At 69.8% G+C, this 115,343-nt stretch carries 96 protein-coding genes and 1 pseudogene (1 of these 97 only partly in view); 47 read left to right on the top strand and 50 right to left on the bottom strand.

Features of this window, described 5'->3' with window-relative positions:
- Window positions 1–320: 320 nt before the first annotated feature.
- The gene (locus ABD236_RS35085; protein WP_425543966.1) at window positions 321–584 is read right to left on the bottom strand and encodes a DUF6233 domain-containing protein; all 264 of its coding nucleotides are present in this window, start codon (window positions 582–584) and stop codon (window positions 321–323) included.
- A gap of 38 nt (window positions 585–622) precedes the next feature.
- Here ABD236_RS35085 and ABD236_RS27150 point away from each other — a divergent pair, with 38 nt between their 5' ends.
- The 3 genes from ABD236_RS27150 (at window position 623) to mihF (ending at window position 2,066) form a co-directional block, all read left to right on the top strand.
- Window positions 623–1,252, top strand: coding sequence for a hypothetical protein (locus tag ABD236_RS27150; RefSeq protein ID WP_344077919.1), 630 nt, complete (start codon window positions 623–625; stop codon window positions 1,250–1,252).
- Window positions 1,252–1,479, top strand: a complete 228-nt coding sequence (locus ABD236_RS27145; RefSeq protein ID WP_344077917.1) for a hypothetical protein — start codon at window positions 1,252–1,254, stop codon at window positions 1,477–1,479. The genes ABD236_RS27150 and ABD236_RS27145 overlap by 1 nt, the downstream gene beginning before the upstream one ends.
- Window positions 1,480–1,751: 272 nt before the next feature.
- The gene (mihF, locus tag ABD236_RS27140; protein WP_344077915.1) at window positions 1,752–2,066 is read left to right on the top strand and encodes an integration host factor, actinobacterial type; all 315 of its coding nucleotides are present in this window, start codon (window positions 1,752–1,754) and stop codon (window positions 2,064–2,066) included.
- Window positions 2,067–2,102: 36 nt separating this feature from the next.
- Here mihF and ABD236_RS27135 read toward each other — a convergent pair whose 3' ends face one another.
- Both ABD236_RS27135 and ABD236_RS27130 read right to left on the bottom strand, forming a co-directional pair.
- Entirely contained in the window at window positions 2,103–2,780 is a 678-nt protein-coding gene (locus tag ABD236_RS27135; RefSeq protein ID WP_344077913.1) for a hypothetical protein, read from the bottom strand.
- 223 nt (window positions 2,781–3,003) lie between these two features.
- Entirely contained in the window at window positions 3,004–3,420 is a 417-nt protein-coding gene (locus ABD236_RS27130) for a DUF4259 domain-containing protein (protein ID WP_344077911.1), read from the bottom strand.
- A gap of 148 nt (window positions 3,421–3,568) precedes the next feature.
- On the opposite strand from ABD236_RS27130, the gene ABD236_RS27125 reads away from it, so the two are divergent.
- From ABD236_RS27125 to ABD236_RS27105, 5 genes and pseudogenes are all read left to right on the top strand, one after another.
- On the top strand, window positions 3,569–4,465 hold the full coding sequence (locus tag ABD236_RS27125) for a hypothetical protein (protein ID WP_344078002.1): 897 nt from the start codon (window positions 3,569–3,571) through the stop codon (window positions 4,463–4,465).
- A 135-nt stretch (window positions 4,466–4,600) separates the two neighbouring features.
- Window positions 4,601–5,011: a hypothetical protein gene (locus ABD236_RS27120; RefSeq protein ID WP_344077909.1), complete on the top strand. Its 411-nt coding sequence runs from the start codon at window positions 4,601–4,603 to the stop codon at window positions 5,009–5,011.
- Between the two features lie 96 nt (window positions 5,012–5,107).
- The gene (locus ABD236_RS27115) at window positions 5,108–5,320 is read left to right on the top strand and encodes a hypothetical protein (protein ID WP_344077906.1); all 213 of its coding nucleotides are present in this window, start codon (window positions 5,108–5,110) and stop codon (window positions 5,318–5,320) included.
- A 316-nt stretch (window positions 5,321–5,636) separates the two neighbouring features.
- Window positions 5,637–6,944 (top strand): DUF6348 family protein, encoded by a 1,308-nt coding sequence (locus tag ABD236_RS27110; protein WP_344077904.1) that lies wholly within the window; start codon window positions 5,637–5,639, stop codon window positions 6,942–6,944.
- 284 nt (window positions 6,945–7,228) lie between these two features.
- Window positions 7,229–7,402: pseudogene (locus ABD236_RS27105) on the top strand (ATP-binding protein); the annotation flags it as partial.
- A gap of 78 nt (window positions 7,403–7,480) precedes the next feature.
- Here the strand turns inward: ABD236_RS27105 and ABD236_RS27100 are convergent.
- Window positions 7,481–7,894, bottom strand: coding sequence for a hypothetical protein (locus ABD236_RS27100; RefSeq protein ID WP_344077902.1), 414 nt, complete (start codon window positions 7,892–7,894; stop codon window positions 7,481–7,483).
- A gap of 810 nt (window positions 7,895–8,704) precedes the next feature.
- Between ABD236_RS27100 and ABD236_RS27095 the strand changes: the two genes are divergently transcribed.
- Window positions 8,705–9,352: a TetR/AcrR family transcriptional regulator gene (locus tag ABD236_RS27095; RefSeq protein WP_344077899.1), complete on the top strand. Its 648-nt coding sequence runs from the start codon at window positions 8,705–8,707 to the stop codon at window positions 9,350–9,352.
- Window positions 9,353–9,612: 260 nt separating this feature from the next.
- Window positions 9,613–10,749, top strand: a complete 1,137-nt coding sequence (locus ABD236_RS27090; protein WP_344077897.1) for an FAD-dependent oxidoreductase — start codon at window positions 9,613–9,615, stop codon at window positions 10,747–10,749.
- 175 nt (window positions 10,750–10,924) lie between these two features.
- On the opposite strand, the gene ABD236_RS27085 is transcribed toward ABD236_RS27090, so the two are convergent.
- The 4 genes from ABD236_RS27085 to ABD236_RS27070 form a co-directional block, all read right to left on the bottom strand.
- On the bottom strand, window positions 10,925–11,257 hold the full coding sequence (locus tag ABD236_RS27085) for a hypothetical protein (protein ID WP_344077895.1): 333 nt from the start codon (window positions 11,255–11,257) through the stop codon (window positions 10,925–10,927).
- 167 nt (window positions 11,258–11,424) lie between these two features.
- Window positions 11,425–11,853 (bottom strand): VOC family protein, encoded by a 429-nt coding sequence (locus ABD236_RS27080; protein ID WP_344077893.1) that lies wholly within the window; start codon window positions 11,851–11,853, stop codon window positions 11,425–11,427.
- Window positions 11,854–12,801: 948 nt separating this feature from the next.
- On the bottom strand, window positions 12,802–13,434 hold the full coding sequence (locus tag ABD236_RS27075; protein WP_344077890.1) for an RHS repeat-associated core domain-containing protein: 633 nt from the start codon (window positions 13,432–13,434) through the stop codon (window positions 12,802–12,804).
- A gap of 778 nt (window positions 13,435–14,212) precedes the next feature.
- Window positions 14,213–15,136 carry a hypothetical protein gene (locus ABD236_RS27070; protein WP_344077887.1) on the bottom strand — a complete coding sequence of 308 codons (924 nt, stop codon included), beginning with the start codon at window positions 15,134–15,136 and terminating at the stop codon, window positions 14,213–14,215.
- A gap of 930 nt (window positions 15,137–16,066) precedes the next feature.
- On the opposite strand from ABD236_RS27070, the gene ABD236_RS27065 reads away from it, so the two are divergent.
- Together ABD236_RS27065 and ABD236_RS27060 are read left to right on the top strand one after the other, a co-directional pair.
- On the top strand, window positions 16,067–17,134 hold the full coding sequence (locus ABD236_RS27065; RefSeq protein WP_344077885.1) for a glycosyltransferase family 39 protein: 1,068 nt from the start codon (window positions 16,067–16,069) through the stop codon (window positions 17,132–17,134).
- 269 nt (window positions 17,135–17,403) lie between these two features.
- Window positions 17,404–18,348: a hypothetical protein gene (locus ABD236_RS27060; RefSeq protein ID WP_344077882.1), complete on the top strand. Its 945-nt coding sequence runs from the start codon at window positions 17,404–17,406 to the stop codon at window positions 18,346–18,348.
- Window positions 18,349–18,352: 4 nt separating this feature from the next.
- On the opposite strand, the gene ABD236_RS27055 is transcribed toward ABD236_RS27060, so the two are convergent.
- Together ABD236_RS27055 and ABD236_RS27050 are read right to left on the bottom strand one after the other, a co-directional pair.
- Window positions 18,353–19,021, bottom strand: a complete 669-nt coding sequence (locus ABD236_RS27055; protein WP_344077880.1) for a hypothetical protein — start codon at window positions 19,019–19,021, stop codon at window positions 18,353–18,355.
- Window positions 19,022–19,056: 35 nt separating this feature from the next.
- On the bottom strand, window positions 19,057–23,115 hold the full coding sequence (locus ABD236_RS27050) for a polymorphic toxin-type HINT domain-containing protein (RefSeq protein WP_344077879.1): 4,059 nt from the start codon (window positions 23,113–23,115) through the stop codon (window positions 19,057–19,059).
- A gap of 414 nt (window positions 23,116–23,529) precedes the next feature.
- On the opposite strand from ABD236_RS27050, the gene ABD236_RS27045 reads away from it, so the two are divergent.
- From ABD236_RS27045 to ABD236_RS27030, 4 genes are all read left to right on the top strand, one after another.
- Window positions 23,530–24,039 (top strand): hypothetical protein, encoded by a 510-nt coding sequence (locus ABD236_RS27045; RefSeq protein WP_344077877.1) that lies wholly within the window; start codon window positions 23,530–23,532, stop codon window positions 24,037–24,039.
- A gap of 206 nt (window positions 24,040–24,245) precedes the next feature.
- Window positions 24,246–25,691: an FG-GAP-like repeat-containing protein gene (locus ABD236_RS27040; RefSeq protein ID WP_344077875.1), complete on the top strand. Its 1,446-nt coding sequence runs from the start codon at window positions 24,246–24,248 to the stop codon at window positions 25,689–25,691.
- A gap of 694 nt (window positions 25,692–26,385) precedes the next feature.
- The gene (locus ABD236_RS27035) at window positions 26,386–28,191 is read left to right on the top strand and encodes an FG-GAP-like repeat-containing protein (protein ID WP_344077873.1); all 1,806 of its coding nucleotides are present in this window, start codon (window positions 26,386–26,388) and stop codon (window positions 28,189–28,191) included.
- Window positions 28,192–28,490: 299 nt separating this feature from the next.
- Window positions 28,491–30,521: an FG-GAP-like repeat-containing protein gene (locus ABD236_RS27030; protein WP_344077871.1), complete on the top strand. Its 2,031-nt coding sequence runs from the start codon at window positions 28,491–28,493 to the stop codon at window positions 30,519–30,521.
- Between the two features lie 335 nt (window positions 30,522–30,856).
- Here ABD236_RS27030 and ABD236_RS27025 read toward each other — a convergent pair whose 3' ends face one another.
- The 3 genes from ABD236_RS27025 to ABD236_RS27015 all read right to left on the bottom strand — a co-directional run bounded on the left by ABD236_RS27025 (window position 30,857) and on the right by ABD236_RS27015 (window position 37,175).
- Window positions 30,857–31,333, bottom strand: a complete 477-nt coding sequence (locus tag ABD236_RS27025) for a hypothetical protein (RefSeq protein ID WP_344077870.1) — start codon at window positions 31,331–31,333, stop codon at window positions 30,857–30,859.
- A 231-nt stretch (window positions 31,334–31,564) separates the two neighbouring features.
- Complete coding sequence (locus ABD236_RS27020) at window positions 31,565–31,918, bottom strand: hypothetical protein (protein ID WP_344077868.1); 354 nt, start codon at window positions 31,916–31,918, stop codon at window positions 31,565–31,567.
- Window positions 31,908–37,175, bottom strand: a complete 5,268-nt coding sequence (locus ABD236_RS27015; RefSeq protein WP_344077866.1) for an RHS repeat-associated core domain-containing protein — start codon at window positions 37,173–37,175, stop codon at window positions 31,908–31,910. The genes ABD236_RS27020 and ABD236_RS27015 overlap by 11 nt, the downstream gene beginning before the upstream one ends.
- A gap of 60 nt (window positions 37,176–37,235) precedes the next feature.
- Here ABD236_RS27015 and ABD236_RS27010 point away from each other — a divergent pair, with 60 nt between their 5' ends.
- Window positions 37,236–37,475 (top strand): hypothetical protein, encoded by a 240-nt coding sequence (locus ABD236_RS27010; RefSeq protein WP_344077864.1) that lies wholly within the window; start codon window positions 37,236–37,238, stop codon window positions 37,473–37,475.
- Between the two features lie 675 nt (window positions 37,476–38,150).
- Here ABD236_RS27010 and ABD236_RS27005 read toward each other — a convergent pair.
- Complete coding sequence (locus tag ABD236_RS27005) at window positions 38,151–38,390, bottom strand: hypothetical protein (protein ID WP_344077861.1); 240 nt, start codon at window positions 38,388–38,390, stop codon at window positions 38,151–38,153.
- A gap of 1,393 nt (window positions 38,391–39,783) precedes the next feature.
- Complete coding sequence (locus tag ABD236_RS27000) at window positions 39,784–39,954, bottom strand: hydrophobic protein (RefSeq protein WP_344077859.1); 171 nt, start codon at window positions 39,952–39,954, stop codon at window positions 39,784–39,786.
- A gap of 658 nt (window positions 39,955–40,612) precedes the next feature.
- On the opposite strand from ABD236_RS27000, the gene ABD236_RS26995 reads away from it, so the two are divergent.
- The 4 genes from ABD236_RS26995 to ABD236_RS26980 all read left to right on the top strand — a co-directional run bounded on the left by ABD236_RS26995 (window position 40,613) and on the right by ABD236_RS26980 (window position 45,894).
- On the top strand, window positions 40,613–40,783 hold the full coding sequence (locus ABD236_RS26995; RefSeq protein WP_344077857.1) for a hypothetical protein: 171 nt from the start codon (window positions 40,613–40,615) through the stop codon (window positions 40,781–40,783).
- 8 nt (window positions 40,784–40,791) lie between these two features.
- Complete coding sequence (locus ABD236_RS26990; RefSeq protein ID WP_344077855.1) at window positions 40,792–42,612, top strand: alpha/beta hydrolase; 1,821 nt, start codon at window positions 40,792–40,794, stop codon at window positions 42,610–42,612.
- A gap of 161 nt (window positions 42,613–42,773) precedes the next feature.
- Complete coding sequence (locus ABD236_RS26985) at window positions 42,774–43,238, top strand: hypothetical protein (protein WP_344077853.1); 465 nt, start codon at window positions 42,774–42,776, stop codon at window positions 43,236–43,238.
- A gap of 847 nt (window positions 43,239–44,085) precedes the next feature.
- Window positions 44,086–45,894 (top strand): helix-turn-helix domain-containing protein, encoded by a 1,809-nt coding sequence (locus ABD236_RS26980; protein WP_344077851.1) that lies wholly within the window; start codon window positions 44,086–44,088, stop codon window positions 45,892–45,894.
- A gap of 81 nt (window positions 45,895–45,975) precedes the next feature.
- Here the strand turns inward: ABD236_RS26980 and ABD236_RS26975 are convergent, their stop codons facing one another.
- From ABD236_RS26975 to ABD236_RS26965, 3 genes are read right to left on the bottom strand one after another with little or no spacing between them, the layout of a single operon-like run.
- Window positions 45,976–47,427, bottom strand: a complete 1,452-nt coding sequence (locus ABD236_RS26975) for a helix-turn-helix domain-containing protein (protein WP_344077849.1) — start codon at window positions 47,425–47,427, stop codon at window positions 45,976–45,978.
- Entirely contained in the window at window positions 47,424–48,224 is an 801-nt protein-coding gene (locus ABD236_RS26970) for an SAM-dependent methyltransferase (protein ID WP_344077847.1), read from the bottom strand. Before ABD236_RS26970 ends, ABD236_RS26975 begins: the two co-directional genes overlap by 4 nt.
- Window positions 48,221–49,066 carry a helix-turn-helix domain-containing protein gene (locus tag ABD236_RS26965; RefSeq protein ID WP_344077845.1) on the bottom strand — a complete coding sequence of 282 codons (846 nt, stop codon included), beginning with the start codon at window positions 49,064–49,066 and terminating at the stop codon, window positions 48,221–48,223. Before ABD236_RS26965 ends, ABD236_RS26970 begins: the two co-directional genes overlap by 4 nt.
- Window positions 49,067–49,535: 469 nt before the next feature.
- Between ABD236_RS26965 and ABD236_RS26960 the strand changes: the two genes are divergently transcribed.
- Window positions 49,536–51,467, top strand: coding sequence for a helix-turn-helix domain-containing protein (locus ABD236_RS26960; protein WP_344077843.1), 1,932 nt, complete (start codon window positions 49,536–49,538; stop codon window positions 51,465–51,467).
- A 92-nt stretch (window positions 51,468–51,559) separates the two neighbouring features.
- Here ABD236_RS26960 and ABD236_RS26955 read toward each other — a convergent pair whose 3' ends face one another.
- The 3 genes from ABD236_RS26955 to ABD236_RS26945 all read right to left on the bottom strand — a co-directional run bounded on the left by ABD236_RS26955 (window position 51,560) and on the right by ABD236_RS26945 (window position 56,915).
- Window positions 51,560–52,627, bottom strand: a complete 1,068-nt coding sequence (locus ABD236_RS26955) for a hypothetical protein (RefSeq protein ID WP_344077840.1) — start codon at window positions 52,625–52,627, stop codon at window positions 51,560–51,562.
- Window positions 52,628–52,676: 49 nt separating this feature from the next.
- Window positions 52,677–54,122: a hypothetical protein gene (locus tag ABD236_RS26950; RefSeq protein WP_344077838.1), complete on the bottom strand. Its 1,446-nt coding sequence runs from the start codon at window positions 54,120–54,122 to the stop codon at window positions 52,677–52,679.
- A 525-nt stretch (window positions 54,123–54,647) separates the two neighbouring features.
- On the bottom strand, window positions 54,648–56,915 hold the full coding sequence (locus ABD236_RS26945) for an FG-GAP-like repeat-containing protein (protein ID WP_344077836.1): 2,268 nt from the start codon (window positions 56,913–56,915) through the stop codon (window positions 54,648–54,650).
- Between the two features lie 296 nt (window positions 56,916–57,211).
- On the opposite strand from ABD236_RS26945, the gene ABD236_RS26940 reads away from it, so the two are divergent.
- Entirely contained in the window at window positions 57,212–58,204 is a 993-nt protein-coding gene (locus tag ABD236_RS26940; RefSeq protein ID WP_344077834.1) for a phytoene/squalene synthase family protein, read from the top strand.
- 174 nt (window positions 58,205–58,378) lie between these two features.
- On the opposite strand, the gene ABD236_RS26935 is transcribed toward ABD236_RS26940, so the two are convergent.
- From ABD236_RS26935 to ABD236_RS26920, 4 genes are all read right to left on the bottom strand, one after another.
- Window positions 58,379–58,879 carry a hypothetical protein gene (locus tag ABD236_RS26935; protein ID WP_344077832.1) on the bottom strand — a complete coding sequence of 167 codons (501 nt, stop codon included), beginning with the start codon at window positions 58,877–58,879 and terminating at the stop codon, window positions 58,379–58,381.
- A 147-nt stretch (window positions 58,880–59,026) separates the two neighbouring features.
- Window positions 59,027–60,388 carry a hypothetical protein gene (locus tag ABD236_RS26930; protein WP_344077830.1) on the bottom strand — a complete coding sequence of 454 codons (1,362 nt, stop codon included), beginning with the start codon at window positions 60,386–60,388 and terminating at the stop codon, window positions 59,027–59,029.
- Window positions 60,389–60,598: 210 nt separating this feature from the next.
- A complete protein-coding gene (locus ABD236_RS26925) occupies window positions 60,599–61,246 on the bottom strand; it encodes a hypothetical protein (protein ID WP_344077828.1) in 648 nt (215 codons plus the stop codon).
- A 142-nt stretch (window positions 61,247–61,388) separates the two neighbouring features.
- On the bottom strand, window positions 61,389–61,745 hold the full coding sequence (locus ABD236_RS26920) for a lysine transporter LysE (protein ID WP_344077826.1): 357 nt from the start codon (window positions 61,743–61,745) through the stop codon (window positions 61,389–61,391).
- Between the two features lie 232 nt (window positions 61,746–61,977).
- Between ABD236_RS26920 and ABD236_RS26915 the strand changes: the two genes are divergently transcribed.
- Window positions 61,978–62,643 carry a DUF4328 domain-containing protein gene (locus ABD236_RS26915; RefSeq protein ID WP_344077823.1) on the top strand — a complete coding sequence of 222 codons (666 nt, stop codon included), beginning with the start codon at window positions 61,978–61,980 and terminating at the stop codon, window positions 62,641–62,643.
- 190 nt (window positions 62,644–62,833) lie between these two features.
- A complete protein-coding gene (locus ABD236_RS26910; RefSeq protein WP_344077821.1) occupies window positions 62,834–63,655 on the top strand; it encodes a DUF4328 domain-containing protein in 822 nt (273 codons plus the stop codon).
- 78 nt (window positions 63,656–63,733) lie between these two features.
- On the opposite strand, the gene ABD236_RS26905 is transcribed toward ABD236_RS26910, so the two are convergent.
- From ABD236_RS26905 to ABD236_RS26895, 3 genes are all read right to left on the bottom strand, one after another.
- On the bottom strand, window positions 63,734–64,495 hold the full coding sequence (locus ABD236_RS26905; protein ID WP_344077819.1) for a DUF6461 domain-containing protein: 762 nt from the start codon (window positions 64,493–64,495) through the stop codon (window positions 63,734–63,736).
- Window positions 64,496–64,577: 82 nt separating this feature from the next.
- A complete protein-coding gene (locus tag ABD236_RS26900) occupies window positions 64,578–65,381 on the bottom strand; it encodes a hypothetical protein (RefSeq protein ID WP_344077817.1) in 804 nt (267 codons plus the stop codon).
- 210 nt (window positions 65,382–65,591) lie between these two features.
- Window positions 65,592–65,768, bottom strand: a complete 177-nt coding sequence (locus ABD236_RS26895; RefSeq protein WP_344077815.1) for a hypothetical protein — start codon at window positions 65,766–65,768, stop codon at window positions 65,592–65,594.
- 470 nt (window positions 65,769–66,238) lie between these two features.
- Between ABD236_RS26895 and ABD236_RS26890 the strand changes: the two genes are divergently transcribed.
- Window positions 66,239–66,709 (top strand): hypothetical protein, encoded by a 471-nt coding sequence (locus tag ABD236_RS26890; RefSeq protein WP_344077813.1) that lies wholly within the window; start codon window positions 66,239–66,241, stop codon window positions 66,707–66,709.
- Window positions 66,706–67,041: a winged helix-turn-helix domain-containing protein gene (locus ABD236_RS26885; RefSeq protein WP_344077810.1), complete on the top strand. Its 336-nt coding sequence runs from the start codon at window positions 66,706–66,708 to the stop codon at window positions 67,039–67,041. Before ABD236_RS26890 ends, ABD236_RS26885 begins: the two co-directional genes overlap by 4 nt.
- 82 nt (window positions 67,042–67,123) lie before the next feature.
- Here ABD236_RS26885 and ABD236_RS26880 read toward each other — a convergent pair whose 3' ends face one another.
- From ABD236_RS26880 to ABD236_RS26830, 11 genes are all read right to left on the bottom strand, one after another.
- A complete protein-coding gene (locus tag ABD236_RS26880; RefSeq protein WP_344077808.1) occupies window positions 67,124–69,778 on the bottom strand; it encodes a M16 family metallopeptidase in 2,655 nt (884 codons plus the stop codon).
- On the bottom strand, window positions 69,759–71,336 hold the full coding sequence (locus ABD236_RS26875) for a flavoprotein (RefSeq protein WP_344077806.1): 1,578 nt from the start codon (window positions 71,334–71,336) through the stop codon (window positions 69,759–69,761). The genes ABD236_RS26880 and ABD236_RS26875 overlap by 20 nt, the downstream gene beginning before the upstream one ends.
- Complete coding sequence (locus ABD236_RS26870; RefSeq protein ID WP_344077804.1) at window positions 71,333–72,295, bottom strand: LLM class flavin-dependent oxidoreductase; 963 nt, start codon at window positions 72,293–72,295, stop codon at window positions 71,333–71,335. Before ABD236_RS26870 ends, ABD236_RS26875 begins: the two co-directional genes overlap by 4 nt.
- A complete protein-coding gene (locus tag ABD236_RS26865; protein ID WP_344077802.1) occupies window positions 72,292–74,091 on the bottom strand; it encodes an ABC transporter ATP-binding protein in 1,800 nt (599 codons plus the stop codon). The genes ABD236_RS26870 and ABD236_RS26865 overlap by 4 nt, the downstream gene beginning before the upstream one ends.
- A gap of 12 nt (window positions 74,092–74,103) precedes the next feature.
- Entirely contained in the window at window positions 74,104–75,111 is a 1,008-nt protein-coding gene (locus tag ABD236_RS26860) for a methyltransferase (protein ID WP_344077800.1), read from the bottom strand.
- A gap of 174 nt (window positions 75,112–75,285) precedes the next feature.
- Complete coding sequence (locus tag ABD236_RS26855; RefSeq protein WP_344077798.1) at window positions 75,286–75,471, bottom strand: LxmA leader domain family RiPP; 186 nt, start codon at window positions 75,469–75,471, stop codon at window positions 75,286–75,288.
- An 85-nt stretch (window positions 75,472–75,556) separates the two neighbouring features.
- Window positions 75,557–75,772, bottom strand: a complete 216-nt coding sequence (locus tag ABD236_RS26850; protein WP_344077796.1) for an LxmA leader domain family RiPP — start codon at window positions 75,770–75,772, stop codon at window positions 75,557–75,559.
- 84 nt (window positions 75,773–75,856) lie between these two features.
- A complete protein-coding gene (locus ABD236_RS26845) occupies window positions 75,857–76,825 on the bottom strand; it encodes a T3SS effector HopA1 family protein (protein WP_344077793.1) in 969 nt (322 codons plus the stop codon).
- A complete protein-coding gene (gene lxmK, locus ABD236_RS26840) occupies window positions 76,822–77,877 on the bottom strand; it encodes a class V lanthionine synthetase subunit LxmK (RefSeq protein WP_344077791.1) in 1,056 nt (351 codons plus the stop codon). The genes ABD236_RS26845 and lxmK overlap by 4 nt, the downstream gene beginning before the upstream one ends.
- A gap of 659 nt (window positions 77,878–78,536) precedes the next feature.
- Window positions 78,537–79,214: a response regulator gene (locus ABD236_RS26835; protein ID WP_344077789.1), complete on the bottom strand. Its 678-nt coding sequence runs from the start codon at window positions 79,212–79,214 to the stop codon at window positions 78,537–78,539.
- The gene (locus ABD236_RS26830; RefSeq protein ID WP_344077787.1) at window positions 79,211–79,825 is read right to left on the bottom strand and encodes a DedA family protein; all 615 of its coding nucleotides are present in this window, start codon (window positions 79,823–79,825) and stop codon (window positions 79,211–79,213) included. The genes ABD236_RS26835 and ABD236_RS26830 overlap by 4 nt, the downstream gene beginning before the upstream one ends.
- Before the next feature lie 1,070 nt (window positions 79,826–80,895).
- On the opposite strand from ABD236_RS26830, the gene ABD236_RS26825 reads away from it, so the two are divergent.
- The 3 genes from ABD236_RS26825 to ABD236_RS26815 all read left to right on the top strand — a co-directional run bounded on the left by ABD236_RS26825 (window position 80,896) and on the right by ABD236_RS26815 (window position 83,878).
- Window positions 80,896–81,351 (top strand): hypothetical protein, encoded by a 456-nt coding sequence (locus ABD236_RS26825; RefSeq protein WP_344077785.1) that lies wholly within the window; start codon window positions 80,896–80,898, stop codon window positions 81,349–81,351.
- A 5-nt stretch (window positions 81,352–81,356) separates the two neighbouring features.
- Window positions 81,357–83,243: an alpha/beta hydrolase gene (locus ABD236_RS26820; protein ID WP_344078000.1), complete on the top strand. Its 1,887-nt coding sequence runs from the start codon at window positions 81,357–81,359 to the stop codon at window positions 83,241–83,243.
- A gap of 104 nt (window positions 83,244–83,347) precedes the next feature.
- Window positions 83,348–83,878 carry a hypothetical protein gene (locus tag ABD236_RS26815; RefSeq protein ID WP_344077783.1) on the top strand — a complete coding sequence of 177 codons (531 nt, stop codon included), beginning with the start codon at window positions 83,348–83,350 and terminating at the stop codon, window positions 83,876–83,878.
- Between the two features lie 519 nt (window positions 83,879–84,397).
- On the opposite strand, the gene ABD236_RS26810 is transcribed toward ABD236_RS26815, so the two are convergent.
- Together ABD236_RS26810 and ABD236_RS26805 are read right to left on the bottom strand one after the other, a co-directional pair.
- The gene (locus tag ABD236_RS26810; protein WP_344077781.1) at window positions 84,398–84,961 is read right to left on the bottom strand and encodes a GNAT family N-acetyltransferase; all 564 of its coding nucleotides are present in this window, start codon (window positions 84,959–84,961) and stop codon (window positions 84,398–84,400) included.
- 30 nt (window positions 84,962–84,991) lie between these two features.
- A complete protein-coding gene (locus ABD236_RS26805) occupies window positions 84,992–86,335 on the bottom strand; it encodes an NsdA family TPR-like regulatory protein (RefSeq protein WP_344077778.1) in 1,344 nt (447 codons plus the stop codon).
- A 723-nt stretch (window positions 86,336–87,058) separates the two neighbouring features.
- Here ABD236_RS26805 and ABD236_RS26800 point away from each other — a divergent pair.
- From ABD236_RS26800 to ABD236_RS26775, 6 genes are all read left to right on the top strand, one after another.
- Entirely contained in the window at window positions 87,059–88,072 is a 1,014-nt protein-coding gene (locus tag ABD236_RS26800; RefSeq protein WP_344077776.1) for a hypothetical protein, read from the top strand.
- A 64-nt stretch (window positions 88,073–88,136) separates the two neighbouring features.
- Entirely contained in the window at window positions 88,137–89,645 is a 1,509-nt protein-coding gene (locus ABD236_RS26795; protein ID WP_344077998.1) for an amino acid permease, read from the top strand.
- Window positions 89,645–91,096, top strand: a complete 1,452-nt coding sequence (locus tag ABD236_RS26790) for a glutamine synthetase family protein (protein ID WP_344077774.1) — start codon at window positions 89,645–89,647, stop codon at window positions 91,094–91,096. The genes ABD236_RS26795 and ABD236_RS26790 overlap by 1 nt, the downstream gene beginning before the upstream one ends.
- A 131-nt stretch (window positions 91,097–91,227) precedes the next feature.
- Complete coding sequence (locus tag ABD236_RS26785; protein WP_344077772.1) at window positions 91,228–92,109, top strand: Scr1 family TA system antitoxin-like transcriptional regulator; 882 nt, start codon at window positions 91,228–91,230, stop codon at window positions 92,107–92,109.
- A complete protein-coding gene (locus ABD236_RS26780; RefSeq protein WP_344077770.1) occupies window positions 92,079–92,651 on the top strand; it encodes a GntR family transcriptional regulator in 573 nt (190 codons plus the stop codon). Before ABD236_RS26785 ends, ABD236_RS26780 begins: the two co-directional genes overlap by 31 nt.
- Window positions 92,652–92,710: 59 nt before the next feature.
- Window positions 92,711–93,385 (top strand): hypothetical protein, encoded by a 675-nt coding sequence (locus ABD236_RS26775; RefSeq protein WP_344077768.1) that lies wholly within the window; start codon window positions 92,711–92,713, stop codon window positions 93,383–93,385.
- A 118-nt stretch (window positions 93,386–93,503) separates the two neighbouring features.
- Here ABD236_RS26775 and ABD236_RS26770 read toward each other — a convergent pair whose 3' ends face one another.
- Window positions 93,504–93,806 carry a hypothetical protein gene (locus ABD236_RS26770; protein ID WP_344077766.1) on the bottom strand — a complete coding sequence of 101 codons (303 nt, stop codon included), beginning with the start codon at window positions 93,804–93,806 and terminating at the stop codon, window positions 93,504–93,506.
- 441 nt (window positions 93,807–94,247) lie between these two features.
- Between ABD236_RS26770 and ABD236_RS26765 the strand changes: the two genes are divergently transcribed.
- Window positions 94,248–94,751: an aminotransferase class IV gene (locus ABD236_RS26765; RefSeq protein ID WP_425543962.1), complete on the top strand. Its 504-nt coding sequence runs from the start codon at window positions 94,248–94,250 to the stop codon at window positions 94,749–94,751.
- 22 nt (window positions 94,752–94,773) lie between these two features.
- Entirely contained in the window at window positions 94,774–95,718 is a 945-nt protein-coding gene (locus ABD236_RS26760; protein WP_344077764.1) for an SUMF1/EgtB/PvdO family nonheme iron enzyme, read from the top strand.
- 51 nt (window positions 95,719–95,769) lie between these two features.
- On the opposite strand, the gene ABD236_RS26755 is transcribed toward ABD236_RS26760, so the two are convergent.
- The 6 genes from ABD236_RS26755 to ABD236_RS26730 form a co-directional block, all read right to left on the bottom strand.
- Window positions 95,770–96,753, bottom strand: coding sequence for a C40 family peptidase (locus ABD236_RS26755; protein WP_344077762.1), 984 nt, complete (start codon window positions 96,751–96,753; stop codon window positions 95,770–95,772).
- 64 nt (window positions 96,754–96,817) lie between these two features.
- The gene (locus tag ABD236_RS26750) at window positions 96,818–97,105 is read right to left on the bottom strand and encodes a hypothetical protein (protein WP_344077760.1); all 288 of its coding nucleotides are present in this window, start codon (window positions 97,103–97,105) and stop codon (window positions 96,818–96,820) included.
- 236 nt (window positions 97,106–97,341) lie between these two features.
- Window positions 97,342–99,867, bottom strand: coding sequence for a hypothetical protein (locus ABD236_RS26745; protein ID WP_344077758.1), 2,526 nt, complete (start codon window positions 99,865–99,867; stop codon window positions 97,342–97,344).
- On the bottom strand, window positions 99,864–102,530 hold the full coding sequence (locus ABD236_RS26740; protein WP_344077756.1) for an ATP-binding protein: 2,667 nt from the start codon (window positions 102,528–102,530) through the stop codon (window positions 99,864–99,866). The genes ABD236_RS26745 and ABD236_RS26740 overlap by 4 nt, the downstream gene beginning before the upstream one ends.
- A 53-nt stretch (window positions 102,531–102,583) precedes the next feature.
- Window positions 102,584–102,943, bottom strand: coding sequence for a hypothetical protein (locus tag ABD236_RS26735; RefSeq protein ID WP_344077754.1), 360 nt, complete (start codon window positions 102,941–102,943; stop codon window positions 102,584–102,586).
- 5 nt (window positions 102,944–102,948) lie between these two features.
- Window positions 102,949–103,266 (bottom strand): hypothetical protein, encoded by a 318-nt coding sequence (locus tag ABD236_RS26730; protein WP_344077752.1) that lies wholly within the window; start codon window positions 103,264–103,266, stop codon window positions 102,949–102,951.
- Window positions 103,267–103,567: 301 nt separating this feature from the next.
- On the opposite strand from ABD236_RS26730, the gene ABD236_RS26725 reads away from it, so the two are divergent.
- On the top strand, window positions 103,568–104,347 hold the full coding sequence (locus ABD236_RS26725) for a ParA family protein (RefSeq protein ID WP_344077750.1): 780 nt from the start codon (window positions 103,568–103,570) through the stop codon (window positions 104,345–104,347).
- Entirely contained in the window at window positions 104,344–104,943 is a 600-nt protein-coding gene (locus ABD236_RS26720; protein WP_344077748.1) for a ParB family protein, read from the top strand. The genes ABD236_RS26725 and ABD236_RS26720 overlap by 4 nt, the downstream gene beginning before the upstream one ends.
- Window positions 104,944–105,415: 472 nt before the next feature.
- On the opposite strand, the gene ABD236_RS26715 is transcribed toward ABD236_RS26720, so the two are convergent.
- A complete protein-coding gene (locus ABD236_RS26715) occupies window positions 105,416–107,137 on the bottom strand; it encodes an FG-GAP-like repeat-containing protein (protein ID WP_344077746.1) in 1,722 nt (573 codons plus the stop codon).
- Between the two features lie 450 nt (window positions 107,138–107,587).
- On the opposite strand from ABD236_RS26715, the gene ABD236_RS26710 reads away from it, so the two are divergent.
- The 7 genes from ABD236_RS26710 to ABD236_RS26680 all read left to right on the top strand — a co-directional run bounded on the left by ABD236_RS26710 (window position 107,588) and on the right by ABD236_RS26680 (window position 115,262).
- A complete protein-coding gene (locus ABD236_RS26710) occupies window positions 107,588–108,130 on the top strand; it encodes a hypothetical protein (RefSeq protein WP_344077744.1) in 543 nt (180 codons plus the stop codon).
- A 415-nt stretch (window positions 108,131–108,545) separates the two neighbouring features.
- The gene (locus tag ABD236_RS26705) at window positions 108,546–108,818 is read left to right on the top strand and encodes a hypothetical protein (protein ID WP_344077742.1); all 273 of its coding nucleotides are present in this window, start codon (window positions 108,546–108,548) and stop codon (window positions 108,816–108,818) included.
- Between the two features lie 393 nt (window positions 108,819–109,211).
- Window positions 109,212–110,246, top strand: a complete 1,035-nt coding sequence (locus ABD236_RS26700) for a hypothetical protein (RefSeq protein WP_344077740.1) — start codon at window positions 109,212–109,214, stop codon at window positions 110,244–110,246.
- A gap of 2 nt (window positions 110,247–110,248) precedes the next feature.
- Window positions 110,249–111,529 (top strand): ATP-grasp domain-containing protein, encoded by a 1,281-nt coding sequence (locus ABD236_RS26695; RefSeq protein WP_344077738.1) that lies wholly within the window; start codon window positions 110,249–110,251, stop codon window positions 111,527–111,529.
- Between the two features lie 66 nt (window positions 111,530–111,595).
- The gene (gntD, locus tag ABD236_RS26690; RefSeq protein ID WP_344077736.1) at window positions 111,596–112,645 is read left to right on the top strand and encodes a guanitoxin biosynthesis L-enduracididine beta-hydroxylase GntD; all 1,050 of its coding nucleotides are present in this window, start codon (window positions 111,596–111,598) and stop codon (window positions 112,643–112,645) included.
- Window positions 112,646–112,758: 113 nt separating this feature from the next.
- Window positions 112,759–114,015: an ATP-grasp domain-containing protein gene (locus ABD236_RS26685; RefSeq protein ID WP_344077734.1), complete on the top strand. Its 1,257-nt coding sequence runs from the start codon at window positions 112,759–112,761 to the stop codon at window positions 114,013–114,015.
- Window positions 114,012–115,262, top strand: a complete 1,251-nt coding sequence (locus ABD236_RS26680) for an MFS transporter (RefSeq protein WP_344077732.1) — start codon at window positions 114,012–114,014, stop codon at window positions 115,260–115,262. Before ABD236_RS26685 ends, ABD236_RS26680 begins: the two co-directional genes overlap by 4 nt.
- A gap of 68 nt (window positions 115,263–115,330) precedes the next feature.
- On the opposite strand, the gene ABD236_RS26675 is transcribed toward ABD236_RS26680, so the two are convergent.
- Window positions 115,331–115,343, bottom strand: the 3' portion of a protein-coding gene (locus ABD236_RS26675) for a cytochrome P450 (RefSeq protein WP_344077730.1). 1,262 nt of this gene lie beyond the right edge of the window; 13 of the gene's 1,275 nt are visible here — the last part of the coding sequence; its start codon lies off the right edge, out of view — the gene reads right to left on this strand; the stop codon is at window positions 115,331–115,333.

The raw sequence follows: 115,343 nt of genomic DNA, 5'->3' as shown, positions 1-115,343 counted from the left end.
CGAGGGTAACTGAGTTGCCCCGTGACCCCGAACGACGTAGTGCTCGCCGCGTGAGGTTCGAAGATGTAACACGAGTCTCCGCCTCTGGCTCTGGCCCGATTTCCCGGCGCGGCAACTACGCGTACCGAGCGTAGTACGGGGCCATCTGCCTGGCGGCTGGTCGACGATAGCCGCATCTGAGCAAGCCATCCGGAGCGCCGTCCGGGACACAGACTGGCACGGCAGCGGCTGGAAGCGGTGCGAGTAGGAGTATTCATGGGCCGATTCGGCGAGAGGACCTATGGGTCCAAGGGCTCGATGCGACGGAACGCTCTCATCACTTACATCATCGGGGTGCTGCTATTGATCGTGGCGGTCCCTCTCACCATCAGCGGTAACGCGGCTGGCTGGTTTGTCATCGGGCTTGTCGCAGTCGTCTGCTCCTTTGTCTTCATTGGTAGCAAGAAAATGTAGACGCCTTCGGCCAGGGTGTGGCGGGCGGTGTCGCGGTCGACGGCGCGCATGCGTCCGGCGTGACGCAGCAGCCAGCATTCGCCGGTGTGGACCGCGCCCGGCAGGTGCGGGCCGCCCAGACCGTGTTCGATGGTCCACTCTGATGGTGGCGTAGCCGTTCGCTCCGTTCGTGTTCGGCTTCGCGGCGCTTGAGGTCGGCGATGGCCTGGCCGATGGTGCCCAGAACAACTACTTCCAGCTCGTCATCGACGATCCCGAGGAAGCCGCAGCGCGTGACCTCGCCCGCACGGTGCTGGCGCAGTGGCGCGAAGAGGCCCGTGTGCGCGGCTTGTTCGATCCGGTGCCGATCCCGGTTCCCTGGAAGGCTGTGCAGGACCCGGAATTCGGCGATCACCCCCACCTGGCCGGTGGCAGTGCCAATGGCAGCGGCGCAGACCTGGGGGCCTTCACCCGGGCATTCCTCGCGCTACGGCAACGTCGGCTCGTGGTGCTGGGTGAGGCGGGAGCCGGCAAGACGTCACTGGCTGTGCTCCTGGTGATCGACCTGCTGCAGCTGATGGGCACCGGTGACGCCGTTCCCATCCTGCTGCCGATCGCGTCGTGGCGGCCCGGCGAGGAGCATCTGCACACCTGGTTGGAGCACCATCTTCTCCGCGACTACCCGCACCTGACGGCCGAGATGGCACGGGATCTGATCCGTGACGGGCGCATCATGCCTGTCCTCGACGCTTTCGCAACACGGCTCAGCCAGGACCTCGCCTACACAGCCGCCGCGTACGCAGGTCCGGCGTCACGGTGATGGCGGCGGTACTCGGGCACGTCGACGGCGACTTCCATGCAGCGGCCGGCATCGCGCCCTCTCCCCCGCTGCTCACCCCTGAGCCCGAGTTCGTCGCGCCCAGCTGGCGCTACCGAATGCTGGACAAGCTGCTGCGCCACGCGCCTGCTCACACGATGACCATCCCTGGCCTGCCCGACGACTTCACCGTCAGCTCCACGGCCGCGCTGACCGGGGAGACGTCGTGATCGGTGATCTGCTCATCCCCGCCCTGCTCGGCGCGATCCGCTGCGGCGGCTATGCGTCTGGTTCGTGTGGAAGCGGCAGCACCACGTGACCCACGACGCGATCGAGCCGCTGGAGATCCTCTCCAATGCCGTTACCCGGCCGACCCTGGCTCCATGAGGCCCCTACGCGGCGCCACCCATGCGTCGGAGTCCCGTCAGGGAGTGCTGCGGCGGCGCGGCCCCTCTACCGAGGTCCGTTGACGGCGAGACCTCGCTGCGAAAGGCAGGACGCCATGGCTCTCCCCACCCTCACCAACGACGACCGTGACGCGGCCCGTCACAAGGCCATCCTCGCCCGGCAGGCACGCAGCGCATTGCGGGCGAGCCTCAAGGCGGGAACCCTGGCGCTCCCGCAGGTGCTGAGCCGCGCCGACACCATCATCGGCCGCATGTTGGTACGGCAGCTGTGGACCGCGCTTCCCGGCATCGGCCAGGTCCGCGCCACGCGTTCGATGACCGCCCTGGGCATTCCCGAGGGACGCCGTGTCCAGGGACTTGGGCCGGCTCAGCGCGCTAAGCTCCTGGAGGAGTTCCCCAGCGCTGCGTAGGCTGCCCGCCCGGTGGGCGTCACGGCGCTGGTCCAGTCAGCCTCCTGCAGGAAGCTTGCCGACGGCTGTCTTCATGTGACGGTCCACCAGGGCGGGGGCGCCCACCAGCATCACCACGACGTTGCCCTTACGGACCGCCATCGTTTTCAGTACCTGTGCCCCGGAGGGCAATTCCAAAGTCGAGGTATAAACGAACTGCTCATCGCCAAGATTCGGTGGAACTGACTTGGTGACCTTCACCTCGATGGGGATGGTGCCTGCCGTCATTGTGTACGTGGGGCACGAGGTGTAGGCACCGAACAGCTCGCGCAGCTTGCCGGAGAGCACCGAGGGGCGATCGCTGTGCAGCTCCTCGTCGAGCGTGGCATCTCTGGTGTACGTGAAGCTGGTCTCTGCCTTCGCGGCGAACATCTTCTCTTCTCCGCTCTGCCCCAGTTTCTCCAGCGCGGGGCAGCCTTGCACCGCGACATCGTCGAACTTGTCGCTGCCGGGCTTCTCTTGGACGTGGACGTAGCCGGTTCCGAGGTCTGCCTGGGTGAGCAGCAGGGGGTGCAGGGCTGCCTCGGCGAGAGGTCTCGGCTCCGCCGCCGGCTTGGGCCGCGGCTTCGCCTCATCGCCGTCTTCCCCGCCACTGCTGCAGCCTGTGCTCAGTACGCCGCACAGGGCAGCGGCCAGGATCCACCGTCGTGTCCCGGTCGTTGAGATGCGCATCATATGGCTCAACTCCCTTGCCGTTTCCCGGGTCATGACACTACTGCCTCGTGTGGATCAGGCCTTCGTTGCCTACATAGTTCGGTGTTGCACCGCGCCAGGTGCTGTTGAGCCCGATCGTCGGCCGCCTCCCCCCGAACCGCGAAGGTGCTCAGCGTGCGGCCACGATGGTTTGGCTTTATTCACGCGTTGTGGTTCTGGCACGCCTTCCGTGAAGCGGTCACGATTAGTGCTCAGTGGGTGTTTCGAGTGCTTGGAGGATCTGCCGTACTTCCTGGCGCCACTGGTCAGCGTCAGCGCTGTCCACCCAGCCGATTGCCATTTCTGACCGATCGTGGAGAACCCGGTCCAGTGCGACTCTCGCCGACGCGCGCAGCGAGGGCGGCAGTTCGGGCAGTGGTTCCCTGGGGCCGTCGTCCGGGTCAATCACGATGGGACTGTCCGGGAGGGTGCTCGCGACGAGAGCACCGGCGGCAACGGCTTCGACCCCGTCTCCGCCATCGACGCGTTCTCCCGAGTAGGTGACTCGCTGGAATGCCCGCTGCAGCACCTCGATGACCTGCTGATGGGCGAGTCGTTCGAGCTCATCGACGAAGTCTGCGGCGAGATCGCTGTCGAAGGGGCCGGTTCCCCACGTTCCCATGCACTGCTCCTGATAGGGCTGTCTCGGACGAAGGCATGGTTCCAGGAGCCACTGACATCGGTCACGAGGCGCGGAAGACCCCCTTGCGGAGCAGTGCGAAGCCAGCCCGGCCAAGCATCTGGCGCTTGAGCATCTTGATCCGGTTGACGTGTTCTTCGACGACGCCGGAGTTCCAGGGCAGCGTCAAGCCAAGGAAACCCGGCACCGGCAGGCGCGGATGCAGCAGCGCACCCCCACCCTGGTCCCCGTCCTGCCGCAGCTCGTCCGCGCTGCCGAGGCCCGGCTGCAGCACGCCACGCTCCTGCTCCAGGCAGCCCGCTCCGCGAAGCCGGGTGACGAGCTGACCATCTCGCGCTATCGCCGCACCGGCCGTAACGGCAGCCACTGGCGCCCCACCGCACTGTTCCTCGCCCCCGTCGACCAGCCCGGTCCCCGGTTCGATGCCGAATGCAAGGAGAACAACGCCTTCTGGACCTGGGCGAGCATCGAGGTCCTGCGACGCGCGAAGGCCAGGATCGAAGAACTCCTGGAGCTCACCCACCTGAGCCTGCGTCAGTACCAGGCACCCGCCGGCGAGACAGTGCCGCTGCTACAGATCAGTCCGTTCAAGACCGACCGTGAACGCGTCATACCCGCTGCCCGGACTTCGTCGTCGTCCTCACCCGGATCATCCGCCGGATCAAAGGCACCGGCGAGCGGGCCGCTACGCGGGGTGCAACCCGCGGGCGACGCCTACGACGGTCTGCCGGAGTTCTTCCGGTTCGGCCCGATGCAGGATCGCTTCCTCGGACTGTCCACCAAGGCGATGGGGCCGAAGACACCCGTTCTCGGTTGTGAATGCGGCGAGTGGGCATGCTGGCCCCTCATGGCCCGCATCACTGCGACGGCCGACTTCGTGATCTGGGACGGCTTCGAGCAACCGCACCGCAAGGCTCGCGACTATGTGGCATTCGGTCCGTTCCAGTTGGACCGTCACCAATACGATGACGCTTTGCAAGCCCTGAGCGCGACGATCCGCTCCGACGTCGACGACACGCGCGCGTGAGCGAGCGCCACCAGGCGCGGCCTGCTGGGCTGAGGGATGGGGAAGCGGTTCTTGGAAAGATTCGAGACGGAGAGTCTGGCGCTCATGCCTGGCCAGAACGTGCAGGCCAGGGTCCTTAGCCATCACCCATGGGGTGTGCTCGTTGAGATCGTTGGTTACGAGAACGCTGGTCTGTCGGCCTCTATCGACATGATCCAGCAGTTCTCCCAGACCACGAGCAGCCACGACGAACTACTCGCGCTCTTTCCACCCATCGGTTCACAGATCGATGCAGTGATCGAGCAAATCCACCGCTGGCATCCGCCGGTATCAGTGCGGCTCACCATCCGACCTGCTGACCTGGAGTCGCTGGTCGGGAGCTGCGACTTCTGTGGTGAACCGATCACGTTGGGCCCAGGTGGAGACGCCCTCGTCCTGGACTCGCGCAGCAGCGACGGTCCAGGAAGCCACACCATCATCTCCCACCGGCAGTGCCTGGCCGAGCGCATCCGCCCGGAGAACCGTGGAGAGCGGGCGCGAGCATTAAAGATCGGGAAGATGTGCTGAAGTCGTGGGGCCCGCGCCTACCGGCAGGGAGGAGCTCGACAGCTCATTCGGCGGGACCCGAGCGATCGTTCAGAGAAGCGTGAGTCAGGTGCCCCCATGCTCCGCCTCGACCTGGCTCAGGAACCCCGACTGCTGGAGATCGAAGCCAACACCCACCAGCGCCTCCGGGAGGCCCAACGGATGCAGTGGCTCGGTGAGGTCGCCAGCCTACAGGAGAGCCTGCGGCACATCGCCGACAAGAAACTGCAGCCCGAACGGCTGCGAGCCCAAACCGGCCGAGCTGAAGCCGGGGTCACCGCCCTTGGCTAGGCGATCACGCCTTCGCGATGATGTGGGCCTTCAGCCCCACCCGGTCGCCGCCACCCTTGGAGTACCAGGGGCAGCCGACCATCCTCCAGTCCTGTGACCCAACGGGTCAGCGCCCGAGCGGACACGATCTCGAACATGTCGGTGTCCCGCTGTCCAGGGCGACTCGATCTCGTCCCGGCGCGCGCTGTGGTCAGGAAGGTGAAACAGGATCTGCGGCCGGGCAGCGAAAACTTCGAGGTCCGGTTCAAGCGCCTGGCACGTCCGGAGCCCCAAGCCCAGGCGCTGCCTGGCCGGCCGGGCTCAGTACCATCCACGGGTGTCTTGGATACGACGTCGTACGCGCAAAGAGGAACCGCCGACGAAGCGGCTGCCCGACCTGGAGTTCCTCGCGCTGGTGAGGGACGGGCTCGAAGAGTTCGCGCCCGGCGTGACGCAGGGCGCCCAGCTCAAGGGGAACTCGTTGACCAGCCCCCATGGATGGGCCGTGGCCGTAGCCCCGCCGCACCACGGGGGCGGTCACCACTACGACCTCGTCGCGCTACCAGACGTCGGACTCCAGCCGGACGTGCCGTGCTTCATGGACTGCGTTGTGTCGATGTCCGCCGATCCACAGGACGCGGCGAACACATGGGTGCAGACGGCAGGCGCCTGCCTGCTGGAACTCATCGACCGCCGCGAGCACTTCGCGGACCACGAGAACCCCGACGACGAACGCGGCGTGCCCGGCTGGCACGTGATCACGTCGGGCGCGGTCGGTCTCGGACACAACGTCGACGAGAACCGGCGGATGCAGGGCGCGCTCCTGGAAGCGAACGTGTTCCACCGGATCGCCGGCTCCTTGACTGCGGACCTGGAATCGCCCTTCTTCAACGGCGTCAAGGTCTTCTATGGCGGCAGCCCTGGCGCCATGCAGGCCGAGATCCGCGTCAACGGTGAGCGCCACGAGGCCGCATCGTCAGCGATGTCGGCGCTCGGACTGCCCGAGCCAACGACATTCACGGCAGTACGGTTCTATGCGCTGCTGCTTCCGGTACCGGCGGGCAGCGGCCAGCCGAGCTACCCGACGGCCCGGCTCGATCTCGCTCCCGCCTCCGCGGAAACCAACGCCCACAGCCACGGCACCGCCTGCGCCTGCCGAGGCCACCTCGACCCGGAGCACCCCGGCTTCGACCTCGCCCTGCCTCACCTGGTCGCCGAGCTCTCGGAGGAGGAGCGCACGCGCCGCGTGAAGTCGGACACGGGCGCAATCATCATCGCGGAGGGCGTTGGCAACTTCCTCAAGGTCCGCCTCCCGATCCGTCTGGACGACGGACGCACGGTGGTCTACCTCGCCTGGGTCTACCTCCAGGCAGCCGTGATCGACGACTTCGTGGAGCGGGTCCGCAAGGACGACCTGGCCGGCCACCGCTTCGAGGGCCTGCTGTGCAATGCCATCGGCCCCTGGGGCGAGGACGTCCTGCGCGCCCCCGTCATCCTCGGCGGCCAACGGATCAACGAGGACGGCTCGATCCGCCGCAGCGAGGTTCTGGAGTCCAGCGACCCACTGCTCAGCAACGTACTGAGCAAGTCCTGGCCCGCCGCATTCGTGCTCGGAGACCGCTTCCCCCGCTCGCCGTCAAGCTGAGGGGCTGGCAGGGGAAGCGAACCCGAGGGCGCGGAGCTTGACCTAGTAGGGCAGGCATGGGCGCTCTGCAGGCACGGCAATGACCCGTCATCCACGCGCCGACTGAAGTGCAGAGGAGTGTCTTCGCGTCCTGCGGCCAGGAAGCCTTCTTCGAGGGGCACGTGCACGCGCTGCGGACGCTGGGCGGGGTGCCACGGAGGAAGGTCCGCTACGACAATCTGAAGGCCGCCATGGCCCGGGTGTTGGGGCTGAGTCGGGCCAGGGTGGAAACCGACTGGTGGACCGAACTCCTCTTCCAGGTTCTGACCGAACGGGACGAGAAGAACAATATCGCCATCGCCTCCAACGAGTCCTTCGGCGGGCTGGGCCAAGGCCTTTACCGGTCCCCGTCTCTGCGCGGCCATCGTCGACCGCCTCACCTTCAACGCACCATCATCGAGACCGGCACCGACTCCTAGCGCCTGGCCAGCACCCGAGCCCGCGCCGAAGCCGCGGTCAGCTAGGTTCCGCCGGGACCGTCGACCACTTCTCCAGTCTCAAGGGGAGTCGGCCGGCGGCCCTTCGGAGCGAAGCAGGGCCCGCAACTCGTCGGGGGTGAGAGGCTCTGGGTCACGAACGGGCTGACCGACGTCGGCAGGCCAACTGGGACGGAAACGTTCGACAAAGTCTGTGAAGTCGGGCCGCAGATACCGCGAGCCGGAGGGCTTCAGCCGGACCTGTTGGCGACTATCTGCCCACCAGATCTCGAATTCGGCAACCGTGCCTTCCACGGGCCAGTCCTTGCCGTTGTCCGGCAACAGTAGGACGTCAACAAAGCCCCCGACGCTCAGGCCGATGTCCACGAAGATCCCGATCGCTGCGGGCCGGGGAACCTTCACCACGGTGCCCTCGAAGACCTGCCCGAAGCGCAGGTCTCTCCGTATCCGAGCCCACTCGGCATCTGTCACCACGAACTGATCATCGCACCTTTGTCCGGGCCGCGAGCGGCTGGGACTCAACGTGAACGATCGCAGCGTTCCTTCACGATGTTCGCCTCATCGACTCGACACTGCCGCTACTGCTCGTGTCTACAAGCCAGATGCTGACCAACCGCTGCTGAAACTCATCGAAAGACGCTGCCACCGAACGTGAAGAAAACCAATGGTTGGAGTGTCCGGGCGGAAAGCGCTGAGTGCGGCCTGCAGGTCGTCGGCCAAGACGCCGATGTCTGAGGTGGATGGCGTTCCACATGGCGGAGGAGGCTGACCAGCCGTGCGTCAGTATGAGCGTTACGTCGGATGGGGCGCTGGATTCGCGGCGGCAGACCGTCAGGCGCGCACCGTTCGGTCCCCAGGTCCACCCGTTCTGCTGTCGCGGTGAGGTCCATCGGGCTGCTCGACGGGGACGGTGAGGTCGACGGTGGAGCTGAGGATGGCCGGCCGGGCGGCGCCGAGCGTCCTCATGATCTTGAGCACGCGTACCCCGAAGCAGTCCGGACCGGCTCTCCGCGGTGCACGCGATCCGCCCGCGGCTTGGCCGGACGGACCTCGAAGCGGGGGCATAAGGTGCAGCCCAGTGACGGCGCATGGCGAACGGGCAGGGGGCAGCGTGGACGCGCACCGATGGTTGCCGTGGCGGCACCGGCGGCCTATCTCGGCGGCCGCCCGGATGATCGCCTCGTGGGATGCCACCGTGCGCCTGTCGGAACGCGCGCATCTTCTGTGGCTGGCCCAGCAGATCACCGAGGCCCGCACCACGGCGCACGCGCGCGCACGCACCTCGTGGAGGTCGCGGCGCAGCTCCTGCGCGAGCACGGACCGAGCGGCGTCACCACCCGCGCGGTCGCCCAGGCCGCTGGTATGCAGGCACCCGCCATCTACCGGCTGTTCGGAGACAAGGACGGGCTGCTCGACGCCGTCGCCGAACACGTTCTCGCCGCCTACGTCGACGGGAAGGAGCCCGGAAACGGCGGCGATCCGGTCGCCGACCTGCGCGCCGGATGGGACACACATCGGCTTCGGCCTGGCCAACCCCGCCGTCTTCGCCCTTCTCGCAGCCCCCTCCCGCCGCACACACTCACCGGCGGCCACCGCCGGCCTGGACGTCCTTCGCGCGTTCACCACGTCGCGGCGGCCAGTCGGCTTCGCGTCCCCGAACGCCGCGCCGTCGAGCTGATCCACGCCGCCGGCACCGGAGCCGTGCTGACCCTGCTCTCGATGCCCCCGCAGGACCGCGACACCGGCCTCGCCGACGCGATGTTCGACGCGGCCGCCCGATCGATCCTCACCGAGCTGCCGGCCGTCGCCGAGAACAGCACCGCCGCGGCCACCTTCGCCTTCCGCGCCGTAGTCCCGGACCTGCCGACGCTCACCACCGCCGAGCGCTTCCTGCTGTCCGAGTGGCTGGACCGGCCCACCCCCACCACCTGACCGTTCAGGACGCGGCGGACAAGCACCGAGCCGCACCGACAGGCGCATAAGGAGCGGCAGCCGGCGTCCACCGACGCCCAGTGGGTGCCGTGTAGGTGCCGTGTCGGTGAGCTGTCGACGCCCGCAGGCACAGTGGTCATGGCCGGCACCGATCACCACCGCATCGGAGCCGGATACTCGCCCTCCCGACTACCGGAACAGTGCACCCGGCCCGACCCGCCGGGGCCTGCCCCGCAGTCCACGATCATGGAGAAACCACGATGACCACCGACATCACGATCATCGGCGCCGGGCTCGGCGGACTCACGCTCGCCCGCGTCCTGCAAGTCCACGGCATACCGGCCACCATCTACGAGGCGGAGTCCTCCCCGGCCGCGCGCTCCCAGGGCGGCATGCTCGACATCCACGACTACAACGGCCAACTCGCACTCAAAGCCGCCGACTTGATGGAGGAATTCCGCGCCATCATCATCGAGGGTCGTCAGGCGATGAAGGTGCTCGCACCGGACGGGTCCATCCTGTTCGACCAGGCCGACGACGGCACAGGAGGACGCCCCGAGGTGCAGCGCGGCGACCTGCGCCAGATCCTGCTCGACTCGCTTGAACCCGGCACCGTCCGGTGGGGGCGCAAGGCCACTGCCAGCCGTACCCTCGACGACGGGCGCCACGAGGTGACGTTCGCCGATGGCGGCACCGTTGTCAGCGATCTGCTGGTCGGCGCCGACGGTGCCTGGTCGCGCGTGCGGCCCCTGCTCTCCCCCGCCACGCCCCAGTACATCGGCAAATCGGTCGTGGAGACCTACCTGTTCGACGCCGACACCCGCCACCCCGTCACCGCGCGGACGGTCGGCGCGGGCGCGATGGTCGCGCACTCACCCGGCAGGGAGATCTTCGCCCACCGGGAGAAGGGCGACACCCTGCACGCATACGTAGGAGTGGCCGAACCGCAGGAATGGTTCGCCGCCGTCGACTTCACCGACGCCGCCGGGGCGAGTGCCCGTATCGCGCAGGAGTTCGGCGGCTGGGCGCCGCAGATCACCGCACTGATCACTGACAGTGACACCCCGCCCGTCCTGCGCCCCCTCTACGCGCTGCCGACCGGGCACCGGTGGGACCGGGTACCCGGGGTGACCCTCCTCGGCGACGCCGCACACCTCTCCGCCCCCAACGGCGAAGGCGCCAACCTCGCCATGCTCGACGGCGCCGAACTCGCCCAGGCCCTCGCCTCGCACCCCGACGACGTCGAGACCGCCCTCACCGTGTACGAGCGGGCCCTGTTCCCCCGTAGCGCCCAGGCCGCCCTTCTCGAACCCGGCGACAGTCCCCAGAGCGACACCGGCAACAACGCCGTCGACGACCTGATCGCCGCCTACAGCCGGGAGGAGCAGAGCCGATGACTCCCCACCGGCCGGTGACGGCCGGAACGAGCTCGTGATGCGCTCGTGGTGGCGTGCGGCAGCTCGCCGTTCGCCGCGGCGGTCGGACGGGGCCGACCGGGATACCGGGGCGGGTGCGGGGTGCGGGTACGCCGGATCCCAGGCCGCCTCCCGTCGCCCGCCGCGCCCCCGCCCGTCAGCGGACTTCGATCGTGATGTACGAGATGTTCTGCCGATAGGGCGCGGCGCACGCGGCCTTGGAGGTCTGATACCACTGCACCCACGGGCCGTTGAACGTGTACCTCTCGTCGTTGACTCCGTCCCGGCAGGTGATCACCACCCGCTGTTGACCCGGCCCGAAGTGGCAAGTGGAGCTCGCGGTGGCGTGGTCGAGCTTCGTCGACTGGCAGCCGTGCGGGGCGGCGCTCGCCGGTGTGGCGAGCGCGACGGGCACCGCCACGGACGCGCCCCCGAGCAGCAGTGGCGCGGTGAGCAGGGACGTCATCATCTTCTTGCGGCGGCCGCGCATGAAAGCCCCCTCCGATCGGGTTTCCTCCGGTGGTGCATACCGCTTCAGGTTCAAGCTAGGAGGCGGGGGCAGTCGCCGGAGGCGCGATCGTGTCCTATGGCCGAAAAGCAGCCTCCGGCCCGGCGCCCGCGATCGCCCGGTTCCGCCTCCTCGCCTCCCCCGGGCGATCAGTCGATACAGAACTCGTTGCCCTCGATGTCCAGCATCGGGATGCACGAGTCACTGCCGTCGTACAGCGTTTGCACATGGACCGCTCCGAGCGGTGTCAGCCGATTGCATTCGGCCTCGAGAGCGGCGAGGCGTTCCTCACCCACGAGTCCCGTGCCGACCCGCACATCGAGATGCACCCGGTTCTTGGCGGCCTTTCCCTCAGGAACGCGCTGGAAGTACAGACGCGGGCCCACACCCGAGGGATCGACGCAGGCGAACCACGCGTCCCGCTCCTCCGGCGACTGCGAACGCTTGAACTCGTCCCACGTGGCGAACCCTGCGGGCGGCGGCGGAACGACGTAGCCCAGCACCTCGCACCAGAAGCGGGCGAGGCGCTCGGGTTCCGCGCAGTCGAAGGTGACCTGGAACGTCCTGATCTTTGACATCAGCGCACGGTACCGCCTGGCGGAAGGCCCCCGCCGCTCAATTGATCCAGTCCCCCACCCTTCGCGCAGGTCTCATCGATGCCCAACGCGCCGTGGGGCACTTGCTCCTGGACTTGGCGGACGGCGGGCGGCGCCGTGGTGCGCGCCTTCGCCCAGGGGCCCACTCGCGTGCTCAAGGGCCAAGCACCGCGCTCAGTCAGAGGCGCGTCTTCACATGACAGAAAATCGAACAGGGGGTCTAATTCAGCCATGGTGCGAACCCACTTCCCCCACGATCTTCTGGCAGCTCAGACAGCTTGGTACGCCGTCTACGACCAGCTCGCCCCGCACAGCCGAGGGCAGCGACGCGCACCGCCGGGGTCGATGCGGTGGTGGGGTCGCCTTCGACGTAGAGGCAGGGACTCTTTTTCGGATTTTTCAGCTCTATATGCAACTTTAGGCTATTTCTAGGGTTCGACGAATACCCTCGCATCCCTCCCATGCACTGAACGGCTCCTAATCGCTGCCGAGACCCTTGGCGGTCTTGAGACCCATGAGCGGAGTCGGCCGTCGCATTGGTTGGGAAATTCCGTGCACAACTGCTCGACATCCGGTTATTGCTGCCGAAAAAGATGACCAGATAGATCTCGAGTGTCGCGCGGCAAGCGAACACGGGCTGCCCGAAGTCGCCACTAGTCCGGCTGTTCCCCCTTCACGTTTCGAATATACATGAACGCAGCCCCGTAAATACAGGAAATTAGAACAAGAAGGCCCCACCCCCCCGTGTTCCCGATTACAATGAGAACTATGGAAAGAATTACGCCGAGGACAAAGAAGGCGGTGGAAAACTGCATCCACCTTCTGACTCCTGCTCGCTGCTCGACGGACCATCCAATACGGGGCATCGGAACCATCCTTGCTGTCTGTTCAAGGGCCGGGCGCGGTGCGCCCGGCCCTTGACTGGGGGAGCTAACCACCGCTGACCAAATTCGATGCGATCTGACCGGAGCTCCACGCAATCGCGTAGCACCCCAGGGAGGCTGCCACGGAGCCACCAAGCGTGACAGGTGCTGACGCTGTGGCAGCACCGGAACAGGCGGCGAATGCCAGGCCGCCTACCACAGCGCCCGCGACGTCACCCCAAAGGCCCTGTGTATCGCCTTGAGCCAAGTGCGCTGCGCCTGTGATCACGTCACCGACCGGTCCAAGTGCGTCAGCCACGCCGCTGAGGCTGATCAGCCCCTGAGGATCGATGCGGTTGGCCGGGTCGCCTTCGGCGTAGAGGTAGGGGTTCTTCTCCCGGCCCGACGGGTCGGGTTGGGTGAAGCGGCCAAGGTTCGGGTCGTAGTAGCGGGCGCCGAGGTGGTAGAGGCCGGTGGGGTCCTTGTAGCCCGCCGCCAAACGGTACGGCTGGGAGAACTTCTCCGTCGCCGTGCGCTCCGCGCCTCGGGGCGTGTAGGTGTAGCTCTTCACCTTCGTGCCCGTGTCGTCGGTGAGCGCGATGACGGATCCGAGCGCGTCGGTGAGGTAGTACAGCGAACTGGCCCCGGTCGTCATGGAGTTGAGGGTGCCCTGCGGTTCGCGGACGAATCCCGTGTCCACGCCGCCCAGGCTTGTGCCGGCAGGAGGACAGAAAGGTCCCTCGCGGTGGCTGCCGTCAGCAGGGCATCGACGCCATCGGAGGCCCGCCGCCAGTACCCGCCGCTGTGGCACTGCCGGACGGCGGCCCCAAGGTCCCCTCGGACGAGCCGCACGAAGGCGGCCAACGCACGCTGGGCGGCCTGCATGAAAGCCAAGGGGTTCACCTACGCCACCCCATGGGCGGCTTGCATCAGTCCGAAGTGGAGATCGTCGGCGGCTGAGTCACCCTCGCGGGAGAGCCCTCACACGGCGAAGGGGATCCTCGCTGCCACAGCCGACGCAAACCTGATTGGTGTCGCCGTAGCCGTCGAGATCGCGTACGACCGTCAGTACATCGAGGCGCACGCGGCCCAACTCGCCGCGTTCAAGCGCAGGCTTGACGACCAACTGGGGGCCGCCGCGCGTTTGGCGGGCTCCGGCCCTGCTTGAGGGGTCGTAGGGGGCGTTCGGGCGACGGATGCCGAGCCGTGCTAGCGGGTCGGTCAGTCGTCCTCACGTCCGATCGAACGTGGGGCGGGGGCCCTCGGGATCGTCCCCAGCAACAACGGCTGCGCCTGCGCCAACGGTCACCCTCTCGTTCGCCATCACGCCGGCGGTGTCGCCGACTTCCGCCCCGCCACCGGTTTCGGCGGCATCGGCGCGAGGGTGTCGGGCAGTGGCTGGACGGGCGCGCCCCCGGGGCCCGTTGACGGAAACGGTGTTCCTCCGCTCCCGACAGCGGGCTCCGAGAACGTGTGCGTCAGTGTGTCCGCGTCCGGCGGTCGCGGGTCTTCAGGAAGAGTCCCGTGCCGAGGGCGACTGCGATCGCGCCGGTGCCGGCCGCCCACGGGAGGACACCGCCCGTTCCGGTGGCGGCCAGGTTGCCGCCGGAGTTTCCGGTGTCACCGGCGGTGGCCGGTGCGCCGGTTGTGTGGGCGGTCGATGTCGGCTTGGAGCCGCCGTCCGGGGCGGGGTGGGTGCTGGGGGTGCCCGACGGCTTCGGCGGGGCCGGGGTCCGAGTCGGCTTCGGCTTCGGCTTGTCGGTGTCCGGCTTGCCCGACTCCGTCTTGCTCGGGGTGGGCTTGGGGCTGGGGGTGGGAAGGGTCCACTTCCAGTGATGGAAGGGGTACCGGTCCGGCTCGCGGTCGGGCCCGGGGTTGGCGACGCCCGGGTAGATGAACCCGCTGACCGCCTTGTCGGTCAGCAGCCACGCCTCGTAACGCAGCCGGAGCTGGATGGACACCTTTCCGCCCTGCGGCATCGTCGGGACGTCGAGAGAGAACTCGTTGAAGTTGTCCCGGCCGGGCTTGCGCTCGAGCGACTTCCAGGAACCGCTCTCCGTCCGCTGCTCGAACCTGATGGTGCCCTCGATGTCCTTCTCCGGCGGGACGTGCATGTTCGTACCCGTCACGAAGAACAGCCGCATCCCGGACAGCTCGCCGGGGTCCGGGTTGCTCAGGTCCAGTCGCAGCTCGAGCCACTGCCCCGGGACGACGCTCGTGTCGCTGGTCAGGGTCAGCGGCACCGCCGGGAGCTTCTTCTCCACGGTGGGCTTGTCCCCTGCCTCCGGCTGCACGGCCGCGATGGGCTCGGCTGCCGGGCCCGCGAACGCGGGCGGGGCCAGCAGGACGACCGGCGCGACTGCCGTGGCCAGGACGGCAGCCGCGAGGTGCTGGAACTTCATGCGGGGAAACCTCAGTTACTTCAGGAGCTGATCAGCGCGTGATCGTTGATCGTTGATCGCGGAATTTCGATCACTCTAGGCCGAAATACACATAAGTCGTGAGCGGTTAAGTCAACTAATCGGGGTGGTAGCACTGATACGCGGGGCTATGTGCATGTTTGGGCTGGTCGGCGTTGTGCGGCACGTCACCATCCGGAGCCCATGACGATCCGTGGCGCCCGGGTCCCGCCCGACCCGCCTCAGCCCAGGTATGTGGGGGCGCAGGGGCAAGGATGCCGCCGTCGCGCCGGCGACGGATTCGGCGTGGTCGCTGCCCGACTCGAGGCCGGTGTCGTCAGGATTCCTCGGGCCCGTTGCCCCAGGGCTGAACGCCACGGCCGGGCACCGTCCGGCCCCCGGCCGTTGGCGGTACGGTGCCCGCCTCGGTGCCGGAGTGGTGGGGTAATCTCACCGCTGCTGCCAGGCGTCCAGGAGTGGATGGAACTGGTGGCGCATGCGTCGTACGGGTAGCTGCCGAACCGCCACCGCATGAGCGGGCAGCGCTCACAGCGCGCACGAACGCACCGCTGACCTCCGCCTCGCATCCACATGCGAGGGACCTTGCTGTGCCCAGCACGGGCCTGCCGTCGTCTTCGAATCCTCCGTCGCCGCGCGGCGGGACCGTGCCCCCATGTCGACGAAGAAGGCGCCCGCGGCAGGCAGCGCGCCTTGACGGAACTTCTGGACGGAAATGTGACAGGGACCCAGATACGCCCCGACGTGCCCCGCAGTCGAGGAGGCCGACGCGCGGCCCCTGCACTCGGGCGCATACAGACGGCACGGCGCGCCGCAGCCGCATCATGGCGACGGGCCCGAGCAGCGTTGCTGCTGCACGTCGGACTGCGCCTCATAGGCATCGGCATGGTGGGCATATGGGGGCATCGCAAGGGAGTGGGGTTGCATGAAGTCCTGGCCACCCGGTGGGACTCGGTCTACTACCTGAACATCGCCGACCACGGCTACACCAGCCCGATGGTGCCCGGCTGCGGTCTCGGCGGCCCCACCTGCAAACTCGCCTTCTTCCCGCTATACCCAACCCTGATACGCGCCGTCTCCGCCATCACCGGGCTCCCGGCCAGCTGGGCCGCCTGGGCGATATCGCTGGCCGCCTCACTCCTCGCGGCTTGGGGTATCTTCGCCGTCGCCGAGAAGCTGTACGGCGCACGGGTCGCCCTGTTCACCGTCGCCCTGTACGCGATCGTGCCGCACGCCCTCGTACAGTCCATGGCCTACACCGAGCCGGTCTTCACCGCCCTCGCGGCCTGGGCCCTGTACGCGGTGCTCACCCGGTCCTGGCTCACCGCAGGCACACTCGCACTGCTCGCCGGAGCAACCCGCCCCTCCGGCCTTGCCGTCATCGCCGCCATCACCGTCGGGGCGGGCTGGCAACTCCTGTCCGCGGCGGGTAAGCGTTCCACCGAGCCCCTTCCCGCGCGCGGCCGCCGCGCCCGCAAACGTCCCACGGGGCGTTTGTACGCCGCGATAGCCCTGGCACCCCTTGGCTGGGCGGCCTTCGTCCTCTGGGTCGGACACCGCATGAACCGCTGGGACGGCTACTTCGCCGAACAGGAACAGTGGGGCTCCACCTTCGACGGAGGCGCCTTCACCGCCCAACGCCTGCGCGACCTGTTCACCCATCCCCAACTCTCCCTCAACGACGTCGTGGTCGCCGCCACCATCGTCACCGCCGTCATCTTGCTCGGCGTCCTCGCGCTGCGCCGCCCACCCTTGGCTGTCTGGATCTACGCCGCTGCCCTGGTCCTCATCACCGTCGGCGGCGCCGGCTTCTTCCAATCCAGGGCCCGCTTCCTCCTTCCCGCATTCCCTCTCCTGTTCCCCCTCGCCACGGCTCTCGCTCGCGCGCGCACCACCACCGTCTACGCCGTCCTCACCGGCACCGCTCTCGTCTCTGCCTTCTACAGCGGCTACCTCACCATGGTGTGGACCCACTCCCCTTGACGGCCGCGCAGACCGGTCGCGGACAGGGCCCCGGCCATCCCCCACCATGCGACCGGCCCCAGGGGCGACCTCCGCAGGCCGCCCTGTGAGAGGTCTTCCAGAAAGCCACCACCTTGAACATGTTCAGATTCAGGCCTCATCGCAGGTAGAGCTGCTGTAAGGTCAAGTCACTCGCATGGGGGTGAAGCCGGGGGGCTTTCCTTTCGCCGTTAATCACGCCGCGCCGCGCGGTGGCTTCCCCATGCCGCAACACCCTTGGGGAGCACATCTTGAGACGTCACACACTCGTGCGCAGTGCCGTTGCCGTTGTCACGGCGATCGGCGCAGCGGTCTGCCTCACACCTCTGATGGCAGCACCGGCCGTTGCGGCAGACGCGGTGCCCTCTGAGGTGACGATTCCCGCCGAGCAGTACGCGCTTGACGATGCCGCCACCCTCATCAGCGCAGGCGACAGTGGCGTCCTGGGCGGCACCTACCAGGGTGCGCACCGCAACTACCAGAGCGATTTTCGGTGGATCCCGTACGCCGACGGCGCCGTCAGGGCGATTCCACATGATCACTTCCACTACCAGGCCATCGGCACGAACTCCGACTACGTGGGCCTGTACGGCAATGATGCGACCGGAAACTTCCTCGTCGAGCTGCGTGACATGCGCGACGGCACGTCGAAGACGGTCTACCTGCCGCCCTACCACCGTCTCGGCGGAGCCTTCAGCGACACCGTGATGACCGCGACCTCCGCGTCCGCTCCGGGCGGGGAAGGCCGGTACCTGCTGACCGCGGAGAACGGCAAGACCGTCACTCGGCGGGTGACCGGCTTCCCCGACGGTGCGAAGCTGCCCTTGGCTCCCGTGTACCGCAACGCAAAGGGCGTGCTCAGCTCGTATGAACTGGAGGGAGCGCAGCACTACTTCTGGCTCGACTCCAGTGCCCAGGCGCGCCCGATCGGCCTGAGCGCGACGACGGAAGCTGTGTCGACGCTTCTCACCGGCGAGAAGGTGGTGCGCCTACTGAAGGACGGCACAGTCCAGGTGTGGGGACTGACCGCCGACACCCGCCCCGAGCGCGAGTTCCACATCGCCTCTCAAAAGGGCGACCACCTGCTGGGAGTGCTCGGCGAGCAGGCGCTGCTCGCCCGGCCGATCTCCGCAGCATCTGCTGCAGAAAAGAAGGCGGGTGTACCGGGGCTCATTCCCCAGCACACCCGCTGGTAGGAGATTATCCGATCATTCCCTGATCATGGAGCCATTCAATGTCTCGCATATATTCCGGGAATTTCTTTGATCGCTTCGGGGCCACCGCTACGAACGAGTCAAATGGGGTCAGCGTGAATCGGCTGGCCCAAATTCCCGCGAATCCAGGGAGATCCCTCGGTTGGATTCCCTGAAATTTTTCACGCTTCAGGAGAACCTGTGATTCCGGATCATATCGCACCAGTTCGCCAGGAACGCCATAGAATTCGGCGTCGACGAAGCTAGCCTCGGAGATGTCGAGAGCCCACTCGACCTCTCGATACTTCTCAACCATGCCTTGGGTGAAGCGTTCCTCGTCGGGGTGCGTTGAGAGCGGCGGCCCCACGGTGATGGTCCCGATCTTCCCCTTAAGGACGACACGGCTGAGTACGCACCCGTCAAGGCTGTGCGCCTGCTTCGCCTTCAAATCATTCACGGTTACGTTCTCGAAGTAGACTCCTTGGACAGCACAGCGATCCATGGTGCACCGGTCAAGGAGCACGTCCCGGACCTCGAGTCCAAACGTCGGGTCGTCGAACTGGGCGAGAACGCAGGAGCGCAGCGTGGCGCCTGCCAGCTCCACGTTCGAGTACTTCTTTCCAGACCCGATGACCCGGGCCCCTTCGATGGTTTCGCCTTCAACGCGAAGTGCCATGGATCCCCTGCTTTCCCTCGGTGGTGTTCTCCATCTTAGCTTCCCAGCTGGAAAATCTCGGCTAGGTCGGCGTTCGATGGGCTCGGGTACGTGAATATCTGGTACCCGCTAGTGATGTAGGAACGCCGCATGTGGTCATCCCATGAGCTTCGACTTGGCCCCGTGATGTCAACATCGAATGTCTTTCCGTCCACCGTGATACGGAAGTCGGCAACCGGCTTCCCTGGCATCGAATTGCCGAGGTGGGTGATGTTTCCATCACTGAGGACCTCGACGTCTCGGGCTATTCCCCGCTCCAGGGCAGTTCCATAGAACATACGCATCAACCACGGGTCCTTTTTGGCCCTGTCGAGTTCACCTTGCGTCAAGAGCCTTCGGAATTGATCCGGTGTCATGTTGGCCACACGTCCCATGGCTGCCTTGATGCGTGAGTAGCTTGCCTGGCCAGGGACACCGAGCTGTCCGATGGGGTTCTTGCACTCGGAGTTATGTACGAGGACCGGGGTCGTTCCCGCCAGGACGTAGAAGCTGTGCAGGTCGTCGACGGTGAGAGTGTAGGTGCGCGCGTGCTGGTTGAAGGCACGGTTGGCTTCGACCTGGACGGTGGTGCCGTCTGCACTGAGGAGGGTGTCGCCGGGCTCCAGTGCGCTCGCGTTGAGCCACTGGTGAGCCGAGGGGCTCCAGAACGGGTGCTCGTAGGTGGCGGTGATCTTCTCGAGGCCCTTGGGGGTTTTGAGAGTCAGCTCGTTGAAGTGCTTGTCGTCCTCGGTGACGATCAGCTGGGTGACCTTGCGGCGGCCCGTTTCGCCCGTGAGCGGGTCCGTCGCGAGGACCTCGTCGCCGGCCTGAATGTCCTCGATGCTCTTGGTAGTGCGGTCGCCCAGGAGGACCTTGGTTCCGGGCAGGAAGCACCTGGTGCATCCCGAGGCGATGTCGCTCAGGCCGTCAGCGACCTTGCCCAGGAGCTTGAGCTTCTGGGCAAGGACCTGGTCCTGCATCAGGTTGGCGCAGGCGTCCATGTCGTAATCGAGGAGGCAGCCCTCGACCTGACCGATGCCGAGGATGTCTTTTTCCAGTTTCCAGAGTTGCTTGGTGACCTGTTCGAAAGCCGGGCCGCGGGCGAGGACATCGCAGTAGGCTTCGTGGTGCTGACACCACCGGCCGGGGTTCTCCTGGGCCTCACAGCCGAGGATGCCGCACCGGTAGCGCTCGCGGGCCTGTTCGGCCGGGTCGTTGCGTCGGGCCTCTTCTTCGGCCCTGAGCTTGGTCTGGGCGATCTTCAGCGTGTCCTTGGCCGCAGCGAGAGCCTCCTTTGCGCTTTTGCCGGCAGCGGTGGCTGAAGCGCGGGCTTCATTGGCCGCATTCCATGCTGTGGCCGCAGCGGTACGGGCTCCTTGGACGGACACTTGGGCTTCAGCTGCGGACTCGGTGGCCCGGCCTGCTGCCTGCGCGGCGCCAGCGGCTGCGTTACGGGCGACCTTCGCGGAGGCTGCGGCGGCAGCCGCGGAGGTTTCGGCCTGCTTGGCGGAGGCATCGGCCTTGTCGGCGTAGTCCTTTGCCTTCTTCTTGGACTCGGCGGCTTCCCTGGCCGCCTTGTCCGCTTCGTCTGCATACTTTCGGGCAAGGGCAGCGAACTGGCGGGCGTTGGCGGCGTTCTCCTGTGCCGTGGCAGCGACACCCGCCGCGTCCGAGATCAGCTGTTCTACCTGAGCCACATGGGTGGCGGCGAGCTTGTCCTTCTGCTGGGCCTTGTACTGGCCGATCTGGATGAACGCATGCAGCTGCGGGGCCGCGCCTTCCAGAGCGATCCGGGCAGCGCTGCTGACCTCAGGGGCCCCGCCGTCCACCAGCTGTGCTGCGCGGACCCGTTCGTCCTCGTAGCGGGCGGCATACTGGCCGGTGGCCAGGAAGTCTCGGTACTTGAGAGGGTTGCCGGAATTGAGGGCGGCTCGTCCCGCTTCCTGTACGCCGCGACCGCCGCCGTCGATAACCTTGGCTATCTCGACGCGAAGGTCCTCTTCTGCTGCCTGAAACTGGCCGGCGGAAAGGAACGCGGCGACCGCCGCGTCGTCGCCCTGGAGCGCCTTCTCGGCCGTGTCACGAACCTTTTGGAGGGGGCTTCCGCTGGCCAGATCTTCAGCCTGGTCGCGCTGCTCTTGGGCTATCGCATCCTTCCAGCCGGTACGCACGTAGTCCACGACGTCGTCATCCGTGCCGGAGAGCGCCGCTTCTGCTGCGGCAATGCCCCACGAGCCACGGAGCTGCAGCGCCAGCAGCGCCGACTTACGCCCCTGGATGGCGGTCGTTTTGAGGTCGGCGCCGGGCTGGGCGGCTTCCATGCCCAGGCGCTCCAGCTCGGTGTCGAGGTCCTTGACCCGCTGGGCGTTCGCAGCCTTTTTGGCCTGGTCCTTCTGTTCCTTGGCCTTGAGGTCGCGTGCGCTTTCGATGGCGGCGTTGGTCCGGGCGGTCAGGCCCTCGGACTCGATCTGGAGTGCCAGATCGTGAGCGGTCTGCGCCTTGGTGACTGCGGCGGTCGCTTCATCGGCGGCGTCGGTGGCGGCCTTCGCGTGGGATTCGGCCTGGGTTGCGGCCCGGTCCGCCTCGCCCGCGTGATCCGCTGCGTCCTCGGCTGCCTTGGCGGCGTTCTCGGCGTGGTTGGCCGCGGAATTGGCCGCGTCACGCGATTCGCCAGCGGCGGTAGCGGCTCTATGGGCAAGGGCTTCGGCTGCCTTGGCGGCACGACTGGCTTCGCGGGCATGCCGTCGCGCGGCGTCGGCGGCGGCCCTGGCCTCGGCACCAGCAGCACTGGCAGCGCTGAGGTATCCGCTCGCCTCGGTGGCGGCGTCGGCGGCGGCATCGGCGTTGCCTCCGGCGCTGACCGCGTCCGATGCGGCCTTACCGGCGGCGGTCGCGGCAACACTGGCCTGGTCGGCCGCCGTCGCGGCCAAGCGAGCGCCCTTGGCCGCAGTGCGGGCGCCGGTGGCGGCGTCTCTCGCGTCCTGGGCCTTGGCCTTGTCCTTAGCCGCGTTGTTTGCTGCCTGCTGGGCCCTGGCGGCAGCGTTCGCGGCGCCAGCAGCGGCTGAAGCCGCCTGGGAGGATGCGTTCGCTGCGATGCGGGCGGAGTTGTTGGCGGCGTGCGCGGCGCTGATGGCCTGCTGCGCAGCGGCGGCAGCCTGGCTGGCGGCGGAAGCGGCCTCCTTCGCCTTGGCTGCGGCCTTGTCGGCGTCGCCCTTGGCCTTTGAGGTTTCTTCGGCGGCCTTCTGGGCGTCTTCCTTCGCGGCCTTGGATGCCTTGAACGCGCGGTCCGAGGCGTCCTTGGCGGCCCTCGTCTCGATCGCCGCCTGGCGGCCGGCCTCGCGTGCCTGCTCGGCGAGCTGGGCAACGGTAGCGTGCTCCTGGTCGCGCGAGCGGGCAACATACTGGCCTACCGCGATGAAATCGCGGATGTCGTCCGGGGTGCCTCGCAGAGCGAGCCGTCCAGCTTCCTGGACGTTGGAACCCCCGACGCTGATGATCTGGGCGACCTGGACACGCTCATCCTGGTCACGCTGCTTGTACTGGCCTTCTTGCAGGAAGGCGTCAATGTCGGCGGCGGTGCCATTGAGGGCCTTGCGGCCCGCTTCTTGGACACCGCGGCCGCCGGCGTCGATGGCCTGCGCGACGCGGACGCGCTGGTCCTCCGCCAGCGGGGCCTTCCAGCCGTTCTCGAGGAAGATCTTAAGATCTTCGGGAGTTCCCTTGAGGGCTGCGAGGGCGGCGTCCTGAACCGCCCGTCCGCCGGCGCTGATCAGCTGACCGGCGGCGACTCGGTTGTCCTTGTGCTCTTCCTCGTCCTTGACCTGTTCCAGGAAGTACTTGACGTCGCTGTCGCTGCCGGTGAGGGCGATTTCAGCAGCGGCCTTGACGCCGGCGCCGCCGCTCTTCCACAGTTCCAGGACCCGGCCGCGATCGGTGGGCGGGATCGTCTCCGCGCTCGCAACAGCATTGCCAGTGGTGCCGTCGGCTGCCAGGGCAGGGGCGCTGCCTATCGATATCAGTCCCGCGACCAGCGCGACGGACAGCAACGACACCCATAGGGCCCGCAGCGAACCCATAGCGCCCCCTTTGCCCGATTTAGGCACTCTTCGTTTCACGCGTTACTCATCTCACCCACTGGCTAACAGAGTTGCCAGTCGCCGCATCTCGGCGCCGAGATCATAACCACACCCCTTTACTGGCTCTTCACGTGCGCAACGTGGCTGAAAATTGCCTCAACCCGGTGGCAGGAACGCCCTCTTGGTGCTTCCAAGAGGGCGATTCTGGCTATGGGCGCCGATGCGCGGAGACTTTCACCTGCGGCTATCACTTTGCGGCGCAGCGACGACAGGGCCCTGTCGCGCAGGAGACCGCGATCTAACCCAAGTTGACGATTCTCCGAATGAGGGCTCTACTGTGCGCCGGGGATTTAAACAGCCAATACACAGGCGGGGGGCGCTTGCATGCAGTCACCCCTGCCCGAAAGGACACTGGTGACCTCTTTCGTCCGGAAAAAGCTGCTCATCGCGGGCGCCGTAACCGCTCTCGCCGCAGGCATCACGGTACCGGCCCTGGCAGCCACCGGTGCGCCGACCACGGCCACCACCGCTGACCCTGACACAGCTCCGCCGTCGACGGTCGAAGGCTTCGCCTACCCAGGCGCCGCGAAGATCCTGGCGGACCGGAAGGTCAAGCTCATCAAGGGCGACGGCCATATCGTCCTTGCCGACGCCTGCGACTATTCGCCCCGGCAGATCAAGGTTTGGGGACGCGACCGTGACACGTGCTTCAACGTCAGCGCGTCAACCGGCTATCTGACCCTGGAGATAGAGAAGGTGTGGGGTCTGGAGACCGGCGATCACCCGATTAGTGCCGACCTCACCTCGGAATCGGGCAAGAGCCTGTCTGTCGACGTGCCCAAGGGTAAGTACAAGAGTGTCGGTGAGGGCCAGGCCGGGGCCGACGAGCAGACCACGCTCGTGGAACTCCGCGTCACCGGCTGACCCGACGAAATCCGGTTTGACGCCGCATCCGGGCGTGAGTGTGCCTGCGCCGCTCGAGCCTGTCACCGCGTTGACGTCTGGGCTCGCGGCCAGCGACGCTTCCCGGCCGTCGGACGCCGCCCTGCCCGACTGGGCTCCTACTCTCTCTGCACTCTCCAAGGACCACCATGTTTGCAGTCAGTTCGCGTGCCGCGTGGACGACCAGTTTGCTCGCCACCGCAGTGGGGGCAGGACTTCTGACCGCCGCCCCTGCAACCGCTCTCGCTGGCGACAACGCCAAGGGAAGCGACTACGCCTACACCGCCAAGCTGAACATCAGCGACCGCGCCGCCTGCACCGGTGCCCTCGTCGACCCCCAGTGGGTCATCACCGCCGCGTCCTGCTTCAGTGACGGCGGCAAGCCGGTTCTGGCCGGGAGGCCCGCGGTCAAGACGACCGTGACGGTCGGCCGGGCGGATCTGACCCAGGCAACCGGCAGCGTGCAGGAGGCCGTCGAGCTGGTTCCGCGTGCGGACCGCGATGTCGTGATGGTCAAGCTCGCCCAGCCCGTGCCGGCAAGCGTGGCCAGGCCGGTCAGGGTCGCCGCCAAGGCCGCCGAGGCTGGTGAGCAGTTGCAGGTCGCCGGGTACGGGCGGACCAAGTCCGAGTGGGTGCCCGACAAGCTCCACACCTCCACCTTCACCGTCGCCTCGGTCGACCCCGCCTCCGTGGCACTCAATGGCTCCGACGACGCCGTGATCTGCCAGGGCGACGCCGGCGCCCCCGCCCTGCGCGGCACGGGCGACAGCGCGGAGCTCGTCGCTCTCAACATCCGCTCCTGGCAGGGCGGCTGCCTGGGCACCGACGAGAACGAGAAGCGCACCAGCGCGCTGGATGCCCGTCTCGACAATCTCGCGCCGTGGGTGAGCACGGTGGCGTTCCGGGACGCGGGCGCGGCCCCGGCAGTGACCGTCGCCGGTGACGACAACGGTGATGGTGTCGCCGACCTGTACACCCTCGCCGGCGACAAGACCCTCAGTGTGCGCAGCGGTGCCCGCAACGGGTTGTTCGGCGCGGCCCGGCAGCTCACCGGCGGGTGGAACTTCACCCAGACCGCCGCGGGTGACTTCACCGGCGACCGTCTGGCGGACCTGGTCGCTACCAACACGAGCGGTGACCTGTTCCTGTGGACGGGCAGCAGCAGCGGAATCTACAGCGCGCCCAAGAAGCTGACCGGTGGCTGGGACTTCACCCAGACCATCGCGGGTGACTTCACCGGCGACGGCAAGGTAGATCTCATGGCCCGCACCGCGGGCGGTGACCTGCGCATGTGGTCCGGCAACGGCAACGGCACCTTCGGCGCGCCGCGCCAGATCACCGGCGGCTGGGACTTCACCCAGACCATCGCGGGTGACTTCACCGGCGACGGCAAGGTGGACCTCATGGCCCGCACCGCGGGCGGTGACCTGCGCATGTGGTCCGGCAACGGCAACGGCACCTTCGGCAGCGCGCAGAAGGTGACCGGCGGCTGGAACTTCACGCAGACGGTGGCCGGCGACTTCACCGGCGACGGCAAGGCAGATCTCATGGCCCGCACCGCGGGCGGTGACCTGCGCCTGTGGTCCGGCAACGGCAACGGCACCTTCGGCAGCGCCACCGCACCCGGGCAGTAGCACTTTTATCGCCCGATCAATGCCCTGACCGATGGTCAGCAGGGGTGTCCGTGTGCCTCACGGACACCCCTCACGGCTCTGCACGGCAGCCGTTCTGCGGCCAGTTGCCCCTGGCTTCGTCGCGGCCGCACCGAGCAGGCGCACCTTCGCGTCGTAGCGGCCCCGCACCGAGCCGCCAGGCCATCCGCCCCGTCCCTGCCCCGGTGGGACGAGTACTCGTTACCTGTCTCAACCCGCAAAAGGAGATCTGTTCATGGGCACCCATCGCAAACCCCGGGACCGGCGCAGCACACGAGTGCGCGCGGCGATGGTGGGCATGCACACCGCTGGAATGTCCACCGCGCTGTTCGCCTTCGGCGTGCCCAGCCAGGCAGCCGCACAGCCGTCTCCGGCGGGGCCATCCGCACCCGACGCCGTGCCCTCCCCCACGCAGTCGACCGCCCCCGACGCACAGCCCTCATCTACGGAACCGTCGGTGACCGCCGGGCAGCCCTCGCCCGCAGGCGCGTCCACGGCTGTTGGACGACCTTCACCTACGAGGCCGCCCGCAGCTGCCGGACAGCACGCGCCCGTCAGGTCGTCCGCGGCTGCCGGCCAGGCCTCGAGTGGTGCGTGGACACGGACTTGGGGCACGGCCCTTGCCACCGCGGGCCCCGCCGCCGAGTCGAAGGTCACCGGAGGGCAGACCATCCGCATGGTGGTGCACACCAGCATCGCCGGCAGGACCGCCCGGATCCACCTGGCCAACACCTTCAGCACGGAGCCCGTGACGATCGGGCATGCCACGATCGCCCGCCAGGACAAGGGGGCTTCCGCCCTGGGCGCTCCTGTCTCCTTGACATTCAACGGTTCCCGCCAGGTTGAGATCGCGCCGGGCGCCGGCGTCGACAGCGATGCCGCGGCGTTCCCGGTCAAGGCCGACGAGAACCTCTTGGTCACTCTTTACCTGCCCAGGCCGGTTGCGACGGCTCCGTACCACGAGTACACCCTGACGACGTCCTACGCCTCGGCGCCGGGAGACACCGCTGACCGTGCCACGGCCAGCAGCGGTGCGAGCTTCCCCGCACGCTTTGGCAACTGGGCCTACCTCAGCGGACTGGACGTCACCGCCAGCGCCGGTGGCGGCACGATCGTGGCGATCGGCGACTCGCAGACCGACGGCGGCCACACCACCCCCGACACCAACCGGCGCTGGACCAACGATTACAGCCGGGCCCTGCAGAGATCCGCGCACCCCTTCGGCATCGTCAATGCCGGGATCTCCGGCAACCGGCTCCTCACCGACAGCACGGGGTCCCGTGCCTCCTACGGCCCCTCGGTACTCAACCGGTTCGACCGCGACGCCCTGGCCCAGCCCGGCGTCCAAAAGGTCGTCATCTACGCCGGCGTCAACGACATCCTCTACAACAACGCCACCAGCCAGGCTCTCATCCAGGCCATCCACGACCTCGCCCAGCGCGCACACGCCGCAGGGCTCACCGTGACCGTCGCCACCATTCCCCCCTTCAGGGGCGATCCCGACTACACCGCGGCCAAGGAGCAGATCCGTCAGGAGTTCAACGACTACATACGCACGACCCGGGACATCGACAGCTATGCCGATTTCGACCAGGCCACCCGTGATCCCTTGGATCACACCCGCCTGTTCGCCGGCTACTACACCCGCGGCGACGACCGCCTCCACCTGAACGACAACGGCAACCAGGCCATGGCCAACACCCTGGCGCCTGCCCCGGCCACCCGCCCCGCCCCCCATTTCACGCAGACGAGAGCAGCCGACTTCGACCGCGACGGCACCGCGGACCTCATCGCCCGCGACAGCCGCGGCACCCTCTACCTCTGGCCCGGCAACCAGGACATCGACGCCCCGGGGCGCGGCGACGGAACCTTCGGACGTGTACGCCGCCTGACCGATGGCTGGAACTTCACGCAGACCACTACCGGCGACTTCAACGGCGACGGCAAGATCGACCTCATCGCCCAGGACTCCGCCAAGAACCTCCAGCTGTGGACAGGCCGGGGCAACGGCGGGTTTGACCGCGCCCGCCGCCTGACCGGCGGCTGGAAGTTCACCCAGACCACCGCGGGCGACTTCAACGGCGACGGCAAGATCGACCTCATCGCCCAGGACTCCGCCAAGAACCTCCAGCTGTGGACAGGCCGGGGCAACGGCGGGTTTGACCGCGCCCGCCGCCTGACCGGCGGCTGGGACTTCACCCAGACCACCGCAGGTGACTTCAACGGCGACGGCAGAACCGACCTCGTCGCCCAGGACAGCCGAAGCGACCTCTGGATCTGGAAGGGCAAGGGAGACGGCACCTTCCGCGGCAAGGAACTCCTCAGCCGCAACTGGGCCAGTACCCAGACCACGGCGGGAGCCTTCCGTGGCCCGGGCCGTGACTACCTCATCGCCCGCAGCGACACCACCGGCGACCTCAACCAGTGGATTACCGCAAACCCACAACTCACCAACCCTCTCCGACTCGCCGACAGCTGGTAAGGGGCAACGTTAGAACGGCAGTTCTTCCCCCTGCCTCAAAGGCCCCTTCCGCGTCACCCGAATCCTCGGGCTCTGCCGAGCGATTCAGCCGTGCCGGGCAGCGACGCCGCCCGGCACGCTCCTGACCGGATAGCCCTGGCAAGGCTGCCGCATGCCACCCGTTCCTCCGCTCCGACGGCGGGGGGTGTGCGCGCGTCCGTGCACACCCCCGCCCGGTCGTCTCCCCCACCTGCCTGACACAGCAACCCGTACGAGGAGAACCATCGATGACGCCCTCCCGCCCGCGCAGGTACCGGGGGATGACACGCATACGCGGGACGGTGATGGTGGCGACAGGGCTGTCGGCCGCCCTGTTCGCCGTCGACGCCTCCGCCGCGGCGGCCGTCCAGCGGACCCCGGCGTCCTCGCCGGCCGCCGCCACCCGGTCGGCGGCGGCCGAGTGGACCCGTACCTGGGGCACGGCCCTCGGCGCGGCGGCCCCCGCCGCCGAGTCCAAGGTCACCGGACGGCAGACGATCCGCATGGTGGTGCACACCAGCATCGCCGGCAGCTCCGCACGCATCCATCTGGCCAACACCTTCAGCGCGGAACCCGTGACGATCGGGCACGCCACGATCGCCCGCCAGGACCAGGGAGCCGCTGCCCAAGGCACCCCCGTATCCCTGTCGTTCGGCGGCACGCGCCAGACAGTGATCGCACCGGGCGAGAGCATCGACAGCGACCCTGCGGACTTCCCCGTCAAAGCCGACGAGAACCTCCTCGTCAGCCTGTACCTGCCCGAGCCGGTGACCACCGCGCCGTACCACCAGTACACCCTGACGACTTCGTACGCGTCGGCGCCGGGGGATGACAGCGACCTCGCCGCCGCGAGCGGCGGCAAGAGCTTTCCCGCGCGCTTCCCGCACTGGGCCTACCTCAGCGGGCTGGACGTCACCGCCAGTGCCGGCGGTGGCACCGTCGTGGCGATCGGTGACTCGCAGACCGACGGCGGGCACACCACCCCCGACACCAACCGGCGGTGGACCGACGCCTACAGCCGGGCGCTGCAGCAAGAAGCGCGTCCCAGCGGCGTCGTCAACGCCGGGATCTCCGGCAACCGCCTGCTGACCGACAGCACCGGTACCCGCGCCGTCTACGGGCCCGCCCTGATCCGCCGCTTCGACCGCGACGCCCTGGACCAGCCGGGCGCCACGCACCTGATCCTGTACTCCGGCGTCAACGACGTCCTGTACAACGAGGCCACCAGCGAGGCCCTCGTGGCGGCGGTCCGCGACCTCGCCCAGCGCGCGCACGCCGCCGGCCGCACCCTCACCGTCGCCACCCTCCCCGCGTTCGAGGGGAATCCGGACTACAGCGCGGCCAAGGAGCAGGTCCGCCAGGAGTACAACCGCTACATCCGCACGACCCGGGACATCGACAGTTACGTCGATTTCGACCGGGCCACGCGTGACCCGCTCAACCCCACGCGCCTGTTCGCCGGTTACTACACCCGCGGCGACGACCGGCTGCACCTGAACGACAACGGCAACCAGGCCATGGCCGACGTCCTGGCCCCCGCCCCGGCCACCCGTCCCGCCCCGCGCTACTCCCAGACCACGGCCGCCGACTTCAACCGGGACGGCACCGCGGACCTCATCGCCCGGGACGGCCAAGGCGCGCTTCACCTGTGGCCCGGCAACCAGGACATCGACGCCCCGGGCCACGGCGACGGCACCTTCGGCGGCCCGCGTCAGCTGACCGGGGGCTGGAACTTCACCGAAACCACCGCCGCGGACCTCACCGGCGACGGCAAACCCGACCTCATCGCCAAAGACACCACCAACAACCTCCAGCTGTGGACCGGCAGAGGAGACGGCACCTTCGACCGCCCCCGCCAGCTCACCGCCGGCTGGAACTTCACCGAAACCACCGCCGCCGACTTCACCGGCGACGGCAAACCCGACCTCATCGCCAAAGACACCACCAACAACCTCCAGCTGTGGACCGGCAGAGGAGACGGCACCTTCGACCGCCCCCGCCAGCTCACCGCCGGCTGGAACTTCACCGAAACCACCGCCGCGGACCTCACCGGCGACGGCAAACCCGACCTCATCGCCAAGGACAGCCGGGCCGATCTGTACCTGTGGAGGGCGAACGCCGACGGCACCTTCCGTTCCAAGGAACTCCTGAGCCACGACTGGAACTACACCCAGATCACCTCCGGCGCCTTCCGCGAACCGGGCCGTGACCACCTCATCGCCCGCAGCGACGCCACCGGCGAGCTCGACCAGTGGGTGAACGACGGGACCGCCCAGCTCACCAGCCGGCTGCGGCTCACTGGGGGCTGGTAGCACCCAAAGAACGAGAGACCGCTGATATCGGCGGGCCGCACCTCGCCGAGCGTCCCGCCGAACATGAACGGTTACCTCATGGTGGTCTCTGCCCGTACAAAGCAGCGGGTGCTCTGCGCGAATCTGATCACGAGATTCGGTCACTCCTGACCGGTGGGCTCGCCCGACTAACGAGGTGCGGCAGACTTTCCACGCGGGGAGCCGGGCCCACTTCACCGGCCTCCGCATGCGGCCCCCCGTACCCTCGAGGGTCGCCTCGGGACGCTCGCCCGAACGGCGAACCCCGGCGAGATGTGCTCTCGCCCAGGTCACCGATGCGGGTGCTTCCCTTCACCTCACATGGTCGGTACGGCAAGGCCTGAAGCCAACTCAGGATGCTGGCGCTTCAATTCGTCGACCAGCAGCCGAAGCGGCGAGGTGGTGCTCACATTGGTGGCGACGACCCGAAGCGGCAGCACGATGCTCTCCCCGGACCGCAGCCCCATCCGCACTCCCCGCATCTCAACCTGCTTCCGTGACCCGAGCACTCGGACGTGCGCCTGTTCCTTGACCACAGCTGCCGAGGCGATCTCCTCCACACGGACGGAACCCGACGGCGAGAGGCCGTTCTTCGCCCCACCCCTCGGTGTCTTCCAGGCTATGGCCTCGGCATCGACGCGGACCCAGATTTGAGAGGGTAGCGACAAGAACCGCACGGCGACGAGCAGCGCCAGGAGTCCGAGGAACACCTGAGCCAGGACAGACGACAGACTCACGGCTACCGCGATCAGTGCGCCACTCAAGAAGAGCGTGACGTTTCTTGCTTGTCGCATCGTGTACATTCTGATCTTCAATGGAACTCCATGTAGTGAAGGACTTCACACGCGAAGCCCCTGCGAGTGAGATCAGTCGGCCATCGCACAAGCCACCCACGAGGAAACTTAACGGTTTCTACCTGCAGCAATGGAACTGAAACAGACCCCCCATTCCCAGTCCGTCCCTCACCTCGGGGTGGTCCAGCAAGTAGTCTCACCTGACGGGGCTTCTAGTTTGCTGTCCATATCTCAGCGAGGCAGCTGAGACAGCTTCTGTGCCAGGGGGCCCGGAAACTCAGAGATGTGCGATTCGGCGCAGTACCTCACAGTGCAGGCTGCAGAGACCAACTCCATCGCCGAGTACTCGCCACTCGACAGCATCCTGGCGCACATTCCCAGAGGAACCACAAAATCCGCTTGAGCTTCGTCCGTTAGCGCATCGAGCAAATCAGATTCTTCCGAGAGAACCAGCTCCACGATTGAACTCAAGAGTTCTGTCAGTTCAGAGGCGTCCACTCCACGAGAGAGTTCGACCATGTCGTCGTATTCGGCGAAGCCGAATCGATTGACCCGGAGATGTTCCCTACTCACGTCAATTCCCATCGAAGCTGATTCCCTGATTCCGCAGCCTAGGCTGGCAAACCGTTAGGCAAGGACTGGCGGGGGTGCCATGCGCGCCACCGGGCGGCGAATTCAAACCCCTTACCTTCACCACTTCGAACGATCCCCCTCGCACGCCAACTGCACCCTCGGCCGCCTCGGCCTGGATCAGACACATTGTCTCGGCGCATCCCGCATGGTAACGACCACCACCCTCCGGCGTGAACTGCCGAACAAAGGAATCCACCTCGCCACCGGGGGCTGGCGTCAGATCGTGACCCGAGTGACCAAAGTACGTCTGCCCTGACGGGGACGTATATTTCGCCGCATAGAAGGGGCCGTCAACTTTGTTGTAGCCGGGGCGCAGGCTATCGGCGTAGTCCGCAAGGTCGCAGTTGTGTACGAGGACTGGCGTAGCCCCCGCCAGCACATAGTACGTATGGACGCGCTCGACAGTAAGGTTGTACGTCGTCACCGCTCGCCGGTAGTTGCGGAGTTTGACGACCGTGAGCAGTGTGCCGTCGGGTTCGCGGAGCTTTTCGCCGGGCTTGAGGGCGACCGCGTCGACCCACTGCTTCCGCGTCGCGTCCCAGTACGGATGGTGCTGGGTAGAGGTGACGACCTTGTCGCCCTCTGCCGTGCGGACCGTCGTGTCCGTGAAGTCCTTGTCCGTCAGGGTCACCTCCACGTGGGTGACCTTCTGCGGCTTGGTCGTATTCGTCAGGGGGTCCGTGGCCTGGAGGGTGTCGCCGACCGCTGCCGCTGTCGCCCCGAATGTGGCGCCTTCGGCGGCGCCGGTGGCCGCTGCCATCATGACTCCGGCGCAGGCGACGCCCGCCGGGGTGACGCAGGCCGCGACCACTGCCACGACCACCACGGTGATCACGACGACCACGGCGACCGTCTCGATCTTGTCCCAGACCTTCTGCCACCAGTGGTGGTGCTTGGGCTTCTTGGGCGGTGCGGGGTGGTAGTCGTACACGACGCCGGTCTTGGCGGTGTACGTGGCGTACGCGTCCTCGTTCTTCGTCTCCGGTGTGGAGTCCCGGTTGCACTTCTCCGGGTTGAAGTCGCAGATCGTCTGGCCGGTGGGGTCCGCGTTGTTCAGCGGGGAGTTGTCCGCGTACGCGTAGCCGTTGAGGGCCTGTGGGTCGGCCGCGTCGAAGACCGGGTCCACCGACAGGAATCGGCCGAGGTTCGGGTCGTACTCGCGGGCGCCGAGGTTGGTCAGGCCCGTTTCCGTGTCCACTGTTCCGCCCACGAAGCCCTTGTCGCCGGGCCAGGTGGTGGGTGTCGCATCGCCCCGGTTCTGGCCGAACGGGGTCGTCGGGCGGCGCTGGACCGTGAGCGTCGCGGAGTCCACCGCGACGTTGTCCGTACCGTGCGGGTCGGAGGCCAGGTACGTGAGGCGGCCGTCGCTCGTGCGGGCCAGTGTGAGGGAGCCCGGCACGCCGTAGTAGCGGGTGGCGCTCGTCGTGTCCGCGTCCTTGTTGAGCACCACCTCCGTCCCCGGCAGGTACAGCGTCGACGTCTTCGGGTCGTGGCGCAGCAGTTGGTTGCCGTCCGCGTCGTAGACGAAGTCCGTGCCCTTTTCCGTCTGGGTCTTGGTGACCGTGTCGAGCTTGCCCTCGTCGGTCCAGGTGAAGTTCTGCGTGCCCGCGCCCGTGGTGTGGGCGGTGGTGTTGCCCGTCTCGTCGTAGGCGAAGGTCTCGGTGCTGGTGCCCTTGGCCGGGCTGCTGGCCGTCATCGACTGGACGGCGTGCGGGTGCGGCTGGCCGACCGCCGGGTAGGCCTGCGTGTGGGTGACGTCCTTCGTCGTGTCACCGGTGACGTCGTGGTCGACCTCGCTCGTGCGGTTGCCGGTCAGGTCGTACCCGTACGACTCCCAGTACGGGTTCGGGCCGCCCAGGTTGGCCGCGCTCGGCGTGGTGTTGGCGCAGCCGCCAATGCCGGAGACCTTCGGCGCGGGCTCCGTCGTGGTGCCGCCCTTGTCGGTCCACGCCTCGGTGAGCCGGTTGAGGTAGTCGTAGCTGAAGCACTGCGTGTCGGTCTGGCCGGTGTCCTGGGCGTCCGAGGCCGAGGTGACCGCGCCGGACGCGGTGTAGGTGTAGCTGGTGATGTCGACCGGCGTGGTGCCGTTCTCCTTGTCGAGTGTCGACTTCAGCACCCGGCCGGTGGCGGGGTCGTAGCTGTTGGTCTGCGAGACCTGCTTGGGTACGTCGCCCAGCAGGCTGCGCTGGACCTGGCCGTACGGCGTGTACCACATGCCGCTGATGTAGTCGGCCGCCCCGCCCACCAGCATCGGTTTGCCGGCGAGGTTGTACGAGTAGTAGACGGACTCGGCGGCCAGGCCTCCCGCGGCCGGCATGGTGGCGGTGTCGAGCAGGCCGGTGTTGGGGGTGTAGGCGGCGGTGGTCGTGTAGGTGCCCGCGAGTTTGCCCTCGGCCGCGGGGATCGTGACCGTGCTGCCCGTGGGCCGGTACGCCACGTCGTAGCCGGTGACCGCGTTGGTGTACGCGTTGCCGTTGCTGTAGCGGGTCGACGACGTCGGCTGTCCCTTGGCCAGGGTGTCGTACGTCCACGAGGCCAGCTTGGTGCCGGCCGTCGATCCCGCGTACTCGGCCGTCTTGCGGCCCAGTTCGTCGTAGGTGAACGCGAGTGTCTTGTGGCGGGCGTCCGTGACCGAGGTGAGCCGGTCGAGGTCGTCGTACCCGTAGGTGGTCGTGCCGGTGTCCGGGTCCGTGGAGGAGGACTTACGGCCGCGCTGGTCGTAGGCGGTGCTCCACTTGTTGCCCGCGCTGTCGGTCACCTGGTCCTGGTTGCCGGACGCGTCGTAGTGGTAGCGCGTGACGTCGGACGGGCCGGTGGGCGTGCCGCCGTGGTACTGGCGGAGCTCGACCGTGCGGCCGCGCGCGTCGGTGAGGGTGCTGGTCGCCGAGGCGCCGGGTGGCGGGGTGACGTCGACCCGGTCGACGCCGGGGTACGCGGTGCTGCTGCGCCACTGCTCCACGGCGAGACTGGAGAGGGTCTGCGCCACAGGGCGGCCCATGCCGTCGTAGAACGTGCCGGTCTGGGACGGCACCTGGTCGTCGTTGACCACGAACAGCGACGGGGCCGGGTTGGTGGTGTTGTAGTAGGGGGCGTTGGACTTCACCGTCCAGCCGTGGGTGTCGTAGAAGGTGTCCGACACCAGCCTGCCGGTGCCGCCGTCGGCGCTGCTCTGCTGCTCCTGGCGCAGCCGCAGCAGGCCGTCGTACAGCTTGTAGTCGATCGTGTAGGAGTTGTCCTCGCGGAGCGTCTCGCTGGTGACGACGCTCGGGGTGCCCTTGTTGAGCGCGTAGGTGAAGCGTTTGTTGGCGCTCTTGCCGGCCTTGGGCCGGCCGGGCAGCCAGACGGCCGCGAGCCTGCCGAGCGGGTCGTACGCCACGTCGGTGACGCGGCCGTTGGCGTCGGTCGTGGTCAGCGGGGCCGCACGCAACGGGTCGTACGTCGTGGTGCTCTTCCAGCCGGTCGTGGCCGGGGCCACGACCGGCTGGGTGCTGGTGGCGGAGGTCGGCAGCACGCCGGTCGCCGGGCTGTAGGAGGTGGACGTGGTGGCGCCGAGCGCGTCGGTCACGCTCGTCGCACGGCCGTAGCTGTCGTAGGTGGTGGTCCCGATCGTCTTGAACTGGGCCGTGCCGGAACTGTCGTAGTGGTCGAGGACCTGGGTGGACGTGGCGTCGCCGGTGCCCAGGACGAAGCCGAACGGCTTGTTGTCGTACATGCTGCGGTTGTCCGCGAGGGTGTTGTCCGCGTTCGGCGTGCTGTCACAGCCTCCGGCGATCTTGATGACCTCGGACGGGAAGGCCATCATGTTGGCCCAGGCGTTCGTGTTCTGCGCGTAGCTGGTCTTCGTGCAGACTTCTGGCGTGGCCGCGGTGCCGTCGCCCTTGTCGTCGACCGCGACGACCCGTCCGTCCGTGTCGTACGAGGTGTCGGTCTCCGCGGTGCGCCAGGTCTTGTCGGCGCGCAGCGCACTCGTCTGGACCTTGGCGGTGCCACCGAGCCGGGCGGTCAGGTCGGGCAGACCGGTCCGCTTGTGCGTGGCGGTGACGCGGCCCTCCCAGGGGGTACGGAACGTAGCTTCCTGTACGGATCCGCCGGACGTGTCGTAGGCCCGGCTCTCACGGACGACACCGGCCAGCTGATCGTCGTCGGTCACCGAGACGCCCGCGGAGTCCGTCACGGTGACCGACTTGTGGGAGCCGTCGGCCTTCAGGTCCCCGTTCATGCCGCGCAGGTAGAGGGAGGAGCTCTGCGTCAGTACCTGGGGGGCGGTGCCGGTGTGGGTGACGACCTCGGCGTAGCCGCGGAACTGGCCCCAGCTGCGGTTCTTGGTGTCCATCAGTTCTTCGTCGTCGTGGTGCCAGGCCGCGCCGCCCAGGTACTCGTACGAGGTGGACTTGGCGGCGGCGCCGAGCGTCGAGTTGTCGACCTCGGTGACCTGTTCGACCAGGTACTTGTGGAACCAGTCCAGGGTCGGGTCGCTCGCGCCCTGCGGTACCCAGTACACGGGGTAGCAGGCCATCGTGTTGCTGTCGGGCGAGGCGGGCATATGGGTGCCCTTGACGCACTCCGCCGACCTGTACGTGACGTTGATCTGGGCGCCGGCCTCAGTGACGATCGCCCGGACGCGGTAGCGGTAGATCGGCGGGATGTTGTCGGTGGTCGTGTCGACCCGGTTGGCCAGCCGTGTCCCGTAGAAGGTGACGGGGGGCAGCTTGAGCGCGCCGCCGTCGTTGCCCGTGTGCGTGAGGGAGGCGAGCCACAGTCCCGGCTTGTTGGTGTCGGCGGTGGCCGGGAACTGATGGGTGAGGTCGTAGGTGTCCGCCGGGGCGTAGGTGGTGCCGACCAGCACCTGGGTGGTGATGCCCGCGAGCCGCCTGGTGGTCCAGAACGAGGGTGCGTGGTTCGCACAGGTTCCGGTCGAGCCGCAGTTCTGGTCGAACGGCACATCGGGCCAGTGGCTGGCGGTGGCCGCGGTGGGCGGGGTGTCGGGACACTTGAACGTCGAGTCGGAGACGCAGCGCTCGGACGTGTTGAAGACGATCTGGGCGGCGGCCTTGTTCCCGGCGACCGCGTCCGGGACGCGCTGGCCGTAGGAGATGGTGGTCAGGTAGCCGGCGCGGATGTAGGACGTGAGGGTGTTGGAGGTGCCGCGCGCGTAGTAGTTGGGCTCGGTCTTGTACGTGTACGTCGTGACGTTCTGGTTGGGGTCCACGACGAAGTCGAGGGACCAGCGCCACGCCTGCTGGCACGAGGAGGTGTCGAACGTGCTCCCATGGCAGGGCTCCCCGGGTACTACCGGGGCAGCGGCGACGGCAACGCCCCGTTCCTGTCCCGCAGCCGGGTCGGTGGCGGCTGGCAGGTCTACGACACCCTGTTCGGCGCGGGCGATGTGACCGGGGACGGCCGGGCGGACCTCCTCGCCCGCGACCGGGCCGGCACGCTCTGGCTGTACAAGGGGACCGGCAACCCGAGCGCGCCCTTCGCCTCCCGCACCCGCGTCGGCGGCGGCTGAAACACCTACACCGCCCTCGCCAGCCCCGGAGACCTGTCCGGGCACAACCACGGCGGCAGCCTGCTGGCCCGTGACTGTGACGGCAGGCTCTGGATCTACTTCGCCACCGGGCACCCCGACGCCCCGTTCGAGATATCAGGAGTCAGCAGCTGCTGCCCGGCACGGATCCCGTGGCGGCCAGCAGCTGCTGGTGTCGGTACCGGGGCAAGGCCACAGCTTCCGGTGGTGGACGCCACGAGGGCGATCACGCCCTTGAGAAGTGGCACTGCCGAGGGCGGCACGGGCGAGCTGGACACCCTCGGTCGTCCGGCCGGTGTTGCTGTACTGGCAGGTGAGCGACGACCCGGCGAGGTCCCCCGGCGAGCGTGGGACACCCAGCCTGGCGGGCGGCTCAGACGCTCAGAGGACGCACAGCCACCGCCCCGACCCCCGCCCGCCTGAAGTCTGCGGGCCAGGAGCTCCATCTCGGGAAGAGTCCCCGGCCCCCGAGTATGCCCCCTCCAACACCCGCTCCAGTACCACGTTCGCCTCCGCCGAGCCGATGCTCGGCTCAGTCCGTAGTACCCGCTGACCTTGGTCCATTGCTCCGGGAGGGGCACACGCAACACCGCCGACGTGTGGTCAGATGCAGTCGGCCCCGCCGTTCATGGGGCAGGTCACGGCCCCACGGAGTGGTCAGGCCCCGTCCTCGGGAGTGCGTGACTTGGCGGTCCAGTAGGCGCCCTGGGCGATCAGGGCGATACCGGCCAGTTGCGGCCCGTGCCTCAGGAGCGTGTTGTCCCCTATGCCGGGGAGCAGGCCCCAGGTGGTCACGGCCACCAGGGCGATTCCGAGGACTCCGGCTGCGATGCCCATGGTGCGGTAGAGGGCGGGCGACCGGCGGGGCTGTTCAGGATGGTTTGGGTGCATGATCATACTCATACTCCGGTGACCCTCCGGCTTGCGCCGGGCCTGCGACTTTCGGCCACGCCTTGGGTTGGTCACGCGGGGCGCTGCCCGGTGCGTCCTGCGGGTCGAGGTATCCGGGTGCCTCGTTGGCTTGATGCCATGACACGCGGTCAGGTGCGGAGCCAGATGACAAGGGTGGCTGCCGTGACGGTGCCGAGGAAGTGAAGCCCCCCTGGCCACCTGCCTGGGCAAGGCCTTCTGCAACATGCTTCAGGCGGCGCCCCGGATGTTCGGAGTGGCGCTCTCGGCCTTGTTTCTGGCCCACCGTGTTCCGCACTACACGCTGCCGTTGACGCTACGGCTCCATGGTCCTGCCTACCCGCAGGCCCGGCTACCTTCCTTTTCGCTTACTGACTGCAAACCCCACAAAGAGAACTATGACGATGCCCACCAGTATCCACATGGGCACCCCGTCCAAACCTTTATAGGCCAGGGTGGTCTGTTCTCCGGTCGGTTTCATGAGATCTCCTGGTTGGTCACGGGCTGGCAGTGCTGTTGCCTTAGCTGGTGGCGGACCTGTAGGCCGACTCTGCCGCCTCGGCGACCACCACGCCCCCAGCGGCACAAGGAACGGCGCCGGCCCCTAATCCCCGTTTGCGATCTGCCCTGCGAACTCGGCGTAAGCCAGTAGGCCCCCTGCTTCTCCTACCTTCTTCATTGCTTTCCCTGAAAGGAGGTCAGGGCGTTTGTACCGTGTCGTCGGTGGCGCGCGAACTAGCCCCGGTCGCCGTGGAGTTGAGAGTGCCCTGCGGTTCGCGATTGAATCCCGTGTCCACGCCGGCCGTGCTGGTGCCGGACAGGCCCCAGGGGCCGTTGTGGAGGCCGGCGTCGCCCGTGTGGATGCGTTCGCTCTGATGGTGGAGGCGTGCTGGCCTGTGCAGGTCTTGCCGCCCGTGGTGAGTGCCGTGAGTTGGGAGAAGTCGCTGCGCCTCTCGCTGGTGCGAGTGGTCTCCGGGGTCGGGGCGCTGGCGGTCTCGTTGCCGAGGGTGTTTGTCAGTCGATCGTGCCGCGCAGTTCGGGGCCGCAAGCGGGCGCGGAATACGCCCTTTGATCACGGGCGCCGCGCCTATGCCGTCCGGCCCGCGGCCTGGTCGACCGCCTTTCCCAGGACCTCGACGTCGCCACCACCGAGCCCCCCCCCCATGGACGAGATCATCGCGACAGTCCGTGCGGGGCTGACCGACCGCGGCTACAGCGGCCGCGAGATCGAGACCGACTCCCTATCTGGCTGTCTCACCGTCGCTGGCCGCGCCACCAGCGGTGATTACGAGGCGCGCATGACGTGGGGCCCGGCCGTCCCCGGCCGGGCCCCACGTCAACCCGCGTCATTCACCGCGCCCTCACACGGAGGAGAGCCCGCCTACCAGCGGTACCAGCGGCCCCGACGGCCGCTGCTGTCCGCGGCCCGGACGACAAAGCCCAGCAGCCAGACAGCCAGCACGATCACTGCGATCCACCACAGTGCCTTCAGCGCGAAACCCGCACCGAAGAGGACCAGAGCAAGCAGAAGTACCAGAAGCAGGGGAACCATTGTTATCAACCTCCTAACCACCGCATGCCCTCACACCGCCCCTACAAGCACCTGAATTGGCGAGTTTCTGCGACGGCGTGCAGGGCATATACGCGCCTGCGCCTCGCCCTCGCCATGACGTCTGAAGCGGACCCGGGTCGACACCGCCGCCTCTCGGCTCCGAGGCTGACGACGCCCGGTCGGCACCCGTCCCGCACCCTGGCCCCACGCTTTGGCCACTGACTCCGGGCAGCACATCAGGGACGGCGCCGCCGGCTACGTATCCCTGTCTTGTGGCACCGCGTCATCGGCGCGGCGACCCACGGTACTTCTCTGGTCCCGCATCCATAGGGATGCGTATGGCGCGTACAGGCAAGGGCCCCGGTCTCCATCACGGAGGCCGGGGCCCTTGTTCGTTGAGCGCTGGGCAGGCCTTGCACCTGCATCTCCCCACAGGAAGTGGGGCGCCTTTCCTTGGACCACCAACGCCGGGCCCGCGACCGCTCATTCGCGGCCACAAGCTCAAGATCTACAATAGCGCACCCGCTGCACCGCCCCGAACCACCGAGACCCGCATCTGGGTACGGATACTCATGAGGCCCTCGTTCTGTCCTTATAGCCTGGCGGCGGCCATGAGGCCAGGGGACGTACGAGACTGGTGGGTCTGAGGGGGGAACGGGTGAGTTCGTTCGTGCAGGAGTGGGCTCAGCTCAAGAGCGGGCCCGCGGGCCAGGGCGGGATGCGGCTGGCGGGTGCCGACGACGGCAACGGCGGCAACGGCGGCGGCAAAGGCGACGTGCAGCCCAGCAGGGCCGCCTGGACCCCGGCCGTCGGCGGCGAGGGAAAGTGACCTGAGCCATGGACATCGAGACCCTCAAGACGCTCAAGCTGCACGAGTTCGAGGAAGCCGCGAGCGGATACCGCTCCTCCAGCGACATGGCCAGCAGCGCCAAGGACGCCCTCGAACAGCGGATCACCGTCCAGATACTCAAGGCCGAGCTCGAGGGGGAGACGGCCAAGGCGGCTGTGGGCCAGCTGCGCGAAGTGGCCAAGGACTTCCACTACGTACAGGTCGAATGCGGTCTCGTCGCCACCGCCCTGAAAGCCTTCGCGGCCGACATGCGCCCCGCTCAGGACAAGCTGACGCGGGCGCTGTCGGAGGCGGCGGAGCACAAGTTCACGGTGGGCGCGGACGGGGCGGTCAGCTATCCGGCGGCGGGGCAGAACCCCGGCGGAGACCCGCCCGGGCCCGGCTCGGCGAAGGGCAGCAGTTCCCTCACTGAAGTAGCGGACGGAGTCCAGCAACAGGCACGCAAACTGGATCCGAACCCCAACTACGCCATCGCCCAGGACATAGCGAACCGCATCGCCGAGGCCCTCAAGGAAGCCACCGACGCGGACCACAAGTGGGCACCGCAACTGCGCAAACTCAAGGCGGACGACGACCTGGTCGTCTCCGACGGGGACTGGGCGGACGTCGCCAAGGACACCGAAGGCGTCCAGACAGCCGGAAAGCACTACCTCGACTCCCTCCCCCAGCCCCCCAAGGACGCCAGCCCCAAGGCCAACGCCGACTGGTGGAAGAAGCTCGACCCCGACCAGCAGGCCGCCTGGATCGCCCTGCACCCCGACACCCTCGGCGGCCTCGACGGCCTGCCCGCCACCGTCCGCGACGAAGCCAACCGCATGATCCTCGACGAACGACGCGGCCAGTACCAGACCGAACTCAACGGCATCCCCAAACCACCCGCCAACGAGTGGACATGGATCACCGCCGGGATGTTCCCCTCCAAAGTGCACACCGATGAGTGGATGGAGTGGAACAAGAAGTACGGAGACCGGTACCGGCATCTGGAGTCGTCGCTCAAGGGAATGGAGAGCATCCAGAAGCGCTTCGACGCCACCGGACAGAACAACCTGCCCGAGGCGTATCTCCTCGGCTTCAGCGCGGAGGGCAACGGCCGCGCGATCGTCGCCAACGGAAACCCGGACACGGCCGTACACCAGGCCGTCTACGTGCCGGGCACGACGTCGAACCTGGGGAGCATCGGCGGGGACATCGGCCGCATGGAGAACATCTGGCGCACCGCCACCGACGCGGCGGACGGCAAGCCGGTCTCGACCATCACCTGGCTCGGCTACGACCCCCCGCAGAGCCTCGTCAAGGACTCACCCTCCAGCCACTACGCCAATGACGGAGCTCCGGCCTACAACAGGTTCATGGACGGGCTCGACGCGTCCTACAGCGCTCCCGGCGAGCCCCACCGCACGGCGATCGGCCACTCGTACGGTACGACCCTCATCGGATCGGCGGCCCGGCAGGGCACCCTCAACGCGGACGACATCATCACCGCGGGTAGTCCCGGTGTCCAGGTGTCCAAGGCGGAGAAGCTGGACGTGCCCAAGGGGCACGTGTGGAACCAAGAGGCTCCCGGGGACCCCGTACCGGACATCGGCCGCTTCGGGCACGGCGGCACCGACTGGGACGGTCCGTGGCGGATCCCCAGCGACGAGGAGTTCGGGGCCAAACAGATGACCACCGGCAAGAACGTCTCCGGCCACAGCGAATACTGGAAGTGGGGGTCCGAGAGCCTGTGGAACCAGAGTCAGGTCGTGGCAGGGCACGGAGACCGGGTGACCCTGAAACCGCCGCCGCGGCACTGGGAGCACATGAGGTAGGAGTAAGCGTGTGACGCAGCAGTGACAGCGCCCGCCGGCAGTCCCCTCCTACCCGGTCCGACCGATGATTGAGGCTCTCCGATTTGACCATCAAGCCGGGCGCTCCGGCGCTCCTCGTGTCCCTCGCCCTCACCACCCTCGTGACCCTCACAGGATGCAGCATGAATGATTCCGCCGACTCGAACGAGATCCCTCTGGTGGGTACCAGCACCTCGCGTGACGCCGCCGACGCGGTGGAGAAGGTATCGAGCGGGCTCTACGACCTGATCGGAGTCAAGGGCAAGGCATCCGACGGCCGTTCCGGCGTCACGGAGTGCCAGGGCCGGGACCCGGACACGTACTTCCAGGTCTTCCACCCGTGGAGCTTCTACCCGGCCTCGCCGGGCCAGCTCGACGAGGCGATGGAGCGGCTCAAGTCCGAGCTGCCCAGGCACGGCTGGAAAGTCGTCCGGTACGAGCCCGACACGAGCCAGGAGAAGAACCTCAATCTCACCGCTGACCACATGGAGAAGAAGTACAGCGTCAGCATCGTCCAGCTGAAGAAGAACGACCCGCCGAAGCTGAGCCTGACCGTCGTGTCGGGGTGCTACAAGACGCCGGACGGCAAGGAAGTCGAGAGGTTCTGACCCGAAATCCCTGCTCGGCGGTATCCCTGCTCTGCCGTCGCCGCCGCCGCTCGTATGGGGTCTCCACCGGGCCGGGCCCAGCACGCCGGTCGGTATATCAGCGAGCACGCCGAACGACCGGCAGCCGGAGCCCACGAGCCGCCGCCCAGCGAAATGGCTACAGGAACGATCTACGGAGGCTGACCAACTGACACAGCCACACCCAAGCGCGGAACGCATCCCTTCCGTTCCTCCGACCGGTGGCGAACCGGCTCGGGGGGGGGTGGTGGTCGCCCGGTGTCCGGTTCCGGCATTGTCCACATCCGGGCCCACAAGTGAGTTGATCAGGGATATCAGATGAGCAAGCCTGATGACTCACCGACCGCCCTGTCGGCAGGCAGCCGACCGGTCCGTAGAAGAAGTGTCTTGGGGGAAGTGACATGGGTGCTCGTGGGGCTCGTTGGACCGACGTTGCGTTAGATGCCGTGCACGGGGAGCTGTGCGCCGGTGAGGAGGCCGTCTCACGGTCCTCGATGGTGCGTGCGGGCACTGGCCCCCGCGCATGACCGAGGCTTCCGTTCCGCCCAGGCCCGCCGCCCTCGCGAGGCGTGAAGGAACCACACACGAAGCGGGCCTCCCGACCCTGGGATCGCTGTGCGCCGAGGAAGGCGACCTGCGGCTCACGTTCGCGTGGCCCCCGAGCCCGGCCCGCTACCTCGGGCGGCCGGTCACCGGGGCCACGTCGCTCGCTCTGGGGCCGCCGCCGGCCCCGTATCCCGCTGCCGGTGTCCCGGCCGGGTCCCTGGTTCTGCTCACGGGCCTCACACCGGCACGCCCGCGTGGCCGGCAGGGCGCTCTGGTCGGCGCCGTGCTCGAGGATCTCGCCCGGGACGGGTGCGCCGGCCTCGTCCTGCCGATGGCTTCCGCCATGGACCGGCCGCTGCCGCAGCGGCTGCGTGATCTGTCCGACCGGGTCGGCGTCCCGTTGCTGTTCTCGGCGGCGACTGCGGCGCGCTGGAATCTGCTGCACCAGGCGGTCCTGGCCCGGCGGTTGGCGTACTCGGACGAGCGCGCGGCCGCGTTGCACGCGCTCGTCCAGCAGCTGCCCGCCCGGCTCGGCGATCCCTCGGCCATGCAGCGCATCACGGACTGGCTCGCCAGGGCCCTGGATGTGCAGGTCCTGGTCAGCGGCCCCCGGGGGCCCCTTGCCGCCTCCCCCTCCGCTGCCGCGGAACACCTGGCGTACGACGTGATCGCCCAGTCGGTCAACGGCCTGGCTCCCGGCGTCTCCCCGGGCGCCCGGGTCCGGCTGATTCCGCTGGCTCCCACGGGCACCAGCGAGGCGGTGCTGGCCGTGGCGGGGCGTACCGACCTGGACGGTGCCGCCTCCGAACTGCTCCAGCACGCCGTGAAGTTGCTCGGGCTGCTGGTGCAGGCGGGCCGCGAGGAGCCGGGGACGGCTGCCGGCTCGAGGGCGGCGTTCCAGGCGGCGGCGGAGCTCCTGTGGGACGGTGAGGTCGCCATGGCCCGACGCGTCATGGACACGCTCTCCCCTGGGCTCCTGGACCCGGACACCGCGCAGGTCTTCGTGCTGGACACTCCCTCGGCCGTGCGCGAGGACGCGGTGAGCCGCTGTGAGCGGGCGACGCGGGGGCGGGCCCTGGTGGTCGCGGATCCGCGCAGTGCCCGGCGCACGTTCGTCATCGCCCCGGTGGGCGCGGGGGTGGAGCCGCCGGAAGCCATGGCCCGTGAGCTGGGCGGTATCCGTGGCGCCCTGGGGCCCGGGGCGCTGCTGGGGGGAAGCGGTATCTACTCCCTGCCGCTGCTCGCCGACGCTCTGCACGAGGCCCTCGCGGCGCAGCGGTTCGCCGAGCACCAGCGCGGTCTCGCCGTACTCAGCACGCAGGGCACCGAACTGTTGGGCCTGCTTCCCCAGCAGGCCGCGCAGGAGTGGGCCCGCCACCTCCTGCGGCCGCTCATGGCGCCTGCCGAGCAGTGGGAGCAGGTCCGCGAGATCCTCCAGGTGGCGCTGGCCCACCCGTACGCGGTCGCCGCCCGGCTCCTTGGTGTGCACCGCAACACCGTGACCCGGCGCGTCGCCCGCGCCGCGGAGCTGCTGGGCAGCGACCTGACGCAGGTCCACCAGCGCATCGCGGTGGGGTTGGCACTGGACATCGTGACCCACCGCGTCCCGCCGCGCCCGGTGCCCGACGACGCGTGCGCGCCCACGCTCGCGTCCCTGCTCACCTCCCCTGAGATGGAAGCGTGGGGGCACTCCGTGGTGCGCACCGCGCGTGCCGACCGCCGGAACCTGCTCGCCACCGCCACGGCGTGGCTCGCCTGCGGCACGCATGTCGAGCCCACCGCCCGGGCGCTGGGCGTGTCGGAGGTGACCGTGCGCGCACACCTTCGCGCCCTCGAAGGGCACGTGGCCCGGGACCTGACCTCGTTGTCCGGCATCCGTGACCTGCAGTTCGCCCTGTACGTCACTTCACGAGCGCAGGCGCAGACGCAGGCGTACGCGGACGTGAGTTCGGGGGCGGGTACGGGCGCGGGGGAAGTGCCACACCCCCTCCTTCCCCTCCTTCCCCTCCTTCCGGGCGCGTACGAGACTCGGCCGCCCGGCCGGACACGGAGCGGCACCCCACCTCTGGGCGGCGCGGCGGCCGCCGCCTGACGCCCCTGGTGCAGGGGCGTCAGACAGCGTCCCTGCCGCTGCCCCCCTGGACGAGGGGAGGCTGCCGTCCGCCTCCCGGGGTCAGCCGGGGCGCCGGGCTCCGTAGGTGCGCCCGCCCCGCCGGGGCAACGCCTCGGGGACGTCGTCGTCGCCCGCCACGGTCTCCACGGCCAGATGCAGTTCGGCCCGTACCGCCGCCGACGCCAGGTCCAGTTGCAGTGCGCGGCCGCACCGGGCCAGCCACTGCGTCAGAGTGCTGCGGCTCAGGTTCAGCTCGGCGGCCGCCGGGGCGGTGCGGGCGCGGTGGAGCAGCCAGCAGCGCAGCGCGATGCGCAACGGCCGGTCCAGGGGCTTCAGGAGAGCGGACGCCCAGCGGTGGGCGCGCTCGGCGCTGAGTAGTTCGCCGGGCACGCCGGGCCGCACCCGCAGCCGCCGGGCGGGCACAGGACCTGTCTGCGCGGTCGGGGCGCGGACGGCCAGCAGCAGCAGTGCCTGCGCTGAGGGGTCGTCGAGGTCGACACCGAGCGCGGACCCGGCCGTGCGCAGGCGCTGTCGTACCGTGCCCTCCGAGACGGTCAGGGCCGAGGCGGCGGCAGCGGCCGAGCCCGACCGCAGACAGGCCTCCAGCGCCTTGCGCTGCTCGCCGGAGAGCGGCCGCAGCACGGCCGCCGACCAGGACGCGAGCCGGCCGGACGGGATGACGTGCAGAAGTCCCTGATCGCCCAGGCCCGCGGTGGGGGCGAGGTGGCCTGCCCTCGCGCCGCTGCGGGCCGTCGAGGCTTCGAGCCAGGCGGTGGCGGCCATGTCCAGCAGCACGGGCTCGGAGGCTCCGCCGGTCAGCCGGTACCGCTGTGCCAACCGGGCGAGCAGGTCCCGGCGTCGGTGGAGGTCGCCCTCGGCGCCGTGCAGGGCGACGACGGTGAGATCCATGCCTTGCAGGCCCACCAGCGTGCGGGGCGAGGCTGCGGGCCCGGGCGGACGCACCCGGTGCCACAGATCCCCGTAAGCGGCTTCGGCGGCCTCGCCCGAGAGCCGGTAGACCGTCGCGTGGCTGAGGGCGTCACAGCCCAGGACGCCGACGGCGAGCCGGGCCTGGCCCGCCAGGAGCAGCGCCAGCACCGCCCGGTGCTGGCGCTGCTCCTGGCGGTGCAGCTCCTCCGCGTGCCGGGCGACCCCGCGCACGCGCAGCAGGTCGATGGTGGCCGACTGGATCAGCCCGGTCCGTGTGGGCGACGCCGCGGGGCCGGGAGCGATCACCAGGGTGGCGTCGACGGTCTTGCGGACGGCCAGGTGCCGGTGGGCGAGGGGGTGTGCCGCGGCCCGGACCCCGCGTGAGGCGGCCTCAACCGGGTGGGCCTGGACGGCGCGGCCGCCGCGGTCCACGAGGACGGCCCAGCCGCCCGCGAGGGTGGCGGCCTCGGCGATCAGACGGGCTTCGGAGTGTGCGGCTGCTCGCTGGAGCCGCCGCACCACCTGGTACGCGGTCGCCCGTCCTGGCGTGGTGGGCGCGGTTGCCCCGGCGCCGGTGGTCACCGGATCCGGGCCACCCCGCCCCAGCCGGCACGGTCGGTGAGGGTTCCCGTATTAGTGTCCGGGCGCCAGCGGGGCCAGCTGGTGAAGCCGGGCTCGACCAGCTCCGTACCCTCGAACAGCTGCACAGAGACGGAGGGTTCGCGCAGGATGTAGGGGATGGCGCCACTGGTGTTGTACGCCTCCTGGACCTGGCTGTGCAGTGCGTCGGCGGCGGCGGTGGAGTGGCTGAGCGCGAGGTAGCTGCCGGAGGGCAGGCGGTCCACCAGGCGGCGCACCAGGCCGAGCGCCTCCTGCCAGTCCTCGATGTGGCCCAGGACGTCGTTGATGACCAGGGCGACGGGCCGCGTCATGTCGAGGGTCTTGGCGGCGCCGGCCAGCACGGCGTCGGTGTCGCGCATGTCGGTCTGGACGTAGTCGGTGGCCCCCTCGTCGGTGCTGGTCAGCAGCGCGTGCACATGCAGCAGCACCACGGGGTCGTGATCGACGTAGACCACCCGGCTGTCGGGGGCGATCCGCTGAGCCACCTCGTGGGTGTTGTTCTCGGTCGGCAGTCCGGCCCCGAGGTCGATGAACTGCCGTAACCCCGCTTCCTCGGTCAGGTAGGTGAGGGTGCGGCGCAGGAACGCGCGCGACTCCGCGGCGAACGGCACGATGTTCGGGTACGTGGCGCTGTAGGCGTCGCCCGCGGCCTGGTCGGCGGGGTAGAAGTCCTTTCCGCCGAGCCAGTAGTTCCACACCCGTGCGCTGTGCGCGACGGACGTGTCGATCGTGGTGGCCTTGGGAGTGGGCTCTGTCATGTCAGCAGCTCCATCGAGGTGTCGGGGTGCGGTGCGACGAGACACGCGTGGTCGAACAGCATGTGGTACGACGTCACAGTGGCTGCCTCATTGGAGATTTCGGCGGTTCCGGGCAGTCCGCCATCGCGCACCACATGATCGGGTATCTCGGGCACATCGACCCGGTACAGCATCAGCGCGGGCTGCCCGGCCAGCACATGCAGCGGGCCGTCGAGGGGGTGGATCTGCAGCGTGACGTCGCCGCGCCGGACGGCGGCCGCCAGCGCCCGGCGCTGCTCGGCCATGACCCTGGGCCCTCCGACGGGGGTGAGCAGCGCCGCGGCGGACATCAGCGCCCAGATCCGGGTGTGTGCCTGACGCAGACGGCGCTGGCGCTCCCTTGTCAGCTCTGTGCGGGCCTCGCGGTCCTGTCGGGGGAGGTGGGAGCGGCGGATGTCGTCGACCGCGCGGGCGTAGGCGGGCGTGCGCAGCAGGGTCGGTACGACGGCGGGCTCCCAGATCCGGATGAGGCCGGCAGCGGACTCGACACCCATGAGGGCCTGCTGCCAGGGCTCCATGACGGCCCGCCAGGGGTGCCACCAGCCCGGCAGGTTGGCGGTGGCCAGGTCCTTGAGGAACTCGTCGATCTCGGCGGGCGCCGTGCCGTAGGCCCTCAGGAGGGTCTGCACCTGCCCCTCGTCCAGCGAGGTCGTGGCCGACTCGATGCGGCGGACCGTCGCCTGGTGGGCCCCCAGCGCGTCGGCCGCCTGTGACCGCGACAACCCCGCTCCCTCGCGCAGTGTTTTGAGCCGGTTGGCCAGAACACGGTGTGCGACGGTCGAACCAGACCTCTCGCGGGACACGAACCCCTCCCGGCGGCACTTTGCACAACCTGCTGACACTGCACACCCTGTGCCTTGCACACGCTGCGTGCAACCCCTGAGGATGGCTAACCTGCTGCGGCAGCACGGGGGTTGGGGCCCCTCGCGACGCCGTCCGCCACACGTCCCCGGGGCGGCCGGCCGACCGTGCGCCACACGGCCGCCGGGTGCGCTCGCGCGGTGGGCGAACCGGCCCCGCACACCAGGCCGGGCCGGGCCGGCGGCGCGGCGGCGGACGTACGAGTGAGGGCGCGCGGGCTGCACGTAGCCCACCACCCCTTGGGCAGCCCACCGGGGACAGGGTCCGCTGCTCGCCCAGCGCACAACCGGCACGAACAACCGGCACGAACAACCGGCACGCGAACCCGGGCCGCGGCCGCACAGGTGCCCGGAACGCCGACCGTTCCGGGCCGGAGCCGGCCCGCCGCATCGGGCCCGCGAGGAGACACCCATGACTACGCTCGGCGCATTGGCCGTTGACCGCGATGACCTGGAACTGCGCCTCGTCTGGCCGCAGTGGTCCGCCGCACACCTGGACACCGAGATCGCCGAACTGGCGACCGTGCCCATGGAGAGACTGACGCGGCAAGGGGGGCCGGGAGCGCTGCCGAGCGGAGCCCTGGTCCTGCTCACCGGAGCGACATCGTCGAAGCTGCGCGGGCGCACCGCCTGCGCGATGGAGTCGCTGCTGCGCGGCATGGCGCAGGACGGATGCCGGGCGCTGGCCGTCCAGACCACCTCTCCCGCACCGCAGCCGTTTCCGCAGACGCTGCGCGACGTGGCCGACGAGACGGGGATCGCGCTGCTGGTCACGACGGCGTCCGCGCAACGCTGGCAGCACGCCCGGTCCCACCTCCAGCAGTGCCGCCTGGCGGCGTCCGAGGAATCGGCCGCCCGGCTGAACGCACTCGTCGCCCAGCTGCCCTCCCGGCTCGCCGACCCACGGGCGATGCAGCGCATGGTGGACTGGCTCGCCCAAACCCTCGACGCGCAGGTGCTGGTCAGCAGACCGCCCAGAGCCCTCGCCGCCTCATCGGACACCGCGGTCCAGCACCTGTCGTGGGCCGTCATCCGGCAGTCCATCGGCGGCCAGGGGGTGCCCGCGCCCGGTGACCTCCACGTCCAGCTCGTTCCGCTCGCCCCCACCGTGGCCGGCAACGCCGTCCTCGCGGTGGGCCGCCCCACCGCACTGGGCGAGAGCGACATGCGCCTGGTGCGCCATACCGCCAAGGCGGTCGGCCTGGTCGACCAGGCCGGCCACGAGTTCCGCGCGAGGAACGACGCCGCACGCGCAGCGCTCGCCGCCGCCGTCGAACTCCTCCTCGCAGCGGAAGTGGACAAGGCCCGCCGGGTACTCGCCGCGCTCGTCCCCGGTCTCCTCGACTCCGACGACTCCGACGCCGCCCGGATCTACGTGGTCGAGACCGCGCGGGGACACCGGCAGGACGCGGTGGACCAGTGCGAGAGCGTGGTGGACCGGCGTGCGCTCGTGGCGGCGGACCCGTACAGCGAGAGCAGGCTGCTGGTGGTCCAGCCCGTCCGGCCCGGCCCCGCCCCGGACGACCGCCTGGTCCGGGAACTCACCCGGCTCGTCGGCGCGCTGGGACCGAACACCCGTATGGGAGGCAGCGGCGCCTACCCGCTCGGCAAGCTCGGTGACGCCCTGCGGGAGGCCCTGACAGCCCTGCGCTGTGCCCGGCACCGGCCGGACTCGGTGGCCCTGTCCGTCCAGCACGCCGACCTCGTCAGCCTCCTGCCGCAGAACGAAGCCCACGCCTGGGCGCTGCACCTGCTGCGCCCGCTCCTGCACGACCGAGCCCACTGGCCGACGTTGCGTGACACCCTGCCCACCGCCCTCGCCCACCCCTGCACGGTGGCCGCCCGACGGCTCGCGCTGCACCGCAACACCCTGGCCCGACGCGTCACCAAGGCCGGGGAACTGCTGTCCGCGGACCTGTCCCAGGTGTCGAACAAGGTGGCCGTCACCCTCGCGCTGGAGATCGCCACGCAGCGCGGAGCCCTGCCGGATCCGCCGGCCGCGGTGGGCGACGCCGCGCCTGCGCCGAGTCTGGAACGCCTCCTGTGCGCGCCCGAGGTCCGGGCCTGGGGCCGCACCCTGCTGGGTGCGGCCCGGGCCGACCGGCGCCGGCTGATCACGACCGCGACGGCCTGGCTGGCCTGCAACCTCCATGTCGAGCCCGCCGCCCGGGCGTTGGGGGTCTCGCATGTGACCGTGCGCTCCCACCTGAGAACACTCGAAGGGCACCTGGCCCGCGATCTCACCTCGCTCAGCGGCGTGCGCGACCTGTCGTTCTCCCTGCACGTGGTGACGGGCCGTCCCCTCGGCACCGTTGTCGGCGAGGAGGCACAGGCCGGGGTCTGAGGAGGTGGACGCTCATCAGCGCCGTCGCAGCCACACCGGCTCGGAAAGGTGTCCCCCCCCCCGCCCCGGGCCTTGGCCGGTCCGCCGCCGCCTCAACTCCGAGCCCGCCCCATCACAATCGTCGCCGTACTCAGAAACGCCGACCCGATCACCGCCAGGAGGATGCGTACGGCGAGTGGGGAGTGCGGGCCCAGGATCGCTGGCGTGGCGACGAGGAACGCGCCCAGCGTGCTGATGGCCACGCGGGCGAGCAGGCGTATACGTGAGTGCTTGATGATGACGGGGAAGCGTACGGCGGCGACCGGGGTGGTTGTGGCCTCCTCCGGGCCCAGCCGGATCGTGACGTGGGTGAGGGCGTCGAACGACGAGGCCTCCGGCTGGAGCCAGAACTCCGTGGAGTCGTAGCGCAGGGCCACGTCGTGGGAGTGGTCCGAGGACACGCGCAGGAAGCGGCCGTCGGTGGTGCAGGTCAGGGTGATCTTCGGTGTCTCGGTGTAGCGCTGGGAGTAGAAGCTGACCGGCAGGCGGGCGGGCTTCAGGTCGCCGAGGCTCAGGCGGCCCTGGGGTTCGAAGGGGAACGCCGTGGGGCCGGCCAGGTGGACGGGCTGGTCGACCCGCATGAAGTACGAGTTCTCGAACGTGGGGTGCAGCGCCAGGCGCCGTGCCACGCTGATCCACAGCTGCGCCGGGTCCCCGTTCGTACGGATCGGGAAGGCCGGGAACTTCAGGACGGCCGGGTAGTAGGTGCCGCCGTTGCCTTCGACGATCTTGTCGATGGCCTTGCGGCTCTCGGTGTTGATCTCCGCGCGGGAGAGGGAGTAGTCGTCGAGGTCCACATGGTCGGTCACCCGCAGCTTGAAGAGGAAGACCTCCGCCACGCACTCCGCGGCCACGACCTCGGCGACCCTGACGGGCAGCAGGAAGCAGTCGGCCGGTGTCGTGGCGTCGGCTATGAAGCCAATGAGCGCGCGCTGTTGCAGGATCTCCCCGTTGGCCACCTTCTGTTGCAGCGGGCCGGCGACGTACTGGGCCTCGTAACGGAACTGGATGGTGGCGCCCCGGGGCAGGGCCAGGGCGGTGAGGATGTCCTCGGCATATCGGCGCCGCAGGTTCGAGGACAGCAGCAGAACCTGCGGGCGCTCTTCCTGAATGCTGCTCACGTCCCCCCTGAGGCTGAGCGTCTGAGGCTGAGCGTCGTCGCGCGGACGCTCAGACCGCCGCCTCGCACAGGGTGCGCATACCCCATTTGGCGCGCATGGACTCTTCGAGGCGCATGTAGCGCGGCCAGACGCGGTCGTCGGGCAGGTCGTCGACCGACAGGCGCGTCACGGGCTCGTAGTGGATGCCCGCACGGGCGAGTTCGCCGTGCCTGCGGTAGATCACCTTCTCCTCGAATCCGTCGGCCTGGTCGCAGGTCAGGTCGATGACCTGGCGGTTGGCGTCGGTGGGCCGCCCGATCTCGATCCAGCAGTGGTGGTCCACGGACGAGATCGACGGGTCGTCGAAGCTGAGCCTTCCGTAGCAGTAGGTCGCGTCGATCGCGCGCAGCCGCAGTTGGCAGGCCAGCCACACCGAGCTGACCCCGCACTGCCCCTTCGACGACAGGGGTTCCCGGGCGTAGCTGGGGTGGGCGGTGCTGAGCGACCAGACCGCTTCCAGGCATGCGCGGTACTCGCGGAGTTCCTCGGGGTCGAGCGCTGGAATTTCGTCTGCGGATGCGCCGTCCGCGGGCTCCGCCACATGGTGCAGGGTATTCACTGTCCGGATTTCTTTTCTCGCTGTACTGTCCGTGCCGAGCACCACCAAGAGGTTCCGGTAGTTCCCGACTTTACGGTCCGCGCATTTGCCGGACAATGACTGGCGCCGCGTCACATAACTCCCGAACGTGTCATAGCAGTACGCTACCGGCGCGGTCGCAAACGGGGTGAAGTTGGTGGCGTGGAGCGCCGATCCGGTGAATCCGAGAAGCGGGTTGAAGGCCGTCACGATGAACCTGCACCCCATGGCCCGTAAGGACCTCACGGCCTGCCCGATGGTGAAACTCATGAGGTTCCGGACCGCTCCCGACAAGCCTAGAGCACGGGTGAGGATGAGCAAGTTGCCGCGCTCGGCCGGAATTCCCTGCTGCTGGAGCGCCTGTACGACGCCGGGCCGGTCGCATACGGAGAAGGCGAGGTAGGTGACAGGATGGGATGCTCCCTGCAAGTAGCATCCGAACTCCACCAGGGTGTCCGCCCGGGCACTGAGCATGTAGTGGAGCTTCGATTGGTATACGTGTCCATGACTGGGCGAGACCAGATCGAAATTCACTCCGACGGAGGACCCGTCCGGCCGCCGAACGGTGAAATCCCGGTGCGCCTCGCCGCCGCCCAGCAGCAGTGAGCTGTGGGCAAGCAGGTCCGCGTCCTTGATGTAGCTCGACAGTCGACTGCAACGAGCGATCAGGCGGGGTCGCAGTTCCTCGTAAAGTGCTTCATAGGGCCATACCGGGTCCGAGCGGAACAGCAGCGGTGCGTGCAGTCGGAGCTGGATGTCGAAGTCGCGTGCGCTTATTCCGCATAACCTGGCATCGGCTGCGACGAGCTCTCGGCAGTGCGCCGAGAAAGCGTCGATGACGGGGTCCCTGAGCTGCCGTACGAGAGCGGGCCAGGCCACTGAGGTGTGGTTGGGGTGGTGGGGCGGGCGGGGAGGCGGTGGCGCTGCGGACGGTGGCGCTGCGGGCGATGGGTTCGCGGGCAGTGGCACGGGCGGCCGTGGGGTCGCGGGTGAATGCGGCGGGCGCCGTGACGCCCCCGCCGATAAGGCGTGGCCGGGTCCAGCGGGGCCGAGGGCGGTACGGGCCATCACGTGTCTCCGCTAACGGTCGCCAACAGGACTGAACATCGTACGGGGGCCGTCGTCGCACTGTCAGCCGGAACCGGGTCAACGGCCGCCCGGGGAAAGGACTTTGACTGACATGGGGTAGTGCTGTGGCGCGGATGCGCGGGGCCCTGGAGCACGCGCCGCCCGGGCCGGGCCCCCGTGCGCGGTCTCAACCCGCTGCCCAGGCAGCCGAAGCCCTGGCGCCGCCTTTCCCACGGGAGCCCGGGGCCTTGGCCTGCGGCTTGTTCTTGCGGGACTGCTTGTGCTGCTCGGTCGAGGGCTCCAGCGAGCCCCGGTCGGCCGCACGCGCCCCGGGCGTCAGCTCACCGTCTCCCCCGACCAGAGGTCGGCCAGCGCCGTCGCTTCCCTTCCCGCCAGCGGGTCCTGGCGCTCGCCGGTGCCGTGGTAGACGTACGGCTTGCCCTGCTGGTCGTAGGCGAGGACGTCGGCCTTGCCGTCGTTGTCGGCGTCGCCGATGCCGATGAGCCGGCGGTAGGTGTTCCAGCCGCCGCCGATACGGGTGCGGGCGGTGAAGTTGCCGTCGCCCTTGCCCAGGTACAGCCAGAGCACACCACTCTTGTCGCGGGCCACCAGGTCCCCGGCCTTGGCGCCGGCGATGTCGCCCACCGCGGTGATCTGGTTGTACGCGTTCCAGCCGCCGCCGAGCTTGACCCGCCCGGCGAAGGGGGCCTGGCGGTTGCCGGTGCCCTTGTACAGCCACAGCGTGCCGGAGGCGTCGCGGGCCAGGAGGTCGCCGAGGCCGTCGCCGGTCAGGTCGGAGCCGGCGGTGATCTCGTTGTACGCGTTCCAGCCGCCGCCGATACGCGTACGGGCGGTGAAGTTGCCGTCGCCCTTGCCCAGGTACAGCCAGAGCACACCGCTCTTGTCGCGGGCCACGAGGTCCGCGTTCGGGGCGCCGGCGACGTTGCCCACGGAGACGAGCTTGTCGTAGGTGTTCCAGCCGGAGCCGATCAGGTCGCGGGCAGGGGCGTCGAGCTTCGACTCGGCGGGGTCGTGGTAGGTGTCCTCGCGGAACAGCCAGCCGGCCGAGTCACGTACCAGGACGTCGGGGGAACCGTTGTCGCTGTAGTCGTGGGCGGCGGCCGGGCGCGCGAGGGTGAAGCCGCCGTTGACGTCGAGGTCGGGGCCGAGGCCGTTCAGGGGCTTGGCGACGAGGCGCCAGGTGTAGGCGCCGTTAGGCGCGGCGACCGTTCCGTCGTACGGGTGGAACAGGCCGTCCCACGTGAAGTCGACCCAGCCCGCGCCGCCGCGTTCCGTGTAGACGTGCTGGGGGTTGGACACGTACTCGCGGCCGGAAGCGGTGTGGCGCACCGTCACGCTCACCTCGACGTTGAGACGGGACAGCCGCCAGCGCGCCCGCCACGGGGTGCGGTCCAGCACCGCCGGGACCTCACTGGTGAGAACGGTGATCTTGGTCGGCTCCCCAGTGGGCGCCACCAGTTCGGCGGCCGGCGCGCCGTCAGCCCCGGCCGAGACGCGGTACAAACCCTCGCCGTGCTCGACGGTGCCGCCCATCACCATGACCGAACCGTCGGGCGCGGGGGTGAGGGAGGTGGCGTGGTCGAGTACCTTGCGCGCGGTGCCACCGCCGAGCGGCATGGCCTTGAAGGCCGTCTTCCAGGCGTTGTCGAGCAGGTCCTTGTCCACCGTCCGCGCACTGCCGTACAGGACCCAGTCACCGGCCAGCCCCACCAGGGGGGAGTGACCCACGTCCGGCATCCCACTGGACCAGCTGTCGCTGCCGTCGTGGCGTGCGGTGCTCAGGTCACTCTCGTACCGCCCGCCGCTCACGAGGATGCCGAGCGTGGCCACATGGGTCGGGGAGAGGGCTGTGCTCGCGTAGTCGCCGCTGATGTGGGCCGACCCGGACTCGACGGTCTTCGCCGACGCCAGGTCCACCACGCGGTGGTTGGTGAAGGGGTCGAAGGAGCCATGCTTGAAGCCGAGCAGCACCGCCCCCCGCGTCCCCGCCGCCACAGAGATGTCCTCGAGCCCGGCGGGCAGGCCGGTGACGACCCGGTCGGTCATCACACCGTCCGCCTGGGCCAGGAGATGGACCTCGTAGGTGTCCCCGGTCCGCTTCGTGGCGACGGATGTGTCGCCGGCCGTGCCGACGTACTTGTAGTCGTGCGCGGCGAGGTCGAAGACGGCCGACGCGCCGGTCGCCATGTTCCGCAGGGTGATCTTGCCCGACCCGGGGAGATACCGCGGGTTGTCCCCCGTCACGACGGTGTCGGAGGCCGTGCCGTGCACGGTCGGGCGGCGGTCCTCGTCCTTGCCGAGCTCCGTGGCGACGCCGTCGGCGTACCGGGTCCACCGCAGGGTGCCGTCGGCGTCCGCGGAGAGGAAACCGGTCGTGCCCGCGCTGAGGATCTGTGCACCAGGAGCGATCCTGACCACAGGGCGCGTGGCCTGCGCCGCGGCCGTCACGGGTGCGGCCACGGCCACGGGCGCGACGAGCGGCCCGGCGGTCACGGCGAGCCCGGCGCTGATGGCCAGCGCCATGAGCCGTCGCGGAATACGGGAGCCGGAGACGGATCCGGAGACGGAGCCTGAGCCTGACATACGCCCTCCTGGGCAGGACAGAGTGAACGGAGGGCGACGTAGGACGTGAGGGTCCTGCGGTACGGCAATTTCCGTGATCCCTCACAGGTGCGGGCAGATAGTAACAATCGCGTATTCGGGGTGAACGGGGTGGGTGTGGTTGTGGGTGTGGATACCGGCCCCACGGCGACCGTTTCCCACCCCCTGTGCCCCGGCCCCCAGCGCCCACCGGTCTGCCCGCCCCCGCAGGTAAGGTCTCCTGTACGTCAACGTCAACGCCAACGTCAACAAACCTGTACCGCAACAGAGTTCGGGCGATGGGACACGTACAGGTGGGGCGAGGCCTGCGGTCGTACCGCGAGGCAGCGCCCCCGCGCCACCCCAAGGAGCACCACACCGTGACGACCTGGCCGCGCACCCTGGACCGCGCCGGCATCACCACCCCCGCCCTGCGCGACGCCTACAGCGCCCAGCGCGGCCTCGTCGCCCGTTACGCCCGCGCCGAGTACACCGCCGTACGGCTCCTCCTGCCCGCCCCGCTCGTCCCCCACGTGATCGCCGCGACCGCCTTCATGCACCACAGCGACAACCTCATCGACCAAGGCCCCCTCGACCAGCGCCTGTCAGCCCTCGCCGACTGGAGTACGCGGACCCGCGCCGCCCTGGCGGAGGAGTCCGCGCACCTCGACCCCTTGCTCGCGGCCCTGCGCCACACCGCCCTGACCCACCCGCAGCTGCGCCCGCACATCGAGGCGTATCTGAAGGGCGGTGAGCTGGAGGCGCGGTGGACGGGCTTCGCCGCCGAGGACGACTTCCGGGCGTACGTGGACACGTACGCACTCCCCGCCTTCATGGTCATCGCCTCGCTGCTCACCCCTCCGGACGAGCCGGAGGCCTTCGAAGCCGGGTGCCGCGCCTTCATCCTCGGCAGCCAGCGGCTCGACTTCCTCGAAGACCTGGCCGAGGACCTGCGGTCCGGTCGGCTCGGGGTGCCGGAGGAGGCGCTCGCCGACTGCGGTCTGACCCGTGACGCGCTGCTCGCCCGGCCCGACCCCGCCCTCGTACGGACGCTGGTCCGCCACCAGGCCGCACTCGTCCGGCCCGACCTGACGACCGCCGCGCAACTGGAACACCTCGTACGGGCGCCCCACCGGCCGTTCCTACGCGCACTCGTCCGACTCCAGTCCGCCCGCCTCACCGCGGCGGAGGCCCACGGGCCGAAGTTGCTGGAGAGCGCGCCTGGAGCGCCGTTGGGGCGGGCGGCGTCGATCCTGGTGCGGGCTTGGGTCTCGCGGGGGATGGGTTCGTGACCGGGCATGGCGGCGGTCGAGGGGGCGCGCGGCAAGGCTGTGCTTCTCGTCGGCGATTGGTGTGCGCTCCCGGCGCTCAGCCTGGAAGCGGGCTGGCTGGCTCTGCCCGACGCCTCGGCTCGCCGCCGCTCACCCACGTCCAGGCGGCTCCGGGCCAGGTCCGTACCCGTAATGTCAGAGGGAGCCGGCCGTGCCCTCGGGGTGGGCTGAGCGCGCGGCGGCGAGCACGGTGAGGCGGGCGTCGATCGCCAGGTGCTCCATCGTGAGGGGAGCCGGCCGCTTGTCGGTGTAGGCCAGCAACCGCAGAGCGGCGACGGCTTTCGTGGCGGGCGCCTGTGCGTTCAGGGTCGGCGCTCCGGCGAAGAACTCGTGGCGCGGTCGTGAGTGGAGGTGCTCGGCGATGGTGTTGAGCGGAATGTCGAGCGGAATCTCTTTGATGCCCGCCGCCGTCGAGGTCTGCCGCTCGTGTGCCACGTCCAAGGCGGCGCTGTGGAGGGCGAGCGCTATCAAGGTGGTGACCAGCGTGTCGGTATCCGAGGTGTGGAGGTTCCAGGTCGTGCGCCTTCTCACGCGGTCCGCCGACTCCCGGGGGTCCTCCCCCGCCACGCGGTAGATCCGGACGGCCAGCGCATGGCATGCCGCCCAGGCTTCGCTGGGGCTCGCTGAGTGCGTCATGGGGCGATGGTGCCGGGGCGGGAGCGCTCTGCCTATCCCGGCGGGCCGCACCCGTGCATGGCTGTCCGCCCGGGCGGCCCCGAAGCACCGTGCCCCCTGTGAGGGCTCCGCACCCGACGAGTGCCAAGAAAGCGGCCTCTGCGGGTATCAGAGACCGGCCTCGGTGAGGATGTGTTCCATCCGGGACCGAGGGAGCGCGCCGTTTGCCGCTGCGGAGTCGGCGACTTTCGGGTCCGGGTCCGCCAACAGCCGTTCCAGAAGGTCCACGGTGGTGTTGGGGTGCCGGGCGACTATCCCGCGCACGTACGGATCCTCGCAGGCCGCAAGCCGCCCCAGCACCGACGCGGGCAGATCGGCGTCCTCCAGGGCGAGGGCCCGTATCCGCGGATCCGCTGCTTCCGCGAAGCCGCGCAGCGCCTGGCGCGGGAAATTGGGGTGGTCCACCAGCAGCGGCCGGACGTGGAAGGTCTCGCCGTGGCTTCGGAGCAGCCGGAGCAGGACCTCCGGTGGCGTACCGGGCCGGCGGGCGGCGGTGCGGCGGACGGACACGTCAGGGTCGTCGTCCAGCCTCCGCCAGGCCTCATCCGGCAGGTCCCGGCTGGTCGCCAGTACGTTCCGGAACGCCACGTGCGGGCAGTCCAGGTACGTCAGCCGCTCGGCGAGTGGCGCGGCCCGCAGCCAACTGGGTTCGCGGCCCGACCAGTGGAGGGCGACGTATGCGTCGGAACTGCCGGCCGCGTCCTCGGCCGCCACCTGTGCGAGCAGACGGTCCCGGGTGTGAGGGGTGACGTGGCGGCTATAGGCCACCGCGACACGTACGTACGGATCCGCGCTGGTCTCCAGGCGGGCCACCATGGCGGCGGTCAAATGACGGTTGCCGGCCACCGCGTGCAGTACCGTCGCGTCCCCCGTCGCCAGCAACCGCTCGAACTGCTCGAACGTCAGCGGGATGCGATGCGCGACGTTCGCGCGGACGGCCGGATCAGAGAGGCACTGGTCGTAGTACTCGACAGGCACGCCCGGATGCTCGGTGTTCGTGGCCGCGGCACGTACCCCGGGATCGGCATCGTTGAGCAGCGCCACCTGCACGGCCATCGGCCGGTCCCGCCAGCTATCCGCGACCATGGCGCGCAGCTTGGGATCGGGGTCGGCCGCCAGTTCCGTCGGCGACAGGCCGGAGATGTCGACCAGGACCTCGATGGCCAACGGCATCTCGGCGTCCACCATGGCCCGGACGAAGTCCGCGTAGGCGTCGCGGATGGCCGGGTCGGGATGGCCGGCCATCCGGCGGCGCATCTGCGAGGAGACCCGGGCTCGAGCCAGGAACACGGCCGAATCCCCGCCCCCGTACCTCAGCAGGGCGTCGGCCGCCGGGTCGGGCAGCTGCCCTTCGCGCATGCTCAGCCCGTGTCTGCCGGCCGCGTGCGCGGCCAGCCGCACCAGCACCTCCGCCGGGGCGGCGGGGTTCCGCCCCAGTCCCGACAGCTGCGGGCGCCTCAGGTGGACCATGCGCCCACCCTAGCCGGGCCATGGCAAACCCCGGCAAACCCCCGGGAGTTGACCGTTCCGAGCCGCCCTCCCCGGACGCGCGGGAAAACGGGCCAGCCAGTCCCGAGCGCGAAGAGGAGGGAGCATGAGGGAGCATGGGGATCGTAGGTACTGACCGGCCACGGCGTGGTCGCCGCCCCGTACACGGCCGAGCAACGCGGAATCACCAGATCAGTAAATGACGACGGCCACCCCGCACAGACCGCGTCCGCCCTCGGCCGCCTGTCGCCACATCCGCAGGGGCCCGTCAAGGACGCTCTCCTCTCCCTCGCGGTAGTCCAACCAGTCCTGGTCCTCGACCGCGGCGCGCTCCTCTGGGGTGAAGTCCAGCGCCCGTTCGATGGCGGGCAGTGTCCGGCGTACCTCGGCGGAGGTGAGCAGGAAGTTGCCGCACCAGCCGGGTATCAGGGCGGCCCGGACGGGGCCGATGGCGTGGAAGAAGGACCGCAGCGCGAACTCCTTGCTCTGGACCGAGAGAAAGACGTCCCTCTCATCGGTGACCAGGTCCCATACGTGGGTGAGCAGGCAGAAGTCATCCTCGGGCGACAGTCCGTCGTACATCTTCTGCACGCGCTCGCCGGAAGCGGTCAGCTCGTGAAAGGAGTTCAGCGCGTCGACCTCCCCGCGCTCGGACCGACCGAAGGGCTTCCACCACGTCCGAAAGTCCGGAAGTGGCTCGCGCCGCCAGCGGTCCCACCGCTCCCGCGCCAGCGGATCGTCCCGCTCCGCGGCGATCAGCGGCAGCAGCCGTGGCGCCAGCGCGTCGGTGATGAAGGCGTCGTGGTGAGCGCTGATCGACCAGGCCGAGGTGAAACCCATACAGAGACCGTAGAAGACGCCACTGACAATCCCCTTCCGCGCGGGGTGTCAGCTCCTCGTGACTGGCGCGGGCCGTCGTCTTTCCAGTTTCCAGTGCGTTCCGCCCCCTCCTCCAACCCACATCCGTCCTCCGTCCTGCGTCCTAGAGACAGCCGCAGCCCGGAGCGTAGAAGAGCAGGAAGGCGGCCGTCGTCGCGGTCGCGCCGAAGCAGACTGTCGTCACGGCGGCCAGGCCGCGACGGCCGCGTCCCTTGGCCGGGTCACGGCAGATCTTCCACGCGCCGTGGGCGAGCAGCAGGCTGAACAGGCCGGCACCCGCCACAGTGAGGCGTGGGCTGAACGACCAGCTCACGTAGACGATCAGAACGAGGCAGGCGAGCAGGAGGCAGGCGAGCACCTGCATGATCGCCTCGCCTACCAGCTCCCCCACCATCTCGACGAGGAACTCACCGACGCTCTTGGCGACCTTGGTGACTCTGGCAGTCTTGCGGACCCCCACCGTTCTCCTCCGCCCTCGCGTCAGGACAGCCCCACAACCGCACCGGCATGCGGGAGGAAGGACCGTCAGAGCACCCGAATGGTTGCCGTCATGTCGTTGTTTGTACGCGAGGGAAACGGTTTGGCCGGAGCATGCCCAATGGCGTACGGTCCTGCGACACCCCGCCGAACGGTTTGCGGGGTTCTCCATGCCCTTGGGGGGGTTTCCGATCATGCTGCCTCGTGGTGGTGCCATGCCGCCGCCGAATACTGTCCTGCGCTCGCCCATCGGGCTGGCCAGGGCGACGAACGTGCTGCTCGGCGCGGCCGCCGCAACCGCCGTCCTCGCCCTGTACGCGGGCGTGGTCCGGCACCGGATCACCGGTGACCTCTTCGCCCACAGCGCTGCGGAGATCAACCGGTCGGACGACCTCTACCAGCTCGCCGGGACGCTCCAGTTGTCCGCCGCGGCCGCGACCGCGATCGTGTTCATCATCTGGTTCCACCGGGTCCGCTCGAACGCCGACGTGTTCGCGCAGGACGCGTGCACCATGGGTCGGGGCTGGGCGATCGGCGGCTGGTGCATCCCGCTCGGAAACCTGTGGATCCCCTTCACGATCGCGCGCGAGGTATGGACCGCAAGCACCCAGCGCGCGCCCGACGGCTCCTGGCGCGAGGTGTCCACCCGACCCATCAAGTCGTGGTGGGTGACGTGGGTCGCCGCACTGGTGATCCTGCGGATCGGCACCACCATGGAGGACCACGCGGGCAGCGCCGAGGAATTCCAGCGTGCCACCGACGTACTCCTGGCCGGCGACGCACTGATGCTCGCGGCGGCGCTCCTCGCGATCCGCTTCGTACACAGGCTGACGACGATGCAGCACACCAAGGCCGTGCAGGGGCCCCTCGCAGTCGTCTGAGTCTTCGGTGAGCGTGTTCGGGTGAGCGTGTTCGCGTGCTGAAATCTGCCTCCACCTCCCCTATGGGGCCGCTCACCCATAGCGAAGGGCCTGGACGTGGACGCCCCCAAGCCGTGCCGTACAGTCCGCTGGCGCCTCCACCACGAAGGTGGGGCGCGCATCAAGAGGGGGCTTGGGGAACATGGGTGGTGTGCCGCTGCGATCCGGTGGGTCCGAAGAGGAAGAGGGGGACTGGGCCGCGGGGTTCGAGACGTACGCCGGGCTCGACGGCGGCGCTGGGCGTTCCCGCGCGACGGCGAAAACGGTGCCAGGGCCCTCGTTCCGGCCGGTGCGGGGACTGGCGGTGGCAGTCGTGCTGCTGCTCGCGCTGGCCGCCGCCGCTGCCGTCCATGGGCTCGTCGCCGACATCGACGCCTTCCGCCACTCGGGGCGCCCGCTGCTGTACGGGGGGTACGACGCGCAGGCGTTCCACCTGCTGGACGAGATGCGGGACCGCCACCGCGCCGCCTCCACCTTGCAGTTGTGGGCCATGGTCGCGACGGCGGGGGTCTTCATCGCCTGGTTCCACCGGGTCCGGACCAACGTCGAGGTGCTGGATCCGCAGGCCTGCTCCATGGGGTCCGGTTGGGCCGTCGGGGTTTGGTTCGTACCGTTGATGAACCTCGTGACTCCGTGGCTCATCGCGCGCGACGTGACCCGCGCGAGCGGCGGGCCGGGCCGTGGGGGCGCGGGGCAGGCCGACGACTCGGCGCGTGAACCCTCGCTCACGCTGCTCAACGCGTGGTGGGCCGCATGGGTAGCCTCGAAGGTGCTGCTCGTTATCGGTTCGCGCCTGCCCGCCGCGGACGACAAGGCGGCGTTGACCCACGGGATTTCGGGCGTCTGGATCGGTGTCGACGCCCTGAACCTCGTGGCTGCGATCCTCGCGATTCTCTATGTTCGGCAGGTGACACGTCTGCAGGAGCGGGGGCTCGCGGGGGTGGTGGCGGCTGCGGCGCCGAGCGGCGTCTGACGGGTGGTCGCTTGGCCGGCTCCGCAGGAGTCGCGGCCAGTCGTTGGTCACCCGCCTGACGCAGATCTTGTGGCCTGGTCAGAGGCGGTGCGCGATCTCATACGCCTCACGGATGTCGGCGGGGGGTCTTCCCTCCCAGGGGGAATACCCCTGTGCTTCCGCCCAGGCACGTATGGCCGCGGCGTCCTGGGGCTCGTCCAGGACGCAGTCGTCCGGGGCGCCCCGGACCGCGAACGCGGGCAACAGGACGCTCTCCAGGTACCCGCGGGACAGCGTGAGACCGAAGCGGCGCTCAAGGATGCCCAAGGTACGGCGGTGACGCTCGGCCATGGGCTGTCCATCAGGCTGTGCGTACTCGTCCCCGTCCGCCAACACACCGCCGCGGATCAGATCCGGCACCAGAAGATCCGGGCAGGGGCCCTGCCGGGTGCGCTCCCCTCCGATCTCGAACGAGCACACCCCCTGGCCGTCCTTGGTCCAGTGGAACATCGCGGGCGCGCGCTCTATGAAGGGGTGCAGGGAGATGGCCTCGGCTCCTCCCCGGGAGACCCCCCGGAGCCGATCCAGCGCCGTGCTGTCGCCGTACTCCAGGGCGAACGACCAGCCCCCGCACTCGCCGACACGGACCACACCGCCCTCGTCCCCCATGGGATCAGTACGGGCGGCGGATGACGCCACCTCATAGGCCTGGCGACCCGTCATCGGACGCAGGGGCGTTGCGGCTGCGTCGGGTCGCACCGACAGGCGCCTCGCAAGTTCGGCGGGGCCCACACCCTGGGCGAAGACGACCGGCACATCCCAGTCATCAAGGTCAGCCAGCCACCGGATGCCGTCACTCATGGCTCTTCACCTCCATTGTTCGTGTTACCCGTCGCCTCTTCGCGCCCCCCATCGACCTGGCGAACCCGTCCGCCACCAGGCGTCAGCGGGGCACACGCGCATCGTTACGTATCCGGGCGGCCGTGTCCGCGTTCTCACCCAGGCTCACCCCGGCGCCGCCATTGCGCAGGGAGGCGGGGTCGAAGACCATGACCACGCCGAAAGTGGAGTGATCGGCCCAGGCGCACACGGGGGACGTGACGATATGCCCGCTGGCCAACTTCAGCCGAAAGTTCTGGCACTTCATCACAGCGTCGCCCAGACTGCTGGGATGCATCGTCTGGAGTGAGCCGACCAGAGCGCCGCCGCCCGCGTTCGGGGTGGCGGCGTTGTCCCGCGCGGTCTTCGCGAAGTGCCGGTCAACGGTCTTCTCCGGGTCGCTGATCGTGCCCCAGGCCCCCGTCAGCTGGGCTGTCTGCTCCGAAGCACTGCTGGCCGACTTGTACGCGATGGAGACCGGCATGGGGTTGGCGATACCGAGAGCGGCATAGTCCTGTACGGCCGTCTCGGAGGCGGGGGGCGTCATTTTCGGGTCGACGACGTAGGCCCCGCTCAGCACGCTCTTCGGAGCGGTGAGTTGGTACGGGCGCGCAGCGGCCGGCGCACTGCGAGCCGCGCCGCTCGTGGCACCGGCCGCGTGGGTGGCGGTGGCGCTGGTGCGATGGCCGTACAGGTATCCGCCCGCCGCGGCCGCCACGACCGCGCACGTCACACCCGCGGCCAGCGCCGCCCTCCGGCCCCTCGTACGGGATTGCGGCGGCGCCGGGACCGGATCGTAGGCGGGACCGAAGCCGGGGCCCGGGGCCTGCGGCGGCCCGTACCATCCGCCCGGCTGCTGCTGGTTCACGTCCGCACCCTCGTTTCCCGCACGTGCTGTGCTTCCCCGCTTCCCCGTTGCTCTTCCTCCATCGTCGCCCACGTGCCGATCGAGAGGTGCACCGGCCCCGGCCCCGCAACCCCGCTACGCGAGCACCCAGGCGCCCTATCAAGGCAGTTGGCGACGTGAACGTGGGTGCCTGAGCCGAATGCGCGCGTTCGGAGACCGGAGCCAAACGCATCAGCGCCAGCGACTGCTATTCCTCATCGGCCAGTGCAGCAAGTCCCTGATCCGCCACCACAGCCGGGCCGCGCGGGGGCTCTCGGTGGAGTAGCTGGGGCCGAACCAGATGTCGTCGGCGCTGCGGCCCAGTGGGGTGCCGTTAGGCGAGTGCCGCTTGGGAGGTTGTTCGCGCATCGCGTCTCCTCTCAACTGAAGCCGACGGGGCGGTCCCATCAGCCCTCCGTCCCAGCGTGAAGGATGTGCTGAACACGTTCGCGGTCATGCTCGGCCTCCCGGCGCATCGTCTACCCAGGCGCCCCAGGGTGATGCCGGCGGCGCCGAACCCATCGGATTCATCGGTGCCGACGATGTACAGGTGCCGCAGGCCCAGCCCTCGAGAAGGGAGCCGCCTGGAACGTCTCGCAAGCCACCCGGACCGCCGTGGACAACGGCAGGCGGAACACGAAGACCGACCGCGGTGGCGGCGCAACTGAACCGGGGCGGCGCATCCGGGCCGCCGCCGAGGCGTTCGGGGCGTACGTCGTGCAGGTGCACTCCTCGTCGCCGCTACCAAGTCGCCCTGCCACAACAAGGGCGGTCACTTCCCGCCCGCTCGCGGAGCTCAGCCGTTCCCAACCAGCCGCGACCCACGTATACTTTCCAACATGGAAAACAGTTTCTCCACCCCCCGCACCCCCGACCCCGCCGACGCCACCGCCGCGCTGAACGCCGCCGCCGAGTCCCGTGCGCGGGTGGCGGACCGGATTGCCAGTCCGTGGTGGTATCACGTGGGGCTGGGGGTCGCGTTCGCCGCCGTGTTCGTGTCCATGAGTCTGCGTGTCGCCAACTGGACCGTGGGGCCCTTCGTGCTCGTCGTGCTCGGGCTCGGGTGGGCGCTCCAGCGTTCCACGGGGGTCTCCATGGACCGGTACCTGAGCACTCCCGGCGCCAGTCAGCTGTCCATGGCGTACGCGGTGGCGTTGGTCGGGCTGGCCGCCACCGGTATGTACTTGGAATGGGGCGCGGGCGTGCGGTGGGCCATCGCGGGGGCCGGGGTGCTCATCGGTCTCCTCACCACCACCATGGGGTACCGCATCGACGCCGCCGCGCGGCGGGACCTGCGGGCCGGGCGGTGAGCGAGCCCTGCTTCGACGAAGTCATCCACGCGCCCAACCGCCTCCAGATCTGCACCATGCTGGCCGCCGTGGAGACCATGGCCTTCGCCACGCTCCGCGACTCCCTCGGCGTCAGCGACTCCGTACTGAGCAAGCACCTCAAGGTCCTCCAGTCGGCCGGGTATCTGGACGTCACGAAAGCCCGGGGGGCCTCCTACCCCCGGACCTGGGTCGCGCTGACCCCGGAGGGGCGGCGGGCCTTCCGGGGGCATATCGCCGAACTCCGCCGCATTGTCGAGATGGGCGACGCGGCCCAGTCGGGCCCTGCCGATCCCGTACCGAACAGTGAGTGATCTGCCGCTGTCGCCCGTATCCCGCCCGGCTCCGAAAGCCGGGCGGGATACGGGCGACAGTGAAGGTCACACCCCCGGAAGGTCACACCCCCGGACGGCGACCAGCGGCCTCCAGCAACTCCGTCCACCCAGCGGCCACTTCCGCCGCCGCGCCCGGCCTCCCCAGCACCACCAGGGTCATCCGGTCCGCGCGGAAGAGGTCCGCGCACGCCGTGGTGACCTCGGCCGGGGTCGCCCGTCGCAGGAGTTCCGGCAGGCGCTCCGCCCACGCGGGCCGCCTGCCCGCCGAGACGGTGTCCCGGAGCAGGTCGGCCTTGGCCGCGGGAGAGTCGAAGACGCCCAGCACCTGGGCGGCGCAGAACGTGCGGACCGGGGCGAGTTCGGTCGCGGTGACCGGGGCGGCCCGGAGCGTGTCCAGTACCTTCGCGATGCCCGCCACGCCTGCCGCCGCGTGCCGCTCGGGCAGCGTCGCCCTGATGTAGGCCCGGTGGGTGGCGAGGCAGACGTCGCGCGCCGCGTACACCGTGTGCTCCAGCCCCGCGCCGAGGCTGTGGGCCGCCAGCCGGGACCGGTAGTGGGCGCCGGTCACCGCGGTGGCCAGATAGCGGGCCGCCGACGCGGTGTCCCCCGTCGGCTCCGGCGCGCTCAGCGTCAGGTGCACGTCCGCCATGGCGTCGTGATGGAGCGCCAGTACGGAGGGGGCCTGTGAGCCGCCTGCCTCCTCGACGGGTGCCGCCTTCCAGCCGGACAGGGCCCGCTCCGCCTCGGCGGGGGCCATCGAGATCCCCGCCTCCTCGGCGGACTCCGCCTTCCAGCCCGACAGGGCCCGCTCCGCCTCGGCGGCGAACCGGTCGGGGTCGAGGTCGCCGACGGCGACCAGCCAGCCCCCGCCCCGGCGCAGGACCGCCTGATGTACGGCGTCAAGGCGGGCGTGCTCCGCGTCCCGTTCGGGCGACGCGGAGGTGGGGGTGGGGGCAGGGGCGAGCCAGTGCTCCCGCAGCGCGGTGTCGGTCACCGATCCGGGGTCGCGGTGGCGCGGTGGTGTGCGCAGCGGTACGACCTCGCCCACCGGCGCCGTCAACTCGCCCAGCAGGCCCAGCCACCGGGTGACCCCGTCCGGGGGTGTGAAGCCGGTGACGTCGAGCCACTGGCCGTCCGTCGACAGGTGGAACGAGCCGCCCCCCTCCTCCGCGCGGCCCGTGGCCGCGATGCGCCCGGCCAGTACGTGGACCAGCGCGTCGACGTCCTGCGGGCGCCGCCACCCGGGCGCCCCCAGCGGCAGCCGCAACCGCAGTTCCACCAGCGGGATGCGTTTGTCCCTGACCGCCACGACACGCGTACCGCCGGCGAGGGTGATGTCACACCTCGGGCCGTAGTACGGGTCGGGCTGCGTGCCCAGCGGTGGGACCGGCCGGGCCGATCCCCGTACCGCCGGAGTCGAGGGTTCGGCCTTGGACAAGGCTCCACCCCTCGCGCGGGTCCGCTCCGGGCGGGTCCTGGTCGCGCCGGGGGTCATCACCAGCACGCCCTTGCCCGCCGTGTGCAGGCCGCGCGCGGCGGCCTCGACCTCTGCGGGGCCGATCTCGTCGAGGCGGGCGGGGAGTTCGTCGAGCAGCTCGGCCCGGCCGAAGAGGAGTTCCAGGCGGCCCAGCGCGCGGGCGCGGGCGTAGACGTCGACGTGCCGGCGGTGGTGTTCGGTGATCATGCGCTGGACGGCCTGGGTCCGGAGCCGTGCGAGCCGGGGGTCCGCCGCCCAGGAGGACCACCGCCCTGTCATCGCCTCCACCGCCTGCTGTGGCGTGGCTTCCGGGGGTACGAGAGCGGTGATGACCAGCAGGTCGGGGTCCCTGGCGTCCAGGGGGCCGAAGACGCCGCAGCCCGCCGACGCCGCCTGTACGTCCGCGAGACCCTGCTGGGCGACGATCTCGGCCAGTACGGCGTGCGCCAGATACGCCCTCAGATCCGCGCGGGGATCGGGCAGCCGGTAGCCGACGGCCACGGCCGCCGCCGGGACGCGGGGTTCCGTGCAGGTGGCCCACCGGTCCTCGGTGAGGTCCCGCTCGCGCAGGTCGGGCGGCGCGGCGAACGGGCGCGCCGGTATACCGCCGAAATACCGCTCGGCCAGCGCCAGCAGCTCCTCGGGGTCGTGGTCGCCGACCACGGTCAGCACCGCGTTGCCCGGCGCGTAATACGCCTCGAAGAACTCCTCGCACTCGGCGACCGTCGCCGTGCGCAGCTGCTCCAGACTGCCGTAGCCGTCATGGGCGTTGGCGAAGCTCTCGAAGACCACACCGGGCAGCAGCGGCCAGGGAAACCCCCCGTACGGCCGGGACTCCACCGCCTCGTGGATCTCCACCTCGATGCCGTCCAGCTGGCCGGCCAGCGCCTGCGGGGTGAAGCGGGGTGCCCGCATCCGGTCGGCCTCGCTGAACAGCGCCTGTTCGAGGGCTGCGGCCGGGACGACCTGGTGGTAGTCGGTGTAGTCCTGGTGGGTGGTGCCGTTGGCCTGGCCGCCCAGCGGGTGGACGTGGTCGTAGAAGCGGCCCTCGGGAAGGCTCGCGCTGCCCCGGAACATCAGGTGCTCGAAGAGGTGCGCGAAGCCTTCCCGCTCGGGCCGCTCCGAGCGGTAGCCGACGCCGTAGTGGACGCAGACGGCGGAGCGCGCCGCTCCCGGCTGCCGCTCGGCCACGACCCGCAGGCCGTTGCCGAGGGTCGCCCTACTGAGCTTGTGCATCATCCTGGGAGTCCTCGGAATCCTCGTGCTGCGGGAGGTCGACGAGAAACCTCAGGAAGTCGCAGTAGTGGTCGAAGCCGCGGTCGAAGTCGTCGACGTAGGCGGCGATGTCATGGACGTGGAGCAGGATGCGCAGCGCCGCCATCGGCTTCCATCGCTGCCCGAGCGTGCGGCCGTACCCCTCGAACAGCGCGTCGGTGAGGGCCTGCCACGCCTCCCTGTCACCGCCCAGCTGCCATTGCAGTTCCACCAGTTCGCCGACGACCCAGCCGAGGTCGAGGTACCAGGGCGCCGCGCACACGTCCTCGCCGACGAGCAGGTCGGATCGGCCTGACGCCTGGTCGACGGCGAACGCCCCCAGGCCGGCCGCCCCGTGCGCGAGCACCACGGCGGGGTCCTCGGCCGTCCGCCGGTACCAGGCGGTCACCTGGTGCCAGCGCTCCTCGCCCAGGCTTCGGCGCACCTGTCCCTGCACACACGCCGCGCGCGGGCTCGCCGCCCGGCCCGCCAGCCAGTCGCCCAGCCGCGCGAGGCCGCGCGCCGGCCGGGCCGGAAGGTCCGGCGGAGGATCCAGATCGTGTACGGAACGCAGCAGGCGGCCCAAGTCGCGCAAGGGCGCGCGCAGTTCGGCGCCGGGGCCTTGGTTCAGGAGCAGGTGGGCGGCGGACACCGCGCCGCGTACGTCGTAGACGCGGGCGGGGCCGTCCACCTCCCCCGGCACCAGCCGGGCGCCATCGAGGTCCCCGGCCGCGGCCAGCGCCGCCCGCAGCGGTGCGTCGACCTGGGCGAACGGTACGGGCGCCAGCGGACCCGGTGACCTTCGCCAGCGCGTCCCGCCACTGGGCAGGGGGTGGATCGATGTCCGCAACAGCCCGGTGCCGAACTCGGACCCACCGAACTCGGACCCACCGGAGCCGGGCGGACCGGGCACCGCCGAGCCCATCCGCGCGGCGGCGAGCTCCGCCCGGCGCTCGGCGATCAGTTGGAGCACCTCGGGCAGCGGCGGCGGCACCCAGGCGTCCTCGCGCCCCGTCGTCAGACTGCGCCCCGGGACCGGGGGGACGAGGACCACGTTGGGCCGGGACGCGAGCGTCGCCCAGTGTCTGCGGAACACGTCGCCTTCCAGCGCGCCCGGCGGCAGCGCGGGAGCCACGACGACCGGCGCCCGGGTGCACTGCGCGGCCAGCAGGACGGGGCTGTCCGCGAGGCCCAGGGCCAGGCGCGCCATGAAGTGCACGGTCGCCGGGTAGACGACGACCGCCTCGGCCCACTCGGCCCACTCCACGTGCCGGGCCGTGTCGTCCGCCTCGGGCCAGACGTCGCTCGCCACGGCGCCGCCGACCCGGGAGCCGACCGCCTGCCGGGTCACGAAGCGCTCCGCGCTGCGGGTCAGCACGACCTTGACCTCGACCTGCGGGCAGGACAGCCGCAGGTGTTCCAGCCAGTACGGGGTGGACCAGGCGTAGGCGGAGCCGGTGACCACCACGAGCATCCGGGTCAGGCCGAGGTCGGCGGGTCCGGGGGTCCCGGCGGCGGCTCCCTCCCGTATCTCGCCGATCATGACGTCACCGTTTCGAGGAGCGTCTCCAGCTCCGCCAACGACGCCCGCTCGCCGTAGCGCATGTGGACGCCGGTGACGTTGAGGACGATCTCGTCGGCTCCGGCGTCCGCGTACTCCCGCAGCCGCGCGGCCAGTTCGGCCGCCTCGCCGTAGAGGAAGGCGCCGCCCGTCAGCAGCGCCTCGGCGTTGCCCTTCGGGTCGTCCGGGTTCACCGTGATCCCTGACCGGGCCAGCATGTCGATGTAGTGCGGCAGCAGGGTGTGGCCGGTGTTGCTGATGGCCGCGAGCTCCGCCGCGTCCCGGTCGGGTCCGGCCAGCGCCAGGGGAACCATCACCGCCACCCGGGGCATGGGTCGCCCGGCGGCCTCGGCACCGGCGCGCAGCGCGGGGACCACGACGTCACGTACGTACGGCGCCGGGGTCAGCCAGGTGATCGCGACGTCGGCGATCTCCCCGGCCAGCCGGGCCATGGCCGGGCGCAGGACGCCCAGGCCGAGTTCGACGGGCGGGCGGGGCATGAGCGGGAACTCCGAGTGGCAGGTGAAGTACTCGCCGTCCTGGCTGATCCCGCCCTGCTCCAGCAGTCCGCGCATGACGCCGAGGTATTCGCGTACGGCGCCGAGCTGGCTGCGGTAGGGCGCTCCCAGCAGGCTGCGCTGGAAGGAGACCGCGCCGGGACCGAACCCGGCCACCACCGAGTGGCCGCTGCCCACCGCCAGCGCGTGGGCCTGCACCGCGGCCTGGTAGGGGTGGCGCTGCGGCATCAGGGTGACACCGGTGCCGGTCGGCACCCGAAAGCCGCTGGCCGCGGCGTGCGCGAAGTCCTGGAAGGGGTCGTTGAGGACGGCCTGGCCCTGCCACAGCCGGTGTGCGTCGCTCCACTGGGCGAGGGCCGCGTACGGCAGGAGCTGCTCGGGGCGGTACGGGGCGAAGGGGGCGAGGAAGGAGTACGTGGTCATCGGTCGGCTCCCGTCAGAAGGTCGGCGGCCGGTTCCTCGGAGAGCCCGAGTTCCTGCCCTTGCACCAGCTCCGCGTACATCGGGCTGGTCAGCATCAGGTCGTCGTGGCGGCCCTGGGCGCTCACCCGGCCGCCGTCCATCACGATCACGTGGTCGGCGTGGCGCACGGTGGAGATGCGGTGGGCGACCACGAGGACGGCCCGGTCCCGGCTGATCCCGTCGATCAGGCGGCGCAGCCGCACCTCGTTGATGCTGTCGAGGTGCGAGGACGGCTCGTCGAGCAGGACCAGCGGCGCCTTCGACAGGCTCGCCCGGGCCAGCGCGAGGCGCTGGCGCTGGCCGCCGGACAGGTCGTGGGCGCCGCCCAGGACCGTGTCGAGCCCGTCGGGGAGCCGGGTGATCTCCTCTTCGAGGCCGACGTCCCGCAGGGCCCGCAGCAGGGCCGCGTCGTCGGCCGGGGTGTCCTGGCCCAGGGTGAGGTTGTGGCGCACGGTGTCCCGCAGCAGGGTGGACGCCTGGTCCACGTAGGCGAGTTGGCCGCGCAGCGCCTCCAGCGGCCAGTGGGCGGCGGCCCTGCCGAAGACCTCGATGCGGCCCTGGTCCGGGTCCATGAAGCGCTCGACGAGGCCGAGGACGGTGGACTTGCCCGAACCGGAGAGGCCGACCATGGCGGTGAGACCGGTGGCGGGGACGGTGAGGTCCACCTGCCGCAGTACGGGCTCCTCGCCGTAGGCGAAGTCGACCTGATCGAAGCGGACGGCGGGGGCGCCGGCGACGGGCTTGGGCGCGGCGCCGGGTGCCGTGTCCGCCGTCGGGTTCTCGGACGGGAGCGCGAACAGGTCCTCGAAGCGCTTGCGCGAGACCAGGCCCGCCTGGATCGTGGTGACCGCCGACATCGCCATGACCATCGGTGCGGCGAGCTGGAAGAGGTACAGCAGGAACGACACGAACGTGCCCAGGTCGAGCTCGCCGTCGACCATGCGCGCGCCGCCGCCGAGGACGATGGCCACCAGGGCGATCTGCTGGCCGAGGTTGATGACGGGGACCATCAGGGCCTCCATCGCGGAGGCCTCGGTCTCGAACGCGGCGACCTGCCGGGCGCGGGCGGTGAGCTGGTCGGAGACGGCCCGCTCTGCGCGGTAGGCCTTGATGACGGTCAGCGACTCCATCATCGCGACGAAGTGCTCGGTGAGGGAGCCGACCTCGTTCTGGATGGCGGTGTACTTGCGGCGCAGCGCCACCACCACCACGGCGATGACCCCGAGGGCCGCGAGGAACGCGCCGAGGGTGATCAGGAGCAGCTGCCAGTCCAGCAGCCCCATGATCACGAGCGTCCCGACCAGGGTGATCAGCGACATCGGCAGCTGGATCGGGCCGATGTCGACGATGCTCTTCACCGCGGCGGCATCGGCCGTCAGACGGGTCGCCAGGTTTCCGGTGCCCTCGGCGCGGGCCGCGTGCAGCCCCAGGCCCAGCGAGTGGTGCATGCTGCGGACCCGCAGGTCGCAGATGAGCCGATGGCCCGTCCGGGACAGCAGATACGTGGCCACGGCGTTGGCGGCAGCGGCTCCCAGACCGACACCCACCATGATCCAGGTCCACCGTGTGTAGCCGTCCTCCTCCTGGATGGCGACCAGCAGTTTGCCCACCGTCCACGGCAGGACCAGCGTCGCCGAGGTGGCGGCCAGGGTGAGGACCATGACGCCCACAAGGAGCAGGGCCCTGCCACGGAATATCTCCCGCAGGATGAACAGCCGCTCCTGGGGCACGTCCGGGCTCGTCTTCGCCGTGCTCATAGCAGTGATCTCCTAGACCGAGAACTCAATCAGCGACCTGACCGCGGTGGCCGGGCCCTCCCACGTCACCCGCAGGCCCGCCGCCCGGCCCAGCGCCTTCAGCTGCTCGACGGTCCGCACGGGCGTCGGCATCATGGCGCGCAGCCACAGCTCGGTGCGGTCGGCCTGCGCTCCCGCCGCGCGCGCGTCCAGGCTGACGTCGGCGAGCAGGACCTTGCCGGTCCCGGCCGAGGCCTCGGCGCAGCGGCGCAGGATCGCGACCGCGTCCGCGTCGTCCCAGTCGGCCAGGATCGCGGAGAGCAGATAGACGTCCCCGCCGGCGGGCAGCGGCTCGAAGAAGCTGCCGGCCACGGCGGCGCCCCGGTCCGCGAGTCCGGCGTTCTCGATGTTCCTGGCGGCGAGGGCCGCCGAGTTCTCCAGGTCCAGGACGGTGCCGCGCAGATGCGTGTGCCGGCGCAGCAGGTTGATCAGGACCGCCCCGCTGTTGCCGCCCACGTCGACGACCTCGCGTACGCCCGTCCAGTCGTAGCCCTCGATGATGAGTTCCGCGTCGCACACCAACTGGTCGCCGGCCAGGCGCTCCAGTGCCCCGGCGAACGCGGGGCCGTCGTTGAGGCTCTCCCAGTAGCCGCGGCCGAACACCCCGACATGGGCGGGCTCGCCGGTACGGATCGTGTGGACGAGCCCCACGAGCGCGATGTCGGAGCGGCCGGCCATGCCGTCGTCGCGGAGGTTCTCGCGTACGGAGAACGGGTGGTCCGTGCAGAGCGGCAGCCCGGCGGGCGCCAGGGCGAATCCGTCGTCCGCGCTGCCGCTCAGCAGCTCCAGGCTCACCAGATAGCCCAGCAGGCTGCCGAGCAGGTCCGTGCGCGTACCGCACAGGCGCGCCAGTTCCGCGACGTCGCCGACCCCGGCGGCGAGGTGGTCCGCCACTCCGAGGGTCGCCGCCGCGCGGACGGCGGCCGGGCGCAACAGGTCGGCCGAGTCCACGAGGTGCTCGGCGTGAGCCAGGTCGTCCATGTCAGATGCTCCAGGTGGGTGTGGTGACGTCGACGGGCGTTCGTGCCGGGCGTCGGGGCGCGTACGGGGGTTCAGGGACAGGCTCTGAGCCCGGGCGCGGGCAGCCGGGGGGCAGCCGCCCGCGCTCGGGACCGTGCCGGGGCACTCGCGGTGGAGTGCCCCGGCACGGGTGGATCAGCAGCCGCCGGAGAGGGTCCGGGCCGAGAACTGGCCGGCCATCCAGGAGACGCCCGCGCTCGCCGCGGCGGCGCACAGCGGCGTGCTCGCGGGGGCACTGGCGACCGTGCTGATCCGCAGCTCCTCGGCGTTCGTGTAGGCGTCGTAGCCCGCCACGAGCTCCATGATCGAGGTGCTCTTCATTGGTGATTCACCCCCTTTCCCCGTCCGATGGACATCACGCCGTACGGCGTGACGAGTCGTGAGGAAGCAGCTCCCGGGGAGCCGTTCAGCAGGTGATCTCGTAGGTGGCGCCGCTGATCGCGGAGGCACCGGCCGAGGCCCAGCCCGCGCACTTGGCGGAGGAGGCGCGCGAGGCGACGGAGACACACACCCAGGTGGTGGCCGGGGCGCCCGCGGCGGCGCTGACGTTCAGCTCCTCGGCCTCGGTGTACGCGCTGTAACCGGCGATGAGGTCGGTGATGGCCGTGGTCTTGTTGTTCATGGGTATCCTCATTCGTGATGATGGTTTTCTTGACTCAGCTCTGAACTGAATCCAGGGGGCGCGCACACGCCTCCTGGAAACACCTCAGCTCCGGACGGGTGCGGCTTGCTCCTCCCCCGGCTCGACGGAGTCGAGGTTGCGGGAGGGGTCGGCCGGGTCGATGTTGGCCTCGGTCAGGCGGTCGTGCAGGACTGCGGCCAGGGCGCTGGGGTCCTCGGCGGTCTCGATCAGTGCCTGCGCCAGCACGCTGGCCCGGTGCTGGCCGAAGCTCAGACCGTCCATGCCGACGGCGGAGTCCCTGGGTTCCCAGGCCGTGGCCACGCCGGGGCGCAGCCGGCGGGTGAACACCGAGGTGTCGCCGCCCACGCCGGGCAGGTGACCGAGGGCGTCGGCGAGCGCCGTCGCGGCGTGGCTGCTGGCGCTGTCCAGGTAGACGACCAGGGCGTCGCGGCGCGGGTACAGATGCTTACTGGAGATGATCTTCGCGCGGTAGGTCACCGCGTGCTCCTCCAGGTGCTCCAGCGCCGTGCGCCAGATCCCGGGCGCAGCCGTCCACTCGGTGATGTGGACGTAGACGCGCAGGAGGTCGGCGGACCGGTGCGGCCTGGTGCCCTCGACCAGGAAGAAGCCGGGCGAAAGGGCGGGCCTGCGCGAGGTGTTGGCCACCGCGACGACGGCGCCGGGGGCGAGCTCGCCCTCCGTACGGATCCGGTCGGCCGGCACCCGGACGCGCACCCCGCCGAGCTCGACGACGTACGCGGACTCGCCGACCGCGTGGACCGGGCCGCGCAGGACCGTCTCGGCGTGCGGCACGGCCGCCGCGAGGGCCCGCTCGAACTCGGCGTCCCGCAGCCGGAACGGCAGGTCGGCGTCCTCCAGGTCCAGCCCCGCGTGCAGGCTCTCGTAGAGCGCGTTGGAGAGCAGCCGTCGCAGCTCCCTGGAGCTGTCGGCGTCGATGCGCTTGCCGCCCACGGTGGCGCTGGAGCGGTCCGGTGCCACGGTGACGCCGCGGGCGGCCTCGACAAGCCTCGGTGCGAGGCGGCTGCCGGTCATGTCGTTACCTCGAATCCGAGAAGGGGTGCGAACTTGTGCGGGGTGAGCAGGGCGCCGCGCCCGATGCCCGCGGCGGCCCGTTCGATCCCGGACAGCCGCTGGCTCTGCGCGGCGCCGGCGATCAGCCGGTCCAGCAGGTGCCAGCCGGCGAACGCCGTGGCCCGTACGGTGAACTGGGCGTCGAGGTCGGTACGGACCGTGCGGTAGCCGTCCCAGAAGCGGTGCACCAGGGGGAGCAGCCGCTCCAGCTTCTCGGCGCCCCTGGCCAGGACCTGGTCGTGGGTCAGTTCCAGGTCGTCGAAGGCCGACGGGCCCGTGTCGCCGCGGCGGGTGACGATGTCGAGCACCGACCGGTAGAGCCACTCCCCCGCGAACGAGCCCACGTCCCGGGCCGGGTCCGCGAGCCGGAACTCCTCCCAGTCCGCGAGGATCGGCACATGGTCGTCGCCGACCAGCAGCTGGTCCACCCGGAAGTCGCAGTGGGAGGGGACGCGCGGCGCCCGGCTCTCCCACTCCTGGAGGACTTCCAGCGCCTCGATCAGCGCCGCGTCGTGCTGCATGAGCCGCCACGCCTCCAGCTCGGCGAAGCTGAGCTCGTTGTACATGGCCAGCGGCATGGCCCGCAGCAGCCCGGCGTCCGGCAGCGAGGGCAGCGAGCGGTCCAGTTCAGCGCCGGGGACGGCGGCGTGGAGGCAGCCGATGGCCCGGCCCACCGCGAAGGCGAGGTCGCCGCCGAAGGTCTGATCGACCATCAGCTCGGCTCCGCTCTCGGCCTCGACGTGGGCGAAGACCACCAGCTGGGCGTCCTCGTCGAACCCGAGCAGCGCCGGCACGTGTCCACGCAGTCCGTCAACGTGTCCGACGAACTCCTCGAAGGACAGCAGCCGCTTCATCCGGGCCCGCACATCCGCCTCGGGGCCGACCAACCGCTTGACGAACACCCTGCGTCCGCTGGTGGTGTCTCCCGCCCAGGCGTGGTTGCGGCCGACGGGCGCCGACACCGAATCACGGACGAGGGCGCCCAGACCGAGCCGGACCAGCAGCGCGTCCACTTCGGGAAAGGCGTCCAGATCGACCGGCCGGAAAGTGGGCTGGGCCTTGGGCGCCCCGCTCTTTTCGAGAGCGCCTTCTTCAGTGCCTTCCTCAGTGGATTCCTCCGTGGCTTCTTGAGTGCCTTCCTGAGTGGCTTCCTGACTGCCTTCCTGTTCCGTGGCACGTTCCGGCCCGGCTCTGAGCATGACTCCCCCGATACAGTAATTCTGTTTCCCCGACGAGGAGAGGTGGAGAGCTGTTCCAGCAGGAGGCCGGGGCCATTGCCGTACGGGCGAACACGACGCGACAACACCCGCAGGGACATTCCGAAGAGCTGTAACAGAGCATCCTGGGCAGAGGTCTGCACCGGGATGGCGATCCACTTTCCCCCCTTGCCGTCGACTTCCCCTGGGGCGACGGCATCTGAGCGGCCCGGATGTTTCCTTCCCGGCCTGAAACCAGTATCGGCCCGGCGGTGTCAGCCGCACTACCCGCCATTCGTCGGTGGCGGCCAGCCAGATGGAGGGAGCGGAACGCCTGACGCCCGCTGGTGGACGGCCGGCGCCCGCCTCTCGGATGGGCCAACGGATAAGCCACCGGAGAACCGGAGAACCGGAGAACGCGATGAGCTCCGGCCCGTCGCCACGGGCCGGAGCTCATCGATTCACCTGAGTGCCGTTCAGCCGACGGCACGTTCCATGGACACACACTCCGACAGGCGCGCCCGGTCGGCTATGACGGCCGCCTGGACACGGTTGACGACACCGAGCTTGGCGAAGATCGCGCTGACGTAATCCTTGACGGTTCCGACGCCCATCAGAAGCCTGCGGCTGATGTCGGCGTTGGACAGGCCCTCGGCGACCATCGCCAGCACCTCGTGCTCGCGCTCGCTCAGCGACTCGGTGAGCCGCCGCGCCCGCAAGGCGGCGTCGGAGTTGTGGGCGTCCTCGTTGAGCTCGGACAGCAGCTGGGAGCCGGCCAGTCCGGACAGGACGATGCTGCCCACGGCGAGGGTGCGCACCGATGCCACCAGTTCGTCGGGCCCGGTGTCACGCAGGAGGCAGCCGGCCGCTCCGATACGCAGGGCGGCGAGTACGGAGCGGTCGGCGGCGGGCGTGGAGAGTACGGCCACCCGTGGCGGGTCGGGCAGGTCCAACAGCCCTCGCAGCACGTCCAGACCGTCGGTGGAGCGCGTCTGGATGTCCAGCAGCACGACGTCCGGCCGGCAGTGCCTGGCCGTGGCCACCGCCTCGACGCCGCAGGCGACCCGGGCGCTGAGCCGGTCGGCCGACTCAATGATCATCTGGAGGCCCGCACGCAGCAGGGGGTCGTCGTTGACGATGAGAGTGAGGGTCACGACGCCTTCCTGGCTGCCCGAAGTCCCATGGTCAGACGCGTGAGCAGCATCGCGGCGACCATGGCCAGGGAGATCCACAGCGCGTAGTCGCCGACCTTCTCGGCGAGTTGCACCGCGGGCGACCCGATGGCGAATCCGATTCCGGTGAACAGCCCGGCCCAGGCGGCCGAGCCGATCACGTTCAGTACGAGGAAGGTGGGCAGGCGCATCCCCACCCAGCCCGCCGCCGCGAACGCCGGGGCCGAGGGGACCAGCGGAAGCGGGGCGAGCACGACGGCCGCCGCGATGAGACACCGGTTCGCCGGATTCCCGCCCGCGATCAGGCCGCGCTTGGGCTTCTTGCGTTCGTCCGGCGGACCGGTCAGCAGCCGCACCAGGTTCTCGCCCCAGAGCCGGCCCGCCAGCCAGAAGACCCAGGCGAACTTGACCATCCCGAGGGTCCCGGCGAGGAGGACGAGGACGTACGGGGCCTCGCCCACCCGGGCGAACGCCCCGGCCACGGTCATCGTGCTCTGGTCGCCGGTGAGGACTGCGAGCAGTACGGGGTTGGTTCCGATCAGCCAGGGCTTGAGCGGCCACATCGCGAACGAATAGGCGAAGACGAACCACATGCCGTACCAGCAGACAAGGTCCCTCGTCGAGGGAGAACCGCCCCATGGAAGCCATGACTTGTCGAGAGGGCGGGATTTATGGATCCGGACGTGCCGGGTCTCGGCGGTCAAGCGGAACTCCTCTATCACAACATCCAACCTCAAGAGCCGGTGGGCACGGCGCGGAAATCCGCCGCACAGAACAGGCGGTGGCCGAAGCGGCCGAGCCGACGCCCGGAAGGGCCTCTTGAGGAATCCTCATCACACGGAAAGCCGGCCCGCCCCAGTTTCCCCTCGGGACTACGAAGGAATGGGCGTTCCCACCGGCTCAGCAGTGCGCGTACCGTGAGCACCGAAAAAGGTCGAGCCGCGTTTCCCCCGTACGGGCATGCGCATACCGGAGCGCGTGGAGCTTTCGCCACCACGCACGAGAACATCATCCGATGCCGGAAATCCGCACGCCTTTTGTCATGTCCACAGCTCATGAGTGAGAGGCGTAGGCCTCTCGCAACCACGAGCTCTTCCCCGTGAGCAGAACCGCCATTTCGGTCGGTCGGTGGCGAGTTCTGCCCGATGGGGGCAAACCTAGGCCTGTGGATCTTCATCACGCAACATCAGATATGGGGGCTGTGAGGCAGATCACGCAGATATGCGTATTTGCGCAAGTGTCCGACGCCGGTCGCCGCCAGGCCCTTCCGGCCATTCATTCACAAGAGAAACATTACCCTCGGTAGGGTATTGGCTGGAGCGACCTCACACGTAGGACATAAGTGGCCCTACTTTACCTGGAGTTGACCCAGGGATCACCGGGGCCCGGGTTTGGGCGGGCGGCTTGAGGGCGCGGGGCGGGGGGCCTCGACGATGACAACGCGTCCCACCAGCGAACACTCAGACGCCGCACACCGGAAGTTGACGGTGTGTACGCCCACGCCTGAGCCGGATCACTCTTGCGCACCCTCTGACCTGCGTGTTATGCACGGGGCCGCCTTTTTCCGCCAACCCCCCGTCCGCGCTTGCGGATGCCCCCACCCGCCCTCATAACGTCGTTTCGGGGCGACGGAAGAGGGTCGCACGGGACCATAGGGGAGTACGTGTACGCGGACAGCTGGCAGCGGTTGCTGGAGCAGGCGGGGCGGCCGGGGCGGATGGGGGCGATGTCGCTCGCCTCCGCCGGGACGGCGGGCGGCTCCGGGCCCGCCGCCGGCGAGCTGAAGCACAGCGCCAAACCGTGGTCGGACGCGACCGGCACGGTCCACTCGCTCGGCACCGACACCGCGAAGGTGAAGGCAACCCTGACCAGCGCCCACACCGGTGCCGCGGCGGGCACGGCCGGGCTCGCCAGCATGGCCGCGCTCACCTCCGTACTCACGTCGTGGGAAGAGCGGCTGACGGCCGTGCACACCGAGTGCGGCTCGCTGGAGCCCGCGCTGCGCGAGACGGCGTGGGCGCAGGGTGAGGTGGACGCGGGTGTGAGGTCGGCGCTCGCCCAGTACTCCACGCCGCACTCCACTCCGCATTCCACTCCGTCCGCCACCCAGGGCCGGTGACCGGGATGCTCACCTGGCAGCAGCTGCACGACCTCAAGTGCGCCGAGCTCCTGGACGCCGCCGACGGCTGGGCCGCCGTCAGCACGCAGGCCGACGCGGCCCGGGACCGTATCAGCGGCGAGATGATCCGGGGCCTGGAGGCCACGCAGAAGGGCGTGGCGGCTCCGGCCGCCATCGGCCGCCTGCGACGCCTGGACCGCAACTACGACTACATCCGTACGGAATGCGGTCTCGTCCGTACGACTCTGAGCTCGCTCGTGTACGAACTCATCGGCTTCCAGGGCCAGTTGAAGGACGCCCTCGACGACGCGGCGAGCCTCGGCTTCACGGTCGCGGCGGACGGCTCGGTCAGCTACCCGGCCGGCGGCCAGAGCGCGATTCCCGACCGGCCGAACCCTGGGGGCAGTGTCTCGGCCGACACCCCCGTCATGTCCCGCCCGCCCACCCTGAGCACGCTCCACCCCGGTCTGGTGGACCCCAACCCCAACCGGGCCAAGGCCCAGGACATCGCCGACCGCATCCGGCGCGTGCTCACGGCCGCCCGCGAGGCCGACGAACACTTCAGCACCGCGCTGACCCGGCTGAAGGCCGAACCCGGCCTGGACGTCACCGACGCGACCTGGAAGGACGCCGCCGCCGATCTGGCGGCCGTACGCAAAGTCTCCGGCGACCGCCTGAAGAAGACCATCCCCACCGGCGCCTCCCCCGCCGAACGCCACGACTGGTGGACGCACCTGTCCCCGTCCCAGCGCGACGAGTACCTCGCGGCCTGCCCGGACATCATCGGGAACCTGGACGGAATTCCGGCGGTGGTACGGGACGAGGCCAACCGGGAGAACCTGCAGATGCTCATCGGGAAACTGGCGGGGGTGGACGACAAGGAGGCGCGGGCCAAGCTCGACGGGATGCGCTCCATCGACCAGCAGCTCGGCGCGGGCAGTGAACCTCCGATGTATCTCCTCGGCATCGGCGATGAGGGCAATGGCCGCGCGATCGTCTCGTACGGCAATCCCGACACGGCGAAGAACGTCTCGGCGTACGTTCCCGGGTTCGGCACCAAGCTCGACACGTCGTTCGCCGGCAACGATCTGAAGCGGGCACATGACACGGCGGTCGGGGCCCGGCTCGTCGACCCCGACAACCCCACCGCATCGATCGCCTGGCTCGGCTACGACGCCCCGCAGTTCGCCCCCGAGAAGTTCCTCCTGGTCGACAAGCTCACGGAGAACTTCGCCGTCGCCGACGACCATGACGCCAACGCCGGTGCGACCTCGTACAACGAGTTCATGGCGGGTATCTCCGCCACGCACGAGACCGGCGACCCGCACGTCACCGCTGTCGGCCACTCCTACGGCTCCCTCACCGTCGGCCTCGCCGCACAGCGGGACGGCGGCATCCCCGGCGCCGACGACATCATCCTCGTGGGCAGCCCCGGCACCGAGGCCAGGACCGCCGACGCCCTCGGCGTCGGACGGGACCATGTCTATGTCGGCGCCGCCAAGAACGACATCGTGACCCAGCTGCCCAGCAAGGCAGAGGTGAACGGCACGGTGACAGGCACCCTCCTCGGAGGACCGGCCCTGGGCGGATATCTTGGCCGCACGTTCGAAAGGGCCACGGGCGGGCCCGACCAGCTCTACTTCGGCACCGACCCGGCGAGCCACACATTCGGCGCCCGACGCTTCGCCACCGGCGACGGCCCACCCCTCCTCGACGGGGGCCAGCTCATCTCGTCCATCGTGGACTGGGACAAGGACCCGAAGCTCCCCTCCCCCGATGTGAGCGCCCACTCCCACTACTTCGACCCCGACGCAGACCGCATCTCGGCGCGGAACATCGCCCGGATCGTGGCGGGTAAGGGCGACAAGATCGACCATGAGGACCCACGATGAGGATCGCCTTCCGCCCCGTATCCGCACTGCTGCTGCTCGCCGCCGTCGCGGGCTGCGGCCCACTACCCCACAGCGACAGGTCCGACGAAAGGAAGAAGCCGACCATGGACATGCAGCAGGGCGCGGACCGGGCCGATGCCATCCTGCAACAGACCCTGAGTGGCATCACCCCAGCGTTGCGCTGGAACCACGGCCCGTCGATCGACAGGATCTGCGCCGACGGGAAGGGCGAGGGGACGGGCACCGGAACGGTCACCCGCCGCATCGTCATCCTGACAAAGGTGTCCGCCGAACGGCGGGGCAACCTGCTCGGCGTCATCGAGCGCGACTGGAAGTCCCGGGGCTTCAAGATCATCAACGTGAACTCGGACAAGGACATGCCGGCCATGGACGCCGCGACGCCGGACAGGTTCCAGGTTTCGGTGGAGGTGGGCGCCACCGGCCAGTTCGGCTTCACCATCGGAACGCCGTGCCTTGCGAAGACCAACGGAGTCACGAACCCCACCACCACCCCCAACACCCCTCAGCGCGACGTCCCCTTCCCTCCGCGCGACGACATCCACGACGACTTCTGGTCGGCCGTCACTCCGGGCGGCTCGAGCCCTCAGCGCCCCTCCTCCACCGGCGGCGGGTAGATCCGTGGGCGGTGCGGGCTTCAGTGCTCCGCGGCTGCCCGGAAGCCCGCGGTCTCGCGGGGAGAGGACTGCGCGTACCGCCGCGGGTGCCTTGTGCAATTCCGAAAGCCCCCCGCCCCACGGCTGAGCACACGCACGAGCCGTCCGGCGCCAGAGGTGCACAACAGTCAGCCGAGGCCGTGCGATTTGTGCACGCGGGCAATGGCGGGCCGTGGTCGACACGCATAGATTTCCTTCCGAACGCCCGGCCGGCTCGGCGGCCGCGGGCATTTCGGGGCCAGGTGCTGCGGTCGCCGGTATGCGCTGCCGGGCCGGTTCCGCCGACGCAGGATCCTCCTCAGCGGAGCACGCCGGACAGACGGCGCCCCCGTACACGTACCGGCACCCCGTACACGCACCGACTCAAGGAGGATGGTCATGGCCGCACGCAGCCGGGATGGCGGCCACAGGGCCGCGGCCGATTCCCCGCGCGGCGTACGGAAGGCGGCAGCGGAGGGGCGGACTGCGGCGCGCCGCGGTCTAGCGCCCCCGGCCCGCGAGGCGGGTCCACTCGTGGTCGAGGACGGAGTGCACGATGGAGTCGCGCCATACGCCTCCCTTGTGGACGTGCTCCCTGATCCGGCCCTCCTCGACCATGCCGACCCGTGCCATGGTCCGCGCCGAGGCCTCGTTCAAAGGCGACCGGGCGCCCCAGATCCGGTGCAGACGCAAGGGGCCGAAACCCACGTTCAGCAGGAGGCGCAGGGACTCGCTTCCATACCCTGCGCCCCAGGTGTCGGGGCGCAGGGCGAAGCCGACGGTGGCCGCCCGGGGCTGGTGCGGGTCCAGGGCCAGCCGGCCGAAGCCGATCAGCTCGCCGCCGTCGCGGCGGACGACGGCGAGCGCGTACTCCTCACGCGGACACGCCACGGCCGACGCGAGGGAGCGTCTCGTGATCGCGTGGACCTCGTCCCGCGTGCGCGGCTCGAACGACAGGTGCTCGGTCGCCGTGGCGCTTCCGTAGATCGCGTGGACGGCGTCGACGTCGTCGAGCGCGAGCTCCCGAAGCTCCAGACGGGTGGCGCGGCGGCTGATCGGATGCATGTCGGGCGACTCTACCCAGCGCGGGCCGCGTCAAGGGCGGGGCAGGGCCAGCCGGTTGGGTTCGTACGCCTCGATTTCTTGGCGCAGCTGCCCCGCGACCTGCCCTGTCCGGGCAGCGCTCTGCCCCAGCGCACCGGCGACCCGCGTGACGGACGCCACGATGCCGTGGTTGCGCAGGGGCGTAGCGAGGTCGAGGACGGGACGGATCGCTTCGGCGGCCCCGTCCAGGTCGCCGCCGTGGAGCCGGGCGAGCGCGAGGTTGCACTGCGCGCCGGCTTGGTCGCCGAAGGCCCAGTCGCGGGCGCCGGGGTCGCTGAATCCGCGTACCGCGTTCTCGGCGTTCGCGGCCAGATCGGGGCTGCCCAGACCGAGCAGGGTCTGCGCTTCGACGGTGTAGTAGAGCTGCTTGGCCTCCGAGAAGGTCAGGATCCCACCCAGCGCGTCCAGATCGTCCGGCTGAACCCGCTCGCGGAGCGACTCGGCGTGCTGGATCGCCTCGCGAGCCGACTCCTCGTCCCCGAGGAGCGCCGCGGCGCGGGCCTCCAGGCTCCTGAGCCATATCGCAGCCGAGCCGCGCAGGTCGGGGCATTCCTCCGTTCCTTGCCGGGCATAGCGGAAGGCCTGTCCCCCCTTGTTCGCCCAGTACGCGACGAGGGACTTCACACCGAAGCTGAGGGCGACCAGGCCGGCGTGCTCGGCGTGCTGCGCACAAACGCCGGCGGTACGCGCCTGCATCATGGCGAGCTTCGGGTCCCCCATGTCGTGGCAGCCCTTGGCCATGTGCAGCGACAGAATGGTCGCGAGCACATGCAACTCGCGCAGCTGGCTCGGCCTGGCGCGGCCCCCCTCGATGTGTCCGAACACCTCGTCCTGAACCCGTGCGATGTCCTCCCAGACCTCCGTCAGAGGTACCTTCTGGTACCGCTCCACGATCGTCCCCACCTCGTCGGTGAGCAACCCAAGGGTTTCCAGCCCGAGTTGGCCCCGCTCCGTTCCCATGGCGAATTCCGCTGCGCGTCGTGCGGCCATGTCTGCTGTCCTTTTCATCTGTGCCAGAACCGCGCCGCGGTCGACGGGTTCGTCAGTTGTGGACGTACGGAGCCGCGTCGGCGGAGGCGGCGTGCTCCCGGCGGGAACGTCGCTCCACAACTCGTCGATGCTGAGGTTGAACATTCGGCGCAGTACGCGGCGGGCGTCCTTCTGGGGCTGGCGTTTCCCGTAGTACCAGCTCTCGAAGGTCTTCAGTGCCGGCTCCAGGTTCCGCAGCCCCGCCTCGTCGAGCTCACGGGCTGCCAGCCGGAAGTGCGGGAGGAAGTCGTTGTAGTCCCGCAGTCCGGCTTCATCGAGCAGGTATCGGAACAAAGTGGGCATCATGCCCCTCTCTCCCGGTTTCTCCGTAGATCCGACGGTAGGGCTTCAGACTGTCAACCTTCCCTGCGCCAGCGGCAGTTGGCAATGGCGGGCCGTAGCCGAGGAGAGTCCGAGGAAAGAAGGGGGAACGGCGGCCTTCCTCGGCGCGGTTCCGAGGGCGGTTTGGGGCTGGATCTGGCGACCGGCCTCTTGCCAGGCTCCTCTTCGCCACCCGCGGAGCGTGCCCACCCGACCACCGCACCGCCGGGAGCCCTCGCGAGCAACCGTTCCTGCCGTCGTCGGCGAGCAGGAAACCATCTGCTGTGCCGACCCCTATCGGAGGCATTCCCATGCCCAACTTCGTGATCCGCCTCCCTGGTGCCGGGAAGGCGAGGGAAGACGTTCTCAGCGCCCGGATGGTGCGCGAGGTCGAACGGACCGGGTGGGCGCTCATGCATCACGTCGGCCACCTCACTCCGGGGGAGGAGCGGTGACCACTGCCACCACCGGCGGGACACCGTCGGCGGCGTCCGCGCCGATACCGATCGGGTCACGCATGGCCGCGACGACCGCCGCGTACACCACGTACGGGTGGTCACCGACGAAGCAGCTGCCCGCCGCCCCCTCACCGTCAGGCGAAGGCGCACGGCGCGCGAGGGCGCGTGCGGGTGCTCATCGGGAGCCCGCGGAGCCTCCTGGGGCAGGGCGGTGAGGGCACGCGGGAGGGGGGTCGGCGAGGAGGCCGTGGTGCCCGTCTACCACCCGGCCGGGTTCGACACCCCGCTGCGCACCGCGCTCCAGGAGATGGAGGCGGCCAGGTGGGCCGGGATACGCGATCTGCTGCGCACGACCGGCCAGGACTGGGTGCTGCGCACCTCGCGTACCCAGGTCCTGGCCGCGGCCGCGGCGCGCGCCGGCCGGGACGTCGTGGCGTCCTGGCTGCGCGAGGAGCCCGAGTGCGTGGACGCGCACGTCATGCACGCCCGCGTGCTGGTGCAGCGGGCGTTGGAAGCCCACCGCCACGGGCGAGCGAACACCGCCCCGCTCATCGAGGCGGCGCATGCCGGCTGCCTGCACGCCTGCGAGCGTGCCCCGGCGGACCCGGTGCCGCTGATCGCCCTGCTGGCGCTCGGGGTGACGGACCTCGGCCTGCGCCGGCCCGAGTACCGGCAGAGGACGAGTGAGCCGATGCTGCCGCCGGGCCCCTGGGGGCTGTGGTCGGCCGTCTGGCAGCGCCACCCCTACAACCGGGAGGCGGTGCACCGGATGCTGCGCTGCGTCACCCGCCCCGGCACCGGGGCCGCGCCCTTCGAATTCGCCCGGTGGGTGACGTCGTGGGCGCGCCCGGGGGTGGACTCCGCCCTGTTGATGCTGCCGCTGTACGCGGCCGTGGACGCCCTGCGCCACCACGGCGGCCGGCATCCGCTCCTGCGCCACCAGTGGGCGCGCGATCCCGTGCGCCGCGACGTCCTCATCGCCTATGACAGCGCGGATCTGCGCGCGGATCCGCACGTGTCCGTCACCGACCTCAACCACCTCGCCCACGCCCTGTTCTCGGCCCGTGAGTACGCGCGGGCCGGGGACGTCTTCCGCGTCCTGGACCGCCACTTCACCCGCGTCCCCTGGGCGTACGGCACCGCCGACCCGTCCCACGACGCCCTGGCCGCCCACGAGTTCCTGCGGGCACGCGGCATCTGCCTCCACTCCGACCGCGTCGCCCGCGCCCAGGGCGGCCGCCCGCCCGGACCGTCCCCGCCCTGACCGCGCCGCACCTGCCCACGGCCCCTCTCCTTCTCCCTCTTCCCTGGAGGTTGTGTTGCGCTCGATGCCCCCGCCGGCGGCCAGACCCGGGCAACCGGTCGACGACGACCGCCTGCGCGAACTCGGTTACACTCCTCGGCTGACCCGGCGCATGGGGCGGTTCGGCAACGCGGCGATCAGCTTCTCGGTGATCAGCGTCCTGTCCGGCTGCATGACGATGTACGGCTTCGGCATGGGAGCCGGCGGGCCCGCGGTCATGCTGTGGGGCTGGCTGGCCGTCGGCCTGATGGTCTGCTTCGTCGGGGCCGCGCTGGCCGAGGTGACCAGCGCCTACCCCACCAGCGGCGGCCTGTACTTCATGGCGGACCGGCTCGGCGGCAAGCGGTGGGGCTGGTACACCGGCTGGCTCAACCTGCTCGGCCTGCTCGGCGGCATCGCCGGGATCGACTTCGGCGCGGCCCTGTTCACCGGCGCCTTCCTCAACCTCCAGAGCGGCTTCACCCCCACCCCCGGCAAGATCATGGCCATCTACCTGGCGATCCTCGCCCTGCACGCGGTGCTCAACCTGTTCGGGGTGCGGCTCATATCCGTACTCAACTCGGTCAGCGTGTGGTGGCACCTCGCGGGCGTCGCCCTCATCGTGGGCGCACTCACCCTCGCGCCCACCCACCACCGCTCCCCGCACTACGCCTTCACCGAGTTCGTGAACACCACCGGCTGGTCGTCGAACGGCTATGTGGTGCTGCTCGGGCTGCTGCTGGCGCAGTACACCTTCTCCGGCTACGACGCCTCCGCGCATCTGTCGGAGGAGACCGTCAACGCCGCCCAGGCCGCTCCGCGCGGCATCATGAGCGCCATCACCTGGTCCTGGGCGGCCGGCTTCGTCCTGCTGTGCGGCCTGACGTTCGCGATCCATGACTACGCCGCGGTGCAGGGCTCCGCGCTGGGTGTGCCCCCGGCGCAGATCTTCCTCGACGCCCTGGGGGTGGGCTGGGCCAAGGCGCTGCTCCTGGTGGTGATCGTGGCCCAGCTGTTCTGCGGCAACGCCGAGACCGCCGCCTGCTCCCGGATGATCTTCGCGTTCAGCCGGGACAACGCCCTCCCCGGCAGCGCACGGTGGCGCCGCGTCCACTCCCGCACGGGCACCCCCCGCGCCGCCGTCTGGCTGTCGGTCGCCGTCGCCGCCGTACTGGCCCTGCCCTACCTCTACAGCCCCACCGCCTACGGCGCGGTCGTCGCCATCAACGTCATCGGCATCACCCCCGCCTACGCCATCCCCGTCTACCTGCGCGTACGCAAGGGACGGTCCTTCGAGCCCGGGCCCTGGAACCTGGGCCGCTGGGGCAGACCCGTCGGGATGGTCGCGGTGGTGTGGGTGGCGTTCGTGACGGTCGTCTTCTGCCTGCCCCAGAGCCACCCGGTCACCGTGGACACCTTCAACTACGCCCCCCTCGCCCTGGTCGTCGCGCTCACGCTGGCCGCTGTGTGGTGGCGGGTGGCGGCCCATGACTACGAGCTGCCGCCGGTGGCGGCGAGCGGCGACCTTGCCAAGATCCAGGGCGAGGTCGTGTGATGCCCCCGGTGTGGTCCCGCGAGGGCGCCGAGCATCCGGGCGGCCCCGCCGCCTCCCCCGCTGGTACGAGCAGGGCCGTTCCGCGCAGGCCGCGTGGCCAAGCGCCGCCGTTGCAGGCCCTGGAGAAGGCGGTCGAGGAGGGGCGCGTCGACACGGTGCTGTGCGCGGTGGTCGATCCGCACGGGCGGCTGGCCGGCAAGCGCTTCGGCGCACGGCACTTCCTGCGCCAGGTGGCGCCGCACGGCACGGAGATGTGTGCCTACCTCCTGTCCAGCTCCGTCGACATGAACCCGGCGCCGGCCGAGTCGCGGCTCGCCTCCATGGAAGGCGGGTTCCCCGACTTCCGTGTGGTGCCCGACCTGGCGACCCTGCGGGTGGTGCCCTGGCGGCCGAAAGCCGCGCTGGTCCTGGCCGACGCCCTCGGCGACCACGGCAGGCCGGCCGCGCTCAACCCACGGGAGATCCTGCGCCACCAACTGGGCCGCCTGGCCGCCCACGGGCTGCACGCGCACGCGGGGCTGGAGATCGAGTTCGTGGTGTACCGGGGCACGTACTCCCCTGCCCGGGCGGTCGGCGGGCAGGAACTCCCGCCGCTCACCCCGCCGGGCGGCGACTACGGCCTGCACCAGCATCCGGCCGTCGCCCGCTATCTGCACCGGCTGCAACACGCCTTGGAGGGTGCGGGGATGCCGGTGGAGGCGGTCAAGAGCGAGGCCGCCGCCGGGCAGTTCGAGGTGACCTTTCCCTACGGGGACGCGCTCGAAGCCTGCGACCAGCACGTCGTGTTCAAGAACGCGGCCCAGACCCTCGCCCGCGGCTGCGGGGCGGAGGCGACGTTCATGGCCGCCCCGCAGACCGGCGTGGGCAGCGGCCTGCACCTGCACGTCTCACTGACGCGCACCGGTAACCCGGTCTTCGCCAAGGGCGAAGGGGGCGTTCTCTCGCAGACCGGTGAGCAGGCGATCGCCGGGCTGCTGGACGCACTGCCCGAGCTGGCCGTGCTGTACGCGCCGAACACCAACTCCTACAAGCGGTATGTGCCGGGCTCCTTCGCTCCGACCCGTATGACCTGGGGCGTCGACAACCGCACGTGCGCGGTACGGGTCGTCGGCCACGGCCCGAGCCTGCGCACCGAGATCCGGGTTCCCGGCGCGGACGCCAACCCCTACCTGGCGCTGTCCGCGGTGATCGCCGGGATCGTCCACGGCCTGGACTGCGCCCTGGTCCCGCCGCCGCGCTGGACCGGCGACGCCCACGCGGCCCGCGACGAGCCGGCGCTGCCCGCCGGCCTGGAGGAAGCGCTCCTGCTCCTTCAGCACAGCACGCTCGCCGAGAAGGCCTTCGGGGAGGAGGTCGTGGACGGCCTGGTCCACCTCGCCGGGGCCGAAGTGAACCACCAGCAGCGCATGGTGACCAACGTCGAGCAGGACAGGTGGTTCTCCCAGGCGTAGCCGAGGCGGCCCGACCACCCGGGCCCCTGTCCCTCGGATCACGAACCTCCGATCCCGAAGCTCCGACCACGAACCTCCGACCACGAACAAGGAACCGTCATGAGTGGTGTCCGAACCGGGCGACCGGCCCGATGACCCCGACATCCAACGATCCTCCCGTCCGCCTGCTCGTCCTGGGCGCCAACCTGACGCGGATGCGCGACCTGTGGGGAGTGAGCCGGGGCCACATCGCGGCCGCCGCCCGCGTCAGCGCCGACGCCCTCGCCGACTGGGAGAGCGGCCGGGCAGCTCCCCCGCCGTGGGGCCTGCAACGCCTGATGCGCTTGTACCGCCTGCCCCCGGAGACCCAGCGGGTACTGGCCCAGTGGGCCAAAGAAGCCTCCGACCCGCGCACCCGGCACGCCTTACTGGACACCGGTCCCGCATGGGAGGACCGGCTCGCGGCCCTCGAACTCGCCGCGGTCCGCGTCCGGGCGTTCAGCGACTACACGGTCCCGACGGCCGTACGCAGCAGTACGTACGCGCAGAACCTGGAGCAGATGCGCTCCGGCACTCCGCTGGGGCTGACGGACCCGGAGCGCCGGCCCCGGCCGGTCGTCACCGGTCCGCACTCCTGGGAGCACATCGACGTCATTCTGCACGCCTCCGTGCTCACCCGTCCGTTCGGCAGCGAGCCGGGCAACCTGCACCCCCTGGCCGACCAGCTCGCGTACCTGTGCAAGGTGGCCCGCGACAGACTGGCCGACATCCGCATCACCCCCGTCGGAGCCGGCCACGGCGTACAGGCCGAGGGCAGCGACCTCCTCGGGCTGACCATGCCCTGCCCCCACCGCTCCACGGTATGGGTCCAGACGACCTCCGGCTCCGCCACCTACCTCAACGGGCCCCACGGCCAAGAGCACCAGCGCACTTTCGAAGAACTGAGCAGCCGGGCGGCCGACCTGCCGCTCAGCGCGGTACTGCTGCACAAGGCGGCGGACGCGTGCATGACGCGGGTTGCGGGGGAACGGTGATCCGGCGGCACATCGCGCATGCCGGAGGCGCGCACGGGCCGGACCGGGCCGGCGGCACCACGGGGGCGCCGCCGGGCCAAGCCCTACGGATCGCCGCGCTCGCCGCACGTATGCGCCAGGACATCCACACCGGCGCTTGGCCCCCGGAGCACAACCGCGTCCGCCGCGACCTGTGCGACCGCTACCAGGAGCCGGAGCGCATCGTGGCGGGTGCGGTGAAGCTCCTCAAGGGCGAGCGTCTGCTCGACGTCCGGCCGGCGCTCGGAGCCCGACCGCTGCCCGCCGCCGGGCGCGAGCCGGCACGCTGGTCCTGCGGCGCGGACATGACGCTGGTCGCCAGCGTGGAGGCGGCCATCAAGTCCCGGATCGCCGCCCCGGGCTTCCCACCCGACGGGGCCCTGGACAGCGCGGACCTGGCGGCGGAGTTCGACGTGTCGCGCAGCACCGTCACAGCGGCTCTACGGAGGCTGCGTGAGCAGCGCCTCATCGTGGGCAGGGGCAGCGGGATCCGCGTCAGGGGCCGGGCCCGGGGCACTACGTAGCCCGGCTGGGATCGTGCACAGGACAGGGCCCGTCCGGGCTTCGCGACGACGAGGAGGCGATGATGGCCGTGGTCACTATCGCGTTGGCGGCCGACGGCCGAGGGTGGCTCGACGGTGTCGAGTTGGCCGGCGACAACGCCCGTGCGGCGGCCCTGGCCGCAGTCAGACGGATCGCCACCGATCGCCGTCGCCCCGTGCGAGTCCAGGCTACAGAACCCGATGGTTCGGTCTGGCACTTCATGGTCGGACCGGACGGCATATTGGATGCCGAGCAGGAGCACCAGGCGCTCACGGACCCTGACGCGCACGCCGTGCCCCCGGCTTACCGCGCCGCGGTCGAGGCCGTTGTCGCAGCCGCCGACGGCGACCAGGAGCACATCGCCATGCTGCTCGCCGCTCGCTTGGAGCTAAGGGTGATGGCAGAGCACGGTGCCGGTCATCCGTACGTCTGGCGGGCGCGGGAGCTGCGGGCCCACCTCACGTACGTGTACGGCAAACCAGGAGCGGCGTGCGAGCTGTATGTGGAAGTGGCACGCGGCTGGGCCGAATGCGCCAGTGACGAGTACTGGGCTGCTGCGCAGAGGGCGCACGCGCTGTGGCATGCCACAGCGGACGAGCGCTGGCGTCTGGTGTGGCTCGGCAATCAGCTGGCGGACCTTCTCCGCCTGGCGCCGGACCCTGAGCGGGCGATGCGGGCGCTGCGGGAAGTGCTCCGGCGAGTCGACGAACTCTGACGGCCGTGGTCATTGCGGCAGCTGCCCTCCGACCCGGGTGCGGTGCGCAGCCCGCTCTCCTCCTTGGCACCTGCGCTCACTGATCTGGGCTGCTTTGGTACCAGTCGGCCCCGCAACTCTAAAGTAGCGACGCCGGGGGGCCGGAGCGGGCACGGTCCAGGACTCGCGCGATGGCCTGGCTGTCCAGCTGCCGGATGCCCGTGCGCAAGGTGCCGATCGATCGGTACATCGCGTCCAGGAGCGCGTCCACCTCGCCGAGTTGGTCGACCAGATCGACGGCGTCGGGCTGCCAGCGGCCGTCGGGGGCAACCGCGCGGATCAGCCTGCCCCACTCCCCCAGCGCGGCCTCGACCAGCGCCCTGGCATGCTTGAGGTCCTGGGCGGAATAGTCGTCGGCGCAAAGGTGCGGCGGCCTTGCCATGGTGGGGCTCCAAACTGAACGGCCGTCACTTCACCCGGCGTTCACTGCGGTGGTCGAGGACGATCGCACCGAGGAACAGCCGGGCCACGTGCCGATGTGCGGCGCTGGCCCCTGTCGGAGCCCGGGCGTTCGTACGAGCCCCGTGGGTTGTCCGAAGGGACGTGCGATCGTGACCCAAGGCTGACCCGGTGCGACGCACAGCGCAACGCACTTGACCTGTGCCAGCACCGAAACAGAACCGAAATCAGCTGGCCGGGTTCCACAGCTGAAGGATCGACGCCTTCATGGCGACTGGCAGAGTGTGGGCCATGGCTGAACTGAACGGCGCGCCCGCCTCCCCCGCCGACCTGCAAGCCCTCGCCCTGACGAACTACGGTCACTTCACCTCGATGCGGGTCGACGACCACCGGGTCCGCGGGCTCTCTCCACCTCGATCGGCTCGTGCGCGACTGCCGCGCCGTCTTCGATGCCGACCTCGACCCCGCCCGCGTCCACCAGCTCATGCGCCAGGCCGTCGGGGACCGGGGCGGCTCGTTCGTCGTGCGAGTCACCGTCTACGACCCAGCACTCGACCTCGGCCGCATCGGCGGTGACGCCGAGCCTCATATTCTCGTGACACACCGAGCGGCCGCGTCGGCCGAGCTGCCGCCGCTCCGAGTGAGGTCGGTCCCGTTCGCCCGGGACACCCCTGAGGTCAAGCACGTCGGTTTGTTCAGCCAACTACGGGCAAGGCGCCGAGCCCAAAGGGCCGGCTTCGACGACGCCCTCTTCGTGCATCCGACGGATGGCACCATCTCCGAGGGCGGAACCTGGAACGCCGCCTTCATCGACGCCGAACACGTCGTTCGGTGTCCGCCCCCTCTCCCTGGTCGACAAAGAGGAGTTCGCGTCGGACCACGCCGTGCTCGAGGCTCTGCGTCACACCTACCACGCCATTCCCGGTGAACCGATCTAGAGAAGGATGACCATGCCTGTCGTGACCCGCTGGACCGGGCTGGAGGTCAAAGCCCTCAGAGCCGCCAAGCGCCTGTCTCAGGTGGATTTCGCGGGGCTGCTGGGCGTGTCCGACCGCATGGTGGTGGTCTGGGAGGGCAAAGGACGCCAGATCGTGCCCAGGGGCATCAACCAGGCGTCCCTCGACACCGTTCTGGCGTCCAGCCCCGCAGACGCACAAGCCCGCTTCGTCACGCTGCTCGCCGAACTCTCCGGTGCCGCGGCGCCACCCGGTCCCTTGCCGGTCAACGCATCGGACCCCGTCCTGCTCTCCCCAGCCGACCATGTGCGGCATCCCCTGGACGGGAAGCTGATGACTGCCGTCAGCGAAGGCATTTTTCTCCGCGGCACGGAGAACAAGCCATTGTGGGAGGACATGTTTTACATCGACGTCTTCCCGACCACCAACGCCGACTACGCGCGCTTCGTCGCGGCCACCGGCCACCGGGCCCCGCGCCACTGGAACAGGGGCCGCTGTCCGGTCAGCCTCTACGACCACCCCGTGGTCTGGGTGACCTGGCACGACGCCCGTGCTTACGCGCGATGGTGCCACAAGCGTCTGCCGACGGCGACGCAGTGGGAAAAGGCGGCCCGGGGAACCAGCGGCAGCGTCTACCCCTGGGGTGACCAGGCCACCGCGGCGAAGCTGAACGTCCGGGAGTCCCACATCGCCACCACCACCCCGGTCAGCCGTTACCACAGCGGCGTCAGCCCGTACGGTGTCTACGACCTGTGCGGCAACACCTGGGAGTGGTGCGCGAGTACGGCCGTGCGCGGTCGGTACGAGCTCAAGGGCTCGGCATGGACCGCACACTTCCGGCGATGCGCGCCGTCGTCGTACAACGACGCTGACGCCACGATGATGGACGACGACACCGGCTTCAGGTGCGTAACGGCCCCGGAGCACATACGCGGCTGACAATCGCCGCGGACGGGGAGCGCGTTCACAGCGGCCCCCTCCCGTAGGCGGTCAGACCTGGGCGGTCGTCGGCCGCATCTGGGAGCGCGGCAGGCGGCCGAACCGCAGGTTTTCGCGAGCGGGGTCGTAGGCGCGCACCCGGACATCGAGCCCGGTGCGCGGTGCTTCCACGGCGACACCCGGACGTACGACGATGAGCACGTGGCCGGGGCCGGCCGTTCCCTGCCGCCCGAAGCCGCTGAAGATCAAGTCACCGGTCCGCTCCTGCCCGGCCCGCACCGGGACGGACACGTTGTACATCTCCTGGCTGGTGCGGACACTGAGGTCGTATCCGGTCCGGCGCCAGGCGTAGACGATCAGCCCGGAGCAGTCGAAGGAGTGGGGTCCTGTCGCTCCCCACTCGTACGGCTTGCCGACCTGCTGGAGCGCCACGGCGACGTACCCGGAGGCCTGGGTGGCGGGGGGCAGGCCGACCGGGGTGCACCCGCGGAAATCGATCTGCTGGACGCCTCCTCGGCGCAGGCTCGCGACGACATTGACGGCGGTGGACTCGTGCCGGGCGTAGGCGGTGGGAAATCCGCTGCGCTGCACGGCCTGGGCCGCGACGGTGACGGGCATCGACTGCCAGCCCCGGACCTTCAGCAGGTGTTCGTAGAACTTCCGGGCCGAGTACACCGGATCCATGATCTGTGCCACGGTGCCCCAGCCCTGGGACGGCCGCTGCTGGAACAGGCCCAAGGAGTCCCGGTCGCCGTAGGAAAGGTTGCGCAGGCCCGACTCCTGGAGGGCGGTGGCGATGGCGACGACCTGGCCGCGGACCGGCACACCGATGGCGTCGCCGGTCGCGATGATCGTCTTCGCGTTGCCGGTCTGCTCCGCGCTGAGGCCGAAGGCGGGATGGCTGTCGGCAGCGGTGAGGGCCGAGCCTCCCAGCCCCGTGGCGCAGCTGATGTCGGCCATGGCCGCGCCCCTGGCGGCGGCCGACAGACTGCCCACCAGGGCGAGCGGCACAAGAAGGACTCCGGCGACCAGCACACCCAGGAGAAGAGCCGCACGGCGGCCTGTCGGGGTGGATGCGAGAACGGTGGGGAGCGCCACGTCAGTCCACCGCCTGCGCGCCGGGCCGCAGGTCCTGGACCTGCCAGCCACCGCTGTTCCCGGTGGCGGGGACCAGGACCACGGAGACCATTCCGGCGTCGGTGCGGACGGCGACCTCGGTGTGGGCCGTACCGGTGTCGGTGAGCCGCAGCCGTCCCAGCACCCGGGTGGCGCTGATGGTGCGCGGGTCGACGGTGGCGAGCAGTTGGGCGTACTGATCGGTCGCGTACCGCGCCGTGCTGCCGTACCACTCCCGCCAGTCGGCCGGGTGGTGGGCCCAGGCCGTCACGAAACGTCGGGCCGTGTCGAGGGCCTGTGACAGATCCCGCGTCGGGGAGGCTGGCGGTGCCCGGTGCGAGGCGGAAGCGCTGGGGCGGGCGGCCCCGGACGCGGGTCCGGCGTGTGGCCGCCCTCGCCCGGATGAGACGGCCAGACACAGTCCGGTCAGGAGCGCGGTGACGATGGCCACAGTGACCAGGAGGTGGCGCGGCGACCGGAGCGGCCACCGCCAGAGGTCCGTGGGGATCACTGCGGGCCCTCCTCGTCCCGGCCGTTGTCGTCGCGTACGGTGAGGCCGCCGTCGGCCGGATCGAAGATGACGTAGACGCCGTCGCTGTCCGGGTGCACCCAAGGGGTGACGGCCTGCGGGACGGACCGGCGTTCCTGGTACGACTGGCCGCTGCCAGGAGCGTCCTCGGCCGGCCTGACCGGGTGCGGCGGGTCCATCGGATGCGCGCCGGAGGGCAGAGACGGGCGCACGCGAGGTGCGGGAATCGTCCCGCCGCCGTCGGCACCGTTCGCCGAGGAGCCCCTGGGCAGGGGGGCCGGGCCAGAGGGGCGGGGCCCGTTGGGCAGCGACGCGGCGGCCGAGCCGCTGCCCGCCGGGGGGTCGGCAGCTCGGCCACCGGCGAGGGCCGTGCCGATGGAGACCGTGTCGTCGTCGACCTCCCACCCTTCGGTATCCCAGACGCCGTCCAGAGAGGGGGGCATGCCACTCGCACCGCTGGGGGCATCGGAGACGACGAAGAAGCGCTCGTGCCCGGTCGGCGCCTGATAGGGATCGAGGGCGCCGTCCGACTCGTAGTCGCCGTAGGGTTCGAACGCCCCGTCGGTGCCCGCCTGCGTGGCCGGGGCCGCACTCCGGCTTCGGCTGCCCGGGCCCGGCCCGGGGCCGCCCGGCCCCCCGGGGGCTCCCGAGGCGCTTTCCCCGCGGTCGTCCCACCAGGAACCGAAGCCCGGGGCCGGCTGCGGCTCGTGGAAGGCCGGTTCATCGCCGTCGTCGACCGGGTCGCCGTCGCGGCCGCTGGTGCCGCCGTGAGACTCGCGCAAGTACCGCCGACTGGCGATCCAGTACTTGGCTGCCGTCTTGGCCGTTTTCCTGGAGACGGCTGTTCCCGCGTCCTCCATGAAGTTGCGACTGGGCTTCATCATGGCGGACAGCCGCCGAAGCGGCCGGGTCATCCGCCACAGAACCCAGGTGATGAGCACGAGCAGGACGATGGAGAGCCAGGTGGGAAGAGCGGTCGTGCCCGTAGTCAGCGTCTGGACACACAGCACGTCGATGGCGCCGGCCGCGGCGAAGAGCGGCACGTTGACGCAGCACGCGGCGGCGGAGTGCAGCGCGGTCTTGATGACGCCGTCCATGCGCCGGTGCAGTCCGATGACCGCCAGGGCGGGAAGCAGCACCACGATGAACCGGATGGTCAGTTTGCCCGCGATGATCAACAGGTCGCTGACCATGGAGAAGAGGTTCGTGGCGAAGCATGAGAACAGCGACAGGAAAGCGCTGCCCAGCCGTCCGTCGGCCCGGCCCCTGAGGTGGTCGTAGGCGCCGGGATCCTCGTCACGGATCGACGAGGCGATCTCCTTGAACCGCTTCATCTTCTCCGTGATGACCTTGTTCCGCTCCGAGGAGCGCGCTTCGCTCCAGGTAAGGGCCTGCGCGTCGAAGAGCTGCACGCCGTACTTGCGGGCCACGGGAGAATCGGCCGAGCCGAGGGTTCCGCGGAGCCAGTACTGGTAGAGCGTGGAGTGCACCAGCATGTTGCCGTGGGCGGTGGCGCTGTCCGCCCGGGGTGGTGTGCCGGGGTCGGCCGGCGGGGCTTGGCGGTGGTCACCGTGCGGATAGGCCGCGGGGTTCGCCCGGGCGGCCGGGACGGAGCGGTCGGTGTCCGGGTGGACGTTGGCGAAGGCCTGATCAATCTGCGCGACCACGGTGTTCATCGTGTCGTCGGCAAAAGCGGACGCCTGTACGGGGTAGCTCGCGACGCCGGTCGCCAGGGTCATCACGAGCACCGCCCAGACGGCCTGGCTCGCCGCCGCACTCATATTGCGGCGGCGCGCCTGGAAGAGGAGGACCGCGCCCAGGACGACCAGGGACGTACCCACCCAGGGGGTGTAGAGCGCGTCGCGGACGGCGCGGGTCGCGGCTTCGACCGTCGGGTTGAGGCTGTCGAGGAAGGTGCGGCCGGTGGCCTGCTGGCGCAGCACCACGGTGAAGGCCGTCCACCCCTTCGACCAGCTGAAGGCCAGGTTGGCGAACCAGTTGTTGGAGGTGCTGGAGGGGTCGCGCAGCGCGCCTCCGCACCCCAGGTCGTAGGTGTTCCAGTGCAGTCCGGCGTAACCGTACTGTTCGAAGAGCCACGCGTCCGCGTCAGCGGCCTTGGGGTCCCGGGCAGGCGGTGTCTTCTCGGGGCCGGGATCGATCCAGCCGAGGAAGCCGTCGCCGGGGATCTCCGGCACCGGTGGGGCTTTGCAATCGCCGGTGAACTGGTCCAGGAAGCTCCCCCCGTCGCGGCCGTCCGGTGTTTCCGTCCCGTTGCCCGAGTCGCAGTATTCCCGGGCCGGCCCTTTGAGCTGGCCGCAGGGGTTGACCGGAGCCGACGGGCTGGGTGCCGGCGCCGGGGTCGGGGCGACGGGGGCGTGGACCGTCTGCGGCACGGCCGCGTGGGCGCCGGTGGCGGTGGCGGGGGCCAGAAGCATGCAGAGCGCGCCAAGGACCGGGGCGATCCGCCCGGCGGCCCGCAGCCGGGCTCGTTGCAGGCAGGTCACGTCCGGGCCTCCTCGCTGACGCCGACGCTGCTCCACGGGCCTGCGGCGGCCCTGGCCGCATGGGGATCGGCGGTGGAGTCGAGCGCCTGGAGCAGAGCGGGCCGGTGTCGCAGAGGCACAGTGATGCGCTCGATCCCCCCCGCACCGTCGGAGAAGACGAACTCCCGGTCACCGCGGCGCTTGGTGTCGCCGTGCGCCTGGGGGGACAGGCCGGCCAGCATCTCCTCATAACCCGCGCCGAGTTCGACGTTGAGCAGGCGCAGGGCCGCGCGCTGCGCCTCGATGCCGGTGGTCCGTCCCACGAGCAGGCTGTCGATCCAGTTCTCGATGCCCGCCGCGATGACGTCCTGGCCGTCCTGGGTGGACAGCAGGAACCTCGCGTTGTGCTTGCGGCTGTCGCGGCCCGACTTGCGCAGCAGCTCGCGACCGCTGGAGACACGCCCCAGAACGTGCCCCTCGTCCAGCCATAAGCCCTTGCGGTCGTGCAGGTCCCTTGCGTAGATGGACCGTTGCGCGTACCAGGCCGCCAGATACAGCAGCGGCATGGCGTACTGCTCCTCGACGGACCAGTCCTCGCGTGCGGTGTCGGTGGAGGGCAGGGCCAGGCCGCGCAGGTTGAGGACGACCAGCCGCCAGTGCCGGGTGGTGTACTGGTCGTCGCCGTCGACGGAGGGGAAGACCAGCTGCCCCTGGGGGAGGTCGGCGGCGGACTCCAGCAGGTCGGCGATGTCCTGGGCGTGCTCGGAGTGCGAGCCGTCCAGTTTCCGCAACTGCTCGATGACATAGCGCGGGGAGCCGTGGACGGAGGTGTCGGCTCGTTCGGCCGCCTTGTGCATGACCAGGGCGGTTTCGGCAGTGCGTGCGACGGCGGGCGGCAGCATGCCCATGAGCACGTCGGTGGCGAGCGTGCGCCTGATGCCGCGGGCCCGTTGTGCTTCCTGCCGGTAGGCCCGGTCAGCGGCCTGACGGGGGTTGTCCTCGTACCGGTAGAGCTCGGCCGTGTAGTGGCCCGGGTCGGGGTCGGGCACGATCCGGTAGGGGTTGAGGGTGCCCGGCTCGGACGCCATGAGGTCGATGGCCTTGCTGTAGGGGCGCAGTTCCGGCAGGGAGCACAGGCGCCGGACGGGCCCGCTGGGATCGAGCACCACCCAGGGCACGCCCATCTGCGAGGTGTGGTAGACCGTGGCGCCGCCCAGGACCGTCTTCCCGGAGCCCAGGGTGCCCAGGATCGGGGTCAGGCCCGACGCCTCGCGGACCTCCTGGCTGTGCCAGGGGTGCCACATCACTGGGCGTCGGGCGGTCCCGCTCGTGTAGCCCAGGTTGAAACCCCGCCGGTCACCGACGGAGGCCGATACGGCGGGCAGGCTTCCGCCGAGAGTGCGCACCGGCATACGCCGGGCGTAGGCGTCACTGGCCAGCGGCTCGCCGGGGATGAACTCCCGGGCCAGCGCGTACTGGCCGCTGGGGTGCTGGACCGCGCAGTGCGTGCCGTACCGCTCGGAGAGCCGGGTGATGCGCTCGCGCAATTCCTCCTCGGTGGGGGCGGAGATGGCGATGCGATACCAGCCCTTGGTACGCGCGGACAGTCCTGTGGGGCCGGAGCGGATGTCGTCCTCGATCTCCCGGCCGGTGGCGGCCTGCCGTCCGAGGCTGATGGGCACCTCGATGCCGTGTTCGCGGTGGTGGCGCACCTGGTGCCGTACGGCGTCCAGCTGGCTGAGGATTTCGTTGCCCGCCTCAGTGGCTTCACGGATGTCGACGGTGGCTGATGCCTCGTAACCGAAAGGGAGTTGGTCCAGGCTCTGGAGCCAGGGCCCGTGTCCGGACTCGGGGATGGCGGGCCATTCCATCCGGCCCAGTGTGAGGACGGCGACATGACGCGTCACGCGCCGTCCGTGGCGATCGCCGGAGACGAGGATGTGGCCGCTGTAGGGGCTGGGTGAGGTCCACTCGGTACCGCTGGTCCATTCGTGCAGGTCGTCGGCGCGCCATCGGTCGTTGGGCTGGGGCCTGGTGTCGAGCGGGGCGGGCAGGCACAGCCCCAGGGACCGGGTCATCAACCAGTCCATGTCGGAGGCGGTGGTCGGGACCGCGCTCATACCGGGTCCGCTCATGATGCGGTCGACGTCGGTGATGTCCCGCTGGAGCGCCTTGAGCTGGCGGTCGACGGCGCCGCGCACGAGCTTCTGCACGGCCCGCCCGGCGCTGGTGATCCGGCCGACCCGCACGCCGTAGTACACGACCTTGTCGTCCAGGGGAAGGCGGGCGACTTTCCGCTGCTCGTCGGCGAGGTACTGAGCCCAGGTGGGCAGCGGGTCGATGACGCCGGCGTGCAGGTCGGCGGCCCAGCGGGCGACCGGGTAGGGGCGGTGGGTCACCCGGATGTGGATGCGGTGCCCGGCGAGTTCGGCCAGGCGCTGCGCATGGGCGAGGATCAGGGAGTTGCGGTCGCCCATGCTCTGGAAGCTCCAGCGCACGGGGCTGGCGAGGTACCAGGCGGTGACCTGGCCGCCGCGGGTGATGGTGAGGTTGCCGATGATGTCGCTCAGCTGCAGCCCGGCGGAGACGGGTCGAGTGGGTTTCGCGGTGGCGTCGGAGCTGGTGAAGAGCCGGAGCCGGCCGCGGCGCGGGACGCCCGCGCCGGTTTTGGTGGTGGGTGTCACGGTGGGTTGCCTCTGAGGTGTTGGGCAGTGGGGGCCTGCTGGAGGGGGCGCGGTCAGTACTGCTCGCGCCGGCGGATGTCTGGTAGCGACATGTCGGCGGTGACGGCCGGTGCGGAGCGCTGCCGTGGGGCCCGGACTTCGTTCCACAGCGTGCGCAGCAGGGCGAGCACCCCGTGCTCGTAGGTGATGTGGCGGCAGATCTGCCGGGTCAGGAAGATCACGGCGAGCATTCCGTAGGCGATGGGCCAGATCCCGAGGACCCCGAGCTGGATTTCCAGGCCCAGCAGCAGCGCGGTCAGGAAGGCGCCGACGCCGTAGGCCTGGTATCGAGCCCGCCAGGGGAGGCGAGTGCCGGGCGGCCCGAGGAACACGTTGTCGACCGCGTACACCTCGTCGTCCGTGTGCATCTGCATGGCGGTCAGGCCTTCTTCGTGACGCCGAGAAGGCTCAGGAGCCAGTCGCCGATGCCGCCCGCGTCCGTACCGGTGCCCAAGCTCACGAAGAGCAGGCCGAAGATGGCGATCGCGCCGGTGACCAGGGCGCCGGACCAGTCCTTCGACTTGCCGCGGAAGATGATGACGGCGCCCACGGTCAGCAGCCCGAGGTTGATCACGTTGTTCTGGATCCAGCTGGTGAGACCGGTCGTGGATATCGCGGGGCCGTCCCCGCCCTTGGGGTCGGCGGCCACGGCGGCGGACGAGGTGCACAGGATCACGGCTGCGGTGGAGAGCGCCACGAGGGCGGCTCGCCGGCCGGCCCGCCGGAGGCAGCGGTAAGGGGAGGGCGTCGGTGGGCGAGAGATCGTTCGCATGGGGGGGCCTCTCAGTGCGCGGGCATGCGGTCCATCAAGTCACGTGTGACTAGCGGAATATGAGCGCGCCCCACGATAGGCCGTCCACCCCCGTCCAGGGAGCCAAAAGACGGATCCCAACTGACGCAGGCACAGCAGGTATTGGGGGCCGTACTCTTGTTACGTGTAACTTCCAGGGGGGAGAGACACGCGGGGAGAGAGCGAGTCGGCGGGCATGTGGGTGGGAGTGGGGAAGGGCAAGGGCGGTGCCGGCTGCACTGTCGGAGCCCTGGAGCTTGCGTACGCGGCAACGCGTCGCACGCGGGCGGGCCGGCCCCGCAGGGTCGGTTACATCGACCTGGACCCCCAGGGCAACGCGACGGACGTCCTGGAGCCGGCGAGCCGCGCGGTCGGGATCAAGGACGTGCTCGCACCGACCGATCCGGTCCCGCTGGCGCAGGCTTTCGTGGCGACTTCCTGGCCGAACGTGTCTGTGGCGCCGGCGGACCGCTTCCTGGCCAACCGGGAGATGGACATGACGGCGGAGGGCCTGACCGTGCTACGCCGGGCGCGGTTGTCCGGTGAGATGGACAACCAGTTCGACGACATCGTCATCGATCTGCCCCGGCATCTGGGGAGGCTTTCCACCGCGGGCCTTCTCGGCATCGAGCACCTGTTCATCACGGCTCGCCCGACGCTGTGGGGGGCCCAGGGGGCCGAAGAGATGAGGTACACCGCCCAGCGCATCTCCTACAGGGGGAACCCCGAGCTGATGACTTCAGGTTTCATTGTCTCGGGGTACGAACCCGGCGAGGATTCCGACCGAATTGTCGGTGAAATGAGAAAGCGCTTCGGAAGGCTGCTTCTCTCTCCTCCGGTGCCGCGGCGGGAGAAGGTCCCCGAGGCGATCGAGAGCTATCACACCCCGTGCAGAGAGTACGGCGACAGCGCCCTTGTCGCCGTTGCCAACGCCTATCAGTCCTTCTACGACCGAACTCTGGCTCTGCACTCGGGGGAAGAGCGATGAATCACGACCGGATGACGCGCCCCGGGACCGGCCGCCCGCGACGGGAGCCCGCAGGTATCCGCCCGCGCATCGAGCCCGACCCCGTCGATGCCGTCCTCGGCACCGCCCCCGCCACGCCACCGACGGCATCGAATCCGGCGTCCGGCGTCACACCGGACAGCCACGGCATCGCGGCACCCGCCGCACACCCGCTGCCCGGCGGCACGGCACCGGGAGCGGGTGACATGGCACCGGTCCAGTCCTCCGGCCCTGTGGCGCCTCCGGCCGAGGCGGTCAGGTCGACCTCGTTCTCCATTCCGCCGAGCCTGGTCGCCCGGGTCCGCTCCGCTCAGTGGCATACCCAGACACAGCCCGACGGCCACCACAACGTCTCCGAACTGGTACGGCGGGTCCTGGAGGCCGAGGCCGAGCGCCTGGAGCAGCGGTACAACCACGGCCTTCCCTTCCCGCTGGTGCAAGGCCGTCTGCGGACCGGGCCGAGCCCCGAGGGAGCGGTCCGCGGAGCCAGGATCCGCGCCCAGAAACGGGCTGAGGAAACTCCGCCGCAGCAGCCACGCCGGCCCCGTCTGAAGGCGAAGGACGGCGACGACCAGTGACCGGTCCACGCGGCGAGGCGGTCCCGAGCCACCATCGCGCCCACGTCAGTGAGCCCAAGGCACCGCCGGGCCAAAGCCCGGAGCGGGTTGATGTCCTCTCTGGAAAGATCGGCGCTGTCGGGACGATCGCGCGACAGTTGGGGGCGCCGTCGGCGATAGTCGTCTCCTGCGCGATGCCGCCCCGGCTCGGGTCATGGGGACCGCGGCACAGTGCCGGGGCGGAAGTGCGGGCGCAGCCCACGATGGCCTCGTTCCAGGAGAACCGGCTCGGGCTCGAAGCACGCCGTGAACGACGTGCCTGCCAGAACTCGTCGGCCCCGGGTACCAGGGGTGCGCGGCACCAATAGCGCGGTGAAGACGAAACAGCTGCCGCCCCCCTCGCTGGTGGCTCCAGTACCCCACCGCCCCGCACCCTGGGGTCGCCTGGATGCGGGACACTTGCGCGTACGCTGCCGGCCTTCCGAGCCCGGACTCAGTAGAGGTCGCGGTAGGTGTTCCAGCCGTCGCCCAGCTTCACGCGGGACTGGAAACCGCCGTAACCGTTGGAGGTGTAGCGGAACAACTCACCGCGCGAGTTGGTGGCGAGCAGGTCCGCCCGGCCGTCGCCGTTGAGGTCGCCGGGGGCGGCGATGTTCTTGAACTGCTGCCAGCCGGGGCCGACGTACACCCGGGACTTGAACGGCGAGGTGGAGATGCCCGTGCCCGGGTAGAGGTACAGCTTGCCGTCACCGGTGCGCGCGACGATGTCGGCGAGCCCGTCCCCGGTCAGGTCACCGGCGCCCACGACCTTGTCGTACGCGCCCCAGCCACCGCCCACCTTCAAACGGGAGGCGAAACCGGTGCCCGCCCCGTTTCCACGCTGGAGCCACAGCGTGCCCAAGCCGTCGCGGGCCAGGAGGTCGCCCTCGCCGTCGCTGTTGAGGTCGCCGGGGCCGAGGACCAGGTTGTAGCCGCCCCAGCCGCCGCTGACCGCGGTGCCCTCGTTGTAGAGCCAGTTCTGAGCGATCTCCAGCAGTTCCGGCTGGCCGTTGGCGTCCAGCGAGGAGGCATACCGGATGTCCGCTCCCGCCCAGCCTCCGGTGTCGCTCGCCTTGCTGCGGCTGCTCAACTGGCCGTTGTTCAACGCGTAGTAGTAGTACAGCGTGCCCTGGCTGTCGCGGCCCAGGATCTCGCTCTTGCCGACGGTCGGATTGGCGCTCGCCGACGCGTACGAGGACACGACGTTCCAGCCCGTGCCCCACCGCTCGCGGGTGTTGAAGTTGCCTCTACCGTTCGCGTAATAGAGGTAGACGGTGCCGTCCGTGGCGCGGGCGAAGAGGTCCGCGTACCCGTCACCGTTGGCGTCGTCGATGCTGAACAGCTGGTTGTACGTGTTCCAGCCACCGCCGAGGCGGACCCGGCTCTTGAGCGGGGCCGAGGCGCTGCCGCTGCCGGCGTAGAAGTACAGGTCACCACCTGGTGTGCGGGCCAGGACATCAGCGATGCCATCCCCGTTGACGTCGTTTGCGCCGAGCAGCTGGTCGTACGCCTGCCAGCCGCCGCCCACCTTGATCCTGCCGGCGAACGGGTCGCCGGAGGAGGCGCCGTTGCCCGGGTAGAGGTACAGGTCTCCGCCCGGGGTGCGGGCCAGCAGGTCGGCCTTGCCGTCACCGGTGACATCGCCGGGGGCGACGAGCTTGCTGTACGCGTTCCAGCCACCACTCGACCAGCCGGCGTAGCCGGGAGAGGTGGTGGTCGCGTCGGGATAGAGGCTGAGGGTGCCGGACGAGGACAGGGTCAGCAGGTCGGAATGCCCATCGCCGGTGAGGTCGCCCGGGGGGACAACGTCCTTGAGCCACTCGTTCTCCCGGTAGGGGAACTTGTACTCGACGTCGTCCACGCCGCTCTTGAACACCCGCAGCCACCACTTGCCGTTGGGCGTGCGGTGGAGAAGTTCGGAGTATCCGTTACCGTCCAGGTCGAAGCGCGGCTTGGCCGCAGCTGCGGCCGCCGCGCCGGTCAAGCGGTGGGCAGTGCCGCTCCGCAGCGTTCCCGAGGGTTTGGCGGGCTGCGGCTCGACGAACGACGTCGCCGCGTGCGGCGAGGTCGGAGCCTGATGGCCGGTGGCTGTCCCGGCCGCGAGCATGCCCGCTGACAGAGCGAGAGCGGTGCAGGCCGCGAGGCGGCCGGTGCGCTGGGTGCGCGTGGAAGACAAGATTCCCCCCAGTGAAGGTGTGAGTGAGCCGGACGGGTCCGCAACGACCGCCCAGGAGATGAGCAGCGCGGAGGCGGTTGCCGCGTTCCGCGTTGACCTGTCCAGTGGAGCGCGCGCCGGACGCGTGCCCGTGGCCGCTGCCATCCAGTTGTCCGGGAGGGCGCGCCCGATGCGAGGGCGCCCCCGCACCAGGTGAATGCGTGTGAGGCGCGGCCCTGCTGATCAACCTAGGTATGGGGAGGTGCCGCTGCCAGTGCATCTGTGCACCATCACAGGCATACGATGCTTCGGTTGTGCTCAATTCGCTGTATCTGCCGCTCATGAATGCACCGTGCGGTCCGGACCGGCTTGCCCTTGTGCACCACGACGCTTCGGGCTGCCCCGCGCGCAGGGGACCAGAGGCCTCGCGAACCACACGCGCATGACGTGGCTGCCGCATACGGTCAGAGCATGACCATAGTCAGTGGTGTCGTCAGCATCGCGTACTCACACTTTTACGTCAGCGAGCATGCCGAGCCCGGCTTCGAGCAAGCTGCGAACGAACCGGACTTCTGGACCGATGAGCCCGTGATCCTCACACCCGGCCAGCTCACCATCGTCAGCAACGTTCAGTCCCACGACGCCTGGGTGACGCTCATACTGTCCGATGAGGAGCCCGCCCAGCAGTCGGAAGAGTGGCAACTGCTCGGCTCGTGGGCCTATGCGCCCGTGTACGGGGGACGGATGGGTCTCTCCGGCCCCACCACCGGCCCCGCCCGGCCCGCCATGGACTGGCTCTCAGGAGAGCAGGGTGGGCGTCTTTCGCTGCTCCTCGATCCCTCCACGGTCTATACGGTCCGGGTCTATGCCAGAGGCCGCCAGGATTCCAGGGCCCGGCACCAAAAGGCCATGGATCGTGAACAGTGGGGCGCGCACGAGGGTTTCGAGGACTACGTGGTCGTGTTCACCCCCGCCGGGCGGCAAGCGAAGCCACAGCCATGTACTGCGGGGTAAATCCAGCGGAATTGCCCGGCCTCTGCCGATATCCTTCCGGTCTAGACCTCGCGGGGGAGGGATCCGCAAGGCCGACGGGGGCGGCGCGTGTTCACGTCGGTTGGCGTATGCGGGTGGCGGCCGCCGCGTGGCGATGCTGGTTTCGTCACGCCCTTCCATCGTTCGGAGCTCCCTGTGAGGAGACCCTTCCGCGGTCGGCGCGTGCTCGCCCGTGTCGCCCCGGTGGTGACGGCCGTGGCCCTCGCCGCCACGGCCGCAGGTACGGCCGTCGCTGACAGCCCGGGGGCGTCGCGTTCGGTGAAGAACAGCGTGCTGGGCGCCGCCGCCGGGGCCCTCGAGCCGACGCCCGCCGCGCCGTTCTACTTCCTGTCGGGGATCCTCCCGTCGGGGCATCGGGGCCCGCGACAAGCAGGGCGTGCTGTGGCTGTACAAGGGCACCGGCGACCTGCGCAAGCCGTTCGCGGCTCGGGCCCGTGTCGGCGGCGGCTGGAACCAGTTCAACAAGCTGGTGGGCACCGGGGACGTCGGCGGCGACGGCCACAGCGACCTCGTCGCCCGTGACACCAAGGGCGACCTGCGCCTGGGACTCTGGTTCCCTGGGTCCCCGAGGCCCCCAAAACCCTTCCCCTTTCCCCGAACGGTTTTGGCCAGTAACCCTCCGGTAATCCGTCGCGACCCCGCCCGGTAATCAGCCGGTAATTACCCGAGATCCGCCACCTTTTTCGCCCAACCCCGCGCCCAGGAAGGCTTTCTGATGGCCAGTCAGATACCGCCAATTAAACGCCACCCCAAGTGATCCTCGTCTCCTTGACCCCCACCGGAACGCCCCCCTACAGTTCATTTCGATCTTGATCGATAAGGGCAAACACCAAAGACAACACCGCAGCACAACTTCTTCAACATTGAAGGAACGTGCCACCTGCATCGACCTGCAGGGTGAGGGATGTTCAACGTGACGTTCACGGCTTGGGCCCGCCACATGGGCTGTCTGCGTATCGCAAAAGCCGCGTGAGCGTCAACAGCAAGGAGAAACAATATGGCCGGGCTCCTCGATACCATCACGAAGACACAGAAGCCGCGGGTGCACAAGTACACCCGGGAACTTCTGGAGCGGGCAGAGCGCGAGTACGGTGAGGACTCCGGGCCCTACCGGGGGATTTACAACCAGTACTTCCGTATGCCGTCCACCATGCCCAGTATCGGGCAGAGCACCCGGCATTTCGACGCGCTCATGCACGACGACTTCCCGGAGGGGCTCGAGCGGCTCTATCGGCGTGTCGTCGTCATCGACATGCTCTCCGCCTGTGCCAGTGAGTGCGTGTTCTGTGTGCGCGGTCTGTACAACCCGCACACCCTGGGCAAGGACCAGATGACCGCCATCGGGGAGTATCTGAAGAAGGACGCGTATCTGCGCGAGATCCTCATCACCGGTGGCGACCCGCTGATCTCCCCGCGCAAGCTGGACCAGCTGCTGACCACCGTCGCCGAGTACGCCCCGAACATCACCACCGTACGTATGGGAAGCCGTCTTCCCGTGCAGAATCCGACGGCGTTCACCGCAGACACGTACGCCGTGTTCGAGAAGTTCGCCGACCGGTTCCACTTCGACATCTCGTTGCAGATCAACCACTGGTACGAGCTCCAGCCGGAAGCCGTCGACGTGCTCCAGAAGCTCCAGGACCTCGGGGCCCGGCTCTACAGCCAGAACGTGCTGCTGAAGGGCGTCAACGACGACATCGAGACGCTGATCGAGCTCTACGACCGGCAGCGGACCCTGCGGTTCATCCCGCACTACCTCTTCCACGCCGTTCCGATGGTCGGCACCGACGAGTTCCGTACCAGCGTGCACCGCGGTCTCGAACTCGCCCGCGAGCTGAGCACCAGTGGATTCCTCAGCGGTCTGGCCAAGCCGAAGTACACGGTGATGACCGACATCGGGAAGGTCACCCTCTACGACGGCACCATTCTGGGCAAGAACGGGCACGAGCTCACCCTGCGGACCTCCTACCGCCTCGAGGACCGGCTGCGCTGGAACCCCGGTTACCAGCTGCCCGCCAGCGCCACCCCCAATGAGCACGGCACCCTCGACGTCGTCTACATCGACGGCGAGGACTGAGAATGAGCGAGAAGCAGAGGGTCGTTTTCTACTTCTTCGACTCCGCCTCCTCCATACGCGCCTTCGGGCGGCTGGAATTCCCCAAGGAACGTCAGGCGTTGGGGCTCACCACCGTCTGTATCACCTCGGACGATGTTGTCGGCGTCGATTTCTCCAGCGACGCCTTCGACCATCTCTTCGTTCTGCCCGCGCAGCCCAGCCCGTACGACCCCGGCTGTATCGACGTCGTCGCCGCCGCGGAGTGTGTGACGCGGGTGTGCGGGCCGGACTTCGACCGGAATTCCGTCACCGTCGTCTCCTGCGGCGAATACACACCGCTGGCCGCCGCGCAGGTCTGCGAGAAGCTGGGTATTCCCGGGGCCTCGGTGAGCGAGGCCAACGGGTTCCGCGACAAGCTGGCGATGAAGCACGCCGTCGCCTCCGCCGTCACCGTCCCGAAGAACGTCCCCTTCGACCGGGAGCGGTTCCGCCGCGAGCCCGAGGCGTATCTGGACGTGCTCCTGGGCGAGCTGGGGCATCCGTTCATCATCAAGCCGACGAACATGGCCAGCAGCTCGGGCGTGCGCAAGGTGCACACCAGCGCCAGCGCTGCCGATGTGCGGGCGGCTCTGGAGGCCAACCAAGGCCCGTTCGAGGCCGAGGAGTTCATCAGCGGCGAGCAGTACCACTGCGAGACGCTCTACCACGAGGGCCGCAGGATCGCCTCGTTCGTGTCGCGCTTCAACTCCAGCATGCTCGACATGATGAGCGGCCGTACGGTGGGGTCGTTGCCGGTGCCGCCCGCCGACCCGGTCGGCCGCGAGGTCGCCGAGTGCGCGCACCGGGCGTCGGTGGCGCTCGGGGTGCACAGCGGTGTCACCCACACCGAGGCCATGGTCCGCCCGGACGGCAGTGTCGTCTTCATCGAGACCGCCAACCGAGCGCCCGGCGGCGACGTGGTCGGCCGCTACGTCGAGGCGTTCGGCGTCGACATCCTGGAGGTCGACCAGCGCATCAAGTCGGGTGTCCCCTACGAGCTCGACCCCGTCGAGCGCGGCCGGTACTCGTTCTGGGCGTACGTTCCCAAGCCCGACGGCGTCATCGCCGAGCTGCGGCTGCCGGAGCTGTCCGGCGCCGTCGAGGTGAAGTGGTTCGTCGAGGTGGGCGAGAAGACCTCGCGCAGCACCAGCTTCGAGGAGCCGGCCGGTCTGCTGCTCGTGACGGGCGACGACTACGCGCGGGTGTCCGCCGACTTCGCGGCGGTCCTCGACTTCCCGTTCATCACCGTGCGCTCCGACAGCTAGCGGCGCGGCAAGCCCCTTTGGCGACCCCGCACCGCGCAGCCACCCGCACTTTCCCTGAGGTACACCATGAGCAACACGGCAACCCCGTCCCTTGATCACCCGATTGACCACCCGCGGGACAGCGTCCACCCGCAGGACGGCGACGACCAGTACTCCGGGCTGCACATCCTGGACCTGAGCGAGCAGGACGCCCGCGCCGCCCACGCCCTCGCCGTGGAGTGCGTCCAGGAGTTCAAGTCCGCCGACGACCCCCGCTTCCTCGACCGGGCGCCGGTCATCGCCCACCGGCTGCCGCTCGCCGTGCGCGAGCACCTCAACAGCGCCCGCCGCGACGAGCGCACCCGGGCCACGATGATCCGCGGCAACGTCATCGACCAGAGCGCGCTCGGCGCCACCCCCGCCCACTGGAGCGAGGCCAACACCGAGCCCAGCCAGGCCTACGGCGCTCTGCTGGCGCTGTACGCGTCGCTGCTCGGCGACGTCATCGGCTGGGCCACCCAGCAGTCGGGCCGCCTGGTCACCGACGTCCTGCCCAGCAAGGGCTACGAGCACAGCCTGATCTCCGCCTCCAGCGAGCTGGAGCTGGGCTGGCACACCGAGGACGCCTTCTCGCCGCACCGCGCCGACTGGGTGGGCCTGTTCTCGCTGCGCAACTCGGCCGAGGTGCCCACCACCCTCTCGTACGTGGACACCCACCTCGTGCCCGCCGACATCGCCAAGGTGCTGTCCGAGCCGCGCTTCGTCGCGCTGCCCGACGCCTCGCACGAGATCGACGCCGCCGCCGCGCCGATGGCGCCGGTCGCCGTCCTGGACGGCCACCGCGACCGGCCCGTGCTGCGCATCGACCGCGACTTCTTCCAGGCGCAGGAGGGCGACCCCGAGGCCGCCGAGGCGTTCGCGTGGATCGTCGCGCACCTCGACGCCAACCTCGCCGACGTCCTCATCGGCACCGGGGACGTCTGCTTCGTCGACAACCGCAACGTGGTGCACGGCCGCCGCCCCTTCCGGGCCGGCTTCGACGGCAACGACCGCTGGCTCAAGCGCGTCAACGTCGTCCGCGACCTGCGCCGCACCCGCCCGGGGCGCACCGACGACGCCACCCGCGTCATCGGCTGACCCAGCCCCCGCCCCCGGCCGCGCCTCCCGCCCGCGCACCCCGTGCCTGCCACGGGTGCGCGGGCCGCGCCCGGCCCCCTCTCCTTCCCCACCACGCACCGAGGAACCCCGCCATGACCGCTGTGACCACCGACCGCCAACCGCACTCCGTGCCCGCCGACCGCCCGGTCGTCCTGCTGGTGGAGAGCCGCCGCGCCACCTTCACCGAGAACGTCCTGAGCCGCGACGACGTCACGGTGGTCCTGCTGCGCTTCGACTCGATCGCGCTCACCCAGGAGTACAAGGACCGCACCGCCGCCGTCCCCACCTTCACCCTGGACACCTCCGCCCCGCTGGAGCGCGAGGCCGAGCGCTACCTCCAGTGGGTGGCGCAGACCGGTCTCGTACCGACGTACTTCTGCAACCCCAACGAGGCCCTCCAGGCCGACGCGCAGAAGTTCGCGGAGCTGGCCGGTCTTCCGCACCTCTCGCAGGAGCAGGTGGCCTGGGTCCGCAACAAGATGACCATGAAGGACCGGTACGCCGAGCTGGGCATCTCCCACCCCGCCTACCGCCCGGTCAAGACGCTCGCCGACGTCGAGTCGTTCGCCCAGGCGCACGGCTGGCCGGTCATCCTCAAGCCCATCGACTCCGACTCCTGCATCAACACCTACCGCATCGACTCCGCCGAGGGCCTCGCCGACATCCCGGCCCTCGACCCGCAACTGCACTGGATGGTCGAGCAGTTCATCCGGGGCCGCGAGTTCCAGCTGTGCGCGGTCATCGCCCGGGGCAAGGTCGTGGACGCCTATCTGTCCAAGAACCCGGCGCCGATCCTGGAGGTCCTGGACGGCGCGATCAACGCCAACATCACGTACGCGCCCAGCGAGGTGCTGGAGGTCGACGCCAAGGCGCTGGCCCAGCAGCTCACCGACGGCCTCGCCATCCCGTACGGCTATCTGCACGGCGAGTTCTTCCTCACCGACGACGGCGAGTTCTACATGAGCGAGGTCGCCGCCCGCCTGTCGGGCTGCGAGGTTCCCATGAACCACGGTCTCGCGTACGGCTTCGACTTCCTCAACGTCGTCCTGGACACCTACCTGGACCGGGTGCCCGAGCCCACGTACACCCAGGACCGCGCGGTCGGCGACCTGCTGCTGCCCACCCGGCCCGGCAGGCTGGTGGCCATCAGCACCGAGGAGGAGCTGCGTAAGCTTCCCGGTGTGATCGGCGCCCATCTCACCGCGCGGCCGGGCGATGTCCTCGACCCGCCGCGCGCCTCGCACGCCAGCACCGGATACGTCCACGTCGAGGGCGCCACCGCCGACGAGGTGGAGCAGCGCATGCAGGCGATCCTCGACCACTTCGTCCTGGAGGTGGAAGCGGCGTGAGCCCGGCAACGCCCGACCAGAGCGCGCCCGGCTACCGGGAGCTGCTGCGGCCCCCCGGGGTTCCCCGGCTCTTCGCCGGGTCGCTGATCGGGCGCGTCTCCTTCGGCATGATGCCGGTCGGAGTCGTCCTGTACGTCCAGCAGGCCACGGACTCGTTCTCCGTCGCCGGTATCGCGATGGCCGCCTACTCCATCGCCAACGTGCTGACCGGGCCGCTGCGCTCCTGGGTGTCGGTGCGGCTGGGGCACAGTGCGGCGCTGCTCGCGCTGTCGGTGCTGAGCGGTGCGGCGCTGCTGCTCCTGGTGCCGGTCGGGGAGAGCGGCGCCCCCTCCTGGCTGCTGACCGTGCTGCTGGCGCTCGCCGGGTGCAGTGTGCCGCCGTTCGGGGCGCTGATGCGGGTCGGCTGGTCGCGCAAACTGCCCGAGGAGTGGGTCTCGCGGGCCTTCGGGCTCGACTCGGTCGTCGAGGAGTCGACGCTGATCGTCGGCCCGCTGATCGCGGCGGGCGCGGTGGCCCTGTCGGGCGCGGGGCTCGCCGTGCTGGTCAGCGGCGCCGTGTGCGTCCTGGGCGGACTCCTGATGGCGTCCGCCGCCGAGCGCGGGCGCCTGGAGGCGGACCGGGACGACACGGGCGGCGGCGGGCACATCTGGCGGGTCGCCCGCGAGATGCGCTGGCTCCTGGTGGTCTTCGTGGGCGTGGGCTTCACGCTGGGCGCCGTGGAGGTGGTGATCCCGGGCTTCGCCACCGAGACCGGCCACACCTCGCTGTCCGGCGGGCTGTTCGCCACCCTCGCCCTGGGCAGCGCGTTCGCCGCGCTCGTCTACGGCCGCCGGACCTGGAAGGCGAGCGCCACACGCAGGCTGATGGTGCTCAGCCTGCTGCTCGCCGCGGGCGCCGCCCTGATGGCCACCGCCAACGGCCTGGCCCTGGCGCTGCCGCTGCTCGTCCTGGTGGGCATCGCGATGGGGCCCGCCGTCATGACGGCCTATCTGCTCGCCGACAACCTGACGGTGGGCGCCGCCGCCAAGACCCACGGGGCGATCCTGGCCAGCGTGGCGTGCAACGGCGGCGCGGGCGTGGGCGCCGCCGTGGCGGGGGTGGCCGTCGCCGGGCTCGGCGTCAGCCAGGCCTTCCTCCTCTGCGGCCTCGTCACCGCGGCGGCCACCGGCCTCGGCCTGCTGCTCCTGCGCAGCGGCGGGGCGGCCGAGGAGCGGGCCGTACGGGTGCCCGTCGGCGCCGCCGAGTAGCCGACAGCCCCCTGTGACAGCGGCTGTCCGCCCACCTTCCCGGTGGGCGGACAGCCGCTGTCGCGTCGTCACCGGGGCCGC

The sequence above is a fragment of the Streptomyces crystallinus genome, assembly GCF_039521265.1.
Taxonomy (GTDB): domain Bacteria; phylum Actinomycetota; class Actinomycetes; order Streptomycetales; family Streptomycetaceae; genus Streptomyces; species Streptomyces crystallinus.
The sequence above is the reverse complement of the archived record's forward strand: the minus strand, read 5'-3'. Positions and strand labels throughout refer to the sequence as shown.

Excerpts from the sequence above, each read along its gene's own strand:
- ABD236_RS27145 (WP_344077917.1), top strand. The coding sequence starts at position 1,252 with ATGGCGGCGGTACTCGGGCACGTCGACGGCGACTTCCATGCAGCGGCC.
- mihF (WP_344077915.1), top strand. The coding sequence starts at position 1,752 with ATGGCTCTCCCCACCCTCACCAACGACGACCGTGACGCGGCCCGTCAC.
- ABD236_RS27135 (WP_344077913.1), bottom strand. The coding sequence starts at position 2,780 with ATGATGCGCATCTCAACGACCGGGACACGACGGTGGATCCTGGCCGCT.
- ABD236_RS27130 (WP_344077911.1), bottom strand. The coding sequence starts at position 3,420 with ATGGGAACGTGGGGAACCGGCCCCTTCGACAGCGATCTCGCCGCAGAC.
- ABD236_RS27115 (WP_344077906.1), top strand. The coding sequence starts at position 5,108 with ATGCTCCGCCTCGACCTGGCTCAGGAACCCCGACTGCTGGAGATCGAA.
- ABD236_RS27090 (WP_344077897.1), top strand. The coding sequence starts at position 9,613 with ATGACCACCGACATCACGATCATCGGCGCCGGGCTCGGCGGACTCACG.
- ABD236_RS27085 (WP_344077895.1), bottom strand. The coding sequence starts at position 11,257 with ATGCGCGGCCGCCGCAAGAAGATGATGACGTCCCTGCTCACCGCGCCA.
- ABD236_RS27080 (WP_344077893.1), bottom strand. The coding sequence starts at position 11,853 with ATGTCAAAGATCAGGACGTTCCAGGTCACCTTCGACTGCGCGGAACCC.
- ABD236_RS27070 (WP_344077887.1), bottom strand. The coding sequence starts at position 15,136 with ATGAAGTTCCAGCACCTCGCGGCTGCCGTCCTGGCCACGGCAGTCGCG.
- ABD236_RS27055 (WP_344077880.1), bottom strand. The coding sequence starts at position 19,021 with ATGGCACTTCGCGTTGAAGGCGAAACCATCGAAGGGGCCCGGGTCATC.
- ABD236_RS27050 (WP_344077879.1), bottom strand. The coding sequence starts at position 23,115 with ATGGGTTCGCTGCGGGCCCTATGGGTGTCGTTGCTGTCCGTCGCGCTG.
- ABD236_RS27035 (WP_344077873.1), top strand. The coding sequence starts at position 26,386 with ATGGTGGTGCACACCAGCATCGCCGGCAGGACCGCCCGGATCCACCTG.
- ABD236_RS27030 (WP_344077871.1), top strand. The coding sequence starts at position 28,491 with ATGACACGCATACGCGGGACGGTGATGGTGGCGACAGGGCTGTCGGCC.
- ABD236_RS27025 (WP_344077870.1), bottom strand. The coding sequence starts at position 31,333 with ATGCGACAAGCAAGAAACGTCACGCTCTTCTTGAGTGGCGCACTGATC.
- ABD236_RS27020 (WP_344077868.1), bottom strand. The coding sequence starts at position 31,918 with ATGGGAATTGACGTGAGTAGGGAACATCTCCGGGTCAATCGATTCGGC.
- ABD236_RS27010 (WP_344077864.1), top strand. The coding sequence starts at position 37,236 with ATGGCAGGGCTCCCCGGGTACTACCGGGGCAGCGGCGACGGCAACGCC.
- ABD236_RS27005 (WP_344077861.1), bottom strand. The coding sequence starts at position 38,390 with ATGATCATGCACCCAAACCATCCTGAACAGCCCCGCCGGTCGCCCGCC.
- ABD236_RS27000 (WP_344077859.1), bottom strand. The coding sequence starts at position 39,954 with ATGGTTCCCCTGCTTCTGGTACTTCTGCTTGCTCTGGTCCTCTTCGGT.
- ABD236_RS26990 (WP_344077855.1), top strand. The coding sequence starts at position 40,792 with ATGGACATCGAGACCCTCAAGACGCTCAAGCTGCACGAGTTCGAGGAA.
- ABD236_RS26985 (WP_344077853.1), top strand. The coding sequence starts at position 42,774 with ATGAATGATTCCGCCGACTCGAACGAGATCCCTCTGGTGGGTACCAGC.
- ABD236_RS26970 (WP_344077847.1), bottom strand. The coding sequence starts at position 48,224 with ATGACAGAGCCCACTCCCAAGGCCACCACGATCGACACGTCCGTCGCG.
- ABD236_RS26960 (WP_344077843.1), top strand. The coding sequence starts at position 49,536 with ATGACTACGCTCGGCGCATTGGCCGTTGACCGCGATGACCTGGAACTG.
- ABD236_RS26945 (WP_344077836.1), bottom strand. The coding sequence starts at position 56,915 with ATGTCAGGCTCAGGCTCCGTCTCCGGATCCGTCTCCGGCTCCCGTATT.
- ABD236_RS26940 (WP_344077834.1), top strand. The coding sequence starts at position 57,212 with ATGGGACACGTACAGGTGGGGCGAGGCCTGCGGTCGTACCGCGAGGCA.
- ABD236_RS26935 (WP_344077832.1), bottom strand. The coding sequence starts at position 58,879 with ATGACGCACTCAGCGAGCCCCAGCGAAGCCTGGGCGGCATGCCATGCG.
- ABD236_RS26930 (WP_344077830.1), bottom strand. The coding sequence starts at position 60,388 with ATGGTCCACCTGAGGCGCCCGCAGCTGTCGGGACTGGGGCGGAACCCC.
- ABD236_RS26925 (WP_344077828.1), bottom strand. The coding sequence starts at position 61,246 with ATGGGTTTCACCTCGGCCTGGTCGATCAGCGCTCACCACGACGCCTTC.
- ABD236_RS26915 (WP_344077823.1), top strand. The coding sequence starts at position 61,978 with ATGCCGCCGCCGAATACTGTCCTGCGCTCGCCCATCGGGCTGGCCAGG.
- ABD236_RS26905 (WP_344077819.1), bottom strand. The coding sequence starts at position 64,495 with ATGAGTGACGGCATCCGGTGGCTGGCTGACCTTGATGACTGGGATGTG.
- ABD236_RS26895 (WP_344077815.1), bottom strand. The coding sequence starts at position 65,768 with ATGCGCGAACAACCTCCCAAGCGGCACTCGCCTAACGGCACCCCACTG.
- ABD236_RS26890 (WP_344077813.1), top strand. The coding sequence starts at position 66,239 with ATGGAAAACAGTTTCTCCACCCCCCGCACCCCCGACCCCGCCGACGCC.
- ABD236_RS26880 (WP_344077808.1), bottom strand. The coding sequence starts at position 69,778 with ATGATGCACAAGCTCAGTAGGGCGACCCTCGGCAACGGCCTGCGGGTC.
- ABD236_RS26875 (WP_344077806.1), bottom strand. The coding sequence starts at position 71,336 with ATGATCGGCGAGATACGGGAGGGAGCCGCCGCCGGGACCCCCGGACCC.
- ABD236_RS26870 (WP_344077804.1), bottom strand. The coding sequence starts at position 72,295 with ATGACCACGTACTCCTTCCTCGCCCCCTTCGCCCCGTACCGCCCCGAG.
- ABD236_RS26865 (WP_344077802.1), bottom strand. The coding sequence starts at position 74,091 with ATGAGCACGGCGAAGACGAGCCCGGACGTGCCCCAGGAGCGGCTGTTC.
- ABD236_RS26860 (WP_344077800.1), bottom strand. The coding sequence starts at position 75,111 with ATGGACGACCTGGCTCACGCCGAGCACCTCGTGGACTCGGCCGACCTG.
- ABD236_RS26855 (WP_344077798.1), bottom strand. The coding sequence starts at position 75,471 with ATGAAGAGCACCTCGATCATGGAGCTCGTGGCGGGCTACGACGCCTAC.
- ABD236_RS26850 (WP_344077796.1), bottom strand. The coding sequence starts at position 75,772 with ATGAACAACAAGACCACGGCCATCACCGACCTCATCGCCGGTTACAGC.
- ABD236_RS26845 (WP_344077793.1), bottom strand. The coding sequence starts at position 76,825 with ATGACCGGCAGCCGCCTCGCACCGAGGCTTGTCGAGGCCGCCCGCGGC.
- ABD236_RS26830 (WP_344077787.1), bottom strand. The coding sequence starts at position 79,825 with ATGTGGTTCGTCTTCGCCTATTCGTTCGCGATGTGGCCGCTCAAGCCC.
- ABD236_RS26820 (WP_344078000.1), top strand. The coding sequence starts at position 81,357 with ATGCTCACCTGGCAGCAGCTGCACGACCTCAAGTGCGCCGAGCTCCTG.
- ABD236_RS26815 (WP_344077783.1), top strand. The coding sequence starts at position 83,348 with ATGGACATGCAGCAGGGCGCGGACCGGGCCGATGCCATCCTGCAACAG.
- ABD236_RS26810 (WP_344077781.1), bottom strand. The coding sequence starts at position 84,961 with ATGCATCCGATCAGCCGCCGCGCCACCCGTCTGGAGCTTCGGGAGCTC.
- ABD236_RS26805 (WP_344077778.1), bottom strand. The coding sequence starts at position 86,335 with ATGATGCCCACTTTGTTCCGATACCTGCTCGATGAAGCCGGACTGCGG.
- ABD236_RS26795 (WP_344077998.1), top strand. The coding sequence starts at position 88,137 with ATGCCCCCGCCGGCGGCCAGACCCGGGCAACCGGTCGACGACGACCGC.
- ABD236_RS26790 (WP_344077774.1), top strand. The coding sequence starts at position 89,645 with ATGCCCCCGGTGTGGTCCCGCGAGGGCGCCGAGCATCCGGGCGGCCCC.
- ABD236_RS26785 (WP_344077772.1), top strand. The coding sequence starts at position 91,228 with ATGACCCCGACATCCAACGATCCTCCCGTCCGCCTGCTCGTCCTGGGC.
- ABD236_RS26775 (WP_344077768.1), top strand. The coding sequence starts at position 92,711 with ATGATGGCCGTGGTCACTATCGCGTTGGCGGCCGACGGCCGAGGGTGG.
- ABD236_RS26770 (WP_344077766.1), bottom strand. The coding sequence starts at position 93,806 with ATGGCAAGGCCGCCGCACCTTTGCGCCGACGACTATTCCGCCCAGGAC.
- ABD236_RS26760 (WP_344077764.1), top strand. The coding sequence starts at position 94,774 with ATGCCTGTCGTGACCCGCTGGACCGGGCTGGAGGTCAAAGCCCTCAGA.
- ABD236_RS26735 (WP_344077754.1), bottom strand. The coding sequence starts at position 102,943 with ATGCAGATGCACACGGACGACGAGGTGTACGCGGTCGACAACGTGTTC.
- ABD236_RS26720 (WP_344077748.1), top strand. The coding sequence starts at position 104,344 with ATGAATCACGACCGGATGACGCGCCCCGGGACCGGCCGCCCGCGACGG.
- ABD236_RS26710 (WP_344077744.1), top strand. The coding sequence starts at position 107,588 with ATGACCATAGTCAGTGGTGTCGTCAGCATCGCGTACTCACACTTTTAC.
- ABD236_RS26695 (WP_344077738.1), top strand. The coding sequence starts at position 110,249 with ATGAGCGAGAAGCAGAGGGTCGTTTTCTACTTCTTCGACTCCGCCTCC.
- gntD (WP_344077736.1), top strand. The coding sequence starts at position 111,596 with ATGAGCAACACGGCAACCCCGTCCCTTGATCACCCGATTGACCACCCG.
- ABD236_RS26685 (WP_344077734.1), top strand. The coding sequence starts at position 112,759 with ATGACCGCTGTGACCACCGACCGCCAACCGCACTCCGTGCCCGCCGAC.